This is a genomic window from Furfurilactobacillus curtus (assembly GCF_045862785.1).
Classification (GTDB): domain Bacteria; phylum Bacillota; class Bacilli; order Lactobacillales; family Lactobacillaceae; genus Furfurilactobacillus; species Furfurilactobacillus curtus.
Map to the genome: position 1 here is coordinate 1 of NZ_BQXO01000002.1, position 115,343 is coordinate 115,343.

Genomic DNA, 115,343 nt, shown 5'->3' on the forward strand with positions numbered 1-115,343 from the left:
TCCTGAGCCAGGATCAAACTCTCAAATTAATGAGTTATTTGAAATAGCTCTTGTTTTTGTTACTTGGTTATAAAGTGAATTGACTTCACAATTTGTATTGCTTTGAACCGAAGTTCAAAGACCCTACACATTTGATTCGTCGAAACGTTGTTCAGTTTTCAAAGATCTACTTTGTTGCCATGTGACAACTTAATTAGTGTATCATGCTATCAACTAGGAGTCAAGCAATTAAATGAACATTTTTTTGAAATCTGTTTATCAATAACTCGCTCTTCCGTAACAGCAAGTAATACTATATCAATCTGTTCTAGTTGGGTCAAGCATTTTATCAAGAAAATATTCAACATCGTTCAAAGATTACCAATATCGAACTCGTCGGTCGAATTCATTTTGGCAAACATATGCATTGTTCTAGAACAAAACAGCGATATTATTCATATTCATTTACTTTTATACCATTTTAGCTTTATATTATGCAAAAACCATTTTTCATAAGGAAGTAGCGTAAAAATATGAAATTAACTAAAGAATTTGACCTACTAATTCTATCCAAATATACATTCCCCCACATTAGCTACATGTACCCAATAAGAATGATCCAGAGCACGCTGACCAGCTTAACTTAATGGCTAGTGGAGAAATGCCAACGCTGGGTTCATCATTAGCAACACCCATCGCCCCCGCGCTAACAGTCTAAGGGTGTAAAATAACGTAAAACATCAATAAGGAAGTTTAATGTGAGTAACAATAATTCAGCACTAGCCAAACTGGCACCAGATCAACCTTTATCACCTCAGCAGTCGGAACTGGTTAAAAAAGCTCTGACTTTTTGCATACAACGGTTGCAAACCGGCTCTTTCAAACCGGGCATTTTTACGATTCGTGGTGAGGCGGGAACCGGCAAAAGCGTCGTTCTCAGTCATCTATTTAATACATTACAAGCGGCAGCTCGAACTGACCCACAGAGTCCGTTTTATCAAACAAATAATATTTTTCTCGTTAATCATCCGGAAATTCTCAAAGTTTATAAGGAACTTGCAGGTCCTTTACCCAATTTGCGAAAGAAGGACTTTGATCGACCGACATCGTTCATCAACCGTTCGCACAAACAACACACGCGTGCCGACATTATCATCGTTGATGAAGCACATCTTTTGTTGTCACGACCTGACCGCTACAATAATTTCGACCAACAGAATCAATTATGTGAGCTTTTAAAACTTGCCAAGGTCGTCATTATCGTCTTTGACGCTAACCAGGTTCTAAAAACAAAGAGCTTTTGGAATACACATCGCCTTCGACAATTGATCGGATCAATTCCCCACGCCGATTTCGAACTACACGAACAATTTCGTATGCATGCCGACTCATCTGTAGTTGACTGGATTAACGCCTTTACTAGTCGCCAACTATTGCCTTTGCCACTGCATCAAGGTCAATATGATTTGCAAATTTTTGACGATGCTCAAACAATGTATCAGCAGATTCGCAACAAAAACGAGCAAATGGGCCTATCTCGTATCGTCGCTACATCTGGGTATCCCTCCAAACTCGATGGTGGGCAGCACTTTGTCACCGCTGGCCATTTTAAACTACCTTGGGATCAATACAACTACCAAACCACGGCTTGGGCTGAAAAAGCCAGCACAATTAACGAGGTTGGCTCAATTTACACCGTTCAAGGCTTCGACTTAAATTATGTCGGGGTGATTATCGGGCCGCCCTTTGATTACAACCCTGTTACCGATCGATTAATCGTGGATCCAAGTCGTGTCACTGACCCCGAAGTCTTCAAACGACGCGACGATTTGTCAGATCCAAAAGAGCGCCAGCAAATTAATGAACAACTAACGTTAAACGTTCTAAACGTCTTGATGAAACGCGGCGTGAAAGGCTTATATCTGTATGCTAGTCAGCCAGCGTTACACCAACGTTTACGGGAATTAAGCGAATAAATTAAACGGCAGCCAATCACTGATTTTACAGTGATTGGCTGCCGTTTGCTTACTGGGTCAAGCCAGCTATTTCATACTAATACTAAAGTGTTATTTTTCCATAAACAGATAAATTTTACTTGTCGAAACGCCAAACGTAAATTTCACGCCATTCGAATAGATCGGATGAACCGTTGTATTTCCTTTTTTGGCCGCTTTCGTTTGCTTGCCAAATTCTTTCATCACTTTCTTTGCATCCGCACCAGTCGTACCAGCCATTAGGGCAAAACTCGTCCCAAATTCTTTTTGGCCTGCTTTGGACTTAAAAGCTTTAGTTGGCACCATCATTGATGCTGCCATAACTTGACCATCTTGTACATTCATCCGTGTTTGAACAACTTTTGTGCTGACCACGTCATGCAAGCCATTTTTCGGTGTGGCTACTGGCAATAGCTGGCCCTTGGCCGCAGTCTTAGCCTGTGCCATCGCAGCTTGAACTTGTGGTTGTAACTGTTGAACAGTAGCCGCCAATTCCGGATTAGGTTGTTGTTTTAACTGTGCGGCAGCCTTTTGTAAGGTTACGGCTTGCTTTTGCGCAGCTGGGGACATCTTCGAACCGGTCAATGCCTGATTATAAGCCTGTTGCAGGCTTTGATAATTGGTAAGTGGTTTCACCGCCGCCACTTGGACAGTCTGATGATTACCATTAGCACTCAGCTTAACTTGCTGGCGCTTGGTGGTACTCGGCACCTGAATGACGAAGGTCCCGTCGTGAACCGTTTGCTTGTGAGGCGTTTGTTGATCAATCTGATAAGTCACGGTCTTGGCGTTCGTGTGGCCTTTTACTGGTGCCACCAGTACATTGGCGCGATAAGTTTGTTTCGTTGTTGATAGTGAGGCACGGCCACAACCAGCTAATGCCAGCAAACTAACCGCGGCTGTCACAATTAATAATGAATTTCGTCGCATCTTAGTTAGCCTCCTCGTCCATCGAAATGTTGCCAGAAAATTGACTGTTGTAAAGGTCCGCATAAAAACCATTGGCAGCCATTAGCTCATTATGATTCCCCGTCTCAACGACTGATCCATGATTCATTACGATAATGTTATCTGCGTTTTGAATCGTGGATAATCGGTGAGCAACGACGAAGCTCGTCCGATTGACCAAAAGCTGCTCCATGGCATGTTGAATCTGTACTTCAGTCCGGGTATCCACCGAACTAGTCGCTTCATCCAAAATTAAAATCTCGGGATTGGCTACAAACGCTCTAGCAATCGTTAAGAGCTGCCGTTGCCCCTGTGAAATATTGGAAGCCTCTTCATTTAAGATCGTTTGGTAACCATCTGGTAATTTGCGAACAAATTCATCCACATGCGCTGCCTGAGCAGCCGCTAAAATTTCGTCATCGGTCGCGTCTTCACGCCCATACTTCAAATTGTCCCAAATCGTGCCAGTAAATAGCCACGTATCTTGAAGAACCATCGCAAAGTGCGATCGTAAATCTTCACGGGCAAGATCGCGAGTATCAGTTCCACTTAACCGAATTGACCCGCCGGAAACATCATAAAAACGTTCTAACAAATTAATAATCGTTGTTTTACCAGCGCCAGTTGGTCCGACGATTGCTACCTGTTGACCACGCTTAACGGCTAAATTATAGTCGGTCATCAGCAGTTCATCACCATAACCAAACTTCACATGATCTAACGTGATTAAGTTCGGATCATCCGTTTTCACTGGCTGTCCAGACTTCGTATCCGTCATTTCTTCTTCATCGATGACGTCAAAGACCCGTTCGGCCGAGGCGATCGTGGACTGAATGGTGTTCAATAAGTTGGCCAGCTGAGAAATTGGCTGAGAGAACTGTTGGGTATACTGCAAGAAAGCTTGTACATTCCCTAAGGTTACGTTCCCATTGGCGACTTGAATCCCACCGACGATCGCGACAAATACATAACCAATGTTGTTAATAAACATCATCAATGGCATGATCACACCGGAAATAAATTGTGCCTTCCAAGCCGCGCCATAGTAAACTTCGTTCTGCTTTTCAAAAGTTTCAATGGCCCGGTCTTCACGATTGAAACTTTTGACGACTTCATGACCAGCGTAATTCTCTTCGACTTCATTATTAATCAGTCCCAGGCTCTTCTGCTGTTGTCCAAAGAAACGCTGTGATCGAGGAGCTACAAGCCCAACAACGACCAAGCTCAGTGGGATGGTTACTAAAGCAATCAAGGTTAACTGCCAACTGATCGTAAGCATCATCCACAAAGTCCCCACAAAAGTGACTAAGCTCGTGATCGCTTGCGTTAAACTTTGCTGTAACGTACTGGCAATATTATCCATATCGTTGACAGCCCGGCTCATAATATCCCCATTGCTGTGGGTATCATAATACTTAATCGGAACCAGGCGCATTTTACCCTTAAACTCACGCCGCAATTTATACACGGTTCGTTGAGAAATACGAGTCATAATGTACTGTTGTAAAAAGTTGAAGATTGCCGAAGCTAGATACATGATCAATACAACAACAACAATGTTCAAAACTTTGCCGAAGTTAATAGGAAAACCACTCATGGGAATACCGGCTTTTTGTTCCGCGGTTCCCTTCATAATGCCCTTGAAGATTTCCGTCGTGGCTTGTCCTAAAATTTTAGGTGTCCGAATTTGGAAAATAACGGCCGTAATGGCAAAGATTAAAACCAAGACCATCCCTAGCCAGCGATCTGACATGTACCGTAACAAGCGGCCAAAAGTTCGCCAAAAATGATTCGGTTTTTCAACTAAACCGGGGCCACCATGACCACCGGGACCATGGCCACCCATCGGACGTGAAGTTGGGGTTGAACTTTTCGATTTATTTTCACTCATGATAAGGCCGCCTCCCCTTCACGTAGTTGTGATTTCATAATTTCTTGATAAACGACATTGTTAGCACGTAGTTCATCGTGAGTTCCCTTACCCACTAATTTGCCGTTATCTAACACCAAAATAAGATCGGCATCAGCCACCGTCGCAATTCGTTGAGCGACAATGACAACTACGCTTTGCTGAATTTGCTGATCGGCGCGTAATTGCGCTCGTAAGGCAGCGTCCGTTTTAAAGTCTAATGCTGAAAATGAATCATCGAAGACATACACACTAGCTTGTTTAACCAATGCCCTAGCAATCGCCAGCCGCTGTTTTTGACCACCAGAAAAATTGTCCCCACCTTGCTCAACATGGGCATCCAAACCGCCCTCTTCTTTAACAAAGTCAGATGACTGCGCGATGGCTAAAGCTTGCCACAAATCATCATCTGTCGCATCAGCATTACCAAATTTCAAATTGTCACGAATAGTGCCCGTAAATAAGGTTGCTTTTTGTGGGACCATCGCAACTTCACCGTGTAATTGATGTAAATTTTGTTGCCGTACATCCACATCATTGACTTTAACAGTCCCCTTTTCCACATCGAAGAAACGAGGAATTAAGTTAACGAGCGTTGTTTTACCAGAACCCGTGCCGCCAATGATTGCCACAGTTTGACCTGCGTGGACGTTAAAATCAATATCCGTCAACGCTGTCTGTTCAGCTTGCTGATAACGAAAATCAACGTGATCAAAGGCCAAAGCTTTTGGCGCTTCAGCTACTTGAGCTGCGGCTTCTTTTGGATCAGTAATATGACTCTCTAATGAAAGAACTTCCTGAATTCGTGTTGCTGAGGCTGCGGCCCGTGGTAGAAAGGCCATGATCATCGCCAGCATCATAAAGCTCATTAAGACCTGCATCGCGTAAGTCATAAACGCGATCATGTTCCCAACTTGCATTGTTTGCGAACTAATTAATTGGCCGCCAAACCAGACAATTGCGATGTTCGTGCCACTCATGATCAAAGTCATCACGGGAAAAGCAAAGGCGACAATCGTATTAACCTTGATCGAATTTTGCGTATAGTCTTGGTTGGCAGCTTCAAAACGATCTTGTTCAAATCGATCTTGTCGGAAAGCCCGAATCACGCGGACCCCAGTTAATCCTTCACGAAAGACTAAGTTTAAACGGTCCGTTTTCGTCTGCATCGCGCGAAAAAGTGGAATTGCCAGACCCATAATTAAGCCAATACAGAGGACTAACACGGGGATAGCGACCACAAAAATCCAAGATAGCTGGGGACTCTTGTTATAAGCTAAGAAGCTTGCCCCCACCAGCATGATTGGTGCCATAATCATCATCCGTAACGCCATCATCGTGACATTTTGAATTTGCACCACATCGTTGGTGGTCCGCGTAATTAAAGAAGATGTTTCAACTTGATCAAATTCATCGTTTGAAAAATTCATCACTTTACGATAGATGTCACTTCGTAAATTTTGCCCCAATTTTTGTGACGAGCGTGCTGCCAACAGCACATTGACGACCGCCGCTCCAACTGAGAGCAATGAAAAAGCAATCATTTCAAAACCAATCCGCCAAATGTACCCAATATTCCCTTTGGCGACCCCATTGTTGACGATATCTGACGTCAAACTGGGTAAATTTAGATTGGCGATGACCTGAATGATCATGAAAAAGACCGCCCCGAGGACTGCCCATGATGAAATTCGGCCTCTTGCAATTTTTAGCATTTAGCACGTTCCTCCTGTTTATCTAGCTATGTAACTGTGCATAACGACAGCAAGCCATTATACGCTTTTTGTACCGCTTGTAGTCGACTTAATTGTGGATTTCCAAAATTCATCAAATTAGTGGCTCAATAAATATCAGTGACGCCACAATTTTAGCAACCAGCGAGCAGTATAGCACCATTTGTTTCTAACGGAAACTGTTTTAAATAAAAAAAACACTTACCACTGTGACAAGTGTTTTCCGGTGATTCTGTTCTAATCTGTAGGAATGCCTACTCGACTGAAGATTTCATCAACGTATTGCACGTGGCGCTGCAGGTCAAACGCCGCTTCAACTGCATTCGACTCTAAATGTTCTTTAATGAACCGATCGTCAGTGACCAACTGCCTAAAGGACTGCCCGGTCGACATTGCCAGATTAGCTAACTGCTGTACGTGATCATAGGCTACTTCACGACTTAGACCAGTATCAATCAGGGCAAGCAAAACCTGCTGGCTAAAGACCAGTCCACCGCTCGCGTTAATATTGGCCAGCATTTGCTGCTCATCCACGACAAGTTCGTCCATAATCCGATTAAATCGATGCAACATATAATCTAACAGCGCCGTCGCATCCGGTAGAATAATCCGTTCGGCTGATGAATGAGAAATGTCGCGTTCATGCCACAAAGCCACATCCTCATAGGCAGTCACCATGTACCCACGGATTACACGTGCCAAGCCCGTAATGTTTTCTGACCCGATCGGGTTATGTTTGTGGGGCATCGCCGAAGACCCCTTTTGACCACTGGCAAACGGTTCAGCCACTTCATGAATCTCTGAACGTTGAAGACCACGAATCTCAGTGGCGTAGGTTTCCAATCCGGTCGCAATGAGTGCTAAGACACTCAAATAATGAGCATGCAAATCGCGTGGTAGAACTTGGCTGGTGACGGGCTGCGGGCGCAAACCTAACTGCCGACAAACATCTGCTTCGATCTGCGGTGGAATATTGGCAAACGTTCCTACCGCACCACTCAACTCACCGACAGCCAATTCATCACTAACCACTTGAAAGCGATTCAAATCTCGGTTTAGTTCATCCACCCATCGCGCAAGTTTAATGCCTAACGACATCGGTTCAGCCTGAACGCCATGAGTTCGACCCATTAACATGGTCTTTTTATAGCGTCTTGCCTGCCGAATCAACGTGTCACGTAATGTTTCTAAATCTGTTTTGATCAAAGTGTTAGCAGCCTTTAGCTGCAAAGCTTGCGCCGTATCGACCACATCGGTACTCGTCAAGCCATAATGAACCCATTTTCGTTCCGAACCAAGTGATTCTGATAGCATTCGCGTAAAAGCAACGACATCATGATGCGTCTCCGCTTCAATTTCGGCCATCCGATCCACATTAATGGTCGCGTGTGCCTTTAAATCATCCACATCAGCCTGAGGAATTTTACCGGCATTGGCCCATGCTTGGCAAGCAGCGAGTTCAACGGCCAACCACTGATGTAACTTGTTTTCCTGTGACCAAATTTGCTCCATTTCCGAACGAACGTATCGATCAATCATTCAGTCACCGCCGTTTCAACCTTAATGTTCGGCTTTTGCCAAACATCCGTCAAAATCATCGTTTGTTCGCGGTCAGGTCCGACTGACAAAGTCGCCAAATCCGTGCCAACTAGTTCAACCACCCGTTGCACGTATCGTTGTGCATTTATTGGCAATGCTGAAAATTCTCGACACTGGGTGATGTCTTCGGTCCAACCTGGCAACGTTTCGTAAACTGGTTGGCAGCGTAATAAGGCCTGTCGCCCAGCTGGATATCGATCAATCCGCTCACCATCTAGGTCGTAAGCCACACAAATTTTTAATTCTGGCAAACCAGTCAAAACATCCAAACAGTTCAACGCCAAATAGTCCAAACCTGAAACCCGTCGTGCATGACGTAAGACAACCGTGTCAAGCCAACCAATTCGCCGAGGACGCTTAGTCACCGTCCCATACTCATGGCCGACCTCGCGAATTTGATCGCCAATTTCATCATGCAATTCCGTGGGAAATGGACCATCCCCCACACGGGATGTATAGGCCTTAGCCGCACCCACCACCGCCATAACTTTGCTTGGTCCAAGACCACTACCAATCGTCACGCCACCAGCGATTGGATTCGAAGACGTTACATAAGGGTATGTGCCATGATCAATGTCCAGCATCACACCTTGCGCCCCTTCAAACAAGACGCGTTCGCCTTTAGTCAAGGCTTCATCGATAACTACTGACGTATCCGTTACATATGGGGCTAAACGCTTTGCGTAACCGACATAGTCTTGATAAATCGTGTCGAAATCCAGTGGTTGTGCACCGTAGACCTTCGCCAGCAAGTTGTTTTTAGTAGTTAAATTACGTTGCAATAATGTTTTAAACGTTTCCGGTTCAAGCAGGTCAGCCACACGGATGCCAATCCTTGATGCCTTATCCATATAGGCTGGCCCAATTCCTTTATTGGTTGTCCCAATTTTATGGCCTTGTTTACTCATCTCTTCACAGTGATCTTGCAAAATATGATAAGGAAAAATGAGATGTGCTCGATCAGAAATTCGTAAATTATCAGTTTTAATGCCTCGTCCATGTAAATAATCAATTTCGGCTAACAATGTCTTCGGGTTTAACACGACCCCATTACCAATTAGGCATAATTTATCAGATTCAAAAATGCCAGATGGCAACAATTGGAGTTGGTATCGATCGCCAGCAAAAGTGATGGTATGGCCTGCATTGTCACCACCTTGATACCGAGAAATCATGTCAGCACGTTGACTAACGAAATCTGTAATTTTTCCTTTTCCTTCATCGCCCCATTGACTACCAACAATCACAACTGCTGTCATTTTTTCACCTCAACGTTTTATTTTCGAACAACAAGCTTGATTTTAACGTAAATCGTTCAGTTTATCAACAAAAATCGAACGAACTAATCAGTTTCTTTTTATAACGTTCTTTTATATTGCTGAAACATTTGACTTACATCCTAAAAACGCTTATCTTAGTTTCCGTTGCCGAACTTTACAACGATTGATTTAGAAAGAGGTCGCCACGTGATGGAAATTTTTGATTACGAAGATGTGCAGCTCATTCCCAATAAATGTTTGATCGACAGTCGATCTCAAGCCGATCCAACAACAACATTTGGTGGACACCACTTTAAGCTCCCAGTTGTTCCTGCTAATATGGCAACCGTCATCGACGAGCCTTTAGCAATCTGGCTAGCGGAGCACGATTACTTTTACATCATGCACCGTTTTAACCCAGAACGTCGCTTAGCCTTTGTACAAGCCATGCGCGAACGTGGCTTATTCAGTTCGATCAGTGTCGGCGTGAAGCCAGAAGAATACCAACTCATCGATGAACTAGCCACCGCTGAATTGACACCTGACTTCATTACCATTGACATCGCTCATGGCCACTCAAACCGAGTTATTGAAATGATTCACGCCATTAAATCACGATTGCCAGATAGTTTTGTAATTGCTGGTAATGTTGCAACACCCGAAGCCGTTCGTGAACTAGAAGATGCGGGAGCTGATGCCACCAAAGTTGGTATCGGACCGGGCAAAGCATGTATCACTAAACTTAAAACGGGGTTCGGAACTGGCGGTTGGCAACTCGCAGCTGTCAGGTGGTGTGCTAAAGCCGCTCGTAAACCAATCATTGCCGACGGGGGCATTCGTCATAATGGTGATATCGCTAAGTCACTTCGTTTCGGTGCCAGCATGGTCATGGTCGGTTCATTATTTGCTGGCCACAAACAATCGCCAGGTACTGATCTCGTGATTGACCATCGTCATTTCAAACAATATTATGGGTCGGCCTCTGCCCAGCAAAAAGGCGCACACAAAAATGTCGAAGGTAAAGACATGCTGGTGCCTTACCGTGGCGATATCCAAGATACACTCACCGAAATGGGTGAAGATTTACAATCATCCATTTCTTACGCTGGCGGCAATGACCTAACAGCTTTAAAGACAGTTGACTATGTCTTAGTTCGTAACACGATTACCATTGGTGATTAATTAATCCACATAAAAATGGCGGTTGCCCTGCACAATCAGTGCACAGACGAACCGCCATTTTTTATTGATCATAATAACCGAGTAAGCTTAGTTATGCGAAACAGGTTGTTCAATCTCGCTAGCCGTTGGGGCTGCTGTTACAGTTTCTTCTTCCGGTTTTAATAATAGATTCAAAATTACTGCAGTCACACTAGCCATCACGATGCCATTACTCAGCATCAATTGAGCCGTTTTCGGTAAAGCTTGGAAAATAGCTGGTTGAACTGTGACACCCAAACCTAAGCCGATGGAAACCGCGGCAATCAGAATATTCTTATTGTTTCGAAAATCTACCTGGCCTAACATACGAACCCCTTGCATCGCAACCATCCCAAACATCACGACCATTGCACCACCGATAACTGGCACAGGAATCATAGTTGCCAATGCGCCTACTTTAGGTAGTAACCCTAGTAACATTAAGAAGCCAGCTGCGTAAAAGACTGGGCGCCGCGTTTTGATGCCAGATAATTGCACTAATCCAACATTTTGTGAGTACGTAGTATAAGGAAAGGTATTGAAGATCCCGCCTAACATCACCGCTAACGCTTCAGCGCGATACCCTTTTTTAAGATCTGCTGTTGATACTGGTCGATTGAGTAAATCGCCAAGAGCAAAGAAGACCCCTGTTGATTCAACCATCGATACCAAGGCAATCATGACCATTGTCAAGCTAGAGGAGAGTTCAAAATGGGGCATGCCAAAGTAAAAGGGTTGTGGAAAATGGAACCAGCTCGCTTCTAGGACTGGCCGTACTGAAACCATCCCTGCTAATCCTGCGGCTAAACTACCTGCTAATAACCCGATTAAGACAGCAATCTGACGAATAAAGCCTCGACCCCAGATATTGCAAGCCAGAATGACGACAATGGTTAAGGCGCCAACCCCTAAGTTAACTGGTGAGCCGAAGTTTTTAGCAGTGACATCGCCACCGCCTAAATTTAAAAATGCAATCGGAATCAACGTTAAACCGATAACCGTAATAACCGTTCCTGTTACTAGCGGTGGAAATAGGCGCCGAATCTTTGCAAAAACACCAGCAATCGCAAAGACGAAAATCCCGGCAACAATAATCGCACCATACATCGTCCCAATCGTAAAGTGTTGGCCAATCATCTGTAGTGGCGCTACAGCTTGGACCGCACAACCTAAAACAACTGGTAGACCAATCCCAAACATGCGATTCTTCAGTAACTGCAATAAGGTGGCTAACCCACACATAAAAATATCAATTGAAACAAGATAAGTCATTTGGCTGCTGTTAAAATGCAATGCACCACCAATCAATAAAGGAACCAAAATAGCGCCTGAATACATTGCAAGTAAGTGTTGAAGTCCTAACATGGCTGCTTTTGACTCACGAGCGGTATTAACCTTTTTCAACATTCGTCGACTCCTTATCTTCGGTTTCAGCAAAAATCACATGTCCTTGTTCAAAACCACTGATACTGGCTAATGCAAGTAACGGAATGCCTTGTTCTTCAATCAGGGCATGACCACGCTGGAAGCGTTTTTCAATCACGACCCCTACGCCGCCGACAGTTGCACCGGCTTGATGAATAATTTCTAATAACCCATTAACTGCCTGCCCATTTGCCAAAAAGTCATCAATAATAAGGACATGATCATCAGCTGAAAGGAAATCACGTGAGATCGAAATCTGATTATCTACTTGCTTTGTAAATGAATAAACTGTCGCCGTATATAAATTATCCGTGAGTGTCAGACTCTTGTGTTTACGTGCAAATACTAGGGGAACTTGTAATGATAAAGCAGTCATCATAGCTGGGGCAATGCCTGAGGACTCAACTGTCAGGACTTTAGTAATGCCAAGCCCATCAAAGCGATCAGCAAATGCCTCACCAATGTTTTGCATTAACTTTGGATCGACCTGATGATTAAGAAAACCATCTACTTTTAAAATATCATCGCCTAATACGCGACCTTCTGTCTCAATTCGTTGCTCTAATTCTTTGATAATGGTCCCCTCCTCTGATAGCTTGCTGAATCAATGCCATGTGTTCACGTTGAGAACCACTGTGGATCTGACAGATGAGCTTAATCTAAATGATCAGACACAAAAAGCTCCTTTTACGGAAATCCGCAAAAGGAGCTCACTAAAGACAGCTCATTTTGCTTATAGTCCAGAGTTTAAGGTTCTGGGTAGAGACAGCCATCCGTATTATGACCATATATAAGCGTTGTCGCTCAACGTATTAATTTATGTTGTCCACCTTAACACAGCAACTTTATTCGTGCAAAGGTTTTTAAGATCAGAGTGTGAGCCAGACCGTTATGAGACCGAGCAACAACAGACAATCGCGATTGGGCGCTTTTGGCCCGGTGGCGATTGTTGGTTGTGCACAGGGCTCAGGTCTGGCGAGCACGTTTATGCAGCGTGTAAGTCAGTTAGGCCGAGTAATAGTCAGCGGCCTCACCAAAACGAAGCTCAACTTTATCGTGGTTGCTGATAAAGAACCTCGGTCCCATATTTAAGCAGTTGATCTGCATAATTATGGTCGCGCTTCTGCTGCGAAATTTCACTTTTTAGTGTACTCAATTGATCCGTGATAATCCCATCGACGTCCAAACGCATCATTTGGTCCATGTCATCTTCATCATTAACGGTCCACGCAAAAACGCGTTTGTGATCACGATGGGCCGCTGAAACAAAGCGATCGTTTAACGTACTGTATTCCATTGTGAAAAAGTTAGCTCGCGTGCGTGGGACGCCAACGAAGTTATACGGCAAAATATATCCGACCGTTAATGCTGGACGCTCACGCTTTAATTGTTCCACAATGCCGTAATCAAGAGTATGGATAATGTCGTGATGCGTCAATAACGTGTCCGCATAGCGATCAATAAAACGATTCACCAGCGCCTTACGATCCTGATCAGAATCAATTTTAATTTCAACCAATAATTTCTGGTGCATCGCGTGTGCCGCTTTTAGATACTGATCAAACGAATCAATTTTGGTGGAATAACCGTTTTCGTGAATGGTCGTCGCAGTCAAATGAACTAATGTCTGTTGATCAACTTTTTCATTTTTACCCGCTAAATTGATCAGATTATCATCATGCATGGCAACAAAATGGTGATCCTTAGTTTCGCGAATATCCATTTCAACATATTTAGGATGATCTCGGTGCGTTTTTGTTAATGCAGGGATCGTATTTTGCACGCCATTGCCATCGTTAACACCACGATGTGACAATGTCTGGGGATTAACTTCCAATAATCCATCAAAGTAGCTATACCCGTAACCAGCAAAAACAACCGCAACCACCACAAAGGCAACAAATATACTGACCCGCCACCAGGATTTAGCAATAATATGGGGCAAATCTGGCAGTTGTTCTAATGCGCCAACATCGTAGCGTTGCATAACCTGTAAACTCAAATCCAATACCCAAACTGTCGTTAAAATCGAGACCGTGTAAGTTAATAATGATAGTAAATTGAAATTAACGATGGCCGCCGTCAAAGCAGTGATATGATTCTGTTGATCGAACCACGTTTGCGCGCCATAAAAGCCCATAAAAAGAACCAAATACAATACAGCTGCACTGACGATAATGCCGATAATTCGTAGTGTTATCCACCAAAACGATCCCTTCGTTTGTCGCCATGATTCTTTGACGGCCTGCTTAACAGAATTTCGTTTGAACATTAATAATGGAATCACAACCAATAGGCGCAGACCAAAATAATATCCGAACGCATAAACTAAAATCAGCGCTGCTAACAGTAAAGGTTTGGTCGTAATGAATTCCAAAATAAAGGCTGGAATTTGAACTTTTGCTAACAGTGGTGTGCGAATAAAACTCCCACCAAAGGGCACGATCAAGATGAAATAAAGGACAAAAAAGCCAAAGGTTCCGAGTGACAAACGTGGTAGTCGCCGCCAAAGCTCGCTCACCAATTGGCGAATCGTTGGTCGTTGATTCTTACGTCGATAGGCCACCATCAGTAACAAGTATGCAAATTGAAGATAAATGCCCACCAGAATCACTAGCAATAAGAGTAGCAGACTGGCCATCGCGCCCGGATGCGCTACTACCACAGCGCCAAAATTCGTATAAGACAAATAGGCAATATTGCTCCATCGTAAAATGGCGGCTCCCAACCACGAAAAGGTAGGAATTAGCACCGCGTAGACGACAATAGCTGTAAATGAATAATGTTTAAAAAAATACCAAAACGCTCGCGTAAACCGCCAAATGCTAGTTCGTTTAGTCCCCTTCATCCCCAGACCCCCTTGATTATTAGAATTATCATACCTGATTTCTAAAATCTGTACAGATTTTAACTTCCGATCAGCCCTAGCAAACAGGCAGCGACTGACATGCTTAATTAATTGCTGATAACTGCCAAAACATCGAAAGTAGGCTGGTGCCGCTCAACGAAAAAGCCCACCAATCACTTGGTGGTCAAAGAAATTAATTTGAAAACAATTTCAAATAAAGTTGTTCTGCAAATGGCTTAAAACTATACCGCGACCGAAAGCTGTTGCTTAACATAATAACTGCATTTTTGCCGTCTTTTGACACGCAACTCATCGATTGATATCCATATCCTAGGCCATGATTGACAGCCGCCCCATACAGATTGTATGTGCCACCACCGTAAGTGCTGCGACTACCGGACTGGTATAGTTGCGCTACAGCTTGTTTAGAGATGATTTTTCCCGCCATGATGCCACTAATCATTCCGTATAGATCTCGAGCAGAAGTGGCTACCCGCCCCGTTCCGACCTCATCATGCCATTGTGCCGCTGGCGTAACGACTGCTCGATTGTAATCAACATCCCCAGACGGCGTACCCGCATATGCAACCGCCACTTGTAGTCGGTCTGAAGGCATCATTACCGTTTGATGTAAACCAAGTCGTTTAACCACTTGTTGATTAAATAGCTGTTCATACGATTTCCCCGTCAATTTCTTCAGCACACCAGTTAAGAGATTGTAGTTGACTTGTGAATATTGCCATTGATTATAAAGCGCTGGATCAAATATCACATGATGGACGTCATAATCGACAATTTGATCGTCCGTTTGTAAATTTGTTGGGCCGACTGGACCATCCATGCGCAACCCAGAGGTCATATCTAGCATTTGGCGAATCGTGATCTCATTGCTATGTGGCACCTCAGGAAAGAAGCGCTTTAAATGATCTGTCATCGACAAGTGATGTTGTTCAATCTGTTGCATCACTAGCGCACCTGTTGCAATTTTCTGGATTGAATCAATTGCATAAGCCGTCGAAGCTTGATTTGGTAGTTTCCTCGCCACATTGGCTTGTCCAAACTGCCGTTCATAAGTGATTTTACCACCACGCACAATCAGCACAGATCCAACAAAATGCATGTCACTAATTTGCTGATTCAACGTCGTGGTCTCTTGTTGATTAATGGTCTTCGGTAACTTTAACGTGGACCATTTGTGGGCTGGCTTAGCGTTGGCCCTGCGGTGATGAACTACATGTTCGACTTTGGTCGTCTGACGCACTTGATGATATACGCTGCCCCAAGCTAATAAACTAATCAAACCGACAGTAATTAAAATCAAGCTAATTCGCATTGGTCTGGACATGATGACTCCTTATAAACAGCTGGGTTCAGTCCCATCCGCTTTAATTAATTTTCCAATGTGAACCATTATAACAAAGCTCATCTTAGATACCTATTTTCATTTCTCAAAGACTGGCTGTTTCACGTGGAACAAGCATCACATGATATTGAATTATTTTTCATTTCAAAACTATGAACAAGAAAATAAATGAGCTAAAGTTATATAAAACAATTCGCCTCTGAGGTTTTAAATTTTATGAAGAAAAAGTCAGATTATATTGCATTTGCATCATGTGTAACCATGTTTATTATCTTTACAATCCTATTATTTTACCGAATTGGTCAAGTTCCTGGCGTTTTCATGGACGAGGCTGACTACATAAATGAAGTTATCAGTAAAGCCAATTTTGGAACTGATATCAATGGTCTTCACCATTCTATGTACTTTGCTAGTACGTGGGGACAGGGACAATCCGCCGTTTATAGCTGGATCGTCGTCCCCTTCATCCGATTATTTGGTTTTTCATTGTTTGTGTTTAGAGCACCCTTTGCTGTACTCACACTATTAGCTATGCTAAGCATTGTTATTTACACATATTATGCGTTTGAAAACAAACTATTAGCCACTACCATCACGCTATGCATGGTTACTGCACCTGGACTATTCATGTCTGGTCGTTGGGTATTAGATGCTAACATTGCACCAATTTTTATCACCTTTGCACTTCTTTTACTAATCCTTTCATTCAATCAGCATAAATTCAAAAAAGCTTGTTTGTTGAAGTGAACCCATTAAGTTGGACAATTAAATTAAGCGACTGATTGAGAGGTAGACTGCCGGTATTGAACTGGTGATCTACCTTTTAATTTGATTTTGATTCTGCGTTGATTGTAATAGTCCAACCAATCAGTCATAGCTAGAACTAATGCTGCCTTGGTTGGATAAGCTTGGTCGAACAGCTCGGCTTTCATGATGTGGAAAAATGATTCCATTGTCGCATTGTCTAAACATGTTGCCTTTCGAGACATACTTTGGAAAGCACGATGCTGTTTTAATACTTTTCGCCAAGCCGTATTTTGGTATTGAAACCCTTGGTCCGTATGAACTGTCGTGCGGTACGATCGTCCCGCTACTTTATTCAGTGCTTCCTGAAGCGGTTTAATCGCGAAGGCCACTGTTGGATGATCACTGATATTAAAAGCTAAAATTTCACCTGAATATAAGTCCATCACTGGCTCTAAATAGACACGTTCATTAATTGACTACCATAACGAAATTCACTCACATCCGCGACTAATTTTTGATAGGGTCGATCTGTCTCAAAACGTCGTCGTAGTCGGTTGGGAGCGAGTTTACCCACTTGCCCTTGATAGGAATTATACTTACGTGTTTTACGATTGTAGGCTGTCGATAGGCAACCCATTTGATGCATCAAACGTAAGACATGTTTATGGTTCACACTGAAGCCTTGCTGATGTAATTCAGCCGTTACGCGACGATAACCATAGTGCTTATTAGCACGCTTAACTTCATCAATCGCTTGGATTAACTGAGTGTCAATTGGTATCAGGCTCGTGTCATTTTTGTTGGCATTATAGTAGGTACTACGTGGTTGGTGAACAATCTTTAAAACTAGTGCTAGTGAAACTCGAAAGATTTGCCTTAGTTCTGTGATGATTTGTGCGACTTCTCTCGAGTTTCTTCTTCCCGATCTAAGGCATCTAGTTTTTTTAAGTAGGCGTTCTCAATTCTTAACATCAAGTTCTCTTCACGTAACTTCTTTAATGCATCTGAATCATCATTAGGAGCTTTTGTTGGTCGCTTATGTTTTTTCATTACTGGACGTCCTCGCTTTTGTGTGCTCAGACCTTCGATCCCAAATTGCTCGAACCGCGTTTGCCAAGATAAAATTGTCGTGTCACTTGGTATGTTGAAATGTAACGCAGTTACTGCATAGGAAGTCTGATGTTGTTTCATCCAGTTTAATACTTGTTGCTTAAAGCGACTAGAATAGACACGCTGAACATGTTTGATTTCTAACCCTTCAACACCATAGGCTTGGAACTTCTTGACCCATTCAAGAATCGTACCGCATTTTGGAATCTGGTATTTATGGGCTAACGTCGTGCTGCCAGCGCCTGCTAAGTATTCTGCGACAATTTTTGCTTTAAATTCATAATTATATTTGGTCATAGTAAAACCCCCAGAGTTGGATTTTGTCCAACTCTGGGGGTTCACTTCAGATTAGTAAAAAGCAAAGTCAGAATCACTAATGAACAAAAAAGTAATGTGAGAATGCTAATAACAAATGAAATTTTATAAATTTTAGGCGGGACAAATTCAATTTGAATTGTGTTAAAAACCTTATTGTTAACGAGTCGAACCCGAGCCAAATGATATCGATCTAATGTTACTTTCGAGACGTGATGATTTACGATGACTCGGTATTCTCGAACATTATAAATCCAAAATGGCAGGCGAACTGTTGTATTTTGTACTACTGGCTTCTTCGTTTCTAATTTATACACAACAGTATTGGCACCAACATGAATATCCTCCGGCCGTATTGTTTGCTTACCAACCAAAAGCAGATGCCGATCAACTTGCAATAAGGCTTGCCGATCTAGCCCATAGTCCGGAATATAATCACGATAGATAGATGCTCCAATGTCATTTTTAAAACCTGCATTTGTTATTCTAAAATTATTACTAGTTACATTTTGCATCGTGCTCGTTGCAGACACAGTGTTGGTTTGATCTTTATGAATTTTGTTTTCCGTATTAATTAACGTGGTCGTTACGCTCACCATTAAAATAACAGGCAGGATAATAGCACCCAATGTTAACCGGTTAACTATTTTAGGAGATTTTTCCAATGAACTCAGATAGTTACCGGTAGCGACAGCAATGGCATAGCATAGAAAGAAATTAGCCATTGGCATCATTCGTCCCGAGTACTGAAGTCGACTGATAACAGTCTTGGTCATTAATGACCAAGGGAAAATATCCGTAGACATTATCGTTAATCCAAACCCGATGATCAGAGTAATCCTAACAATCCGCGATAAATAACGCCATTTAGAAATCAATACCAGACAGCCAACAACGATCAATATGCCAAATTGTAGCTGATAGACTTCAATTCGTGTATCTAGCGAATTGTTAATTATTTGACTAAGTGCCAGACCATTTTGTGTTCCAAAATTAGTTGCTGGTGGCGATAAAATCTTAGTATGTAGATATTGATCGAAAAAGGGAATCCAAAAATTTAACGTCGCAACCATATACAGAATTGAAGCGGCAAACAAACGTAATATCGCTGACCAAGATATCCGTCGAGCAATAATGAAATATATCAAGGATAAGCCAAATCCAATAAACGTTATAAAGGCGGTCATGAAGTGGGTCTGCGTAATTAATGCCAGACTAAAGCCTAAAAATACCCAAGTAAATTTTCCAAAATAATTATGTTCTGACTGATAAATGAGATGATAAAAACTTAAAATAGCTAAGGGAAAAAAGAGCATCGCCACAGATTCGCCCAAGTCAAACCGCCCTACGTTATCTTCAATCAAGTAAATTGAAAAAACATAGCCAGTAGCAAAAATAACACCAGTACGCCACGCATATCCAGATAAGCGAATTGTTATGAAATTCATCCATAGGCCCAAAAAAGCAATGATCGCTTCTCCAAGCGCCAATGCAATGATGTGTGGTCCCGCAATTTTTAAGCCAATTAAAAAGGGGGTTAGCCCAAGCCATGGATAGAAAAAATTAATTCCTTGGCCAGCGTTACCAAACGCCTGTGTCGAAATATATGTTAAGTGCCCTTGTTTTAAATTTCCATAAATTTCCAACAACCGTTGTAAATGAAATGCCCGATCGCTTCCCACCAACAACCCTGATGGAGGGAAAATTAATAATCCAAAAGCAATTGCACTAATACCAAAGAAGATAAACAATAAACCATTTTGCTTAAACGTTTTCATGAAGTATCCCCATCTTTTTTCTGCCTAGTTTAAATTATAATCAAAAACAGACAATCAATAGAATTAATTTATATAAAATTTCATAAATTCTAATGATTGCAATATACTAATAAAACAATCTAACAAGTGATATTGGAGGGATATTGTGAAACCTAAACATACGATCTTTTTTTATATAGCCAGTTTTTTAATACCAATCTTAATTTTCTCAGTTCTGTTAGCAGCTGCTCACATCACACCATTCGGCAATATTTCTCCACTGCGTAGTGACATGAATAACCAGTATGTAAGTTACTTTGCAGCGTTAAAACACATTGTCTCCCAGCATTCATGGTATTCATATTCATTTACACTAGGTGGGAATCTATTTGGTTTAGTTACCTACTATCTGATGTCACCTTTGAATTTGATTTTTATACTGGTACCTTTGACAGCCATCAATCAAGCTATTGTGGTGATTACGACGATAAAAATTGGCTTGCTCGGACTAACAATGGGGTTATTTTTAAAACAGGAACCTGCACCGAATCTTAATACCCGTTTGTTGCCATGGCTTCGTTTATCCCTGACAACAAGTTACGCTCTATCAACTTTCTTTATCGGCTTCGAAATGAACATTATGTGGTTTGATGGCTTCATTTTGCTCCCATTGGTTTTATTAGCTATTGATTACCTAATTAAAACGGGGCAATCGCGTTGGTTCATTGTGACACTAAGCGCATCTGTAATTTTAAACTATTATATCGCGTTTATGATTGGCGTATTTAGCTTCCTTTGGTTAATATACCGGCAGTTAACCCGGTTCAACACAGACTTATTTTGGCAGCGTATGCGTCAATACATACTTGCAGGTTTTGCTTCACTTAGCTTAACAACAATTATCTGGTTACCAACGTTAATTTCACTTCGCGGGGCTAAAAAACAATCCTTTTCGGCCTTTGTTCATCCCCTCACCCAATTCAATGCAATAAAAGGCTTCGGCCGATCCTTTCTAGCCGGAACATATGGCGCAAATATGAGCAGCGATTTCAACAATGCGCCACTCATTTACTCATCCACATTTATAATAGTTTTATTGATTGCATATTACTGCGCGAATAGTATCCCCATACAGCATCGATTGATAAGCCTCGGCTTTTTATGTTTTATGGGTCTCAGCACTTGGTTTACGCCCCTTGCTGTTTTCTGGCACGGGGGAACACCCCCCATTGGTTTTGACGGCCGTTTTGCTTTCACAATTGTCTTTTTAACAACAATTTTGGCCTATCAAGGAGCAAATGCACTTAAAGCTGGAATTAATCAACCCGCTTTTTTAATGATCAATGCATTGATCATTATCGTCGTTTATCATCGACAATTCCCGCAGTTATTAACTCTGAAATTTAGCATCGTTAATATAAGCTTGTTATTACTTAATTTTATGTTAGTTCTGTGGTTAACAAACGCCCATCAAAACGCTAAAAAATTAATTGCTGTGACAACCAGTCTTCTTCTACTAAATCTAATTAACGTTACTATCAATGATCATCACGTACTAGCTAATAATTACAACCCACCCACTACGAACACCTTTAATCAATTTGTAAATTATACTGCACCGGTTTTAAATTCATTGCCGCGTTTAACAAGAGCCAATAACAGAATAGAAATGGATTTCTCAAGAAGTAATAATGATCCTTTATTGCTTAATTTCCCAGGTGTTAGTCATTACAGCAGTTCGGAACCCAATAACATTAAGCAATTTATGGGTAACCTTGGCTATTTACGCGATATGAATTGGACCAACTATAGTGCTGGCAGTAGTAATTTTATTGACGATTATTTTGGCATCAGTAACATTGTCAGTGATCCTCATCAAAGTTTATCAAGTGCGATTGATAATGACGACTACATGGGCCATTCTCAACCTGTATCATATGCTGATACAAAAATTAAGCAAAATAATAGAAAAGGACTTGCTGTCACTCATCACACAGAGGCGCTACCACTGTTATTTCCGCTGCAGAAAAACAACACTAGTGATAAACTAAACGCCTCGGTAGAAAACGTTTTTCAAAATCAAAATATCTTAGCAACTGGCTTGTTTGCTAGGAAGATTATGTCTCCTGCAAAGGTGCAGGCAGTTTCTAACCTCAAATATAGCGTCACACCAACTCAAGATGGGGAAGTCTATCTTGCCCTACCTGCAACCAACTTTCCTAATTTCCTTGAATGGGCGCCAATCAACATTCAACGAAACGATTTCAAAAAATCATTAGTCACGTATAATTTCGGTGAGAACAGCGTCTTAGACCTAGGTTCAGGAACTAAGAATATTCCCTTTATGATTACCATTAAACCAACAATACCAAATGTACAAATTAATCAACCAATAATTGCCAGTTCTCCTAAAGAATCAACTCTGAAAAATGCATTACTTGATATTAAAAACAAGGTAAAAACCCAACGAGTTAGCGGAAATCACATTAGAACTACTGTTTATGGAAATCAAAATCAGTCAATTCTATTAACCTTGCCCATTGATGCTGGCTGGCATCTGACCATTAACGGCAAGCCTTATCCGATATCAAAGGCTTATGGCGCCTTAATTACCTTTAAACTTCCACGCACTGGTAAAAACTTAATTAAGCTCTCTTTCGTGCCACGCGGTCTTAAGGCAGGCCTGATTATTAGTATCGCTTCTTTAATCATTTTGGCTATACTCTTCACTCTTCAAAAGCGTCGACAAAAATCATAAAAATCTGTAATAAAAAACTCCGAATTTGATCACATGATCAAATTCGGAGTTTTATTTCGTTCCGAACCATTTGATGATGATTAATTCGGCTACTATCACAAATTCATAAAGCGCCGCAGTTTTAATTTAATTACTCCCCAAATAAGACAACCCGCCGATTGCTAGAAAAATCACGACTAACCAGATCGCTAAATGGGCAAAGAACATAAACGCACCCACGACTAATAGCACGCCCAAAATCCAAAAAACTAGTTTACCAATAAAACGTCCGAATAAAAGTAACAAGGCTAAGCCGATTAATAAACCCATTTGCGGGCCTCCGTTTTTCTTGTTCGATTTACTAATGTCACCAAAGTTTAGTCTTTTTTACCTAGCTTTCAAGGTGGGGAATCGTAAGGATTGGTAAAAAATCACCACCGTTTGACCTAGATGCGATTTGCAGATGGATACCATTAGCAATCCAGTCGACCAGCACCATCTATTTACACAATTATTTTGCAGTCCAAGTGTGGTATATTGAGCCACATGGAGGCATATCATGTGTACAGCAATCACAACGTCTAGTTTAGACCAACACCATTTTTTTGCGCGCACGATGGATTTACCGACAACGACGCCATGGCGGCCAGTTTATTTACCCGCGGATAGCTGGTGGCAACCATCCACTGACGATGCTGGACAATCGCTGCCGTTTGCCTTATTAGGTGGCGGTCGCTGGACGCCCGGCAATCATTACCTAATGGGGGATGCGATGAATACGGCCGGTTTAGCCTGCGCGGAGCTCTTTTTCCCCATTGAAGCACACTATGCATCGACGCCATCGGCACACCATTTAAACATCACACCCCAAGATTTTATTTACTGGGCGCTCTTACACGACTCGATTGCTAGTGTTGCGGCCGATTTGCCAACCCTACGCATCGTTGCAGAAGCTTGGCATCAAGAAGACAACTGGCGACCGTTTCACTGGGTATTAACCGATCGGACAGGACAAACTGCCATTCTTGAACCACGTGATGAGACGCTTACCTTAACACCGGCCCCATTACACGTCCTGACGAACACGCCGAATTATCCGGCACATGTCAAACGGCTGCGGCAACGATTAGGTCACCCGGAAGCGACCTCTTGGCCAAACTTACTTTCACAGATAGAAGCTTTTAATGGGGCTCTGCCACATACAAATTTACCCACAGATCGGTTCCAACGAACTGCGGTTCACCTGTGGCAACAAGCACAACCGCAGGACGCCAAGACCGCGGTTAACCAATTAATCGCTTTGTTAGATGATGTGGTCATTCCGCGCACCCTAGATCGCTTAACCCATCATAATCTAGATTACACTCATTATGAGGACGTTTTGGATTTAACTAGTCTGAAAATGACCTTTAAATCCACTAGGACCCAACAAATTCATCAAGTTTCACTAAATAATTTACAAGACCGCTTTCCCCAACAGACCATTGCCCTACCATTTACTTAATCTAACGAAAAAAGATCAGCAACTTTGCTGATCTTTTTTCGTTACTCATTCTAATGCGTAATGTGTAAAGCCCGCTTCCATTTTGCGTATACAACAGATTCAATGCGCGTTGTCATACTCTGGTAGGCGTGTTGGCTCATCTGTTGCCATAGTTTGTCATCTTTAAGAAGCCGGATCATCGCGCCTGCTAACCCATCCACATCTCCACGACTGACTAAATAACCGTTACGGCCATCCATAATCAGATCAGCTGGCCCATAGAAAACGTTATACGTAACCGCTGGTAGGCCATGTGACAACGCTTCTGTTAATGCTAGTGGCTCATTGTCGCCCTCTGTGGCATTCACGTAGACTTGTGCTTGATCATATACATCGTCCAGATTGGCATGATAGCCATGTAACTTCACACTGTCCGTCAATGCTTGTTTTTTAATTTGCTCATTTAATGGCTTTTCTTGATCTCCATAACCATAAATCGCTAATGTCGCATCAGGAATCTGTTGCTTGACCTTAGCAAAGGCGGTCACGACATCTTCAGTATGCCGTTCTTTGGTTAACCGACCGACGACGACTAACTCGTGCCGGTGACGTTGGGCCAACGCAATGTGCTTAGCATGCTCTTGTTTTGGATCGACAACGCCGGCTGGAACAGCAAAAATCGGTGTTTTCACGCGGTCTTCGCCGCCCATCCACCGCGTTAAATCAGCTTTTTGAGCTTCAGTCGCTACAATCACGCCGTCGAGCTGATCGATATGATTAACCAACGCGTTGGCATACAATCCTGACAGGTTGGCATAAACTTGGTCTTTAGCGTCCACCGTATGTGTTGTCGGTAGCGTTATGTAACGCCGCGCCTTAGTCGTCATACTCAAAACTGCATCGTAGGAAGCCCCAGGTCGATCTGCCACAAAAGTCGATTTCTCACCGTCACGCCGATTAAGCTCATCCAAGAAGAACGTAAATAATTCGTCATAACTATTAAAAAACAAATCTTGATTCTGATAGTCCAACAGCTGTAACAACGTCAACACAGTGCGGCCATCTGCATCATGCCCAAAGTACTCTTCAATCACTCGTTGACCACTTGGGGCATAGGTCACCTGACTAATCAGGTCACCCTCGTTACTAAAGAATTGATCCCGCGTCTTGAAACCACGGAAATCCCACAAACTCATTTGAACTTTTTTTCCGGTCTTATCATACACATCGACGCTGTACAACTGGCCGATTGTCCCGGGTGCAAAATGGACATCCATAATGAGTTGATCACCATCATAGACGTGACTCACATCTGCCCCTGGATCAACATTATATTCGGGCGCTAAGTGAAGTGCTTCAATTTTTGGCTCATTTTTCCCAACCGGAACCCGTGTTTCAATCCCTTGAAAAAAGTCATACATATTAACAATTTGATCATCTTCGAGGCCAAACCGTTGCTTGTTCGCGTACAACATTTGATCAAAATTTCGGGTCACTAACTTCGCTGGTTTACCTTGATGTTTAAATAATTGGAGTCGTTTAATTTCGGCGTGTTCAATCCCAGAGTTCAATGCCATCAAGTATTCATTTACAAAATAAATCACGCTTGAACCTCCTGTTCATGGCCTTGATTAAATACTGCCACTGCCTCAAAAACCGCCTGCCATTTTTCCCAAACAGCCGCTTCAGAAAAGCGTTTTGCGTCTTCATAAGCATGCTCACTAAAAGTCTGCATTAGCGCATCATCGCTCAATAACTTGCTAATTGCGCTAGCTAAGGCGTCCACATCATCAAGTTTGACTAAATAGCCGTCTCGATCATTTTGGATAATCCCTTGTGGACCATATTTAGCATCGTAAGAAACGGTTGGTACCCCGTGTGACTGCGCTTCTAACAGCGCTAATGAGAAACCTTCAGCTCGAGAAGCTAAGACATTGATCTGCGCACCGTCATAAACTTTGCCAATATCTAACGTGTAATCGTGGAAGGTAACGAGTTCACCCAGTTGCTTGTCAGCGACGATCTTATGCAACCGTTCACCTTCCTTACCGTTTGCGTAACCCCAAAATTCTAAGCGCGCGGTTGGAACCTGTTTGTAAACCTGCTCAAACGCCTCAATCACCTTATCCTGTTGCTTTTCAGGCGAGAGACGCGCCACCATTATAATTTTCCCGGGCGTCCGTTTACGCCAATCCACGTGCGGGGCATTTAGAACCTGGTCATCCACAATTCCCACCGGCAATTCGAAAACCGCTGGTACATCACCCCACCGATGCATAAAATCGAGGCGTTGTTGCGGCGTCGGCGCAATCACGCCTTGCCACTGATGTAAGTTCTTAATCGCATATTCATAGTTATAATTAAGCGTCGCCGTCATCACTTGTTCCGGATCATTTAAGTGATTGGAATGTAAATGCATCATTTTGAAGGCGCGCGTCTTCATATTTAATACGGACCAGGCTAATTCAAACGTCCGATCAACGACCATGACGTTATTCTCACCATCACGCCGGTTTAATTCATCAAGGAAAAAGCGCATCATCGCTTGCTCACCGTTAAACGAGTAATCGCTGCCGTGCCAGTTCAAAATCCGATAAAGCGAATTGTCCACTTTCCCTTGTTGATTTTTCATATGAAATGTTTGATAGACCACGTCGCCTTGCGGGTTAAAGACTTGTTCAGCCGTGACTGCCCCATTAGCATCATGCCACTGTTCCAGGGCCTTGAATCCTCGAGTATCCCAGTACTCACTCTTCACTAATTTGGCGTAACGATCAAATGTCAGGACATTTTCGACTTCCTGATACTCAGGAGCACGCATTTTAATTCGCTGAATAATTCGTTCTGAATTGCGCACCATAAAACCATGCTCGTCTTGATCATTTACTAAGACTTGCAAATTCGGTTTGACGTGCAAATCAGCTAGCTTAAAGGACTGCTTAGGAAATGTCTCGGTCCCTTCAAAAAAATCAAATAAATTGACCATATCGTCATCAGCTAAACCAGCGTTGGCTAGCGTATCATGTAAGCTCAGTGAAAACGAGCGCGTCACAATTTTAGCTGGCACATGGTGATCTTTAAATAAATTGAGTCGCTTCATTTCAGCGTGCTCAATCCCTGATTTTTTTTCATTGAAACTCGCATTAATAAAATAATACATTTTTTGACCTCACTGAGTGCCTTTCAAAAAAATAGGATCTAGCACATTGCTAAATCCTATTCTACCGTACCTCGTTACGACTGAACGAACTTTTAACCCCTCTTAATTATCTTTTTTTCGGCGTGTGGTACCAAGACCCGTCAAGCCGAGTAAGGTTAGGCCAATCAATCCCCATCGTGATGGGCTTACCGACGTATTCGTTGCTGGTAGTTGCACTTTTGTCGAATGCTTAGTTGTTGAAATATTGCTTGCTTTCGGCGCTGATGCAATTGTTTTAGCACTAACTTTAATCGCCTCGACTTGCGCTTTGCCAAAATGTTGATCTGCGAAAGCTCCGGGCTTTGTTGAAACCATTGGCTGATTCGAAGACATTGATTTTAATGGTTCAACTGATTTCGCGCCACCATTCGTTTGCGCTGCCTCTAGCAATAACTTTGCAATTTGATCTGCCAATGACGAGATGGTCGCCGCCATAGATTGCACTTGTTGCTGTGTGTTTGCCAAATTGGTTAGTATCTGTCGATCTTGCTCATTAGTCATGTGGGGTTGAAGCTGCTTCGTTGCTTTTCCCACCAATCGATTAACATCGACTTGCATACTTGCAGCTTGGCCGGCCAATCGTTGAGCCTGACTCGCCAGTGATTGAGACACTTGGTTCTTCGCAGATTGCGCTGCAACGTCTGTTTCCTCCACCAACTTAGCTGCTGATAACGCCGTCGTGGCATTAGCTAACTTAGCGGTTGCTTCAGCAATTTGACTTGCCAGTTGCGCGGCGGCCATTGAATCAACCTTAATTAATTGTTGAGCCTGCGATTGAGCTTGCGCTGCGACTTGTCGCCGCTGTTTAACTGCACTTGTCAGGCTAGATAAGTAGGTAGCATCTCGTTGCGCTTGCGTCGCCCACCACTTAGCTAGTGAAGCATCATTGCTTGTGGCAGCGCTACTTGCTAACGAAGCCGCTGCACTAGCAAGCAAAGCAACTGATTCAACAGCACCATTCAATGAATCGGCTGCTTTATCGGCAACATTAGCTGCATTGACTAAACTTTGCACCACTTCGTTACTGGAATCAGTGGCCGCCAAAGCTGCTACATCAGCCGTTGCTAAGTCTATCTGGCGCTTGTTCTCAGCCGCGGTACTTGCTAGCGAATCAGCAACTGAAGCTTGCTGTTGAGCAACTTTCGCCGCACTTTGCGCGGTTGACTGATCAGTTCCAATTAATTGCTCAACTGCAGATAAGGCGTCATTGGCTGAGCGAAATGCTTGAGCCGCAGATCGGTTCACAGAAGTAGCGACGCTTTGTGCACTGGCTGCTTCACTAGCAAATTGACTGGCCGCGCTAGCATCATTGATATCAGCAGCGCTTGCAGCTAATGAGGCGGCAATACTAGCAACCGACGCAGCTGACTGGGCCGCACTAGTTAACAATTCAGCTACCTGATTAGCTGAATCAGCCTGGGTAACCAGACTTTGCACGGCGGCATTTTGTAAATCGTGCTCGGCAAGTGACGCGGCTTGGGCAGCTAGTTCGCTGGTTGGTCGAGTCAACTTAGCAGTACTATTTGTAATTGAGCTAGCAGAAACTGCATCTTGACTGGCCTTTTGGGCGTCCGTCAAAGCGGACGTCGAATCAACAGTCACCAATGAGCCAACCATGGATTGGGTTTGACTGACGCGAATTTGTTCAGCGCTGGCGACCTGATTCGCAGAAGCAGCAACGCTCTGTGCACTGGCTGCTTCACTGGCAAATTGACTCGCTGCGCTAGTATCATTGGCATCAGCGGCATGTTTAGCTAGTAAACTTGCTGCGCTGGCGACGGAGGCCGCAGATCGGGCTTCACTAGTCAGAGAATCGACAGTACTTGCTGCAGCAACAGTAGCACTGGCCAGACTTTGAACGGCGGAATTCTGTAAATCCGTTTTTGCGAGTGAACCGGCTGTTGAAGCCAATGCACTCGTTTGCTGATCAACTTGATCAGCACTAATTGCTGTCGCCTCTGCAGCATCTGCGGCTTGGCTGGCCTTCGCTGCCTCATTCAAGGCCGCACTGGCATCATCAAGGACCGCTATACTTAATTCATTGACCATCTGACTGGCCAAGGTTTCGACACTCGTTGCTTGACTAGCGGCTGACTGCGCCACAAGTTGGGCACTCATTGCCTCACTAGCAAATTGACTGGCGGCACTGGCATCGTTGGCACTAGCAGCACGTTTTGCTGACTCAAGCGCTGCACTAGCCACGGCCGTCGCTGATTGGGTAACAACCACTAATGAATCAGCACCACTGGCCGTCGCGCTCACAACGCCCGCTAAACTTTGCACAGCGGAATTCTGCAAATCCGTCTTAGCTAGAGAAGCGGCATTTGCAGCAAGTGAATCTGTTTGTTGCCTACTTTGATCGGTACTGTCAGTGGCCCCACTCATTGAAAGGGTTGCTTCACTAACTGCCTTTTCTGCGGTTGATGCCGCATTTGAGTCACCTGTCACCAGCGAATTAGTCTTCGATTGAGCTTGACTGGCAGTCATCTGTTCAGCGCTGGCCGCTCGATTTGCCGAAGTAGCTAGGCTTAGGGCACTCGCTGCTTCACTAGCAAATTGACTGGCAGCACTGGCATCGTTAACGCTAGCAGCACTGGCTGCTAACGACGCAGCGATATTAACAACGTCCGTGGCAGATTGGGCTTGGCTGACTAACGAATCAACAGCGCTGGCCGCCACCTCTGCTACACTCGCCAAACTCTGAACCGTTGAATTCTGTAAGTCAGTCTTGGCTAAAGAAGCTGCATCAGTGGCCAATGAATGCGTTTGTTGGTTGCGTTGGTCCGCACTTGTCACGACATCGCTGGTAGCACTGGCCGCTTCAATGGCGTTGATGGCATCTTTTGACGCAGCTAGTGAATCAGCAAATACCAATGAATTAGCTGCCGATAGCGTTTCCGTAGCGGCCTGTTGTTCATCAGTCACTGCTTGATTAGCGGAAATGGCGACACTTTGCGCGCTAGCCGCTTCACTAGCGAATTGACTAGCGGCACTGATATCGTTAACACTAGCAGCATTTGAGGCAGCTATGGCCGCCACACTGGCCGCTGAAGCCGCTGACTGAGCCACACTAGCTAATGAATCGGCGGTATTAGTGATCGAACTGACTTCATTAGTTAAACTTTGAACCGTTGAGTTCTGATCATCAGTCTCGCTTAAAGAAGTTGCACTGGCTGCTAACGAACTTAGCTCTTTACTTGCCTGATTAGCGCTATCAGCCAAGTCACTCGTATGATTGGCCGCAGTACTAGCTTTCGTTGCATCACTTGCAGCCGTGGCAGAATCAAACGTTACCAATGAATCGACGGCTGACTGCGCTTGACTAACAAGTTTGGCAACATTACTTTCTGCTGTCACGGCTGAAGTAGTGGCACTTTGCGCACTTGCCGCTTCACTAGCAAATTGACTAGCCAAGTTAACATCATTGTTCTCTGCTGCACTAGCTGCTAAAGAACTTGCTTGCTTAGCAACGGTGGCCGCAGATTGCACTAATTTTGCCAATGAATCAACAGTATTGGCCGCTGAAGCCGCGGTACTAGCAGCATTTTGAACGGCCGAATCTTGTAAATCGCGCTTAGCTTGGGAGGTTGCACTGGCCGCCCAATCACTCGTCTGCTGGTTAAGTTGATCGGCACCAGTGACCGTTTTGTCAGCACTGCTTGCCGCCAAGCCTGCCATTGTTGCTTCATCTGAAGCTGCTGTAGAATCCGTTGCCACGGCTGTACTTAAATCAGTCATCGTCTGACTGGCAAATTGTTCAGCACTGGCCGCTTTACTAGCGGCAGAACTAGCCACACGATCTGCACTAATCGCTTCACTAGCAAACTGACTAGCGGCAGTCACATCATTTAATTGAGCTGCATTTGCAGCTTTTTGAGCATCCAAACTAGCGACCTCATTGGCACTAGCGGCGACAGATGCCAACGACTGAACCAGGATATCGGTAGCTGATAAGGCGTTTGCAGCACTTTGAACAGCAGAATCTTGTAAGTCAGCCGTTGCCAGATGTTGGCCGACGGTTGTCAAACTGCTCGTCTTAGTGTAATCAGTTTGGGCGCTCGCTGTTGCCACACTGGCTGAGTCAGCTTGGTCACTGGCATTATCCGCATACCCAGATGCAGCTTGTGAATCAACCGTTACCGTGTCACTAACGGTTGATTGCGCTTGATGCGCAGTTACTGCGGCGGTACTAGCGGCGGCTACTGCTGAAGTAGCCGTGCTTTGTGCGACTATTGCGACACTAGCAAATTGGCTAGCAGCACTGACATCATTAGCACTAGCAGCACTGGTGGCTTTAGCCGCCGCGACGCTGGCCACGTCAGCGGCTGATTGCGCCACACTTACGAGCGAATCGGCGGTGCTATCCGCTGAAACCGCCGTACTGGCCGCATTTTGAACAGCCGAATTTTGTAAATCAGTTTTGGCCAAGGTCGCGGCACTATCAGCCAATGCACTTATTTGCTGGTTAAACTGATCAACACTTGTGGCTGCCTGATTGGCACTATTTGCTGCAACACAGGCTGTTGTTGCGTCATCCGCTGCCGCCGTCGAGTCTGCCGTGACTGAACTTTGAACTTTTGTCACGGTGTCTTTGGCAACCGTCGCTAATGAATCTAATTGTGCAGCAGCGGTTGACAAGGCTTTGGTCGCCACTTGTGCAGCTGATAAAGCAAGACTTGTGGCATTAGAATCATTGCTTAAGGCTGCGGTGGAGGCCGCCTGTTGCGCACTGTTAATCAAGGAAATGGCAAGTACGGCTTGCGAATTAGCTAAGCTAGCCGCTGCCTGCGTGCTACTAGCATCACTAGCCAAACTGGTAACTGCAGCATTCTGTAAATCAGTCTTGGCTGTTAACTGACTGGTCTTGTCGGCACTGGTCAGGTTAGCAAACGTATCCGCCAGCGACGTTGCTTCATTATTTGCACTCGTATTCAACGTATCGGCTGCCACATGATCTTGCGCAGCGGCATTTTGGTCAGCTGAATTGATCGCTGCCGCACTAGCCACTAATACCGCTAATGATTGTTGGATCGTAGCGGCTGTCGCTGCCGCACTTGTTGCGACACTAGCCGCACTAGCGGCCGTTGACGCCGCCTGACTGGTCAATAATGGATTATTAAATTCAGCTAAACTACTTGCCGCACTGACAGCACTCGCGGCAATTGTCGCCATTGAATTAGCCAGACTAGCGGCCGAATCGTAACCACTACTCAAAGATTGACCCGTCGTAAGTGCGCTTGCCAATCGCGAATCATTTGGTGTCTGCGTAACATCGGCTCGCAAACTGGCAACATCACTAAGAACCGCTGCTGACAGCGTATTCGCTGAGGTGACGTTACTTGCAGCAGGGACCACTGCCACTGCGGCTGTCGACGCTAAATCAGATGAAACAGTGTGATCGACCGTTGTTGCCACACTGGCCATCTGACTAGCTAAGTTTTCCGCACTCGTTTCCAAACTATTTGCTAAGGTCTGCACAGTTTTCGCCTGATCAGCCAACTGACTAGCTGTATTCAGATCGTGACTAGCAGCAGCGACACTAGCAGCACTGACTAAGGATTGCGCCTGTTGTTCCGCGCTAATAGCCGCACTGGTTAATTCCTCATACCCACTCACTAGCTGTTTAGCCGCTTCAATGTTTCCTGATAGCGTCGAATTAGCTGCATCACTTTGCGTTGTTTTAACGATTGAATCCACCGCTGGTGAAGCGGCAGAAGCGTTAGAGGCCACTAGCGACGCGGCGATACTTGTCACATTTTCTGAACTTGTAACTTGATCAGCAGCGTCATTGGCGCCAATTGTATCGTTAATTAAGTTGTTGGTCGCATCCGCTAGTGCATTTTTAGCAGATTTAGCCGCAGCGACTGCTTGATTAGCCGCGCTAGCCGCCTGAACTTCAAGACTTGCCACCTGGCTGGCTAATGTTTGCGCTGCGATGGCGTTATTATCTGCAGCAGCTAAGCTGGCTTGACGTGATAATTCATTTGCTGAGTCAGTAAAAGCAGCTGCGGTACTAGCCGCATTAACAGCTTGGTCAGCCAAACTTTTGACTAATGAGGCATCAGCCTTAACTGCCAAATTTTTCTGATCAGCTTCAGCAATAGAATTTACTTGATCAACCATGCTATTCAAATCAATCACTTGCTGACTAGCAAGTGCTGCATCGCTACTAGTTGAAGAAGCAGCAGCACTGGCACCACTAGCGGCACTGGCAGCCACACTGGCGTCGGCGCTAACAGCTTGACTAACTTGGTTAGCCAAATCGTCAACGCTAGTCGCTAACGCTGTTGCACTGGCCAAAGTAGCCGCGGCTACACTGGCTTGAGCAGAGGCGACTGATGCCGCCGCACTGGCCGTTTGATTGTCATTTAAGCCAGTAGCTGATTGCGCGTCACTTGCCGCAGAATCAGCCATACTCTGCGCGACTGAAGCACTGCTGGTTAGCGCACTGACCTGCTGATTCAATTGATTGGCTGAAATTAACAATCCCGTTAAATCGCCATTAGCCGAATCAGTTGTCACCAACTGGGCAATCTGACTGGCAGCCGTACTCATCGTTGCTGAAGCCTGTATTGTTGCCACATTAGCGCTAGTCGCTTGGCTCGCATAACGATTAGCTTCACTTAAAGCTTGGTTAGCAGCCGACGCATCCCCGGCAACTCGGGTTGTCATTTGACTGTAAACCTCGTTGGCCGTGGTAGCCAAATGATCCACTTGATATTCCAAGGAACTCACAGTTGAACCCGCTGTAGATGCAGCTAACGCATAATTTGTCGCACCTGAAACATCATTATTAGCCGCCGCTGACACAGCTAATGAAGCATACCGATCAGCATCACTAACTGCTGCAGAAGCCGAAACGTTATCAGCGTTTACCTGAGCTGTTAAGCTATTGGCTTCAGAAAGCAAATTGATTACCGCGGCATCTTTAGGTGCTGTCGCCGCAATCGCTTGAGCAGAACTCAAAATATGATTGACGTTCGTACCTTCTGTTGAGCCAGCACTGGCTGCCTTGGTCGCCGCGCTCGCTATCGTTGATGCAGCGGAAGCTTGTATTTGAGCGGCTGTCTGGTCATCGATTACTTTTTGCCCAGCGGCACTCGCTAATGAATTAGCCGCACTAATTAACAAAGTTAGCGAACTCTGTAAACTCGGGACTAACGCCGCATAACTAGCCGCGGTTGAAGCGAAGAAGGTCGCTGAAGCAACATCATTCGCCTGCGCCGCACTTTGCGCGGATGTATTGGCCGCTGCCGCAGAGTTTTCATCTTCCTGAGCGATTGTCGCAAGTTTATTTGCAAGATCAGCCATCGAAGCCGCGGAAAGTGCTGCGGACTGTAACTTGACATCCGTGGCTGCAGCACTGGCCGCGCTCATCACTTCACTGGTCGCTTGTGAAATTGTATTTGTTTGTTCACTAACCGTTTTAACTTGACCTGACGCCGTTGAAGCCGCTGCCGCCGCGTCTGAGGCCTTTTCACTGGCGGTCACGCTATCTACGTGCACCGCCTGGCTTAGAATTGGCGACTGTTGGCTAATCACCGTCGCAGCCGAATTCATTGATGCAATTAAGTCGTTATCCTCGACGACCAAGTAATTGACTTGTGAAGCCATCGTAGCCGCTTGGCTGGCGTCATAACTCAAGGCCACACTAGCAGCACTGGCGGTTAACTGGTTAATCATCGCCTGATTATCTTGCAGCTGTTGAACAGTACTAGTAATTTGTGAAGCAGCCGTACTAACCGTGGCGGCCGAACCTTGCACCGAAACGTTTTGCGAATCAGTCGCGGCAATTGATAACGCTTTGTTTGCCAAAGACATCGCCACACTGCCGTTAGTAGCAGCATTGGTTGTTATCAGAGTCGCGGCAGAATCTGCGGAAGCCGCCACCGAGGCATTCGTAGACGCCACCGTTGAATCATCATTGACTTGTTGTTCCATACTGTCGTCAACAGCTAAAAAGTCCAAATAGAGCCGCTGTGCACGAGCAGCAGCAGAATCAGCAATGCTTTGAGCATTTGCTGCACTTTAATATATTCCTTGAGCCGATTCTGCTTGATTTAAACCCGCAGCTGAGGCAGCTGCAACATACAGCTGATTAGCACTCAATGTTTGGGCGCTAGCAACAGCTTGCAAGGAGGCATTTTCAGAAATAACGACTGTTGCTGACGCTGCCTGCGTTTGAATTTTCACATTATTTGGATCTAATTTAGCTAAAGACGCGGCTTTATTACTTAAAGATGTATTGTGATCACCATAACTTTGAATCGTGATGACATCCTGACTAGCTTGTTTAGCGGCCAGGCTGGTAGCCGTCGCTGCTGAACTGGCTGCCGCACTATCAGATGCCACCGCACTTTGAACGTAATTATTAGCACTTTGCGCCACACCGAATAAACTTGTCGCTACCATCGCTGCCGAAAAAGCAGCCGTTTGGGCACTGGCAGCCGATAATGCGAATTCGCTAGCCAAACTAGCATTGTTTGACGCCGCTGCTAGCGAAGCTCGACTAGCAAAGTCGCTGGCTGTACTTGCATAGTTACTCGATGCACTAGCAAAGGAGGTCGCTTGCTTGGCTTCATAACTGGCCAATGAAGAGGCAGATATCGCACCACTGGCAGCCGACTGGGCTAAACTGGCCGCACTAACAACACCACTGTTCGCCAAATCAGTCCGCCCAGTAGCTGAGGCCTCATTGGCGTTGGTTACTGCTGAGTCAGCCGCGCCACTAGCGGTAGCCGCATTAGTTACCGCTGTTGAAGCCACGCTTTGCGCTTGACTGGCTAGTTGTGAAGAAACCTGACTGTCAACTGTAACCTGACTGGCCACTTGTTTTGTTGAAGAAGTAACGATTGACGCCGCACTGTGCGTCACCGCTGCTTCAGAAGTTGCCTGTGCCGCCAAACTGGAAGCTTGCATGGCATAAGAGTATGCGCCACTAACATCATTGGCTGAAGCGGCACTCGCAGCTAAGGACGCATACTGCAAAGCTTGATTCGCATCATTGGTCGCGGATTGGGCGGCCACATTTCCGGCATTAGCGGTTGTCGAGGTCGCAGTTGCACCTGTCTGCACATCGTTATTGGCTTGGTCAGCACTAGCCAATGACATTGCCTGACTGGCAGTTAAATTAGCTTCAATTGCGGTCATAGCAGCTGAAAGTGCCATTGATTGAACAGAATCAACCACCTTTTTCGCCGTCGACGCTACATTTGAGGCCGCAATCGAAGTGGCTTTGTCCGCAACAACGATCGCTTGTGAGGCCGTTGAAGTCGTCTGAAAAGCAGTTTGGCTGGTAGCTAAAGTAAGCTCTTGAGCAGCAGCGGCGGCGCTGTTAGCCACACTAGCCGCATTATTAATTGCAGTTTGTGCTGCTAATAAAGCACTATTGTAAACCTGCGTTGCTGAGGTGGCGGCAGTTGTTGCACTTGCTGCTTTTGCCGTATCACTGGCGGCCATTTGTGAGTAATAATTGACATTTGAATCTAATTTAAAGGTACTGCTTTCAAAAGCATAGAGTGAATTAGCCGAGTTGGCGGCTGCTGTGGCGGCTGCGGCATCTGCCAATTCCTCCAGATAGGTTTGTTCTAAACTGGTCGCTAAGTTATTAGCCGAATTCGCTGTAGTAATCACATTTGCAACTTGCGCATTAACTGAATCCAATATAACTTGTGCACTAACCGCTGCCGATCCTTGGTTCGTCACGGCCATGTAATACGATTGGGTAGCCGAATATTGAGCTGCGACTGCCGAATCATCGGGCGAGACTGATGCCGCATAACTAGCTGCCGATAGAGCCGATTCTGCATTGGATAACGCCGTGCTAGTTAACCCTTGGTACGAATTAACTTCCGATTCCGCTGCCGTCACAGTTGGCGTTGGATCAGATGTAAAGGTGTAGGTCAGTGTTTGATTATTCGAAAATTTCTCATTCAATGCTGGCGAGGTTGTTAATAAATATTGGCCGCCATTTATGGTACTCGTCACCTCAGCACTGGGCTCAACTGCTGATAGATCAATGGCTGCTCCTGCTACCCCAGAAATCGTTCGACTCGGTAAAATAACTTGTCCATCAGCATCGACATATTGAATGAGTGTCGATACAACTGATGCAGTCTCAATTACGTTCGTTGTCTGAGTCAGATTGTTCTTAACTACATAATTAAATGGCGCCTTCAAACCATACCCAACACTGTTATCCCACACCACCACTGTGGCGGGATCCATCCCCATATCAATCGCTGCTTGAGCTGATTTTTGATCGGGGTAAATATGAATCGTATCCCCGATGTTAGCTGTCACAGTCAATGGTGCTGACGTTCCATTTGGCGTTTGAATGTTAAGGGTTACTTGTGAAGTTCCTTTAGTGTATTCAAACGACGTCACACGTGCACCTTGTTGATTTGAGGAACCTCCAGTTGAAGCCGCGAAGGACATCGTATAGTCGGCTAATGCTGGATCGATTTTAATTGTTTTACTTAATTGTGTATTTTCACCATTGTCAGGAATGGACATAGCAAAGGTTCCCATTCCAGTTGAAGCATCATAGGAATAAGTTAAAGTGAAGTTATGAAAACCAGTATCCAGAATTTTCGCATCCATTGGTTCCCAAGTGTTTGAACTAGCTGAAACCATCGGTGTATTTGGGGTAAACCAGCTACCTGGAATTGCTGAGTAGTTATTAATTAACCCAGTACTGTCAGTTGTCCGCCACCCGACATATGGCGTTGTTGGATCACCATACAGCCCATTGGTCAACGTTGGTACACCTGAATTCCCCCACGGATCAAAGGTAAAACCTAGCGCGTTCGGCAAACCAGCGATCCCTAACCCTCCCCCAGCTTGCGCATCATGGGTATCACTAGGATTTTCTGGTGCTTGAACAAGAACTAACGAAATTCCGTCAGCACCACCACTTTTACCAACTTCAATGGCCCCAGTTAAGGTGAAATTTTTGGTCAAATCCACCACATTATTTAAATTAGCATGCCCAACTTGGTTACCTGTATCCGCCGTTAGTTGAACTGTCCCGCTGCCATCGAACTGCACACTGGTCCCATTGCCAGTAAACTGGGTTGACGCGTTTGCGGCCGTCACGTTACCGACTGTCGTGCCGATTTCCATCCCGTTGCTTAAAGTTGCGATCGTCGAAGCTGCTGCTGTTTGCGTAATTGCAACCGGTTGATTTAAAGCAGCTAATTCAGCCTTAACCGTTTGCACAGCTGAACTAGGTGTATCAGTTGGTAAATTGACCGTTAACACACCATCAACAGCGGTACTGGAAGTCGCTCCAGTTGGCAAAACCAGTGTGGGACTAATAGGTGTCGTCTGCGAATCAACAGCTAACGTTGCCCGTGATGTTAGCGTGGCCGGATTAATAATCGCTGCTTGAAAATCAACTGGTTGTGGTGCAGGTGTATCAGTCGGTACGTCTGCTAAATCAGTCAGACTAGCCCGTGATGTTAGCTGAGGTGATTGCAAGGCTGAGGTGTCATCAACCTGTGCTTCACTGGCTGCAACCAGCGAATCAGCTTGCTTATTATCTGTTGCCGGTTCACTAGCAGCACTCGTGCTCGACAGCACGACACTGCCTTGACTGGCAACTGAACTGGTTGCCGCCATTGAATCGTCAGTCAGTGTTATCTGATCTGTACCAGTATCAGCGGCTGCAGTCTGTGTAGTGAAGCCCTCAGCGACACCAAAGAATAGCAAAGTTAAGCCCGCAAACAGCCATTGTTTGCCGGCTTTATACATTTTATAGTGGGTTTTTTGTGCGGTGTTTACACGCCCCAATTGACTTTCTTTCATAACTCCCTCGGCTCCCAAAAAGCAACGCTTGTGTCAACATTTTTCCAAATTAAACATTTAGTATAATAGTATAACTCATATAATTGTTTGTAAACCTACTGATAATGCTAAGCTAGTCAACTTTTCAAGAAAAAAACGAACCAATTTTTCATAAAAATTTGGTTCGCACATAATATCGCCCAATAAGGCGTTAAATAAATTATTCATTATTGGGACAGTACTTGATAGATCAATAAATCACGCCATTAACATTGCGGTTAAAATGACCCTATTCATTTATACATGCCTGATACTCAATAGTTAGTTCATCTTCAAATTCTCTATCGAATATCGACAAACAATTTGAACAAAAAAACCAGTCTGGGTTAATCCCAAACTGGCTATTTGTTGATTCAAAAACACTAATTAATCTTCACTACCCATCAAACGACCAACAAAGGCGGCAATCACAGCTCCAACAACCGGGGCGGTTAAGTAGACCCAGTAATGAGCCAAAGCAGAACCACCAGCAAAAATAGCTGGTCCAAAACTCCGCGCTGGGTTTAATGAGCCACCCGTTAAGTTCAACACGACGATGATTAAGAATCCGAGAGTTAACCCAATCGCTAATGGTGCCATTTGGCCATTACCATATTCGTCACTCGTCACCATCAAAATAACAAAGACGAATAAGAATGTAATGATAGCTTCCGTCAAAAATGCTGCCCCAGCTGAAATATTGGGGAAATCTGTTTGCCCAAAGCCAACCGCTTTAGATAATTTTAGTGCGTGTTCCATAAAAGCAATCACACTGGAAGCCACAGTTGCTCCTAAAAATTGTGAAACAATGTAAAACAAGGTATCTGTGCCGGATAACCGCCCGTTAATGAACATGGCGATTGAAACCGCAGGATTAAAGTGACCACCAGAAACGCCACCGACTGCGTAAGCCATCATTGTAATAGCTAAGCCAAAAGCCAGTCCAATGGTTAATGTACCACCCTTTGCGATTGTCACCGCACCAGTCCCAATAAAGACGAGCATAAAAGTTCCGATAAATTCGGCGAAATACTTTCTCATCCGTGTGTCCTCCAAAAAATTGCTCAATAAAATTTTAATCGTCCTTTATCATACACTACTTTACCCGCTCTCAACAATTTTCAATTTTAATTGAAGCAATTCATCATGGCGACGATTAAGCCAACAAAAACAAGCCTCCAGATTTCCGGAGACCCTTAGTTTTAAATTTATGATTGATGGTTGTTGGCAATCAAAGTCACTCGGCGACCAGCGAGCCATAAGAAAATGCTGGAAAGCCATGAGGCAAGTACAAAACTGATAATTGCCTGACTATAAAACATCCGCGCATTAATTAGCCAATGATCGCTCAACCGGCCCACTTGAGTGTATTGCCAGACCCCCACCACAGCTGGTATTAAAAATAACATATAAAGCCAAAACGGTGCGCCATTATTTAACATTGTCCAAGCTAAAACCACGCCGACAAAGATATTAATGAGACTGGCCCATAGGAGAAGGCCTCTAACCGCTGTGGTTGCTTCATCACGCCATTGCTGATTCATGGAATCCCGTCCTTTTTAATTAATGTCATCCATTATGACACAATTCCACGGATCACACGACCTCATTCAAAAACTAGGCTTGATGCTCAGCTAGCGCTTGTTTACCTTTATCGGTCAATCCCGTTACAGCATTATCGGATGCGTCAATGTAACCATCCGCAATCAATGGCCGCGGATTACCCCCAATCGCGTTATCACAGTAATCGACGAAATGAGTAACCGGTGTCCCTGGTTCAACACGCCCATCGGCAATGGCGGATAAAATATCGTAATCTGTTGCTGATAAATTCATTGTTATTTCCTCCTGTCATTCATTGTTAACGATTGTTATTATAACTGACTAATGTAAAAAAGGGTGTTCTCAGTGCTCCCAGATTGTTTTAAAAAATTTTTTATTGTTTTTAACGGCCCTTTTCTGCGCTAAATCCAAGTCATATCAATGAACTAGCTCCTCATGATTCACCAACGCAAATTTTTTGTAACTTCTTTTTAAGCTTCACTTTAGGTTACATCGGTATATTATAAGCATCGAAGGAGTTGATACCCCTCGCTCCTTCGCATAATGTATCTCCCCCCAGATATGTTAAGACTCTCTCTAGAATGATGACTGACCTAGGATTCCCCGATCCTAGGTCAGTTTTTTTGTGGTTACATTTCGCTTTTTGGTCTCGTTCTTTGGCTCACAGTCGCCAAGGAATTTTTATTCAGACTAAGACGGTTGCTAAAAAGTACCTAATCAATGATCGTAATGAAGCTAATGTAGTAACGGCCAGTGGATCAATTTCAGCAACCGTTCCTGACGCAAAGCTTCTACTGCTTCCATTTGATCTCAGCTCAACCGCTGGTCAAAAAGGACTAACCACTACTTTTCCTTCGATAGACATTCTCATCAACAACATAGTTATTTTTGAAGTGATGTCTTATGAACAAATCGATGATATAACTTGGCTGCCTCGTGTGAAATTTAACCGAAAATAACAAGACCCTTATTTCCAAACAAGTCATCATATCTTGGAAATAAGGGTCTTTAATTTAAATGTCGTTTTACTGGGCTATCACTCATGGTTGGGGATGCTAATTTCAACCTGACGTATTGTTTCATGTGAAACATTAATACCTAACCGTTTTGGCATAAAACGTCCGCCGAACAATAATTACTAGGCCTAAAATCACTACCACTGCAACTGCCGCAAATCCAAACATGAATTTATAAGACGTCGCATCGATTAAAATACCACCTAATAATGGACCTAACGCTCGCCCTGCGGATGCAGCTGCATTGACTGATCCTTGATACTTCCCTTTTACTGCCAAAGGCGTTAACTGATTTACTAAAGCTGGAATAGCTGGGAATGCCGTTGCTTCACCCAAAGTTAATACCGCCATTGCCAAGATAAAACCACCATACTGTTTAACAAAAAGCAAAATAATAAATGAAACAACTACTGCCGCAATCCCTGGAATGATTTGATAGTATGGATTGCGAATTCGGTCCCCAAGGATATTTACCCCCATCTGGAAAACTAAAATGAGCGCAGCGTTGATCGTCCATAGAAAACTATACTTCGTCAAAGGGATCCCTTGATCGGTCATGTAAACGGCCATATTAGATACCCATTGTTCATACATGATCCAAATCACGATTAACGAGATAAACAATGTCCAGATCACAATTAGATTCGGTCTAGGCAGCTTAACTGACGACTGTGGCTGATCACGGTGTTGCGCATGATGACTGATTGTCGGTACATTGAATTGAAGTAGCACAATGAAGAAATATAAAAAATACATTGCTGCCGTGATCATGAAAAGGTACTGTACACCATGCTGGTAAACAAAGCCCACCATCATCGTACCAAAAACCGTTCCTAGATTCTGCATGAAGTAAATCATGTTAAAGACATAGCGGCCATCACGACTTTTAATCGTGGTGCCTAAAGAATTAATCAGGGTAATTAAGAGACCGCTACCAAATCCCATAAAGACTAACCCGATTGGAAAGGCCGGCCACCCGTGCCAAAAAATTAAAAAGAGAGTAGCTAAAAATTCATATACGGTGACAACCAAGGTTAATCGATAGGCATTTACTCGATCAAAAAGCCAACCACCTAAATAGGCGCCGATGATACTAGCCGTTGAATTCAGTAATAAGACAATTCCGACCATTGTCAATGACTCATGGAGTGCATCGTGAATATAAATCGTCGTTAAGGGCCAGATGAAACTCTGCCCCATATTATTCAATAAACCGGCAACTAGTAACCACGGTAGTTTAATTTCTTTACCGTTTGTCTTTGTTTGCATAGGTCCCCTCCTCCCCGATTATTTCCCTGGAAATATGCAACTTACAGCTCACTGGCTAAAATCACTTTGTGGCGATATTAACCAGGTGCATTATAGGCAATATTAGAAAATTTATTATATGACTTCACAAACAATAGCTTAACCGTTCCCCGCGCGCCAGAACGGTTCTTTTCAATGATAACTTCAACCTCACCAACATTCTGGTCTTCATCATCCCGAGGATCGCTATTACTATCTTCGTCATCATTGTCACGCTGATAATAGTCATCCCGGTATAAAAAGGCGACAATATCGGCATCTTGTTCGATTGAGCCTGACTCACGAATATCAGATAAAACGGGGCGTTTATCTTGACGTTGTTCCAAGCCACGTGATAATTGTGATAATGCGATGACAGGGACACTAAGTTCTTTAGCTAATTTTTTCAACTGTCGGGAAATTTCAGAAACTTCTTGTTGCCGGTTTTCTTTATTTCCCCCTTCAATTAGTTGTAAATAATCAATGACAATTAGCCCAAGATCATGCTCCTTTGCTAATCGTCGACATTTAGCACTAATTTCGGCCATCCGGTTCCCTGGCGTATCATCAATAAACACACTCGTCTTGGATAATGCCCCCATGGCAACCACCAAATTTTGCCACTCATCATCAGTCAATTGACCAGTTCGCAAATGATTAGCGTCAATACTGCCTTCCGAACACAACATTCGGTTCACTAGGGACTCGGCACCCATTTCTAGGCTAAACAACGCGACGGTTTTATTAGTTTTTGTCGCGACGTTTTCAGCAATATTCAACACAAAGGCCGTCTTACCAACCCCCGGCCTAGCCGCCAAAATAATTAATTCATCGTCATGGAATCCCGTTGTCATTTTATCTAACTCATGAAAACCGGTAGCTAAACCGGTAATTTCATCACCGTGTTTCGCTAATTCATTGACAGTGTTCATAGCTTGATTCAAAACTTCGGCAATCGGTTTAAAGCCACCACTCGTGCGATCATCTGACACTTTCATGATCTCAGATTCAGCATTTTCTAATAATGTGGCAACATCGTCGTCTTCGTTATAGGAATGCGTCACGATATCCGTGGCGGTTTTGATTAGACGTCGTAATACTGCCTTTTCGCGAACAATTTGCGCATAATATCCCACATTAGCCGCGGTAGGTACTGCCTGGGCCAATTCCGCAATATACGCAACGCCCCCGACATCATCCAACTGTCCATTAGCAGTCAAGGCCTCGTTGACAGTAACGGCATCCACGACAGTGTTGCTATTATTTAAATCCACCATGGTTTGGAAAATAATCTGATGGGCGCGTCGATAAAAATCTTCCGGTTGTAAATACTCGGCTGCTTCTGAATAGGCATCATTGCTTAAAAATACCGCTCCTAAAACAGCCTGTTCAGCTTCAATATTTTGTGGCGGGGTTTGTTCCCGCAAATCTACATTATCCATGCTTTCTCCGGTTTAATAACACGATTTTAAGACAATGACCGTACTATTTCCTAGGAAATAGTACGGTCAAGATTGCGCCATTATTGAGATACGACGTGAACTCGAATCTTAGCCGTTACTTGGCTGTGCAACTTAACTGGGACATTTGTGTACCCAAGGACTCGAATTGGTTCTGGTAGTTCAATCTTATGTTTATCCAATTTTATCTGAAATTGTTGGTTCAACTCTTGCGCAATCTGTTTAGATGGAATGGAACCAAACAGCCGACTGTCAGCACCAGCCTTAGCCTTGATTTCCACAACCGTTTCATCTGCTTCCAACTGCGATTTCAGTGCCTGTGCGTTAGCCAGTTCAGTCGCCTCTTCCCGCGCTTCTGCTCGTTGTTGTCCTTTTAGCTGACTTAAAGCAGCCGCTGTTGCAGCTTTGGCTTTACCAGATTTAATCAAAAAGTTCTGAGCATAGCCATCCGGAACATCTTTCACTTCGCCACGCTTGCCTCGTCCACGTACATCTTCAGTAAAAATAACTTTCATTGTCTTACTCCTTTGCTTCAGTAGGATTGTCGTCCGTTTGATTAATTAACAAGTCAACCAGTGTCTGCCGAACGTCACTAACACTTTGCTTTTCAATTTGAGTCGCAGCATTTTGCAAATGTCCGCCACCACCCATTTGTTCCATAATGACTTGCACGTTCACTTCGCCCGTTGATCGAGCGGACACACCAACCCGACCATCACTTCGTTGTGTAATGACAAAAGACGCATCAATTCCCGACATACTCAATAACGAATCCGCTGCCTGCGCGGCGGTCACCGAGTCGTACGGGCGGCTATCTTCACCAGCAATCAGCGCCATGTTATCGTTGATCAACTCAACCCGACTGATTAAGTGATTCCGTTCCATGTAACTGTCGGGATTTTCTTTATTGAATTGAGCAATCAATTCCGCATCAGCGCCTGCAGACCGTAAATAGCTAGCTGCGTCAAATGTCCGTGTCCCTGTATGGTCTGTGAAGTGCTTGGTGTCGATTTCGATCCCAGAAAGCATTGCCGTTGCTTCAATCCGATTGATAGAATTAGCTTCTTGTGGCTGATACTCTAACATTTCAGTAATCAGTTCACAAGTAGAACTTGCATAGGGTTCAATATAAACTAGCAATGGATTCTCCGGAAATTCTTCGCCCCGTCGATGATGGTCAATAATCACGGTCCGATTCTGGAGGGGCTCATAAATGCTACTTCCCATTGAAAGGGATGGCTTTGAGTGATCGACCATAATCAGCAAACTTTGGTCCGTTGCGCGGTTGGCAGCGTCGACCGGTGTAATAATGGCATCTTGAATTTCTGAATCCTTTTCAATAACGGTTAACAGTCGCTGAATATCAGAATGCGTTTGTTGCGCTTCATCAAGAATAATCCAACATTTTTTCCCATTCATTTGCGCAATTCTTCGAATACCTAAACAAGCGCCTAATGAGTCCATATCGGGTGACTGGTGACCAGCGACAAAGATCTGATCAGACTGACTGAAAAGTTCTTGTAAGGCCTGTGAGATCATTCGAGCACGTACCCGGGTCCGTTTTTCCATTGGGTTGGTTTTACCGCCATAAAAGCGCGCCTCGGCATCTTCCGCTTTAACGACTACTTGATCACCACCACGACCAAGCGCCAAATCCAGGTTGCTTTGCGATAGGGTGGCCAAACGATTCAAGTCCTTTTGACCATAAGCAATTCCCAATGATAATGTTAGCGGGTAATTTTGTTTAGAGGTCGTTTCACGAATCGTATCAAGTATTTTAAATTTATCCGTCTCTAATTGCTCTAAATCACTTAAGTGCCCCAAAATTAAATAACGATCTGAACTCAATCGACGTAAATACATATTGAACGCTAACGTCCAATCCGTTAGCGTGCTGGTCACATAGTTTCTAAGCGTGGACACATCTGAGTCATTCATACTTTGAGTAACTTCATCGTAATTGTCTAGCGAAATCATACCTAAAACTAATTGTTCATCATGGTAATCTCGTTCAATCTGGGCATAATGGCTAACATCCATTAGATAAACGACATTTAGTTCTGGTTGAACGAGCAGATAAAATTGTTTATCAGCCCACGTGATGGTTGTGTATTCACCATCTTTTTCATGTGCCTCAATGGCCTCTGCTAACTGACCACTCACTTCCGCAATTGTCTTGCCTAATACGTCAATTTCACCAAAATAAGTTTGTAAATAAGGATTAATCCAAGAAATTCGCTGATGCTCATTAAAAATCAAGATTCCCATTGGCATCTCGATTAACGCTTCTTGCTCACCACGTTTGATGCGATAAGACAAATCTGCGATGAATTCTTGAGTATCAATACTGATTTCCTGAAGCGTATTAAAAACTAGGACTAGCAAGACGAGCACGATTAGCAGCATGACCAAGCCAAAAATCCAATTAAGCATGAACGCGATAATCACACTTAACAGGCCTAATGCGAAACCATATCCAGCTACCCAGCGTAACCGTGTATTTTGCATAAAGACAGGTAGATGAAGTTTTGCAAATAATTGCCGCATAACGTCTGGTCCTTTCTGTATAGCCTACTGATAGTAGTTTATCACACCTAGCCTGTGATAACTTGAAACACAAAAACTAGCGCGTCAGCAAAGCTGAGATTATTGCTGACGCGCGTTTTTCCTTTGATTGAAACTAGCTAGCGGTGTCACCATAGTACAAAAATCAGTTAAACAGAACACACCAAAAAAGCAGCCCATCATGGACTGCTTTTTCAATACGTTCAATTAGTCTTCTGCCACGAATGGAAGCAAGCCCATGATCCGTGAACGCTTAATTGCCACCGTCAAACGACGTTGGTTCTTAGCGGACGTTCCGGTTACTCGACGAGGTAAAATCTTGCCTCGTTCTGAGATGAAGCGTTGCAATAATTCAGTGTCTTTGTAATCGATGTATTCGATGTGGTTTGCAGCGATAAAGTCTACCTTACGGCGACGACGATTACCACCACGACGACGTTGATCTGCCATTATCTAATCCTCCTAACGATTAAAATTAGAATGGAAGGTCATCGTCCGAGATATCGATACTTTCACCATTACTAGCAAAAGGATCGACAGGTTGGGCAGGTTGATTGCTGGTTGGCGCATTGCTAACGCTGCTCCCATTATCCCCACCATTATTCCCGAACGGATTGGCACTTCCCGCTTGAGGAGCGTTGTTGGCAAAGTTGTCATTGTTATTCGTGTTGCTTGTTCGCTGCTCAGTTTGTGAACGCGATTCAAGTAACGCAAAGTTTTCAACGACCACTTCTGTGACGTACACGCGCTGGCCTTGTTGGTTTTCGTAATTCCGGGTTTGAATCCGACCTTCGATCCCCACCAAAGATCCTTTATGCGTAAAATTAGCAAAATTTTCTGCAGATTTTCGCCAAATAACACAGTTAATGAAATCTGCTTCACGTTGCCCCTGTTGGTTAGTGAACTGACGGTCCACAGCCAATGTAAAGGTAGCGACAGCAGCACCTGATTGTGTGTAACGAACTTCAGGATCCCTAGTCAAACGACCAGTGAGAACTGCGCGATTGATCATAGTGAAGTGCTCCTCTCTGTAAAAGTTGAGTTTTACTGATTATTCAGCGTCACGTTTAACAATCATGTGACGTAAAATGCCATCGTTGATCTTAGCCAAACGATCAAATTCGTTTAAAGCTTCGGCTTGGTCAGTGGTCAGGTTAACAACGTGGTAAGTTCCTTCGTTGAAGCCTCCGATTTCGTACGCAAAGCGCCGAGTTGACCAGTCCTTTGAATCAGCAATTTGGGCACCGTTATCCGTCAAGATTTTGTCAAAACGGTCCACTAAGGCTTGCTTAGCTTCGCTGTCTAAATCCGGACGAATGATGTAAGTAATTTCATACTTAGTTGCTAACATCGACTGTCTACCTCCTTATGGTCTATTGACCCGCTGGTATTCCAGTGGGTAAGGCGTCGTTCATCAATTAAGACGAACGCTCACAAGCTAAAAGTATAGCATGATGAAGCTTTAATAACAAGGTCCTTTGCCAGGCACCTGAAGTTCGTTCACACAACTATACATACGTGACTTCTCTATTTTTAAATGCCAAGTCACAAAAAAACGCCTTGCAACCAAGGCGCAATTTTCAACACTATTTAAATTTGACTGCCGTTCCATAAGCGGCGACGGTTTCCATATCTTGACTGATGGAATCCGAATCAAAGCGCATCATTACGACTGCATCGGCTCCCATCGCTTTAGCATTATCTCGCAATCGACCAATTGCAGTGTCCCGTGCTTCGGTCAACAGTTCTGTGTACGCTTTGATTTCACCACCAACGATGTTTTTTAATCCAGCACCAATATTCTTAACCACGTTTTTAGATTGACTGGTTAAGCCAAAGACTTCTCCAATCACTTCGTACTCTTGTCCAGGAATGTGTTCTGTGGTCACAACCAATAGGTCCTTCGCTTCACTCATCTGTTAACCTCCATCTGAACTAAATTTCAATGTAAGCCCATTGTCGCCCAAACAACTTATAAAAGGCAATTAATACTATTTTTAATCTCAACTATAAAAAAACGGCCTCAGTTTAAAACTGAAACCATTTTTTTGATAAACATGAGTAATAGACGCTATTCAGCATCTGGATCATCGGAATCATCATTTTCTGCCCGTTGCAAAAGTTCCTTCACCTGCGCATCAGCATCGCCGGCAGGTTGATCGCCAGCTAACGGTTCCTTCTCCGTATCTTCCGTAGCACCTTTATCAGTTTCATCTTCAGCCAACTCTGGTTCTACCTTTGCCATCGTGGCAACGGAGGCATCCTCGTCAATCCGAATAAGATGAACACCTAAGGTTGCCCGGCCAGTTTCAGACACGCTATTAATGTTAAACCGAATCATGACACCCTTGTCGGTAACAAGCATGATGTCTTCAGTGCCATCAACGGTCGTTAGCCCAGCTAATGGACCATTCTTTTCCGTCACATTAACGGTCTTAATCCCTTTACCACCGCGACCCTTAATCGGGTACTCACTGGCCTTGGTTTGTTTCCCATAACCTTTTTCACTGATAACCAATACGTGACTATCAGGGCTTAATACATCAGCACCAACAACATAGTCATCATCACGTAGACGAATCCCACGCACCCCGGCAGCCGAACGTCCCATATCACGAACTGTTGTTTCCGCAAATGAAACCGCATAACCTGCGTGGGTTCCAATAATTATGTTCTGACTACCATCAGTAATCGCCACATTCATAACTTCATCATCATCATGTAACGTAATTGCCTTCAATCCGTTACTGCGAATATTGCTGAATTCTGTTACGGCTGTCCGTTTGACCACCCCGTGAACCGTCGTAAAGAACAAATAATTCTTGCTTTCACTCGGGTCCCCAGTGACATTGATCACTGCCTGAATGCGTTCACCACCGTCAATCCCTAACAGATTGATCACGGGAATTCCTTTGGCAGTCCGACCATATTCAGGAATTTCGTAGCCCTTCATCGTATAAACTTTACCCGTGTTGGTAAACAACAATAAACGGTCATGGGTTGAAGTAGAAATTAAATGCTCAATAAAGTCATCATCATGCACATTCATGCCTTGAATGCCACGTCCACCACGATGCTGCGATTTAAATTCAGTCGTTGGTAATCGCTTAATGTAGCCTTTGTGCGTCAAAGTGACAATGACGTCTTCTTGTTCAATAAGATCTTCATCTTCGATGCTCGAAATGTCACCAACTTGTAGTTCAGTCCGTCGTGCATCACCAAATTTATTTTGAACCTCTAATAACTCCTGATAAATAATTTCATTAATCCGCGATTCATGAGCCAAAATATCCTGATAATCAGCAATGTCTTTCATCAAGGCATTGTATTCATCTTCAATTTTACCCCGTTCCAAACCGGTTAACCGAACCAACCGCATATCCAAAATGGCTTGTGCCTGTTTATCGGAAAGTGAGTAGTTCTCCATCAATTGCGTTTTAGCAATATCGGCAGTTTGAGAATTACGAATGATCGAAATGATCGCATCAATGTGATCTAACGCAATCCGCAAGCCTTCCAAAATATGAGCCCGCGCTTGCGCACGTTTTAAATCAAATTCAGTCCGCCGACGGATCACACTTTCTTGATGACGCAAATAATCAACCAAAATTTGCTTTAAACTCAACACTTTTGGCGTTCCGTCCTCAATCGCCAACATATTAAAGCTAAAGGACGTTTGCAACATCGTCATCTTATACAAGTTATTTAAAACCACCGATGCCGACATATCCCGGCGAACATCGATCACTACTCGTAATCCTTCACGGTCGGATTCGTCATTGATATCGGTGATTCCTTCAATTCGTTTGTCACGGGCTAATTCAGCAATATGTTCAATAAGACGAGCCTTGTTAACCATATACGGCAATTCCGTCACAATGATGCGTTCTTTACCGTTCTTAGCTGTTTCAATATCGACTTTAGAACGGACAGTGATGGAACCTTTTCCTGTTTCATAGGCCTTGCGAATGCCTGCTTTCCCCATGACAATTGCGCCAGTTGGAAAATCTGGTCCCGGAATGGCTTCCATCAAGTCAGCTGTCGTCGCTTCCGGATGATTCATCAGGATGTGAATCCCCTTGATGACTTCAGATAAGTTATGCGGCGGAATACTGGTTGCCATCCCCACGGCAATCCCGGAGGTTCCATTCACTAGCAAATTGGGAAAACGAGCCGGCAAAACAGTTGGTTCCCGTTCTGTGCCATCATAGTTATCTTGAAAATCAATGGTGTCTTTATTAATGTCCCGCAACATTTCTAGCGCAATTTTGCTCATTCGAACTTCGGTATAACGCATGGCCGCCGCGCTATCCCCATCAACTGACCCGAAGTTTCCGTGGCCATCAACTAACATGTAGCGATAGCTGAAATCTTGTGCCATGCGGACCATTGACTCATACACAGCACTATCCCCATGAGGGTGATACTTACCTAATACGTCTCCCACAATTCTGGCAGATTTTTTGTATGGTTTATCTGGCGTGTTGCCCAGTTCATGCATATCGTACAAAATTCGACGATGAACTGGCTTCATCCCATCACGCACATCTGGCAACGCCCGTGCCACAATGACGGACATGGCGTAATCTAGAAACGATGTCCGCATCGTTTGCGACAGATTGACGTCGGTAATGCGACTCGGTAAATCTTCGCTCATTTTGCAACTCCTTTAATCTCAGTGTGACACAATACGTTTTGAAGCCGAGCACTAACAAAATCAACGGGATTGACGTTCTTGGTCAATGGCGATGATTAGGTTAGGCGCAGGCTTCAGCATTGTGGAACACGACAACAATCTCAGTGTGACACAATGCGCCTTGAAGCTGAGCTCTAACAGAATCTAAGCATCCAAATTTTCAACAAACTTCGCGTTGGCTTCGATAAATTCGCGCCGTGGTGCGACCTTGTCACCCATCAACATCGTGAAAATTTGGTCGGCTTCAATGGCGTCTTGTGGATCAACTCGCAGTAAGCGACGCTTTTCTGGATCCATTGTCGTTTCCCATAATTGTTCAGCGTCCATTTCACCTAGCCCTTTGTACCGTTGGATGGTTGGCTTTGGCGAAGGTGGTAATTGGCCTAAAATCGTGTTCAATTCTTCGTCTGAATCGATGTAGCGCATCATTTTACCCTGTGCCACTCGATAAAGCGGTGGCTGAGCAATATACACGTAGCCGGCATCAATCATTGGTCGCATGAATCGATAGAACAAAGTTAATAACAAAATACGAATATGAGCGCCATCCACATCGGCATCGGTCATAATAATTAATTTATGATAGTTCGCTTTAGAAATATCAAAATCTTCACCAAATCCGGTACCTAATGCAGTGAACAGCGACCGAATTTCCTCGTTAGCCAACACCCGATCCAAACTGGCTTTTTCAACGTTAAGGATTTTCCCACGAATTGGCAAAATTGCCTGGGTTAACCGTGAACGCCCCTGTTTAGCTGAACCACCGGCGGAATCCCCTTCGACAATAAACAATTCTGAGATTGCCGGATCCTTCGATGTGTTATCAGCTAATTTACCAGGTAAATTCGAGATCTCTAATCCCGATTTTTTCCGTGTTACTTCACGGGCACGTTTGGCCGCAACCCGAGCCTTAGAAGCCAGAATTCCCTTGTCGACAATCTTCCTAGCCGTATCAGGATTTTCCATCATAAATCGGCTAAACGTATCACTAAACAAATGATCCGTCGCAGTTCGTGCATCTGAATTACCAAGCTTGGTCTTGGTTTGCCCTTCAAATTGTGGATCTGGATGTTTAATTGAGACAACAGCGGTTAATCCTTCACGCACATCATCACCAGATAAGGGGTCGTCATTGTCTTTTAGCTGCCCGCTCTTATGCCCGTAGTCGTTAATTACTCTAGTCAACGCCGACTTAAATCCGGTCTCGTGAGTACCACCTTCGTACGTATGAATGTTGTTGGTAAATGTGAGTAAGTTGCTGTGGAAATCATCGGTATATTGCAAGCTGACTTCGACGACAATGCCCTTCTGCGTACCTTCAACATAGACTGGGTCAGTAAATAAGACGTCTTTACCTTTGTCCAGATACTCGACATACTGTTTAATGCCACCTTCATAGTGAAAGGCTACAAACGTAGCTTCTTCAGGCCGCTTGTCTTCAATCGTGATCTTCAACCCTTTATTCAAAAAGGCCAGTTCGCGAATACGAGTCGTTAAAATTTTAATATCATAAGTAGTCGTTTCTCGAAAAATATCGTTATCTGGTTTAAAGTGCACAATCGTCCCATGTGCATGGGGATCTGCCTCACCGATCACCTTCATTGGCGTCTTGACGCGGCCGGTCGCAAAGTCCATGTAATACACTTTTCCGTTCCGCATTACCCGGACATCAAGTTCTGATGACAGTGCATTAACCACTGAGGCACCAACTCCGTGCAAACCACCAGAAACTTTATAACCGCCACCGCCGAACTTACCGCCGGCGTGCAAGATCGTGAAAACAGTCTCTAAGGCTGGCTTTCCAGTCTTCTTTTGAATATCAACTGGAATTCCCCGACCATTGTCTGTGACAGTGATGGAATTATCTTTTTCCACGACCACGTTGATTTCATTTGCGAAACCAGCTAATGCCTCATCGATACCATTATCCACAATTTCCCATACCAAATGATGGAGTCCTTGCGACGTGGTTGTCCCAATATACATCCCAGGACGTTTACGGACGGCTTCGAGCCCTTCTAAAACTTGAATCTGATCTGCATTATACTGACCAGCTTCTGCTTCTCGAGTCGCAGCATCCCCTGACGCAACTTTTGAGGCCTGATCGGCTTCCGCCTGCTCAGCTTGCTCGCGTTGCGCCTGTGTTAATTGCTGTTCGTTATCTTCAGCCACGTTCATTCCTCCTGTCATTCTTCCAACTACTCAATCAAGCTTCTGTTGAATCTTGTTGTAATCGCCCATCACTGACATTAAAGACCGTCGGTGGATTAATTAGTTTTCGCGTAATCCCACTAAGTGACGTAGTGGTTAAAAACGTCTGCACACGGTCTTGAATAGACCGCAATAGATGCGTTTGCCGGGCATCGTCAAGTTCGCTCAGTACATCGTCTAATAACAAAACTGGATACTCACCAGTGATCGCTTTCATCAAGTCAATTTCAGCTAGCTTTACAGAAAGCGCAGTTGTTCGTTGCTGTCCTTGGGAGCCAAATGTTTGAACATTTTTACCATTCACTAAAAAGTGTAAGTCATCGCGATGGGGGCCGATCAGCGTTGTGCCCTGTTCAATTTCCTTTTGTTGCTGGCGTTCAAAGGCCGTTTGGTAAGCCTGATACAAACTTTCAACGGAGGCACCAGGTGCCGCCTTAATTTGGTTAATGTAGTCAAACGTCAGTTGTTCACGTGCTTGAGAAATCACCTCGTGGACGCCTTGCGCCCACTTTTCCAACTGTTTGAGAAACGTCAAGCGCGCAACGACTAGTTCGGCACCAAAAGCTGCCAACTGATCACTTAAAACGCCGAGAAACACCAAATCTTTTGCCTGTTTACGCTGTAATTGCCGCAAATAATTGTTTCGCTGACGCAGGATGGTTCGATATTGCCCCGCGTTGTAAAGATATTTGGGGCTCATCTGACCAAACTCTTGATCAATAAAATGCCGACGAACCGAAGGCGATCCCTTAACTAACTCTAGATCCTCTGGCGCAAATAAGATCACATTAAGCTGACCAACGTATCTCGATAATCGTGCTTGTTCAAGATGGTTAACCTTGGCTTTCTTCCCTTTTTTACTAAAGGTGAGTTCTAAGGGCGTGATCGTATTGGTTTTTCGGACACGTCCAGCTACCAATGCCTCGTCAGCTTGCCAACTAATTAAATCTCGATCGTTAGCGGTTCGATGAGACCGCGTCAATGCCAAGACATAGATTGCCTCTAATAAGTTCGTCTTTCCTTGTGCGTTTTCACCCAGCAAGATGTTAACTCCTTGATCAAAGTCCACATCGAGGGTCGAATAATTACGAAAATCCTTCAGATGCAAACTTTCTAAGTACATTACGCATCCTTTTCTGAAGTTACGTTCGCTTGATTTTGTCGTATAAAAAATAGCCCTACGTCTGGGACATCAACTGAATCGCCAGGATATAACTTTCGTCCTCGTCGATCATCTGGTTCGCCGTTAATAGCAACCGCATGATCTTTGAGATACCACTTCGCCTGACCGCCAGAATCAATAACCGATTCCTCTTTCAATAATTGTCCCAAAGTAATGAAGGCTGTCTTGATTAACACTTCTTTTTTCACAATCAACACCATCCTTACATATACTCATTATTATACCGGTTTCAATAGTGAAAAACAATTGATAAACCATTTTTAACGGCCTAGTGTTCGTTTTAAGGGTTTTTAAATACTCGATACTACTCATCCCCTAAAATCCCTCAGAAGCGATTTCTGGCGTTAATAACTCGATGATCCTTTATCACCACCATTAGAGCGGTGACAAAAAAAGCCTGCAAATCTCACAAAGATTTGCAGGCTTAGCAATCAGCTTATTCGATTGACGTTAGAACGTACGAACAGGTGTGATGAGCTGGATGAAGTTATCGCCGTCTTCACTTGGAACCAATGTAAAGGGTCGTAAAGCCGACGTAAAGCTCAGCTTAATTTGTGATTGGCCAAATGAACGTAACGCATCTTTTAAATAGTCGGGGTTAAATGAGATTTCCAAATCATTACCGGCTAACGTGACCACTGACAGGTTTTCTTCAACCGCCCCGACGTCAGGCGAATTACCAAAAATTGTGGCCAAATGTTCATTCGCTTTCAACGTCAACTTAACGACATTGTTACGACTTTCATGTGACAGCAGTGAGGCACGCTCAATCGCTGATAGTAGCGAAGGGGCGGGAATCTCCATTGTCGTCTCGGATTCACTGGGAATCAACCGTGAGGTATCAGGGTAGTTGCCCTCTAGCAAACGAGAATAAAATGCCGTGTCACCTAACATAAAGAGCACTTGGTTCTCTGATAAACGCATTTTAACATCTTGGCTATCCTCGTTAATCATTCTTGATAATTCAACTAGCGATTTACCAGGAATAATCACGTCATGTGTCTCAGCGGCAGCTTCTGGTAAGGTAACTTTTCGTTGACTTAACCGATGGGAATCAGTGGCAACTGCCATAAACTGATCACCGTTAAGCGTGAAGTGAACCCCGGTTAAGATCGGACGACTTTCTTGATTAGAGACGGCAATAACCGTGGTATTAATGATATCTCGAAAGACATCTCCGGCAAGGTTAACTTCATCTGTACCATCAATTTCTGGTAAGTGCGGATATCCATTGGCGTCTAAACCATTGATCGTAAATGCCGCTGCGCCAGATGTGATATTAGCCTGAAACCCTTCTTTAACAGTGATGGTCATCGTTGCTTCGGGCAGCCGTTTAACAATTTCACTAAAGAAGCGAGCTGATAATACAATTTGGCCAGGTTCTTCAACGGTCAATTCAGTGGCATCGTCATCACCACGTAACGTGGTTTCAATGGAAATGTCAGTATCTGACCCGGTAAAAATAATTTCACGATCTGTAACGACCAATTTTAACCCGGTAAGAATTGGAATTGTCGTCTTTGTTGAAATGGCTCGTGAAACGTCATTAAGTTTTTTAATGAACTGTTGTCGATTGACTGTAAATTTCATTTCAATGCCCCCAAATGGTTATGTAAATGTGGGGCAAAGCCCCATTACTTAATTTAATTATAAAGACAGTAGTAGTAGTAGAGCATGTGGAAGCTGTGGATAACTGAAAAGTAATTGATGAGCCTAAGTTTTCCCCATGTGGATAACTCGAGGAAAACAACCCACCTTTTTGCTGACTTTTCCACAGCCAAAGCAAAGCTCAACTTTAATCATACGCTAGTTATTAACGCCGTTGTATCTCAATTTTAAGCTGTTGGATATTTTCAGATAACTTTGGATCAGATGTTAACGCGTCCGCAATCTTATCACACGAGTGTAATACTGTCGTATGATCCTTGCCACCAAAGGCCTTACCGATTTTTGGCAAGGATGAATTGGTCAGCTCGCGAGCTAAATACATCGCAATTTGACGCGGGACTACAATCTCTTTCATCCGCTTTTTGCCTTTTAAGTCGACGACATTAACATCGAAATAGGCAGCAACTTTTTGTTGAATTAATTCAATCGTCAAAGTTGGTTTGTTTTCTAGGTTCAAACTCTTCAACGCCTTATGGACCAAGTCTTCATCAATCTCATGATGTTGTAATTTAGAATAAGCTTGGACGCGTGCTAATGCGCCTTCTAATTCACGCACATTACTATTTACCTGACTGGCAATGATACTTAGAGCGTCATCAGGAATTTGGATCTGTTCACGATCAGCTTTATTACGCAAAATGGCAATCCGAGTTTCTAAATCCGGAGCAGTGATATCAACAGACAGTCCCCATTTAAAGCGACTGACTAAGCGATCTTGCAACTTAGGAATATCATTTGGCAAACGATCAGAGGTAAGTACGATTTGTTTGCTGTTGTTATACAACTGTTCAAATGTATGGAAGAATTCTTCTTGGGTTCCTTCTTTATCGGCAAAAAATTGAATATCGTCTACCAGTAAAAGGTCAACATACCTGTATTTCTGGCGGAATTGTTCCTGGGTCTTGTCACGAATGGACATCACCATATCATTGGTAAATTCTTCACTAGTGACATACATGACGTTGGTATTAGGGTTGGCAGCGATCATGGCATGACCAATTGCTTGCATCAAATGAGTTTTGCCTAAGCCAACGCCACCATATAAAAACAATGGATTGTAGAGGGTTCCAGGTTCTTCAGAGACTGCTTGGGCAGCCGCATTAGCCATTTCGTTTCCTTTACCAATAATGAAGGCGTCAAAAGTGTACTTATCATTAAGTGAATTTTGCCGTCTTACCGTGCTGGTAGGGACTGATTTAGGCGTCATTGTGGTTTCAGGATCGGGCGTAGCCGGTACTTGGCCGGCAATGACGTATTCAGGTTCCAATTCTGCCTGAAAGTCAGAATACGCAAATTCAACGAGCTTTGGCGTTAATGTGCGCTCCCAGTAGTCTTTATGTAATTGTGAAGGAACTTGTAGGCGGAAATGTGGTGCCTGAAATGAGATCGGCTCAGCCGATGCAACCCATGTGTTGTAGGTTACGGAAGAAAGATCAGCTTGAAAGCTTTTTTTCAAACCGGCCCATAGTGTATCTTTGTCAACCACAGCGATGCCTCCTAAAGATAATGTCAGACGGAATAAAATTGAATTAAGAAAACCATCTGACTAATTCGCCTAAATCAAAATCTGCAGAATCAACTTTAGCATGAAGAAAACAAGTTTTCCACAGGTGGAGGCAGGTAAATCGAAAATGTTCCACAGGCTAGGGGATTAGTTTTCCACAGGAGCGGGAATTCAGCGAATTTTGTCGCTGTGAAACAAGTTTTCCACCGGCCGTTGTGATTAAAAAGGACTGAGAATAAAGGCCTTACAAAAGTTATCCACAAATAAAATCGACCATGTGGATAACTTTAATAACAGCCTGTTATTTCGTGGATTCGCTTGTCGATATCCGGTGTTTTGGTTAAAATGCAGCCGTAGTTTTCCCTGAACTTGTGGATGGGGTGTGGATAACTTTAACGGGTTAATCGACTGATTTTAAAAATCAAGATCGTTAAAACAAAAATTCATTGTTTTCAAGCGAGGTCGACTATGATATTATGTTTAAGAATTGCACGAGTTATTTCGTGCGCTAATTTTTGAATTAGGTCAGTCAGCAAGAACGCTGGATATCCGAGTGGGTCGTCCCGCAGGTATCTGTGGCATGACGATCCCATAAAGGAGGTGCAAATCACATGAAAAGAACTTACCAACCGAAGAAACGTCACCGCGAGCGTGTTCACGGTTTCCGGAAACGGATGAGCACAAGTAACGGCCGTAAGGTGTTAGCACGTCGGCGCCAAAAGGGCAGAAAAGTATTATCTGCATAAAAACAGGCCACTGAGTTATTCAGTGACCTTTTTTATTTCTAACTGACTGGATTTAAGGCATGGAGGAGATGAGGACCCGTGAGAAAGTCTTACCGGATCAAAAAGGAAAGTGAATTTCAAACGGTCTTTGAAACCAGAAATTCCGTGGCTAACCGGCAATTTGTTATCTATACTTTAGCTAAGCCACAACAACCGCATTTTCGAGTGGGAATTTCGGTTGGGAAGAAAATTGGTAACGCGGTTCATCGTAACTGGGTTAAGCGGCGCATTCGTCAATCATTATTAGAGTTAAAACCAATGCTGCGCCAAGACGTTGATTTCTTAGTGATTGCTAGACCATCTGCCGATGGGTTATCAATGGTAGATACCAAGCGAAATTTAGTTCATGCATTACGGTTGGCCAAATTACTAGCTGCTGAGTAAAAAACCATTTAGACTTTAAAATTAAAAGATGAGGAAAACATCGTGAAACAACGCGAACATCGAGCCAGTAAAAAGAGCCGTCGCGGACTAGCATTAACGTTAATTGCCACGGCCAGTTTGTTTCTAGCTGCGTGTGGAAAACAAGCGATTACAAGTCATAGTACTGGTTTTTGGGATCATACGATCCTATACAATATGAGTCAATTTATTATCTGGCTAAGTAAGTTCGGTGGCTATGGGATGGGGATCATTTGGATCACCTTAATCATCCGAATTATTATCTTACCGTTAATGATTTATCAAACGCGTTCCATGCGGAAAATGCAAGAGATTCAACCGCAAATATCTGCATTACAGAAGAAGTATTCTTCTCGAGATGCGGCAACACAACAGAAATTGCAAGAAGAAACGCGAAAATTATATGCAGAAGTTGGCTATAATCCTGTTTCAGGCTGTTTGCCGATGTTAGTGCAATTGCCAGTTATCTGGGCGTTGTATCAAGCAATTTATCGGACTGAAGTGTTAAAGACCGGGAACTTCTTGTGGATGCACTTAGGTGATCGAGACCCATACTTCATTTTGCCGATTTTAGCTGCATTATTCACCTGGGTGAGTTCTTGGTTAAGCGTTAAGAGTCAGCCAGAGACTAACTCAATGAACGCTGTCATGGTCTGGGGGATGCCGGTGATTATCTTCTTCACCGCGTTGTCGGTTCCAACCGCGTTGTCGTTATATTGGGTGATTTCAAATGCTTTCCAAGCGGGTCAGACGTTATTAATTCAGAATCCTTGGCAAATTAATCGTGAACGAGCTGCGAAACAAGCTGCTAAAAAAGCGCAGGAGCAGGCGCGTCAACGTGCAATTAAAAAAGCCCGTCGTTCTCGGCGGCGGTAACAGAGGTTTATAAGTCTTGAACAAGTAGCCCCAACCTCCTTTTTTAGGAGGTTGGGGCTACTTGTTTAAGTCATTACTGGAATTGTTAAAAAATTGTTTATTAGATATCTTTGAGGTATCCGTTAATAGTGTTGAGCAAGAAGTCGATGTTTGATTCTAGGTTATCAACATTTTCTCGCGGAAAGACGGTTAGAATTTGTTTGGCTAATTCTTGCAGCCGAGCATACCAAGCGTCGAAGATTTCAGTTCCCTTAGGCAGAAGCGTTAAATTATGCACTCGCCGATCAGTTAAATCTTCAGATTGTTGTACCAATTCAAGCCGCATCAGTGCAGTAATACGAGTCGATAACAGAGGACTAGAGATCCTAAACATACGACTTAATTTTGAGGAAGTAACATTGGGTTCGAGACCAATTTCAGTAATTAGTAAAATATCGCGAAGACTGAGTTTAGTTAAATTCGCGGCACCTACATTCACTTTTTGCAAGGCGTAAATGTCGGTTAAATGGCCATGGATAAGTAATGTGGTCAGCCGATCGATGTCAGCTTGTGAAGGTTGAACTGTTTTTGCCAATAGAATTGCACTCCTAACTTTTTACGAAAATTCTCTAGATATTATAAAAAATAAAAGTATTTTTAGTATCACGTTGGTTAAAGAATAGCCGCTGATTATTAATAGTTCAAGACGACTTGCCTTACAAACGTGTGACAAGAACAAATATTATCACATTTGACCGTTCAATGGGAATAATTTTCTATTTTGAACCTAAAACGGAACAACTTATTATTAACATTGACGTTTTCGTTGACGATTTGTCTATGGGGCAATTTAATTTTGGGTGATTGATTATAAACCTGAACGATCTTCAGTAGTTTTGTTTATGAACGATACATACACTTATGAGGAAATTAACGTTGAACGGGGCAGCTTGCTACAAAGGAAGTCCGTTTCAGCACTTTTTTTGACGTCATTCTTAGAAATGAATGCGCTAGTTAAAACAAAGACCATAACGACATTAGTTCAGACAGGCCTTATGGGGGGTGTGTGGTTAACTTTGGGTTAATTTCGGTGGCTTGGTATAATCAGCATAACGTAATCAATTTATCTCAACGGGTTAACAACTGAATTTATTTTGCCATTAGCTGGATTAATTAATACTGTTTTACTTGTATTCGGTAATTTAGCGCGATTCTGATATGCAAGGTAATTCATTAGGCTTATACGGAGGAAACAAGATGTTAAAGGATAAACAGATTGCTGTCTATATTACTGGCGGAATTGCTGTCTATAAAGCGGCGGAGGTTGTTCGGGGCTTAATTAAACAAGGCGCTAAGGTGAGAGTCGTAATGACCAAAAGTGCGACTGAATTTGTCACGCCTCAGACATTTGCCGTTTTGACCAAACAGCGTGTATTGGTTGACTTATTTGACCAGGCCACCAACCAATTGGTGCCGCATATCGAATTAGCTGATTGGTCAGATTTAGCTGTTGTCGTTCCGGCCACGGCCAACGTCTTGGCTAAATTAGCTAATGGCCTCGCTGATGATGCAGTGACGGCTGCTTTGTTAGCGACCACCGCTCCGAAATTAGTTATTCCAGCAATGAATGAACATATGTGGCAGGCACCTGCAACACAGCGCAACTTAGCGCAGTTGCGGCAAGATGGCGTGATCATTTTGGAACCCACTGTAGGGATGTTGGCAGAAGGATATGTCGGCCGCGGACGTTTACCTGAAGTAGCAACGATTGTTGACTTTATCCGCCATCAAGTTGCTTTAATGAATGGTCAGTTGCAGGGGCGGACAGTGTTGGTGACTGCTGGCGGAACTAAAGAGCGATTGGATCCAGTTCGTTTTATCAGCAATGATTCATCTGGCAAAATGGGCTATGCGTTAGCGAGCGCTGCTGCCGATCAAGGAGCAAAAGTCATTCTAGTCAGTACGATTCATGATCGAGCAATTCCGGCAGGCGTGACATTAGTGCAGGTAGAAAGTGCGCAAGAAATGTTAACGGCCATTCAGCAACGATTTGCGACACTGGATGTGATTATTATGGCGGCGGCAGTTGCTGATTTTCGTCCAGCAACCGTTGCCGAACAAAAGATCAAAAAAACGACGGACAATGATCGAATGAGCTTGTCATTAATTAAAAATCCGGACATTTTGAAAACATTAGCCAGACAGCGTGAGCAACAAGTGATGGTTGGGTTTGCAGCTGAAACACAGCAATTAATTGAAAATGCCACGCACAAGTTAACTGAGAAGCAGTTAGCGATGTTGGTGGCAAATGATGTTTCTAAAAAAGATCGTGGATTTAATGCTGACACAAATGAAGTAACAATTTTACGTCCTCATCAAGCACCGGAAGCGTTACCGATGATGAGTAAAACCGCTTTGGCGGAAGCCTTGATTGAACGAATTTTACCTTTATTACCTTAAAAAAATGATTTTTTTAAGTTTCATTCGTTGTCCATGCTACAATAAACTCAAGTTTTTGGTTGAGACTTGGAGGGATTACCGTGACGCAGTATCAAGGAGCAACAGTCGAAGCAGCCATTCAAAATGGATTGAAAAAGATTCAAATTAGTCGGGATCAAGTTACGGTGACGGTAATTAGTGAACCTGTTCACGGTTGGTTTGGACGGCTTAAACAACCGGCAATTGTGGATTTGACGATTAAACCCATTCAAGTGACTAATTTAAGTCAAAGTGCCGACATTCAAGAAGCAAGTGATATATCAAGCCAGTCAGCAGGAGTCAGTGCCGTTCGACCGACGACTAAACATTCAGTTAGTGATGCTCTTCGACCGCCCCGCCCCGCAGTAACTAAACGGGCTGAAGAGTTAGAACGGGACGTTGACGCTCAAGCGGATGTTCGCCGGCGTGAAGGTGATCATCCACATCCAACGCAAACACCATTGTCGCCAGCAGCATTACGGGAACGCCAACAGACAAATCAAGCGAAAGTGGATCAGAGTATGGAAGCGTTAGCCAATTATTTGCTAACATTACTAGATCAAATGGGCATTGAGGCTGAGGTAGATGCTGAAGCAGATCATCGAAGCGCTATTTTGACGTTTACAACGCAACAAGAAGGTCTCTTGATTGGGCGTCATGGGCGAACGATAAACGCCCTGCAAGTTTTAGGAACCACGTTCATGCTTCGTTTGGGCCTTCAACATTTTGATTTGTTGCTTGATGTAGCTGGTTATCGAGACCGACGCGCTAATACTTTAAGACGTTTGGCAGATAACACAGCGCGTGAGGTTATCGCGAGTGGCGAACCGGCTTTGCTTGATCCAATGCCAGCCTTTGAGCGTAAGGTGATTCATACTGAGTTAGCACACCATGATTATGTGGTCACAAGTTCGCAAGGCCGTGAGCCACGACGGGCCGTGGTTATTTCACCACGGTAGCCGGATTTAAGGTAAATGATATGAATTTCTGCTTACTGATGTAAACGCGCTCGCCAGACCCGAGTCCTGTGCACAACCAGCAATCACTACCGGGTGAAATGCGCCCAATTACGATTGTTCATTGTTGCTCGAGATCACCCGTGATGACTCATATTCTGGCGTAAACGCGCTCGCCAGGCCTGAGTCCTGTGCACAACCAACAATCACTAACGGGTAAAACCCACCCGTCCGTGATTGCCAGTTGTTGCTCGGACTCAAAACTGCCTGGCTCACGCTCTGTTCTAAAACAGAAGTAGTTGACAAATGGCAACGACGCTTTTAAGATGAACACATTCAAAACAAACGATTAGAGTTAAAGTAGTCAAAGTGCTTTGCTCACGTGTAACGACGCGTGAGGTGGCACTTTTTTTATGCCGTGAAATAGGTCACATAAGGAAGTCGAGGAAATATGTCACAAACAATTACTGAGTTTGATACGATCGCAGCGATTTCCACGCCGCCTGGTGAAGGGGCAATTTCAATTGTACGTTTAAGTGGTGAAGCGGCTTTATCAACTGCGCAGCGGGTTTTTAAAGGACGTGATTTGGCGCAGGTTGCGAGTCATACTATTAATTATGGACATATTATTGACCCGGACACTGACGAAGAAGTCGACGAAGTGATGGTGTCAGTCATGCGGGCACCCAAGACGTTTACTAGAGAAGATGTCATTGAAATCAACTGTCATGGTGGGATTGTGGCGACAAATCGTATTTTGCAACTGTTGCTAAGTCATGGTGCTCGGTTAGCCGAACCAGGTGAATTCACGAAACGAGCTTTTTTAAACGGACGAATTGATTTGTCCCAAGCCGAAGCCGTGATGGATTTAATCCGGGCCAAGACCGACCGTTCAATGAAAGTGGCATTAAACCAATTGGATGGTAATTTGTCAACTTTGATTCGGCAGTTACGCCAAGATATCTTGGATGTTTTAGCACAGGTAGAAGTTAATATTGACTATCCCGAATATGACGACGTTGAAACGATGACCACTAAGTTATTGTTGGAAAAAGCACAAGATGTGAAAGTCCGCATTGGTGAGCTGTTAGAAACGGCCCAGCAAGGTAAGGTACTTCGTGAAGGGTTGGCAACGGCGATTGTCGGCCGACCCAATGTTGGTAAATCGAGTCTTCTAAATCATCTACTTCATGAAGACAAAGCAATCGTGACTGACGTGGCCGGAACGACGCGAGATGTCATTGAAGAATATGTCAACGTGAAGGGCGTGCCCTTGAAGCTGGTAGATACCGCGGGAATTCATGAGACAGATGACAAAGTCGAAAAAATTGGTGTTGAACGATCTAAACAAGCGCTTGCCACTGCAGATTTAACGTTACTAGTCATCAATGGTAGTGAATCGTTAACGAGTGAAGATCGCGAGCTGATTGAGGAAACGACTGGTCAAAAACGAATCGTCATTTTAAATAAAACGGACCTTCCTCAACAGGTCGATTTAGCTAATTTACAAATGCTCGTCGGCGATGATAGTGTAATCGGAACCTCTGTTTTGACGAATGACGGCTTGTCACAACTTGAAGATCAAATTGCCACGCTATTTTTTGGTGGTATTGAAAATAGTCAAACGACGGTGATGGTAACTAACGCGCGGCACATTGGGTTGTTGAAGCAGGCATCAGCTGCATTAGACGATGTGATGAGTGGCATTGCGGCAGGGATGCCAGTTGATTTAGTCCAAATTGACATGACACGGGCCTGGGATTTGCTCGGCGAGATTACAGGAGATTCAGTTCAGGATGAATTGTTAACGCAATTGTTTTCCCAATTTTGTTTAGGAAAATAGTCTGTTTCACATGAAACAATTCGATTAAATATTGGCGTGGAAGCGAAAGGGTAAACTAGATGATTTCAAAAGGAAAGCCATATCAGGCGGGCGCCTACGATGTGATTGTTGTCGGCGCTGGTCATGCTGGTTCTGAAGCAGCACTAGCTGCTGCCCGAATGGGTAATAAAACATTATTAATGACAATTTCATTGGAAATGGTTGCTTTTATGCCATGTAATCCATCAGTAGGTGGCCCGGCTAAGGGAATCGTCGTTCGTGAAATTGATGCGCTAGGCGGCGAAATGGCACATAACATTGACAAAACGTATGTCCAGATGCGGATGTTAAACACGGGTAAAGGCCCGGCAGTACGTGCTTTACGTGCGCAAGCTGATAAACATGCTTATCATGAAGAAATGAAGCTAACAATGGAAAAGGAACCTAATTTAACCTTGCGGCAAGGTGTCGTTACTTCACTGTTAGTCGAAGATGGTATCTGTCAAGGTGTCCAAACGGCAACGGGTGCTCAATATCGTGCCAAATCCGTTGTTTTGACTGCTGGGACTGCCTCACGCGGTAAGATCATTATTGGCGAGTTGATGTACTCATCAGGCCCGAATAATTCTCAACCATCTATTGAATTATCGGAGAATCTCGAAGCGTTAGGGTTTGATTTGGAACGATTTAAGACGGGAACGCCACCGCGGGTAGATGGTGGGACGATCCACTATGATGAAACCGAAGAGCAACCTGGTGATGAACAGCCAAATCATTTTAGTTTTGAGACACCAGATGCAAATTATTTAACCGTTGCGAACCAGTTAAGCTGTTGGTTGACTTATACCAACGAACATACGCATGACATTATTCGTGAGAATTTATCGCGGGCTCCGATGTTCTCTGGTGTCATCGAAGGGGTTGGACCACGTTATTGCCCATCGATTGAAGACAAAATTGTTCGTTTTGCGGACAAAAGTCGTCATCAATTATTTTTGGAACCCGAAGGCCGTCGTACAGATGAATGGTATGTTCAAGGGTTGTCAACCTCGATGCCAGAGGAAATCCAGCAACAGATTGTTCACTCGATTAAGGGGCTTGAAGATGCAGAAATGATGCGTCCAGGTTATGCGATCGAATACGACGTGGTCGCGCCGTATCAACTGCGGAATACGTTAGAAACAAAGCTCATTAAGAATTTATACACCGCGGGTCAGATGAATGGCACCTCAGGCTATGAAGAGGCTGCCGGACAAGGATTGATTGCCGGCATTAATGCGGGTCGCCGTGCCTTAGGTCAAGCTGACTTTACGTTAAAGCGGTCTGATGCTTATATTGGTGTCATGATTGACGACTTGGTGACTAAGGGTACGAAAGAACCTTATCGACTATTAACGAGTCGGGCCGAATATCGATTGATTTTGCGGCATGATAATGCAGACTTACGTTTAACGGCGATGGGGCACGAATTGGGTTTAATTAGTGAAGATCGTTTTGCTCAATTTGAAGCGAAACAGGCGGCGATTGATGCGGAACTGACACGCCTGCAACAGGTCCGTGTAAAGCCTACGCCTCAGGTGAATGCTTGGTTGGCTGAACATGATGACGCACCATTAAAAGATGGCGTGTTGGCGGCCGACTTTTTACGGCGACCAGAAGTCACTTATCAAGACTTGTTACAATTTATTCCTGAACCAGATCAGCCATTGGATCATCGGGTGATCGAGCAAGTTGAGATCGAATTAAAGTATGCTGGTTACATCAAAAAGGCCGAGGAAAAAATCGCCAAGTTAAAGCGCATGGAAGCTAAAGCCATTCCTGCTAATATCGATTATGAAGCAATTGAGGGATTAGCCACTGAAGGTCGGCAGAAGTTACTGAAAATTCAGCCAGAAACACTGGCTCAAGCGAGTCGGATTTCAGGGGTCAACCCCGCAGACATTGCGATTCTCTCTGTTTATATTGAACAGGGACGGATTGCTAAAGTTGCGAAGTAGCAAGATTCATAGATTAATAACATTGTTATAGTGGTGTCTCGTTTCCGTTTGGAAATTGAGATGCCTTTTTGTGTTTGCTTCCTTGGCCTAGCTAGCCATAATCACTATCAGTTTATTATGATCGTTAAAATAAAAATGATATACTTTTTGTTGTACATTAATCAAAGCATTACTTGATGCTTAAGTTTATAGCATGGATAATTTAGTTAAAATTAAGTGCAACCAGCATTTTGGTTTCACGTGAAACAACGGGGATTACATATGTCGATCAAAAAAAGCTTAGCCATCGGACTGATAGGTATAGGGATGTTGTCAAGTGGCAAGGCTGGAGTGGTTGTCGTGCATGCTGATCGTCCAACCCAAACACAACAAGCACAAGCAACGGCACCACAACCAACAAATCCACAATTAACGGTGCCGCAGCAAGTAGCTAAGTTTAAACAATTATTGCAGCAAAATAACTGGGTAGGAACTGCTTTAATGGTTCGTCATGGCCAGGTGGTCTACTATCAAGCTTCAGGGTATGCCAATGTGGCTAAAAAAATTAAAAATACCACTAGAACACAATATTTGATTAATTCGACACAAAAATCGATGACGGCAGCGATTGTAATGAAGGTGATCGCTAATGGTCAGCTAAATATGACAGATCGGCTAAGCCAATGGTATCCCAAAGTGCCAAACGCTAAAAATATCACAATTCGACAAATGCTGGATATGACGACTGGACTAGAAGGGCCTACTGCTACAACTAAAAAGGCTTTGCCTGCCGCTAAAGAGGCGACTTATCTATCGCAACACTTAATATTTAATGCGGCTAAATCTGGCAAGTGGGACTACCAGTCAATTAATTACAATTTACTTTGTGGTATTATTCAAAAAAAAACGGGACATGATTATCAATGGTGGTATGAACATGAATTTGTTAAACCACTAGCTTTAAGGCAAACTTCATTTAGTTACCAGCAGAGCCTCACTAAGTCACCGAGACTAGCAGTTGGGTATGCAGGGAATCCTAAAACCAATGCCATTGAATATCGACGGACGAAAGCGACAGACTTTACGGCAGGAAAACAGACACGTGAATTAGGTTCTGGAAATTTGTACATGTCTCCTTTAGATTTATTTCGCGCAGAAGCGGCTATTTGCACAGGACGAATTGTATCAACGGCAGATGTTAACCAATTAAGAACGCCTGGTAGCACTAGTAGTTATGGCGGTGGTGTTTACAATAGGCCAACAGGTTATACCATTGCTAATGGCATTGGTTACGGATTTTCCGACATGTTTGTCATCTCAAATGATGGTCAAAATGGACTTGTGCTGCTTAGCAATCTTTGGCGTCCTAAAGGGCAGGACCAAATGTTTTTCTATCATTTGAGTCAGATGGAGGCTTTTCACCAGTGGTAAGAAACGCTTGATTGCGACTGAAGAAAAAACATTAATTTAAAATGAGCTTGACATGATAAAACAATTAGCGTAGAAATAATGTCAACAAGTTTATCAGCAGGCGAAATGATTAGGGCGGGAACGTGCAAGTCTTCCGTGCAGCGAGCATCACACTTGGTGAAAGTGATGCCAGAAGCGCGCTAGTACCAATGGCTTTATGATCGTTTGTAGTTGCATGAGTAACTACATGGGGCGGCAACCATTATCAATGCACACCATTACTTAATTGTTGATGGTTGGCGAGCGTTTCTGTGAAAATAGGAGCGAATTGTAGAATGGTACCGTGTGAAAGCACTTCTCTGATTGGAGAAGTGCTTTTTTTGTTCTGCGCTGTTCTGTTTTTATGTCGAGCTTGATAAGGTGCAAACGTGTTTCGCCCTGATTTTTTGCTTGGTGATGACTGTTAATTAGAGGGAGGTCAGATTCATGCAACAATCACATGATTTGCGAACAACGGCCGGTGGGGTGACTTATATGTGTCAGGCGAGGTAATTGGCACATGAGTTAATCAAAACGGGGGAATTTTTAAGATGAAACAAACAAAATTATTGGCTTTAATTTCCGCTTCGGCTGTCTTATTAACGGTGACAGCAGCTTGTGGAAATAAACAGCCAGCAGCGCAAGCTACTAAGCATCAAATATTGAAAGTAGTCGTGGCGGCTGAAGTTCCGACCATTGACTCGGCCAAGAGTTACGATGTGGTTAGTGATGATCAAATTTATAATTTCCAACAAGGACTTTATCAACTTGGTAACAAGAATAAGATTATCCCAGCGATTGCGACTAAGTTACCTACAATCAGCCATGACGGGCTCACCTACACGATTCACCTGCGCCATAATGCTAAATGGAGTAATGGAACGCCAGTAACTGCGGCCGATTTTGTCTACGCATGGCAGCGGGTGGTTAATCCTAAGACGGCTTCGCAGAGTGCCTCCAAATTTTTTGATATTGCGAATGCCAAAGACATTTCGCTGGGAAAGAAACCAGTTCGTGAGTTAGGGGTGGCGGCGCATGGCAAGTATGAGTTAACGGTTAAATTGGCGACAGCGAACCCATACTTCCTCAATAGTTTGACGGAAACAAATTTCTTCCCACAGAATAAGGCCTTCGTTGAAAAGGCAGGTAAGAAATACGGCAGTTCGGCTAAGTATATGCTTGCTAATGGACCGTTTGAATTGAAAGATTGGACGAGTACGAGTCTAAAATGGCATTATGTAAAAAATCCAGATTACTATGGTGCAAAAAAGGTCCACTTGGCGCGGATTAATGAGTCCGTGGTTAAGAGCACCTCAAGCGCGACCGATTTATACAACAGCAAAGCGGCCGATGTGATCCCATTATCTGGTGATTTTGTTAAACAGTATCAAAATAAACCTGGTTATAAAAAGGTTTCGACGTATGGGGTGTCGAATATCGAAATTGATTTAACTAATGAGCAACATCCTGAATTGGCTAATCGTAATTTCCGAAAAGCACTCTTCTATGCGGTTAATCGTCAACAGTTTACTCAAGACATTTTACAAGATGGTTCAACACCTAATACAGGCTACCTAGCCCGAGGAAACACGGTTAATCCGAAAACAGGGAAGGATATTAATGATGAGTTAGGTAAGGAAACCTATTACAATCGGACCAAGGCCCGTCACTATTTGAAATTAGCGCAAGATCAGTTGCACCAAAAGACATTTACGTTAAAGCTGCAGAGTGCAGATACTGATACTGGCAAACGGGTGACTGAGTATTTGCAATCAACATTGTCGAAAAATCTTCCTGGCGTCAAAATCGAGACGCAAAACATTCCAGCTAAGAATTTGTTTGCTTCGTTGATGTCTTATAACTTCCAACTTACGACAGGCGGTTGGGAAGCAGAGGCCGATCCAGCAGTCGTGTTGGAACAATTTACAACTGGCTACGCGCACGATCATGGTGGCTACAGCAATCCAACATATGATCGGCTCATCAAAGATGCTGAAGGCAAGGACGCGGCGAACGCGTCCAAACGTTATCAAGACCTTAAGCAGGCGCAACAAATTTTGCTCAATGATGCTGTTGTAATTCCGCTGTATCATTCTGCCAATAGTTATCTCATAAATCCACAGGTGAAAGGCATTCAGACCCATTCATTCGGACAAATACTAGATTTTACGAACGCTTACTTTAAAAAATAGCGAGCAAAATTGTATCGAAGTATAATTAAAGATGACGCCATTTCCAAAGAAATTCAGGAAATGACGTCATTTTTGGTGAGCTGCGTCAGCCTGATCCTTGCTAGTGCTCGGAATCGAAGCGGCTGACTGCACTCTGAGTTAATTTGGCTTAGTTTTTTGGTGTTGGATCGTCTTGCTCTTGCTCAATGATGTCATGACCGACCCGGTCCATAATCCGGCGTAATTCATTGGCATCGTGTTCACCGATAATGTCTAACCAGTTGGAGAAACGTTGTAAAATAACGGCGTTAATTTTCACGGTGAGTGCTTCACCAGTCGATGTGAGATGTAAATAAAAAATGCGACGATCCACTTCGCTTCTGGCTTGAAGAACATAATTTTGATTCATTAATATTTTGAGTTGTCTGGAAATGGCCCCCTTGGTTACCCCACGTTTTTTGGCCAATTCTGAAACAGCCAATTGTTGACCGTTGGCAAGATCACGCATCATTAAAAATTGCTCAAAAGAGATGCCATATTCTTTCATCGGTTCGGAAACGAGATCACCAATATATTTAAAAGTCGTCATGTAGAGCGAGATATATTGCTCTAACATTGCCTGTTTATCCATGTCGTTAACAAGCCTCGTTATTTTTTAATTTATTGTCGTTTATGATATTGCCATTCTAACATCAGCAAACGGTACTTGACATAGCTATTGGAAAAGTAGATAGTGATACTCATTCAAATAGTATATGCCATATACCGTATACACCATACATTAACAAGGGGCGTTTGAGATGTCAAAAATGAAATCAATGTCACATTGGGTCAAATTAGGCCTTCTAACAATTGGCTTGCCATTAGGCCTGCTAGCTGTATCACTTAGCTTAGTAAAGTATGAACAAGTCCATGAGTTACAACATATCGACGTGGCCTTAGTTGACCACGATAAGGCGGCCGACTTTAAAGGAAAACAAGTTGCGATTGGGAGTGCCGTCCAAAAACAATTGGTAAAAAATCATACGGTGCATTGGCATTTTGTTACTGAAGCCAAGGCGAATCGGGAATTGCGTCAAGGACACTATTTAATGAAATTGACGTTACCTAAAAATTTTTCCAAAAATGTGACGTCGGTTTTAAACCGTCATCCACGCCAAAGTGAAATTCAAGTGGCGTTGTCAGATCATAATAACTTCGCTTCACACATGATTACCAAACAAGTCGCCGATACCATTCGCGGCAATGTGATTCAAAATGTGCAAGTTTCTTATGATCAAGCATTGCTAGGGGTTGTTAAACAAATGGGATCGGGCATTAAACAAGCTCACCATGGCACACAACAGCTCAGTGATGGCGCCAATCAGTTAGACGCCGGCGGCCAAAAGCTTAGTCAAGGATTACGTTTGCTGGCGGATAACATGGTGACATTTAAAGCAGGGAGTGAACAATTAGCTAGCGGTATCGGTACTTATACGGCTGGTGTGAGTCAATTAGCAGTAGGTAATAATCAATTAGCGGCTGGTCTAGGTGCGCTTAATCAGGCGACAGGACCCTTAGGTGTTGGCGTAAGTCAATTAGCAGCAGGTAGCGGACAACTGGCCAATGGTATTAACGCGTACACCAATGGAGTAAGTGCGATCAACAATGGAAACGGTCAGTTGCTAGCCGGATCGGCTAAACTTCGCGACGCATTGGCAGGTGCTGCCGGTGAAATTAATCAAGAATTGGCCGCTGGACAACCGAATCTTAACCGGATAAACGATGGTATTATTCAAGTCAAACAGGGAATTACTGAGCTTAATCAAGGTGTCAATGGGTCGACAGTTAATCTTGATGAAGGCGCGTTGAAACAAGACTTACTTAGTGTCCGTGACGCGGCAACTGGTGCTGGTATGCAATTACAAACTGCTGGTACCAATTTAGGCGTTCTTAACGATAAGGTGTTTTCGACCGGAAATTCGGCCTCTGTTGCCAGTCAATTGACGGTAGCTGGCCGTAATTTAACGGATATTAAAGCGATGATACCAGCCCTCATGAAGAATCCGGCTTTACTCGCTGCAATGAAGCAAGACCCGCAGCTGATGGGCCAGTTGTTGAGTCTATCCAGTAAATTGACGGCTGTGGGGACCTCTGTGGCTAATAGTGGTCAAAGTTTAAGTGAGGGAGGTAACGCGGCACTCCAAATGAAAGCGAGTTTAGGTGCAGCGGGTAACTCGCTGTCAGGCATTTCGGAACCAATGAAAGACGTTCAAAATCAATTGGAGGGTCTCAGTGGACTCGCGCCACAAATTGCCCGACTTAAACAAGGGATTAACCAACTTGCTGATGAGCAACAAGGTGCCCCTGCAGTGTTAAATGGCGCACAGACCGCGATTACAACCTTGCAAAATGGATTAGTGACGGTTGAAACCGCGCTTACACGCCAAGGTAATTCATTAGATACGATGGGTGCTGTCCAAGCGATGAGTCAACTACGTGATGGGCTCAAGCAGGTAGCGGATGGGTCTAATCAATTAGCTACCCAGAATGGCAAGCTCACGAATGGTGCACAAGCAGTTAGTGGTGGTTTGGCCCAATTGAATGACCAGGTGCCAACTTTGACTGCTGGGGTAAATCAACTAGCCGTGGGTGCTCAGCAAGCAGCTGCTGGTGGTCAGCAGTTAACGGCCAATAGTGACAAGCTAAATGATGGGGCAGCAAAACTGACCTCAGGCGCTGGTCAGTTAGGACAAGGTACAAATCAATTGAATGATGGTGCTGGTCAGCTTGGCAATGGCTTGGGTCAACTAAATGGTGGCTTAGGACAATTAAATCTTAAATTGGCAGATGGTAGTCGCCAACTACAAACGATTAATGGTGGTTCTGGTAATGTCAAACAAATGGTGACGCCAATCAGTAATCAAATGCAGCACGATGCATTGAATGGTCCGTTAGTTTCCGTGTTCGCACCAATGCTGGCGTTGTTTATTTCATTTATCGGGGCGTTGATTATCGTCGTTGCTGATCGTCGACGATCAGCAACGTCCGATCAAGCTTTGGGCATGCGCTGGTTGAAAATTACTGGTTTAATTGTTTTACAAGCGGTAGGTACGGTCTTGGTTTTAAAATTGATGGGGGCTACTTTAGCTAATATCATGGTAACCATTGTCCTACTAATCCTTAGTGGCTTAGCTTTTACCGTAATTAATGAGTTATTATTCCGCTGGTTACATGTTTGGGGATTGTTACTAACTGGGTTACTGTTATTCCTGCAACTGATTATTTCTGGTGGTTTACTGCCTAACGCAATGTTGTCGACGATGTATCAGCTCTTGGCTAAAGGTTTACCGGGGACATACTTGTTGCAAGGCCTAGCATACAGCATCAATGGTTTGGCAGTTAATATTTCATCCAGTATTTTGATGTTAGTTGGCTTTATCATCATCTTTGGTTTAGGTCTCCTATTAACGTTTAATCACGATCGAGTGACTGAACCTGAAGCAGTGCAAGACTAGTGACGGATAAATATAATATGAGTTTTTATCAGTGAAATTTGCTGAAAACTGGCTGTTTCCCACTTCGGGAAGCAGCCAGTTTTTTTTCTGATTCAAGGTGTTATTTGATTAGTTTTAAGTAATGAATGAAAAAACAAATCTGGAACAGAAGTTATGATCTGGTTACGCGGTTTAATAAACGTTAAATAAATTGCCACAAGTGCTGAATTTGTTTGCTTTCTTATACATAATAATTACGTTATTTTAATTATTAGATAAATCTTTATAAGGAGTGATGAGATGAAGCCGAAGTATATGATTCACTCGGTCAGTAATGAACAGGTAGGTAACTATGGATGGGGAATTGTCTTGTGTTTGTTACTGCTTTTTGTGGTAAGTATGGCGACGCTTTATGTTGCTTGTCTGCACGACCTTAGACCAATTAGCGTCAGCAAAACATTGCTTATGCAAGGAGTGTGGTACGTCTTAGGAGCCAGCGTTGCAGCGATTGTCATGCGGTTGAGTGAGACACAATTAACTCGGTGGGCGCCGCTTGGTTATTTTTGTGGTTTGGCCTTACTAGTATTGGTTTTATTTTTTTATAGTCGCGCCTATTTTGTGCAAACCGGCGCTAAAAGTTGGTTTGCCTTTGGTCCGGTGACCTTTCAACCAGCAGAAGTCATGAAACCAGTCTTCATTTTGATGATGGCACGCCTATTAGTTAAGGATCATCATAACGGGCCTCATCTTAGTTCAGCAGATGACTGGCACCTCCTAGGTGTCATGGTTTTATATACATTACCGGTTATTGTAATGCTAAAGCTGATTAACGACTTTGGCACTACGATGGTCTTTATGGCGATGTTCGTTGGTTTTCTCATCATATCTCAATGTCGACCTAAATTTTTATGGCGACTGGGACTAATTGGCGGCACTATCGGAGCATTGTTGCTATGGGCGGCCACGTCTAATCGTGGGCAACAACTGTTAAGTTATGTGGGTTTTCAGCCATATCAATTTGCCCGAATAAATGCTTGGCTAAACCCCAGTGGTGATCAGGCTAATCAGAGCTATCAGTTATGGCAAAGTATTAAAGCGATCGGTTCTGGTGGTGTATGGGGTAGCGGTGTTCACCATCTCGTCTATGTGCCTGTTAGAGAATCTGACATGATTTTTTCGGTTGTTGGTGAAGTAACAGGCTTTATTGGCGGGCTCGGTTTGTTAATGATTTTTATGTATTTGTTTTATCTGATTATTCGCTCCGCACTAGTTAGTAAGCGCCTCTTTTATGTCTATGTTGCTACTGGAGTGGTGTCAATGCTGTTATTTCATACTTTTGAAAACATCGGCATGACCATTGGTTTGTTGCCCTTAACTGGGATTCCGCTCCCCTTTATCAGTCAAGGAGGATCAGCATTGATTGGGAACTTCATTGGGATTGGCCTTGTTTTATCTACTCAATACCCAGATGTTCGCTCCATTTTCGCCACGCCAGGGAAGTTTCGTTAAACGGTTGAGGAGGTTGGAAAATGGGTAAAAAGGCACAGCTTGATTTATGGATTGCGATCCCTTACGTGGTATTGAGCCTGATTGGTATTGTGATGGTTTATTCGGCCAGCGTCAATATTGGTGGCTTAAATCTAGCAACGGCGGCCCTACATAAACAAGTCTTTTATGTGTTGTTAGGATTTGGCGTGGCAAGTGGTGGTTACGCGATTAAATTACAAGTACTTCGATCTTGGCACGTACTGTTAGGTTTTGCGGCGGTGGTGACGGGGACGCTTATTTTAGTGTTGCTTGTCGGTGGGACTGTCAACGGGGCTAAAAGTTGGCTGATGATTGGTCCCATCAATGTACAACCTGAGGAGTTTTTAAAACTCTTTATTATTATTTTTTTTGCGAATTATTTGAGTAGCCATCTTGCTTCAAATCAACAACATTATTGGCATCATGTAAAACCAGCCTTGATACTACTTTTTATTCAAGGATTGCTTGTATTGGCTCAACCGGAAACAGGCGGTTTTGCCATTAACATGAGTTGTATTTTAATTATGGTTCTGGCGAGTGGACAATGGCGACATGCACCAACCGTGATTATCAGTGGTTTATTCGCGATGTATATCGTCATGATCGTGGTTTTAGATCATGTGAACGTACACAGTGCTTTTTGGTTACATCATTACCAATTACAACGGTTTGCCGCCTTTGTTGATCCATTTGGTACGCGACGCACGATCGGTAATCAGTTAGTTAATTCCTACTTGGCAGTTAGTAATGGCGGCTTGTTTGGCTGCGGATTAGGTGCAGGTATTCAAAAGCAAGGCTATTTACCTGAGCCTAATACAGATTTTATTCTTGCTGTGATTAGCGAGGAGTTGGGCGCCGTTACAGTCTTGATCATATTAATTATTTTGGGGGTACTTGTCGGTCATCTGATTCGGTTGGGGAATCGATCATCGACGATATTTGAACGATGCTTTTGTTTTGGTTTTGGCACTTGGATCACAGTCCAAACGTTATTTAATGCCGGCGGGGTTATCGGTGCCCTGCCAATAACCGGTGTTACATTGCCATTCATTAGTTACGGCGGCTCTTCAACACTTGCGTTAGCTGGTGGCATTGGCATTGCCCTCAATATATCCCGGCATTATCGGCTTAAATCGGGCAATACTAAATGGTGAGCAGCTAAATTTTCATAATTATTTAATTATAGTAATTATAAAGAAAAAGTAAATAATTGGTAAATTTGGGCACGATTTTGGCGTTTGCCGTTGACGGTCAATTTTTACGGCATTAGGATGGGGCTGTTGATTCCGGAATCAATAATTATTAGGTTGCAATTAGGTGAGGTTACTTTAAGAACATAGGTTATCGCCCAGAAATGTCGAGAGACAGTAATGAGTAAAGCAGAAATTGCCGAATTAAGGCTTTTTCAAGATAACTAGACATGTCTTACGTCTTAAAGTGCTAAAACTCAATGAATGCGCTGGTTTAGATATCGCGGTCCATTTTTGTTTTACGACTCATCAGCTAGTTGTTGCTGATGGGTCGTTTTTGTTTGGCTAGACGGGTCGGTTGCTTGTGCCTAGCTGAGACTTGGCCAGTGTCACAGTCCATGAATGGCTGAGTCTCTACTAGTACTTGAACAACACCTGGCCTGTTTTTCCGTGAGTTTTTGTCTCACCCAAGCGGAGCTTAGCGAAAGAAGGGAATTATCATGATGAGATTACAAGAAACCAAAAAAAGGCACTCCGCTGCGGGTACATTTGTTTTGCTTGGGATTAGTATGGGGCTGCTAGTCATGGTGGGCTGGTGTGTGGCTCGAATGGACGTTCCATTAGGTCAGTTACCTACACAACATTATTTAGATACGGTGCGGCAGGGCAGCTACTTTACCTTAGCCAATTTAGCAGAAGCCTCGTTGAGAACGACGACACGATTGTTTATCGGCCTAATTTGGTCACTATTATTCTCAATTATCTTTGGTGTTCTGGCAGCGCGATGCAAGCCGGCTCGGCACGTCATTTTGCCATTAGTTAATTTATTGGAATCCGTTCCGCTGTTAGGTTTTTTAACATTCACCACAGCGTGGTTCATGGGATTGTTTCCCAATAATGTCCTCGGTGTGGAAGCTGTCGCGACCTTTGGTGTTTTTACCGCTCAGGCATGGAACATCATGCTATCGCTTTATCAATCGCTACGGGTGACTCCACATGAGCTTCTGGAGGTAACTGATCAATTTGGTTGTAATCAGTGGCAACGTTTTTGGCGATTGGAGTTACCTTATGCGACACCGGGAATTTTATGGAATGTCGTCATTTCTCAATCGGCCGCTTGGTTTGCTCTTGTTGCCTGCGAACAAGCATCGGTTGCGGTGCCGCGAACAGAAACATTCATTTTACCGGGGATTGGTTCTTATTTACAGATTGCTTTAGATCGATCTAATTTTGGCGCGGTTCTAAGTGCAGTTGCAGCGATGGTCATTTGTGTTTTGGTCGTAAATGTGCTCATTTTTCAGCCTTTGATTAAAGCGACAGCCAACTACAAATACGGCACTAGTAGTGCGGAATCATTTTCCCCGCAATCAGCTATTTATGATTTATTGAAGGGGGCCAAGTTACCAAGCGACAGCCAACGTTTGGGCCGATCAATCAGAACCTGGTGGCTATTCACGCTACCGCAAACTTGGATCATGAGGCAGATTACAAGAACAATTCGTCGTTTGAAAAGGTTAGCGACACTGTGGACGATCTTATGGTATGGCGTTTTAACCGGGTTAATAACTTGGTTGGCTGTTTTTTTGGCTGGCTATTTAGACTGGCCTAAATGGCAAACCTTGCTTGATTGGACACTGCTGACAACAGGACGCGTCGTGTTAGCTGTGATTATGTCCGCGGTGATTTTCATTCCGTTGGCGATTTGGGTAGCCAGTACGCCTACCCGGTTGAGCCGTATGCAACCAATCGGACAAGTGGTTGGTTCAATTCCATCTGATGTCTATGTACCGATCGTGGTTGTCATCATTGCGGTAACTGGTTCTAGCCATCAATGGTGGGTGTTGCCACTGATCATGACTGGGACGCAGTGGTATTTCTTCTTTAATGTCATTGCTGGCTATCTTGCGATTCCAAATGACATTCATGAGGTCACCCATGTTTTTCACTTAACCGGTTGGCGATGGTGGATCCAATTTCTCATTCCATCCATCTTTCCTTATCTCATTACAGCGATTATTAACGCTGCTGGAGCTGCTTGGAATGCGGATATTGCCGCTGAGTTAATTACATGGGGCACTAAAACATATGCCATTTCCGGTCTGGGTGCTTACGTTGCCAAAAATGTTGATAATAAACCAGCTGAGGCAACCGGTGTCTTGATTATCTGTGGCATGGTTGGCCTTTGCGTCATCTTTGTTTGGCAGCCGCTGTATCGGTTTGCCGAACGACGATTCCATTATTGAGTAAGGAGGGTGTTTGCAATGAAAAACGATGTTTTATTAACAGTGGAACGCGTGTCAAAAACGTTTGTTCAACGGGAACAGGCAGCGGAAAAAACGGTCTTAAATAATATCTGTCTACAGGTGTCAGGACATCAATTTGTCAGTATTTTAGGTCATTCAGGTGTCGGTAAGTCAACGCTATTGCGCATGATTGCTGGGCTGATGCAGCCCACATCTGGTGTTGTGACCTTTGAGCATCAACTTGTAACTGAACCCAGTCGCCGAATGAGTATGGTGTTTCAAAATTTTGCACTCTTTCCTTGGTTAACCGTACGCAAAAACATTTCCTTTGGTTTGGAGGGACAACCAGGGTTAAGTAGGCAAGCGATTAATGACCGCGTAACACAGCTAATCGAATTGATTGGTTTAGTTGGATTGGACGATGTTTACCCTCATGAGTTATCAGGCGGCATGAAGCAACGCGTGGGGTTTGCCCGAGCATTAGCTGTAAATCCAGACTTACTTTTACTTGATGAGCCGTTTTCCGCATTAGATGTATTAATCGGTCAGCAGCTCAGCCAAGACTTCATTCGATTGTGGGAGCAAAATTTACTTCAAACCCAATCCATTATTATGGTGACCCACAATATCGAAGAAGCGGTGCGATTATCGGACGTGGTCTATGTTTTAGGTGGCACACCGGGTGAGGTTGTGCGAGTTTATTATCTCAATCAACCTAGAAACGAACGGACAATGCAACAAATTATGCAGAAAACGATTGAAATCACGAATCAATTTAAACACGATATGCAGTCCGAATAAGAACGGGGGAATTGGAAAGATGAATCGCCTTCAAATGCACAATCAACGGCGTAAGCGATTAATTACGCTTGTCATAACGCTTTGCTGTTTAATTCTCATTGCTTTTACGGTTGAAGGAATTCAATTTTTCCGGATGCTACATTCTTTTCATGAAAAGAATGTGATTGAACGGCGCCAGCCTTTAGCCAAACAGTCAGTGACAACATTTTTATTGCTCGGTTTAGACAATAGTGGCAAACGGCGGCTTTCAACGACGCGTACCGATGGCATGATGGTGGCGGTTGTTAATCGACATACGAAAACGATCACGTTATGTAGCCTATTGCGGGATACCTTTACAAAGATTTATTCGCAACAATATCATGGATACCAGCGAATTGAGGCAGCATATACCTATGGTGGCGATGCCGCTGCAGTAGCGACAGTGGAACACTTTTTGAAATTACCAATCGATTATTACACTACAGTTAACTGGGATGGTTTTATTAAAGCGATTGATGACGTTGGTCCGCTCAAAGTGAAAGTTGATCGACCTTTCGTTGGACAAAGTTATTGGGGCCGACCGGTTAAATTTAAGGCTGGAATGCAACCAATGAGTGGTGCGAGAGCATTAGCATACGCTAGAGAACGGCATGTGGATAATGATCAATATCGTGGTTTTCGACAGCAAGCCGTCTTATGTGCATTGATTAAGCGATTAAATCAAGGACAGCTCGTGACCCATGGTAATCAAGTCATGCACGATTTAAAGGGGCAGTTACGAACGAACCTGACTGAAAGCGAATTGGTTAGCTTGATGAAGCAGCATGCAGCATTCCAACATTATCAGATAAAGCGGCTGACCTTCCAGTGGCGAACATTTGATACGAGTGGGCGTAGTATGGTCGAAGTTTATCCAGATAGTCAGGACCATGTGGCTCAAGAATTACAAGCCGCCGCTGGGCTGCGACGGCCACTACCTGATCGACCGTTCTTAACTAACGGACATTATCGTTACGCGACTGATGAAACAGTTCAGACGATCGCCAGCGAAAGGAAGGAAGATACTGCTTACGGGCAACTCCATACTTATGTTGGTCATGCTGGTAACACCAAAACAGGCCGATTACCGATTGAAGTGCAGCTTGAAAATGGTTTCAGAGCATCGGATCAGACAAGCACGAACTACCGTGTTCGATGAATATCATCGCCAATGATTCCCACCAGGAAGAGGGGGAGTAGTAAATGAAATAAAGGGGGGATGTAAATGCAAACGGAATTCCACACAAAAAGAGAATTTGGGCTTTTCTTGACGTTTATTGGTGGTGCGATGGACGCATTTACATTTATTAAATACAATGCTTTTCCGGTTGCGCAAAGTGGCAACTTGATTATCGGTATTTACGATCTATATAACCGTAATGTTGCACAGGCAATTTATAAATTTGCGGCAGTAATCGCTTTTTTCGCCGGAGTTGTCTTTACTAATTTGTGCCGACTCTTTGTGGAACAACGATTGAAAGATGATCGATTTTATCTGAGCGTGCTCGTTATTGAAGCAATTACATTTGGGATTGTTGGGCTCCCAATGGTGATTTTGCACCTGCACCTTGTACTACCCGTGATTGCTTTTGTTGTGTCGATGCAGTGGACACTGTTTAACACGATGGAAGGTCAGAGTTATGTCAATTTGTATGTGTCAGGAAATATTAAAGGATTAGCTTCTGAAGTCGTTTTGTTCCTATTCGGCAAGGCAAACTTGCAAAATTTAGGACGCTATTTATTACTAACGATCTTTTTTGTTCTTGGCGCTATCAGTGCGTCATTAATGTTATGGATTGGTGGTGGCTCACTAGCGGCTTTCTGGATTGGCGGCTTATTTTTAGGCTTGACTGCGGTAGCTTGGTCAACGATTTGAGGGGTGTCTAAATTTTTCAGGTACTAGACCAAGATGATCAGATTATCAAAATTATCCGTGGTTAAGTACGGCCGCATAGCTCAAAACATCTAGACCAATTTGCGTATGATCGCTACTTTATTGTCAATTGTTCATCATAAATTATTGCGCAATTTGTTTATTATTGGGCGCGCTTCAAATTGATTTGTGATCGACATTTTACTGATTAATTTCCATAAAGTGGCGTTTTTTGTCTCAAAATGAGGAACCTGCTGCGCATGGTGAGGTTGGTAAATCTATGCTAGCCTAACTTCATTGAAAGGAGGGTGTTTATGATTTCGAAAAAGTTAGCTACGACGTTGTTGTTACTTTCTAGTTTTGGAATGATGGGGGTTACAGGAACTAATGTAGCTCGGGCTGACAATTACTTGCCAGCGCAGGCCAACACAGAACCGAATGGAGATACAGGAACGGCAACGGGGAAGTCTGATGCGGTAGTCAATGTTTTGACGGGGTATCTGGTCCTCGAAGCAGTGCCAGATATGAACTTCGGTGGAACGGTTCAAACAGCCAGTCCGGTTAAAGGCTTGCCATTGATTAGTAACCAAGGAATTATTGATGATGACGGGAATAACGCTGGGTTGTTAAAAGTCACTGATTCACGGACGCCTGGTGCTAAAGGTGAGGGGCATACGTGGAAGTTAACTGCTGCAGTTGATAAATTTACGTCACAAGATCCTAAATTTGCTGGCGGAAATGACTGGCAGATTAATTTGAAACAGAAAAATGGGCGGAATACCGGTAATGGTATGCCATCATTGCTTACACCGTCGCTGATTTCTAACAATATGGCTCAAACGGTTATCCAAGCAAACGAGGGTAGAGGGAGTAACTCCACGTTGGTTTACTACGACAAACCACAAACAGCCAGCTTAGATATGCCTGGAAACATTCCAACTGGTCAATATAGTGCACCAATTACTTGGACGTTAAACGCAGCCGTCACTGCGGAAAGTAATTAAGGTAATTACCTGTCTTAGGGGGATTGTTGTTAACAGCAATTCCCTTTTTGTTAAATTTAATGACCTAATATGGAGACGAGTTATGGAAATTGGGGGGCATTATCAAGCAATTAATTTACACAAAGTATATGGCCTATTGATCCTTGCCTTAGCAATGTTATGTCAGGTGATCGTTGCGCGAGCGGATACCCAGACTGACCCAGGAATTAATCTTGCGTTGGCCCCTGTTTATCCCCAAAACCAACTGATGAAAAATAACATTTTCGATGTGCACGTGGTTCCGCGGCAAAGGCAGAAATTAACGCTAAAAGTAATCAATTTAGCTAATCGTGAGCAAACAATTAAAGTTATCCCGCGAACAGCTTATACAAATGATGCTGGCATTATTTCTCTGGATCGCCAGCGAATTCCGGCAGATAAAACATTGAAGCAGCCGTTTAGTCATTTAGTGGTAGAGAAAAGCCAGCGACGTAAACTGACTCCTAGAAAAGTCCAATACCTAACCTTTACGGTTAAAGTGCCTAAACGTCGCTTTGAAGGCGTCGTTGTTGGTGGTTTTTACGTTCAAGTGCTTGCTAAAAAAGGCCATGATCGGCATAAAGGCATCACGATTAACAATCGTTTTGCTTACGCCATGCCAGTTGTTTTAAAAGAGCAGCAGCAAACTGCTCGACCAAAATTACGGTTAGGTTCAATTAAAAAGCCGTCTAAATTACGTCAAAAAATCGTCGTAAAAAGTGTTTTACACAATCTGCGACCAGCCATTATTAGCGGCATGAAAATCGATTCAACTATCAATCGGAAAAAAGATGGTAAAAAGGTTGGCCAGACACATGTCAAGAATTACGAAATGGCGCCTAATTCCAACTTTTCATTCACCAATCATTGGCAGAATAAAAGCATTTTACCTGGTACTTATCGTTTACGAATCGATGCTAAAGCGGTCAATGGTCGATGGCACTTAGAACGGGATTTTCACATTACGTGGCGTGATTCATTAGGTTACTACAATCAGGCACACCCATCAGTAAAGTACATTCTTTTGGGATTATTACTCCTGCTGTTGCTATTAATTATTGTGCTGGTTTATCGACGTCGGCAGCGTGAACAGTCAGGTAATCGCCAGGGGTAGCGCACGAATGAACTTTGTAATGATGAAGTCAGGTGAAATCAATATGAAATTCACAAAGTCAATGTTTGATAAGACAGTAATTGTTATCTTGAATTTATTAACGGCTGGGTTAGTCGGACTGTCAATCACGACAACGATTTTTGCGAAAGAGCAGGCCACCGAAACTTCCATGAGTCAAACAAGTGGTACAGGCACGTCGGATGATTTAATTAGCGGTGATTCAAAGTCTAGCCTCGTTAAGGATCCATTAGCGGACCTTAGTTCTAATCTTGAAACACAGCCGCGACAATCGCAAAACGAAGCTAAGTCGCGGGTCAAACGTGATGTGGGTGCACAAACTCAGCTAAAAAATGTTGGCGAACATGCGTGGTCCGATTTTCAACCAGTATTCGTGGATGGAGTCAGTCAGGTACCAAGTATTCAATCAAATAACGTGGCAGTTCCTGGTAAGAATGCATTTACGCCGTTATTGACTAAGGACACCCGTTATTATGATGAAAAGACGGGTATGCAGCTACCAAATGGGATTTCGCCGGCATATCCGGGTCCTTACGCGATGCGGGTGACGCACATTGGATATTACAAGGGTCAAGAGCTAGATATGATTTACACGATTTTGGCTTCTCGAAGCGATAAAACGATTCGTAATGCAACGATGTATACATTCACCGCTGGTTGGCATGTGCCAGATAAGTTCCTATTTCAAAGCACATTTGGTGGGGGGCTTAAGAGCGGCGCGAGCTATGTAAATACGGTTCAATTCGTGAAGGCGGGGACGAATACACCGGTTCAGGTTTCAGGAACTTGGACGTATGGGGCGCTTTCTTGGAATAAATTTAGTGTTATGAATATGAATCAGTATGACGGTGGTCGAGGTCCAGCAGACAGTAAGATTTTATTTTATGATGCCAAGGCTTACAACGAGACGGGAGCTCTGTATATTACTGCTAATCGCGGTACTGGTGATAGTACACAAGCAACATCACGATTTTCAGAACAATTTACAACCGATAAAGACGGGATTTACTACATGATTATTCAAAAGCCAAGTAGTTACGTCTCACTGGATGTTGCCTATACGAGTCTATTTCCAGCAGCGATATCGCCTGTTGATTTACCAGACCCTGAAATAACCGGCGTAGATAATAAAAACAAAGATCAGCAATTTAAAATCAGCTGGGATGCCATTCAAACATTGCCCAACCAACCCAGTTCTGCTGCGCTTAATGCATTTAAGTTAACGGGTGATTTACCCCCCTTGGCTAATATAAAAGAAAATGGCATCACAATTAATGATGTCACGACTGGTACCGATCTTACAGGACAGTTTAATATCACAGTCGCCGATGGGAAGTATCAATTAGTTGCTCGAGTACCTAGTGCTTTGATGAACCGGGTGATCAAAATTAGCTTTTCAGGCAAACTAGATGTCAATGATCCAGAGCTATTGAAACACTTAACAACCGATCCAGATGGAGATCCTGCCATTAAATTGGATGCTTCAATTAGCAATGATTACATTTTGTTTGCTCAACATTACATCTCGCCGGTTCATAAGAGTAGTGCCTATGTTGGGTGGTCATTCTCCGGTATTCAAATCGAGCCCGCCAAAATGCTTAATTTTGGCAATGTTTTTTCCGCCGGTCGCTATAGCCTCCATGAGGTACCTAATCCAGTCGTAAAAGTGGTTGATAATCGGCTTAAAAAAACGGCAGCCCAGTTAGAGTTATCTCAAGTAACGCCAATTATCAATAACAACGCGCAAGAAGCCTTGAATGCCCGCTTGTTAGCGCCCGCAGTTACTGGCGAATTAACACCTTTGACCGCAGACCCATTAATTGTCGAAAAAAGCCGCGGGGCACTGCCTAACCTCGTTTGGAATGGTCATCAGGGGAAAGCACTTCAATTGATTTTGAATCAAATGCCGAATACGACAGGTCAATTCCAAACCACGCTTGACTGGACCGTTCGCTCCGGTGATTAGTTGCTTAAAGGTGAGTAAAATGCGCATTAGGTTCATTGTGACTTGCTTGACGTTAATAACGGTAATGCTATTTGTGGGAAATTATGTTGTTACTGCGGCTGGAAAAGACTCGTTTAGTGTGATGCCGCTTCAATATGGCCTACCACAAAAGCGAAGCGTTACGGATTATTATTCACTCTTCGTGAAAGGTGGGCATGAGTATCAGGTTACTGCGCTCATTCATAATAACGGGAAACATCAGTTAGTTGTTAATGCGCGTTTGCTTGGATCAGCAACTAGCGCAAAGGGGACGATTACGTACCATAACCGATCTACAGGAAAATTAGGCAAGCAAAACAGCTTTCGTCGTTTTATCATCGGTCCGACTAGTAAGCAAATTAAAGTTAAGGCCCATGGAAATCAAATCGTGACGTTTCATTTGAAAGCGCCAAAATATCGACATGGAACTTATTTAGGAGCACTGGCTGTTTCTGGCACGGTTCATTCAAATGAATTAGTGCGAAATCGCGTTACGTATCTTAAAAGTATTGAGCTATCTTACAGTCACATTTTATGGAAGAATCGGCGGCTTAATCTGCGAATGAGAACGCCGGTTAAACATGGTGTACGGCAATTGATCGTTGTTAATGCTAAAGCGCGAATTATCAGCCATGTAACCTTGACAATTCGGACCCGTACTCATGGACGGATATTGTATCGGCAACGTGATTTTAGTATGGCTCCGCTAACTAAATGGCAGGTTCCTCTAGGGAAGAAGGGGGCAGCGGGTCATGAATCGATGGTTGTAACCTTAACGAAAGGCCACCGCACATTGGCTAAGATTCACGAATGGGGATGTAAGTAAAACTCGATTGAAAATAAAGCCATCACGGCTAAAAAAATTGTTGGAGGTGCCGGATGCAGTTTACAGAGTTATTAAGTAAACAGGACCAAAAAATGATGACCCTGTTAAAAGCAATTGTTTTAAAAGGCATCACTGATAAACGGGTTCTCAGCGAAACAATGCGATGTAGTAGTCAAACGATTAACCGGCTGATTGTTCAGATCAATCATACGTTTGGCGATCAGGGTTGGTCACTGGAGCAAAGCGTGCATCATGTTTTTTTAAAAAACAAAGCTGATATTGTTAACCTTAATAAGTCGTTGGCATTTCTCATGCGACGTTCAACAAAATTTATCGTTTTAAACGCGATGTTCCATTGTGAACAAACAAAAACGAATGTTTATACCCGATTATTTTTGAGTAAGACTGAGTATTATCGTCAGGTCCAACAATTAAACAAGACCTTATCTAGTTTAGGCTTAGTCATTCATCAAAAAAATTTAATTGGGCCATTAAGTCAGCAAGTTTTTCTATTTTACGAGTTATATGACTTGTTGTTAACGGCCAGTGATAACGTAACAGAAATAGCTGTTACGAATGATGAACGGCAATGGGCAGTAGCGTGTTTGGCGTTGGTTAATGAACCGGCGACAAAGATTAAAACGGGTCGGCTAGGCCTTTTCCTTAAAGTTTTAAAGCGATTTGATCGAGATCATTATGAAAAGCATCGACCGATTCCGTGGTTATCGCCGATGAATCAATTGATGAGTCAGCTTCAAATCGCCGGGAATTTACACACAGCGGATCAACCGATTGAGGCCACGGAAATTCTGACAGTTTTCATCATTTCGCGGCTAGTTAGTGTTGATAACCCTGTTTTAGATCAATGGCAAGCATTTTGCGAACGGCATATTAAAAAAATTACGCAAAATGTCAATCAAACGATGCGAACGTTATTTTATCGGAAGTCAGGACCGGCTGAAGTGTCTAAAGCGGTTTTGCAGATCATTACCTTTTATTACTATGTTCCTGGTGGAATTGAGGCTTACGTTACTGATGTCTATCAGCGGTATCCACGTAAATTATTAGAAGAAACGTTTCAGGCAATTGAGCAGGCGCTAACGACTTACGTCTTGCCAAAATCGAGTTTATCGCGACCATCGACGAAGATCATCATTAGTTTATATACGGATTTGTTCTTATATAAATTAGCTAATCTAAATGTGGAAATTACGATTGGAATATTCGTTAAAAAATATTCAGCTACGTTGGTATTAAGCTATGTGTTGGATTTGATTCATTTATTCACACAATTAGGTGCACAAGTTAAATTACTTCAGGATTGGTCAGATGGGGCTGCCTGTGACTTAGTGGTGACGGATAAACAGATTGTTGACCAAGAAAATTTGTCCACGGAACTGGTTGAATTTAAGGGACATGTGACTGACTTAGACGAAGTCCCAGAAATTGTTAACGACATATTTATCGACAAATACTTAACCAAACTTTTTAAGATGTAATCAACAATATTGGGTGACGTTGCAATGAAGCAGATAAATATGCTCAATGTTGGGGTGATCTGATTGATACATGAACCAGTTTCAAAAAATGGAGGACATGAATCACGCCCAGTCTAAAGTGTTTGCGGAGTATAATGCGGGCTAATGTATTCTCGTATGTCTTGGCTAAGAGTTGGATGCTAATTTTTGTTGGAGATTCCAAGACATCAAAAAGACTAACCAAAATTAGCGAGTACCTTTCCCAGCAACATTTAAGTTCAGCGGATAGAGTGAATTTTTAAGTGAATTGATTTGCCTTTTCCAATGACGTTATATCAGGAAAGGCAAACAATTGAGCGAAGGTGTGCCCAGTTTGGTTACACCTTTGTTTTTGTGCGCAATTGTCTATTTTTTAACCTAGCGATACTTAGTTTTATTTTGATGAATTTCAATAAAACTCAACGATGATTTATTTAATGTACAAAAAAAACCAGTAATCACGGCGTTTTATCGCATCGTGAAAACTGGTTAATCGTCTTTGATGGATCGCCAGGGGATCGAACCCTGGACCCACGGATTAAGAGTCCGTTGCTCTGCCAGCTGAGCTAGCGATCCATATCAATTCAACTTGTATATAGTATCATACGCTCCCCAAGGCTGACAATAACTTTTTCAAAAAAATTTCACGTCATCTAATTGATTGACTAAATAAGTTGTTTGAGGGACGCATGCAGTGGTACTCACAAGATTTTACATAGGTTGATAGTTGAGACGATGAATCAGCCACTGGTTATTGTAACGATCACAAACTAAACGATCAGAAACCAGTGTCATCGTAAATGTATAGGGTTCAGTTAAATGATTTTCCGTTTCAATCATCACGTGACCGTGAACTAAAGCAACGAGGTCTAATGAAGGAATATCGATGCTCAGATCCGTTAGTGATTGGATTCGGTTAAGCTGGTTAGATTGTAGTAACTCTAAAATTGCAGCACGCCCAGCGCGTTCTTGATGCTCAAAACGAATATAAGATTCTTCGCAGAAGAAATCAGTGACGAAGTTTGCGTGAACAGGTTGATTCAATGAATCGAAGTAGTGCTTAACGGTTTTGTGAACCATGACGTGGTTAAGTTTGTTTTGCGCGTGAATCTTTTTAGTGTCAAACATCATTTTTGACCCCCTTAAACGATCAGCAAGCAATTAATGGCATGGTTTATTTAATGATTACAGTTTAAGTGGTTCACTAGTTGCAAACGAGGAAAAAACCGACTAATTGGTAAAAAGGCGACATTTTGGGGAGAAAACTTGATGAAAGATCGACGGGCAATAATTGAAGGTGAACTGGGTCGCTTAATGACCATCCAGCTAGTTGAAATTGATGGGCATGGTCAAATCAAGGGGCAGTTAGCGGGGATCGAGTTGGATGAGGTTGCTTGGGGTTTTTTAAAGGAGGCACCAAAAAAGGTTGTAGGTCGACAAGTGGTGTTGCTGGAGAGTTCGACGACACATCGACATGGATTTTGTTTTCGTTTAAGCGAGCAACGGATCTTATGTGGGATCGCAATTTCAAATATGAAGTTGGCACAATTGCGTTTGAGTGCACTTTGTCTGTATGTGGCGCTCCTAGGGTCGATTCCAATTCTAATGCGATCGATAGTGGTCGCTGAACGTCAAAAAAATACCCAACCACTTTATCACCTGTTAATGGCGATTAGTCAGCGAGATTGGGGAATGGTTAAGCAAGTAATGGCTCGCCAGTGGGATAAAGTGACGAAGGGGCGACAACAAACGATTGGATTGTCTTTTCTTGTCGGATTGGTCTTTGGCCGGCAATTGGAGAATGGTGCGCCCATCCAGCGCTATACCAATAAAGTAGCACACTGGTGGCAACGTATACAACGGGACCAGCTAGTAATCAAACAGGTACAAGAGGCGCTGTTTGATGAGTTAAACATGATGGCAGAAGGAGATTTAAGTCAGCATGGTGATCAACTGATTAATCGGATCAGTGAAGATGTCGACCATCATTTGATGACACGCCTAACCGTTGCTGACATTGCGACTCGACTAGGACGCTCAAAGGATTATCTCTCACGCCATTTTCATCAGCAGACGGGATGGACATTGAAGCAATATATTTTGCAACGCAAGGTGCTTTTGGCCAAACAGTTATTGGGAAAACAGTCGATCATGGATGTCGCCTATGACTTACATTTCAGTGATCAGAGCCATTTTGCGAAAGTTTTTCGGCAAATAACGGGTGAATCACCGAAACAATATCAACAGGAACATTGCTAGTGGACTCAGCCGATACCGGCCCTCAACGTGAAGCTGCATGTCTGTGATATAATGTAGAAAGTTGCCGTAAGTTACATTACGGCGTTGGCCGTGAATTAAAATCAATTACAGACCCTGTTGGAGGGGAATTTGCATGAGTAAAATTTTAGTAGTCGATGATGAGAAACCCATTTCCGATATCATTAAATTTAATTTGGAAAAAGAAGGATACGACGTTGTAACCGCTGCTGATGGCGAAGAAGCCATTGAAAAGGTTGATGAAGAGCAACCCGATTTGATCCTGCTTGATTTGATGTTACCTAAAATCGATGGCTTAGAAGTTGCGCGCCGGGTTCGGACTAAATATACGACGCCGATCATTATGGTGACCGCCAAAGATTCAGAAATCGATAAAGTGTTGGGACTCGAATTAGGCGCAGATGACTATGTGACAAAACCATTTTCGAATCGCGAGTTAGTTGCGCGAGTGAAAGCAAATCTACGTCGTCAAGATACTGTAGTTAAGAATTCTGCAGCTGCTGAATCGGAGTCAAACACGATTGAGGTCGGTGATTTAAAAATCGATCCAGATGCTTATATGGTGTCTAAACGTGGTGATGATATTGAACTGACTCACCGTGAGTTTGAATTGCTTTATTATTTAGCGCAGCACATTGGACAAGTGATGACACGTGAACATTTACTACAGACAGTCTGGGGATATGATTACTTCGGTGACGTGCGGACCGTTGATGTGACGATGCGGCGGTTACGGGAAAAGGTCGAAGATACACCTAGTCATCCATCGTGGTTAGTTACGCGTCGTGGGGTAGGTTACTACCTGAGAAACCCGGAAACTGACTAATCAGAAATTGAGGAGCTCTTCTGATTGTGAATAAGAAGATTCGTTTTTTTCAATCAATTAATTTTAAAATTGCGCTTGTATTTGCCCTGATGTTATTGATTACGCTTGAAATCGTCGGGGCTTTTTTCGTACGTCAATTAGAGCAGCAGAATTTGAGTAATTTCAAACAACAAATTCAGCTACCTGCTTATATTGATAATTCGCTATCGGATCAATTAATTCGCAGTAATACAACGTCGGCAAATTCGCGAATTAGAAGCATTTTATCAGATGTGAACAATGCGAACATTACCGAAATTCGCGTGATTGACAATAAAGGAACGGTCCGTGGTACGAGTAATATCAATGATCAAACGATTGTTGGCCAAAAAACGACGGATAGCAACGTAAAGAACGCTATCTATAATAACCGATCTTATCAACGCGATATTTATGATACGCGAGATAATAATCGTTATTATATTTCAATCGTACCGTTATTGAATTCGTCTGGTAGTAACGGAAATAATTTAGTGGGTGTTTTGTATATTCGTGCTTCGTTGGAAGGCGTTTATGAAAACATCAATAATATCACGTTGATCTACTTATCGGCGGCACTAATCGCCATCGTCTTAGGGTTATTTATGTCCATTGTTATTTCCCGGGCAATAACAAGACCAATCGACGAAATGAAACGTCAAACCGTTCAAATCGCTCAGGGGGACTATTCTGGTCAGGTTCGCGTCTACGGGACAGACGAATTAGGCCAGTTAGCCAGCGCCGTTAACAATTTGTCGGTCCGGGTCGAAGAGGCACAAGAATCAACGGAGGCCGAGCGTCGTCGGTTGGACTCCGTGCTCGCTCATATGAGTGATGGCGTGATCGCCACTGACCGACGCGGAACTGTCAACATCATCAATTCAGCTGCCCGTGAGTTCTTGAATGTTGAAGAAGATGAGGCAGAAAACGCATCCATTTTGGATTTGTTGCATATTCGTGACCAATATACGTTGCGCGAGCTTTTAGAGAGCCAAGATGAGGTTTCTTTGGATTTGTCTGAAGAAGGTCGTGATTTGATTTTACATGCCACTTTCTCGCTCATTCAACGTGAATCAGGTTTTATCTCTGGTTTGGTCTGTGTGCTCCATGATGTCACTGAACAGCAAAAGGAAGATCAAGACCGCAAGCAGTTTGTTTCTAACGTGTCACACGAATTGCGGACGCCGTTAACTTCCGTCAATTCGTATATTGACGCATTGGTTGATGGGGCATGGCAAGATCCTAAAGTGGCACCGAATTTTTTGAAAGTGGCACAAGACGAAACTGAGCGAATGATTCGGATGGTCAATGATCTATTGGCATTGAGTCGCATGGACTCAGGCACCACCAAGCTGGAATTGGAAACTGTTAACCTAAATGAGCTATTTAATTACATCTTGAATCGATTTGAGATGATGCTCAAGAATGAAGATAGCCCGCATCATCAAAAGCACTACCAAATTGAACGAGACTTCACTGATAAGGATCTTTGGGTTGAGATTGATACCGATCGGTTTACTCAAGTGGTCGATAATTTGATGAATAACGCGATTAAGTATTCTCCTGATGGTGGTATCATTACTTGCCGTTTGCTAGAAACGCATAATCAAGTCATCATGAGTATTTCTGATCAAGGATTAGGGATTCCACGGAAAGATCTGACCCACATCTTCGATCGTTTTTACCGTGTCGATAAGGCGCGATCTCGGGCTCAGGGGGGCACAGGTTTAGGGTTAGCCATCTCTAAAGAGGTGATTCAGATGTTAGGTGGACGTATCTGGGTCGACAGTACTGAAGGCAAGGGATCGACGTTCTATATTTCATTGCCATTCGAGCAGTTTGAGGAGGATGACTGGGATGTGGAATAAAATTCGTTCAGGCAGTTTACCGGTTGCCTTATTTTTGTTAGTGATTATTAGTATTATATTATCCTTTTTGATTTGGACCAATCCGGCGCGCTACGATCGCACACGCTTGAATGGCGCTGCTAGTACGGGGTCGACACACTCAACAGTGACGACAAGAGCCATTGATGATATTTTTTTGCCAACCCAAGTGGTTGTGACCAACCAGCAAGGTCAATCAGAAACGGTCTACAATCCGAAGATTAATTTAGTGACGTCACTAAAAAGTGTCGTTGAAAAGTGGCAAATGAGTGACTTTCGAAAGATTAGCCAAGGTGATGTGAGTGCTTATCAAAGGCTGTTAAATCGTCATGGAATGGTGCAACTTGTGTATGCGGATAATATTGGGCGAGGGATTTTTAACCGCTCTTATGGACAAAAGTTATTGATGTCGCCAACCGCCAAATTTTCGCGAATTATTTTTTCAACGCACGCTGCTGGAAGCCTGTATTTATTGAACGACGATAATCAATCGATCTATCAAATTCATGTTCGAAAGCAGGCATTAAGCCAGATTCGTCAGTTATTGAGCAAGGCCAATCAACGGTATCGCGTGACCGAACACGCTGCTAATGATCATACGTTAACCTACTATGAGAACTCGGTGCGCATACCGCGCTACAGTTACTTGGTTGGCAAACAGAGTGCTAGTTTTTTTGTCACATCGTTACTTAATACTGGCGAGTCCACGTCTGTGACCGTTCATCGCACGACAGGCCATACGATTTACTTAGCGGGCACGTATAAGCGGATGACTGTCACCAATAAAACGGGTGCTGTTCAATTTGAAGACTATAATGCCAATCAAAAGATGACCCGAGATTTAGGGAATAACTTAATCAAGAGCTTTAATGGTTTGTCTAAAACGGGCCTACCGTTAGATACGATTCGCTATTTTGATAATGAACATAACGGTCATCAAGTGACCTATCGCTCTTTTGTTGAAGGGTTCCCCATCTTTAACCAGACAGATTTTGGAGCTGTCCAGGTTAAACACGATCATGCTGGCACGCAAGAAATTAACTTTACATTGACGAACTTACAAGTGCCGTTACCGACAGACTCCACGAGTCGCGTGACATTACCGAGCACGCTCACGGTCATGAGCCAACTTGCGGCGGCTGGAACGCCGGCAAGCAAAGTTAAAGACATTGTCTTGGGCTATCAATGGGAGAGTAATTCTGATTCAAATCAAGTCGTGGATTTACAGCCAACCTACTATGTCTATGTGGCCGGCAAGTGGCAAGTTTATACAGATTTACTAGGTGAGTAATTTTGCTAGCTGAAGATCAGTGAGACTGTTAAGGGAAGGAATTCAACATGAACTTTCGCCGCATTCAATGGATATTTTTAATTGCGTTTATTGCGATTGATATCTTTTTATTAATTTCATGGCAGCAAAGCGATGCGACGGTGAAGGAAACCTCACCGCGAAATGCGAATTCTGCGACGACGATTTTACGGGAAATGCGTGGTGATGGCATTACCTTTAGTACGTTGTCAAATAAAGAGGCCCAAGGCTACTATGTCTCCGGTAAGACAGGCTTGGCGCGGTTAAGAACTGGTGCGCAAAATTTGACCTACCAAGAGTATCGGTTTACATCAACTGAAATGACCAGTACCTTACATCAAACATTGGTCATTAATCCTAAATCACCGCAAACTCAACTCAATCGTTTCATTAAAAGTGGCTCTAACGTCACAGCGGGCAATGATTATGTTTATAGCCCGGAACTGTCTCGCGTGGCAGCAAATGAGGTCGTCTACGTTCAAGTTGTCCCCTCTGGCACAATTATGGCACCCTCAGGTCAACTACGTTTTCGGGTAGGGGATAAGAACCAAGTCATCGGCTATACACAATCCTACGTTAGTAACGTAGAACCATTACGCGAAAAAACCACCACTATTAGTCAGCAAAAAGCGCTAATCTGGCTGTACCAGTACAATGAATTACCGAATAATAGTCGAGTTGTTTGGTCGCGATTGGCTTATTCCCGATTATTACGCGTTTCCGATAATAATGTGTATGTGCCAACGTGGTTTATCGCGTTACGTTCTAAGAGTACAAACAATGTTGTTATTAAGCGGGTCAATGCCTTCACTGGTGCGGTGATGAAGTCGACGGATTCAACAACGGCGGTGACGAATGGAAATGGAGCGGTTAATAGTCGTGTAAGCTCGGATAATTCTCAGTCACCGACTGTTGACCAAAGTAATGTTGACGTTAGTTCTGTAGGAGATTAAAAAAAGCTTGTGACTTCCGCGTAAGCGGCCAATTCGTGTTACGATGAGATGTGATTTTTAAATGACATAAATTTAATTGTGATGGAGATGGCTTTGTGATTAATTTGAATACACCACAATTGGGATTGGGTCCGGTTGCTGAATCATCAACGGATGCGATGAAAATTAGTGTTTTAGCTAGTGGAAGTTCCGGTAATGTGACTTATATCGAAACGCCGACGCATAAAGTGTTGGTTGATGCGGGTTTGTCTGGTAAAAAAATTAATGAATTAATGCAAAGCATTGGTCGTGATTTACAGGACGTTGATAGTTTATTTGTGACGCATGAACATACGGATCATGCAAAGAGTGTTGGTGTGCTAGCGCGTAAATATGGGATCAATGTATATGCAAACGAAAAAACTTGGTCAGCTATCGCTGGTAAAGTTGGCAAAATTCCCTTAGAACAAAAGTTTGACCTTGAAGCGGGAGAAATCCAAGAATTGGATGGCCTAGATGTTCAAAGTTTTCCTGTTTCCCACGATGCAATTGATCCGCAATTTTATGAAATGCATTATGGTGGCAAGTCCTTTGTGATTCTGACGGATACCGGATACGTCTCTGAGCGGATGGCTGGTGTGATTAAAAATGCTGATGGCTACTTGTTCGAGTGTAATCATGACATGGATATGTTACGAATGGGGGCTTACCCGTGGCCATTAAAACAACGAATTTTAGGTGATACGGGTCACTTGTCTAATGAAGACGGCGCCAATGCCTTAATGGAAGTGTTAGGAAATCGGACGAAACGGATTTACTTGGGGCATCTTAGTCGTGAAAATAACATGAAGGCCCTTGCTCATCTGACAGTTGCTTCAATGATGACTGAAAAGGATTACGGCGTTGAACATGATTTTCATTTGTTAGATACCGACCCTGATGCAGCAACAGATTTGACAATTCTTTAGCTATGTTTCACGTGAAACACTTGGACAGAGATGTTCAAGTGTTTATTTTTTGTCGCTAAAGTGGTTGAGGGATGTTTTCTTTAAATTTTTAGCAAGTCCAGGGACAGGTTTAAGTGGTTTTTAAGCTGGAACGGTATAATGGAACTAATAAGAAATGAGGAGGTAGGCGGGTTACCGCAAATTGCCTATGGATTATAATGACATGAATAATCAAACAAACGGCGGCCCCCAACCGCACGGGCCTAAACAATCCAATCGTGGATTAGTCAAAGTTGGGATTGTCGCTCTCGTTGCGGGTTTATTGGGCGGAGGGATCGCTTATGGTGGCGCAAGTGCGATCAATAATGCCAACGGTGGCGATACATCTTATAAAAATGGGACGACTAAGGTGGCGAATGTCACAGTTAAGACGAACTCTGACGCGACTAAGGCCTTTAGCAAAGTCAAAAATGCGGTTGTTTCTGTAGTTAATCTACAGAAACAATCTTCCAATAGTGAAAGCGGACTGTATGGTATTTTTGGCGGTGGCTCCTCGTCTAACAACTCTGGCAGCAGTAGCAGTAGTAGTTCTGACAACTCTTTAGAGGCAGCCAGCGAAGGCTCAGGCGTTGTTTATAAGAAGTCTGGGAACGATGCTTATATCGTGACGAATAATCATGTAGTGTCCGGATCTAGTGCCCTAGAGATCATTTTGAGTAACGGAAAGAAAATATCAGGTAAGTTAGTCGGAACAGATTCAACGACTGATTTAGCCGTGATTCGCGTTAAAGCAGATGAAGTTTCAACAGTCGCTCAATTCGGTGATTCGACGGCTATTCAAGCTGGACAATCGGTGCTCGCAATCGGTTCGCCATTGGGATCGCAATATGCGACATCAGTGACCGAAGGGATTATTTCAGCGACAAAACGGACGGTGCCTGTCGAAAATGAATCTGGGAACCAAACCGGTGATGCAACGGTTATTCAGACCGATGCGGCGATTAACCCTGGGAATTCCGGGGGCGCACTGGTGAACTTAGCTGGACAGGTGATTGGCATTAACTCAATGAAGTTAGCCTCGTCTTCTAGTGGCACGTCAGTTGAAGGGATCGGCTTTGCGATTCCATCTAATGAAGTGGTTTCTATAATCAACCAACTCATTACGAATGGTAAAGTTGTGCGACCAGCATTAGGTGTCGGTTTGGTAGATCTCTCTAATGTGGACAGCAACAGCCAATCTAGCACCCTAAAACTGCCAAACAGTGTAACTGGCGGTGTGGTCATCATGAAGGTTTACAGCGGGTCAGCTGCGGAGAAATCAGGCTTGAAGAAGTATGATGTAATTACCAAGATGGATGGTAAGAAGATCACCTCACAAGCCGATTTACGAGATGTGCTCTATGCCCATAAAATTGGCGACAAAGTTTCAGTGGAATACTACCGTGATGGCAGTCTTAAAACTGGCACGGTGACATTAAGTGAGAGTACGAGTGATTTAACCAATCAAACAAAGTAAAACAAAAAAGGTCATCAGTGGATGGCCTTTTTTTATGCGATAAGGCGTGAAATAGAGTCTGGTTACTTTGTGAATTCGATGATTGTCTGGCGTAATAGTTTAAACACTATAAATTTTTGGGTAGCTAAAACCCTTGATAAGGTGCATTAAGTCAGGGATAGACAGTGTTTTTGAGCGTGGACACGCCTAACTTCCTTGAAGAATACAAATAATGATATAACCACGTTTTGTTGTGCAAGATAACGGAATGTGGCGAAAATTGACGCACTTTATGCAGCTTTTTTTGGTAATATGCAATTAGGCAAAAAGTAAACGAGCTGATGAAGTAAACATGTTATTCGGTCTGTGTTTAATTTTTGTATAGTAAGATTACAAATCCGAATGTTATTTTTTTATGTGAGTGCTTTTTTCACTTATTGACTAATGAAATCAATGAATAAACCGAACAAAGACGAAATAGAAAAATAAAGTGGTTCGGACGCTAAATTGCAATGATAAAATTGTTTTGCACAGAAGTGGAAAAGTATGTGGAAAACTGTGGATAAGTTTGTGAATGCGAAATAAACGCCGAAAAATCGGGATCCAGTTTCCGTGGAAAAAGTTATCCACACCCTCGAAAAACGAGGTGGATAACTTTCTGTTTTCAGGTTTTTTCGTTTTTAAAATCCTTTTGTATCAGCGTTTTACACGAACGTGTTCGCTCTGATTCTCCCTGTGGATAACTGTGGATAACTTTTATTCATTGTGACTAAGTACGTCCGTTAGAATTGCACGAAATGTTTAAACTTTTGGTTACAAAGATTAAGGAAATCTAAAGCACTCTGCTGGCTTGCCAAATTGTTAGTTGCTTTTTAGTGGGAGGATTCTTGTGAAAATTAAGATTATTGGCGTGGGGAAATTAAAAGAAAAGTATTTTAAACAAGGGATTGAGGAGTATGCTAAACGGCTAAGCAAGTTCTGTACGTTTGAAATTGTTGAAGTGCCCGACGAAAAAGCCCCTGAAACCTTGAGTCAAGCAGAAATGGAGCAAGTGATGGCCAAGGAAGGGACGCGGATTTTAGAACATATCAAAGATCGCGAGTATGTTTATGCTCTCGCGATTAAGGGCCAAGAACGAACTTCCGAAGCCTTTGCGAAAGAAATTGATGAGCTAAGCACGTATGGCCACTCAGATATTACATTTGTTATTGGCGGTTCGCTAGGACTAACCCCAGCTGTTTTGAAGCGCGCCGATACACAAATTTCATTCGGGCGGTTTACATTACCGCATCAGTTAATGCGGCTCGTGTTGACGGAGCAAATCTACCGCGCGTTTATGATTAATGCGGGCAGTCCGTATCATAAGTGATGCGGTTTTTTAAAATAGATACGAATCGCCTTCCTTGGATGGAGGGCGATTTTTTTATTATTTGAAGTGTACGTAACTTGATTATCGTTTCAAATATATATTATTCAAATGATGTCTGATCATAATCATCATAAAAAATGAAAGGGGCAGATAAAATGGATGAACTTAGTATTGCCACTAAGCAAATTAGCGATTATCTCGGCATGGTGGTTGTGGCAAAGGAATTAACGCAAGAATCAGTTGTACTAACATCGGATGAAGTGGACGCTGAAATACTAGGAGCTATGCCAATTAGTTTGTTATCGGGATGGGTCATTGTTGATATGTATGAGTCAGACATTGGTGATCAAAGCGTCATGATTTATTTCATTAGAGAAGCTTCTGGCGTCGGAGATCCCATTGTCGAAGGGTGTGTTGTAAATAACGAAAAGATTATTTGGACTCAGATCCTTGGTAAAGGAGAGAACGAGTGATGAGGTCCGATTGGTATTCCATTTATCAGGAGATTGCAAGTTTCACTTCAGAAAGTACAACAATTCGGCTTAGTGAGCATTTCGGAGGGGAATCAGTCTTTTTTCCGCAGCGCATGATTAGCCCAGAAGGAATGGTCAAAAATGCTCAAATTTTACAGGAAAAAGGCTTGAATCATCAGCAAATTGCTCATGAGTTAGGGATATCCGTTCGAACCGTCGGACGCTATCTAGGGTGACATAAAGGGTGCACAGTTACGTGCAACTCTACATTCATCTAAGGGTGACCGATGTTTTTCCAATGACTTAATCAAATTGCTATGATGTCATTAGTTCTTTGGAGGATCGCTGATGGGTGATATTGATGAGGATGCGTTGCAAGATACGTATCAACGGATTGCTAAGGAAATTGGCGTTGAGAATATGTTGAAAATATATCGGTTGTGCCGTGGTGAGCAAATTTCATTTCCACTTCACATGTACTCACGAGAACGGGTTATATCAGCCGTTAAAAAGCAATATGACGGTACCAATTTACGTGAGTTGGCCGATAGATACGGTTATTCTCGCCGCTGGCTCCGATCAGTTCTAAAGAACAGTTCGCAGCTGGAAACAAATAATAAATTCATTTAGGGGTGTTTCGTATGAAAAATAATGTGAAGGCCATGTTAGGGACAGTAACTGCACTAACAACAAGCTTGTTGATTGGGGCCACGACAACTAGTGCCAATGCTAGTGCTAAATGGCAAGCACGCAGTGTTACACAAATTAAGCAATCAATTGATCAAGTTGGTTTTAACAACTATGTCATTCAATGGGGCGACACGCTATCAGGCATTAGTGAAGCAACTGGAGTATCAGTCCCTCAATTGGTTCAGATCAACCACGCGACCAATGCAGATTTGATCATCGCTGGAACTCATTTGGTGTTTAATGGAAACCAAATGTCGGTGGTTCAAGCAAGCGGTACAGTCACTGGGACATATACGGTGACCCAAACGCCAAGAAACACGGCTCAGATCCAAGCTAGTGGTTCATATACTTTGCCTAGTGCAAATGCATCAGCCACAAACACCCAATCGTCAAATACTTCTGTAACGACAACTACGCCATCGCAGGGATCCACAACTACGTCGAATGGGACAGCAACTTCAGTAGCAACTGGATCAAATGAGGCGGGGACTACTACAAATTCTAATCCAGATCAAAATCAAGTTTCTTACGCTGTTAACTACTACTTGGTAACTTCGGATGGTCGAGACATTGTTGGAACAGGCGCACTCGGAAATGAGACGAGAACTGCACAAAGTGGCCAATACGTCACTATTAATCCACGAGTTGACGCTGATGGGAATTATCCAACTGAAGGGGCTATATTAGCTGGCTCAGACGGACCTAATGGACGAGTTGGTGTTTACGGGCAAATTGGGGCAATACCGGACACGAACCTGAACACGCCAGATCGTACACCAGAATCTACAGACACATTTAATCCAAGCAATTATGCTCAGAGCTTTAACGCGGCAAACGGACAACAAGTTAACTTCTACTACGTACTGAATAAAACCGTTGCAGGTTGGGGATCCGGGAGGTAAAGCATGATTGTTATCTTATTAATTCTGGCGATCGCTGGTGGTGCGTGGTTCGTTCACGCTAAGATGGGGTACTCATGGTCAAAAATACTGACTGGTGCAGGGGTAGCATTGGTAGGCATTGTTGGCTGGGCTTTAAGAACAGAAAGTAACACTAACAAACATTTGCATGAATCAGCAGATCAGGTTTATAACGCTAGCAATGAACAGCTAGCGAACTGGGCTATGCAAAATGATGATCCAACTCTACGTGATATGGCGGACAGGGAATTACGCAAGCGTCACGGTGATAACTGGCGACGATATTTATAAGTGTGTTGAGAAAGGCGAATCTTCAATTGAAGACTCGCTATTTTTTTGTTTATATGGGTCAACGTTTGGAGGATAATCTATGATATTAAAAGATTGGGCAAGAATTGTTTTAAAAGTCACTTCAGTTGTCTGTTTGGAGCTTGTTAAACAACTAGGAAAATGACTATTTAGCCAAGATAGTTTGGCATGAATGGAGACAACACGATGCAGGAGAAACCAATAAGAACAAGGATGATTGACAGTCTTATAGGGACAAAGATGATTGATATTCTTAAACTGGTTCCTTATCCCTTGAAAGTGCCAAAGCATGATGAAAAATTCGACGAGGCAGGCTTCGAGTTAATTTCACTTGCTGAAGCTGATCATCGTGTCCGACAGCGAGCAGTGAGAGACAGCTTACTATTGCTGAACAAAACATGTTCAAAAAGAAATGGATATGATGTTTACAGACAAATGTTCTCAGATGAAAAATTAAAAAAATTTACTGAGAATATTATGATTGATGGAGATACTTTAGCGGCCTTCATGATTATTTTAACAACATATACCTTTTGGTCACGAGAGAGCAGTATGCAGGTGCTCGCGGCTAGAAAAGGGTTAACGTTGCAACAGAAGCGAACCATTTATAATAAGCAAGCGAAAGCTTACTATAATCCTAAACTCACACCAGAACAGTATGAACAAGTTATGAATGGCGAGGTTGACGTGAAGACATTATACACGGATCCTGTTTATCAGCGTTTTTTGAGCGTGTATGACTATGTAAAGTCTGAAGTAGAGTCCAATGAAAATGTAGACAAGAGTATTACAAATCCTTTTTTTGAGTATTTCAGAAGTGCTGACAATTTCAAATTGTTAACAGGTTATGAGGCTACTGATAACCTGTTGGCCGAGGTATTACCCCGAGCTGAAACTATTTCTCGATCGGAAAATTCAATACTGGATGCCATCTTTCAGGCTGTCACGCGACCTGGCTACGCAATTCATAGTAGCGTGGCCGACAATATCACAGTAATTCAAATGTTTTTATCTCAGGCGTCGCGTCCACAGTTATTTAGATCAATGACACAGTCCTTAATACAGGAAAATGATAAGTTGTTTAAGGAACTGTTGACTCAGTCTGAAGCAGTCGGTAAGCGACTCGGTCAGGATCAAATTGAAGTAACGGATAATCCATGGCTTCGTGTGTATGAAATTGATTTGCACGAAAAATTAGTCAACTTAAAAAAATTTATTGAGAATAAATAAAGTCCGTGGAACTTGATTTCACGGACTTTTTTTGTATTGTAGGACGATTCATGTAGGGGGTTTTTTCATAGTTGTCACTAATCCTTTGTAAAGAATCTTGCGATCATGTAGTTGTTGGTCACATGGAATTTATCCATGTGACACAGCAAACGCTTAGTTAATGGCCATTAAGTTAAGCAATCACATTGACGGAGGATTTTTATTTATGATACCAGAGCAAGAGCTTTTGGCTAGCGATTGTTACGTTGAGGGCGTTCTCGTAGATTGTAGGGTAATTGATGAATATGTGATCTTTGTTGAGATAGATCCATATAAATGCACCATTTCCGGACCTGGCTTTGAAAGGATAATCGACAGTTTTGCGTATTATGCGCTGGGCGAGCCAAAAAGATTTCGAGCTTCAATTTCAACGGCTTTCAACTGTCCAGCCGAAGAGCTGCTAGAACTTAAAGGAAAAAGGGTTGCGTTCGATTTGACTGTGTTGACATCAGCATCCATTATCGGGTATTTCTCTATGACTTCTGCTGGAGAGGTAACTGAATGAATAAGCTTAGAAAGCACAGGAATCCAACAGTCAATGTTCTTTTGAGGACTAACGAACTTAAAACAATTGGTTTTAGTAATACCAGTGTTTCAGGTGGTGATGACTGTGACTAACTTGTTGTTGAGATTGGACTTTTTAACGATTAGCTTCCAGCAAGTTAATGCTTTCCAGTTGTTGGGATATTTATTTCCGACGATTGGCACGGGATGTTGGGCCGGAAGAAATAGTGGTATTAAGGGTTTTAACCGTCAGCTTACTAACGGAAAGATTCATCTTCATTTTGCGGCGAGTTCTTTCACAAGTTTACTTGTGATGTCCGGCGAGACGTGTCGGTCTCTTGAGTGTGGTAATTGGTCTTGGCGGTCTTTCTTAGAACGAGTTATTTCTTGTGGGAGTCGTGGCTTGGCTACATCATTTCGTTTCAAGCGACTTGATGTCGCGGTTGATGAACGAGGATCGTCAATTAGGTTGAAACCTAAGACAGTCCAGAATTATTTAAGCAAGGGTTTGTTAACCAGTCGATTGCAATCTGTTCGGTTTATCAATGAAAGGAAGATTTCTTCAGGTATCGATACTGGTGTTAGTTGTTATTTGGGAAAACGAGCCAATGATGCACATGTCTTTATTTACGATAAAGGGCTCGAGCAACAACAGGTGGTAGGGCAATGGTATCGGGTTGAGCTTCGCTTTAAAAACAATTATTGTAATCAACTTGTTGCTGTTTTACTCAGTGATGACACGTCTTTGGGGAAGTACGTTGCTGACTGGCTAGGGGCGCGTGTACAATTTCGCAGTCCTATTGGGGTTTCAGAGATTAGACGCAGAGGTTTAGTTGCTTGGTACGCTCGTTACTTGAAAGAGTTGAGCAAACAAGGCTTGGATTTTTATTAGGTAGGAGTGGTGGTATGGAATCAAATGGTAATCATAGTTTCGATCAAATCGTTCGAGCGTTAGCTGATGCAATTGAACAATTGATCGTGGAGGAACAGGAACGTCATGACTAACCAAGCGGTAGCGTACTACCGTGTGAGCTCAAGACGTCAGAGTCATAATTGGTCAATTATGGCACAACAAGAAGCCGTCCATGAAGAAGCTGGGCGGCTTTTCTTGACGATTGAAGCCGAGTTTCACGACATCAAGTCTGGCTCTAACTTGAATCGTCCAGGCATGAACGAGCTGTCCAATGCCATTCGTTCTGGTCGTTATGGTCATGTATTAGTATGGCGTTTAAATCGGCTTACACGGTCTTTAAAAGATTTTTTATTGTTGCTCAATTTGTGTGAGGAGAACAGCGTGGTGCTTCACTCGGTTATGGAACCTGTTGACGTCAACATCATGGGACGTTTTCAGCAACAGCTCTACGTTATGTTTGGTGAGTGGCAACTAGGTATCTTGAAAGTGAATCAAAATAACGCCTACCGTCAAAAGTTTCGTGAAGGTCAGTTGTTATCTTCTAGCGTTCCACTTGGCTACTACTACACCAAAGGTCTTGCAAAGATTGACTCAGAAACTAGCAAAATCGTTAAGTTTATTTATGAAAATTACTTGGAGGGGGACGTTGGGTATCGTAAATTATCGCGAGCCGTTATGAATAAATTTGATTATCAACTGACTGCTAATGGTGTGGCTAAGGTTTTGCAGAATCAGGCGTATGTTGGAAAGCTTGTCAATCGGTACGGTGTGTCCACCAAAGTTTTTCCACGGCTCGTGACTGATACACAGTTTAACAATGCACAGGCGCTTCGTAAGTCACGGCGTGTTAAACAGAAGTTCATTACCAATCCCTTATTCAAGAAGAAATTACGTTGTCCTTATTGCCAGGGGATCCTAACAGCAAGCCATGTTATAACAGCCAGTAAAAGCCGCATTGATTACTGGTACTGTAGTCGCGACTACTGCAAAGGAATTAGAGTAGATGAACAACGTGTCCTTAATCAATTAACAGCGGTCATTAGTGGTTTGGTGACTAGTGATTTTAAAAAGTCATTGATGGTGAAATTGAATGATGATTGGCCACTTCAGACACGTCAAGATGTTGTGCCAGCAGATGAGATGTTTAGGAAATTTGAGACTGGTGGAATAACGGTTGACGAACTTGAGACTGCTTTGACAAAAAGTTCTATGCCAAATTTAGAGATCGAGAGAAGGCGGCATTGTCGTAAACTGGCTCAGCAAATCGTTTATAAGCTTACCGATCCACGTGATGAAGACAACATCGCCAGCGTTGTTAAGAACTTGAATTTTGATCGAATTGAAATAACTATGAATAAGGATATTGGAGGAGTGTTTTTGGCAGAGTTGCCTGCCATTAACTTACTCTCTTTGAGAGGGGGAAAGTGAGCATGACTGAAAGACAACCAAGTTTGTCCTTGAAGCACGCTGTCGGATATGTCCGTGTATCTACGGCAGAACAAGCAGAGGAAGGCTTTAGTATCGCTGCACAAGAAGCGCGTATTCGACAGGAGTGCGAGCGTTACGATGGTCAAATGAAGCTTGTGCATGTTTATGCCGATGAAGGAATTTCCGGGAAATCAATTGAAAAACGACCAGGCATGATTAGACTACTTGACGACGTAAAGGCTGGTGGCATTGACGCTGTAATTTGTTGGAATATTTCACGAATTGCCCGAAACGTCGCAAACTTATTAGAGATTATCGATATTTTGGAGAAAAATAGTGTCAGTTTCATTTCAATTACGGAGAAAATGGATACGCAAACACCAGCCGGTCGTTTAATGCTGCAAATTATGGCCAGTATGGGAGAGTACGAGCGCAATAACATTGCAGAGAATGTTTATCTGGGTAGTCGTCGACGAGCTCAAGAAGGTTGGACTAACGGGGGTCGTGTGCTAGGCTACGATAACGTTGTAGATGCAGACGGGAATCGTACGTTAACAGTCAATAAATCCGAGGCTATTATTGTTCGCCGGATATTTAGAGACGCGTCCTTAGGGAAGGGCTATCGTAGCATTGCTAACGCTTTAAACAAAGAGGGCTATAAAACTAAGCGAGGTAATGATTTCTCTTCAACCGCGGTTAAAGGAATCGTTAGCAATCCATTGTATGTTGGAAAAGTTCGCTACGGAGAGTATCGTCATTGGGAAAAACTGCGTCGTAAGGGTAAGCAAGAGGATGTTTTATTGGTTAATGGAAAGCATCCAGCGATTATCGATAAGAATATGTGGAATGATGTTGCTAGACTCGTTCGTCATCGAAAGAAGGTACCTACGTGGAATGCCAGTGGTGAAAATGTGCTAACTGGGCTTTTGAGATGTCCAGAGTGTGGGGGGCCAATGGCAGCATCGAATACAACTAATCGTTTGGTAGACGGAACCAAAAGGCGAATCCGGTATTACTCGTGCGCAAACTTTAGAAATAAGGGATCAGCAGTGTGTCATGCTAATTCTATTCGCGCAGACGAGGCAGAGGAACTTGTCAAAATGAAGTTGATTCAAACGCTTTCACTAAAGGACATTGGTGAATCTGTTCTCAGACAAATGCGGGAAAACAGTCAAGAACGACTGAGCCGAATCGAGCGACAACAGACAGCGAATTTGAACAATCAGGATGATTTGCGTCACAGTCTTGATAAGTACCATCAACTAATACGAGCCAATAAAGAGCTTGAAACAGCCATTCTTCCAAGAATTGAGGAAATTCAAGACCAATTAAACGACAAGCAAGAGGAGGAGCTCAATTTAGAAAAAACTAAGAAGTCCTTTGTGAATTTGCCAAATCCCCGAGATATTCAAGAACTTTTAGTGGTAGTTGCTCGGTTAATAAGACGAGCTGATAAGTGCTCGTTAAAAGCGTTGTATCAAACATTCATCGCTCAAATAACATTTAGCAGAGAAAAGAAGCTGGTTTGGGTACAGTTAGAATTTGATAATGAAATCGTTTCACAGCTAAAAGCACAGAGTAAAGAGGCTGAATCCAAAGCGGATTCAGTCTTTTCTTTTACAAAGCGTATTGAATTTGTTGTGTGAATGATGTGCGACGTTGGTTGTTTCACGTGAAACGCTAGAGCAGAGCAGGGGGAGTGGGTTAAAATTATAAGTGGGAGATGGATCTTGTGACAATAGAGTTGATCGTCGACGATGCGAAACCTGCAGAGATATTAAAGGAGAAGTACGATTGTGAAAGATGAATTGAATGATTTAACTGCTAAAGGATTTTTTGGTGAAGAATCACGACAGTTATTGGAAAAGCAAAGTACAGAGTCTTTACCACAAAGTCTTTACTCAAGTGTGGTTTCTATTTATAGTTCTTCATCAAATGTAAAAGAGTTAAATAATTACACTGAAGTATTTTCTAAGCTTTTTAAAGAAGCAGCAATGAAAACTGATCCTAATACTGTTTATGAGCTAATTGGAGCTTTAGTCAATGGAACGAAAAAGTATCCGGAATTGGAAAACAAGGTTGCGTACACACGTTTCATGGAAGAAAACCAAATACTAAAAAATGGCATTCGTAAAGGTGATAAAACGGATACTGGAAGGTTAAGTCTAGGGAGTCGAGTTCTAACAACGTATGTCTCTGGTTTTGAACTAAGTATGAAAATTTTCACATTTATTTATGCAATGATGTTGGAAATGAACCAACAAGAATATGATTTATTAGAAATATCTTCATTAAGTACATCGCAAAAGTTAAATGGCTGCCGTCAGTTAGATCAGAAGTCTGATTATATTTTGTTGACTGAGGGGTGGAATGACATTTTACGTAATGCAGAAAATCATGGTGATATGCGATTTGATCTAGGAAAAGGGTTATTTACTGGTCAAAATAGACATAGCTATAGGGTACATGGGAAAAAGATAGTTAAAGTAGATCCTATCACTATTAGCCCTGAGGAAATGATGGGCGTGATACTACCAAAGGTGGCATGCTTCATTCAGGGGTACATCAGTGCTGGGAATTTGCTGTCTTTGTCGATGAGTGATGAGCTTCTTTTTGAACAAGCCAAAAGGTTCATAATTAGGAAAACAAATTGAAGAATTCAGTCCAAGAATTTGATTATAGAGAACCGCAGGGCATAAGGATACGGAAGTCCGTATCATAAGTGATGCGGTTATTATGACTAATAGAAACCGCTAATTTCTAGTCTTAAAAACTTCATGGGCCACTGATACAGCATTGAGTACTTTTGGAAAACCAATATAAGGAATGCATTGAATAAAAGTTTCAATCACTTCAGTTTCCGACAAGCTGACGTTAAGAGCACCGTTAATATGAACGTTTAGTTGTGGGGCAGTGTCTCCTTGGACCAGTAGAGCCGTGATAGTAATCATCTCACGTTGTTTGAGATTTAAACTGTTGCGGGTATAGATGTCACCGAATGCGAATTCAACTATATATTTGGCGATATCTTTTGAGTCACCAGTTAAGGAATCCATGACATTCTGTCCGGCAGTACCATCGATATTTTGTAGGGCATTAAGGCCGTTTTTAAAACGAGTATTTTCTTTTTCCATGAGTGTGCACTTCTCCTTTATTTACTCAGTAGTTTTACCAATAACAGCACTGTAAATGCTGGAGTGCACTCCATGTCAAATTTTTTTTAATTAGCAAAGAAACTATAGTGTCTAGTATTTTCAAGTCAGGAGCAGCTAAAGATGAATTATTCAATTGGTACTGCCTCAGCAATGTGTGGATTATCCATAGATACGCTACGTTTTTATGAAAAGAATGGATTACTTCACGTTAATCGAGATGCAAATAATCGTCGATATTATACAGATAGGGATTTGGAGTGGATTGCTTTTCTGACTAGGTTGAAGGAGATTGGAATGTCTCTTAAAAATATGAAGGAATATGCCGACTTACGGTATCAAGGGGACGAAACAGTTTCTGAGCGGTTAAGGATGTTGTTTGATCAAATGGATTTGTTGAAACAGGAACGAAATAAGCTTGATAAACAATTGGACTTTTTGGAGAGAAAAATTAAAAAGTATCTGAAAATAGAGTAGTAGGTTAACGACATTTTAGTGAAAATTTTAATTGTTATGGGTGCAAGGAGAAAAGCTATGAAAAAGGAAAAATTGGAAGATGAAGAGGGGTTACAATTGGTGCAGAAGGTTTGGAAAAAGTTTGATGAAACTAATAGAAGCAAGAAAATTAAACAATGCTTGTATCCTAATCATGATGAATGTACCGATAACATACTAAAAGCTCACGCTATTCAAAATAATGGGGTTCTAACACAAATAGCCGAAAACGGGAAAGTCTTATGCTAAAGCCTAGAGGGAATAACCCATTTGAAACATTTGTTGAATACGGACGAAAGCAGGCAACCACCTTTTCTGGGTTTTGTGGCTATCATGATGCAACTTTATTTAAAGATATCGAAACTGGCATTTTTAAATCCTCAGATTGGGAAATCTTTTTATATACATATCGAACTTTGGCTGCACAGTTACATGCAAAAGAGGAAGCGGTAAAGCAACAACAGCAACTAGCGGATATTTTTAAAAAGAGAAATAATGAAATCCTTGACGCTTTTAAGAGTGGAGCTAGTGATCTTGAATTTGATAAACGCAAAATGGATGAATTTATTTTAGGGCAGAGACCAAAATCGCCAGTTACATCAATAATTTGGCGGTTTAATCAAAAAATTGATTTTGCAGGTAGTGCCTTTTATTCACCAATTCGAAATTTTTAAAATGAAACTATTCAGAATTTGAGAACGAATGAAAAGATTGCACATGTCTACATGAACGTATTTCCGCAAAATGATAAAGCATATTGCGTAATTTCGTGGTTGGAAGACTTTGATGAAACTTTTTCAAAATACGTTTCGACTTTAAGACATCTGACAGAATTGCAAAAGAAACGATTCATTGATTATCAGTTAGTTGTAAACACTGAGGATCTTGTTATGAGTCCCAGGTTAGTTCATAGTTACTCCGAGAGTGAAAAAGAAAATTTTGGAATGACCTCAATGATGGAAATGATGCTTTTTCCTTTATTTGACGATAATGAGTTGGATGAAAACCACGCTTTTGAAAATCATGGATACAGTCTATTCAATTGACTATAGAATGTAAGTGCAGTGAAGACTTTTGGGTACAGAAATTTCCGATATATATGCTTTTTGAGTAACTAGTTTAATGGTTTTGATTTGTTTATGAAATGGCTCAATGAACGGTGGTAACGCTGTTTGTAGTGATACGGTACTCTGTATCATAAGTGATTTAAACAGAGAATAAATGACGGAGTAGGCGAATGGAACTAGACAGAGTCACGTTTTACGGTGAGAATAGTTTTGCTTTTAACACGGATTGTGAAGCACTTAAAAAGCGATTCAAGTTCTTAAAGGATTTATCATATGAGAAATTAACTTTGGAGGATGTGCTTGAGTTAGATCAAATTAGCCGGTATCTACCTATCATTCTTCAAGATAAAATAAGATTAAAGGCCGATCTTTCGGCTATTAAAAGCAGGATAGGTAAGTGGTTTTCATCAGTGCCGACTAGCACTGTCAGTTCGGGAATAAAAGATTCTAAATTTTCACGACAATATCAGAAGTCTCTGTGGCACTTATTAGCATCACAAAAAGCACCTAATCTAGAAATAAGGGATATTTTGAAATTGTATTCCGGGACAAAAGTAGTTTATCCTTTGCAAGAACAAGTCATTAGAGCACGATATGGAAGAGATTTAACCACAATTGTTATGCAAGATTTAAGAAACATTGGGCTAGTTTTAAATCCAAAGCTGTATGATGCTGAATTACCTGAGGAATTTAATCAGCATCAAATAGAAACGTTTTTATTAAACTATATTGGTTCTGAGGCCCCAAATCCAAATATGTTGGAACGGGTGGCTACTTCAAGGTCCGTGAATGATAGTATTCGTCTGAAAGCGCAGAAAAAATATCAAGAAATAATTGTTAATGTTTTGAAAGAAGAAAAGGCAAATAGTCTTGGTATAGGGACAAAAGTTTCGATTAACTTTACGTTAGATACTTTACATTTATACAAGTTACATGCAGAAATTGAGGATAATGTTAACTTTGCAAATGTTGAATACAATGGTTTAGTTCTAAATGAACTAATAGATTGGCCGACCATTTTGAATAACTTTATATACATTTTTGGCTTTATAGATAACTTTGGGATTTTAACAATTTCTTCTCAGGTCGAGGACGATGGATCATTAGAGAGAGCGTTTCGATATGAAAGCGGAAGCATACTTAATACAGGTACTTCATTTCAACTTAAAAATCAGCAAGCGCTACTGTCATTTGTGTCGTACTATCGTTTTTTAGCTAATCGAGGGATTCAACTAGAGCGAGTTGTAGAATGGTTTTTTTCTGATTATTTGGCTTCTAATTTTAACGTTAACGGTCTTTCTGTTAATCTGCCTAAAGGAGAGGAAGCGCCAGAGATTAAGGCTTTACTAGCAATGACGCAATTGCATAGAATTGTTAGAATGTTTGATCTACTAGCTTTAGATAAAGATTTTGATAGGGGTCTTGTTGATAACTATTCACATACAAAAAATGATTTTAGAGATATTGGAAGCTCCTTTAAAAGAAAGTATGGGAAAATCATAGACCCAGATTTGTTAAGGTGCGAGGGAACTTTATTTTCAGACCAATCCCCTATGCCAAGCAAGAAAGAAAGATACTTTGCTGATTTAGTACTCAAGGAGAATATTAAAAGAAGTGAGTTAGATGAGTACCAGTCTAAGTTGTTAGATTTCTTACTTGAACAAAAAGTATTAATTTGTGCTGACGAAATTATTCGCTTTAGAAGTTTTGAAGTATATCAGATTTTAAAATATGATTTTAAAAATGATTGTATTCCAGTCATGGAAATGCATCTCCAATTTAAAAAGCACCCAATCTTAGATGACTTATTCCAGAAAGGTAAGGTAAGAGGTATCACGCGGTTATTAACAGACCGAGAAGCGTCGGTATTTAATTACTATTTTTCTGATTTTTATGCAAATGGACTTGGACTGCGGAACAAGTACGCACATGGCGCATTTAATTCTTTTAGTGAAGAAAAACACCAGAATAACTACATGCTGACGCTAATGTTCATGGTAATGTTAATTATAAAGATCAATGCCGAATTAGATGGCATGGATAGAATAGGGACGAACGGATAGGATTAATGGTTGACTAGTGAGATGCAGGAATTTGAACCAAAAACAAATTTCGTAGTAGAGGTATGGCGTTAGGAGGTTGTTGTAAAAGAGGGCGACTAAATTAGTAAAGTAATTGCTATTAGTGGTGTAACCACCGGCTGAAAAACCAATGTTATTAGTGTATTAAACGAACAGCTAGACCACATTGTTGTTACTTTCTTTAATGATTTTGATATTGATTCGTTGCTTTCAGCCCCACCAATTAATTTGCCATTATCTCAGGTTGTTAATCAATATGATGTTCAGGTAATGATCGATAGGTGGTAAGAAGTTCAGGGCAAATCCGATTATATTTTGCTGGGTTCTCCGCTTCGTCGTCGACATTAGGTTTTAACTGTTATAAAAATCGCAACCCTTGTGGAGTTAAGTACCGCTGCATATAGCGATATGGAAGTCCGTATCATAAATAGGGCACCTACGTACATGTATGGAATGTGGCGATGCCGATGGTGAGCATTCAGCGACTGAAGCGTCGAGAGTATCAATAATCATGGTTTGGTGAGTAGCTGGAAATGGCCAGTATAATGAATTTAATCAATTTTTTTTGAAAGAGAAGGTCCGTTTTTAGGAAAGCATTGGGATGACATTTCTCAATCACGATGTCTGTTTGCTGGCGGTCTAATCCAGTGATTAATTGCCAAGCGATGGTGCCATATTTAATTTCTTGATCGTTGTGTTGAATAAATAGAATTGGTTTTTCAGCCTTTCGATATTCAACGATGCGTTGGTTAATTCTAGTCAAAAAGGCTGGTAGATCAGGATGATTACCAATAATGCCATTCTGTAAATCGATAACAATTAAAGTGTCAGTTAACATAGTTAAGTCCTCTCAGTATGATTTTGACTAAATACCGATTCCTTGAATCTCACAGTAGGCTAGTAAATGCATCGGCACAATGGCGGATGCTTTTTTTGTTTCAAATTAACTTGTTTCACGTGAAACGTCTGGAGAAATCAGATGAAGTGTAGTTAAATGGTCTAAGTTATCTCGATAATGAAGTGTAAAGAGGCCGTAAATGAAAGTGATCAAGTATGAACCACGTTATTTTGATGAAATCGTTCAACTATACGTCCAAGTGTTTTCACAAGCGCCATGGTTAGAAAATTTTGATGTAGCACGGGTGGCCGCGATGCTTAGAAAGCATGTCGCCAATAACTATTTTATGAGCTACTTAGGGATTGAGAACCAGCACGTCATTGCAGTGAGTTATGGCTTTATCAAACCATGGTATGAAGGATTTGAATATACTATATTGAAATTGAAGAATTTTTTATTGCGCCAAATTATCAACAACAGGGACTCGGGCAACAGCTGATCAACGAGATTCAAAGCGCGCTAGTTAAACAAGACATCCATTCGATGATGTTGATGACTCGTCCGCATAGTGGTGCGCAAAAATTTTATGGGAAAACTGGTTTTCAGCAACTAACCGATTTGGCGGTTTTCACGGCCGCCTTTTAACATGACATCGGGCAGTATCAAACGCTAGGACATGGTTAACAATGACTGATGCTCATATTGATAAAGCGACTTGAAGGATAATCATGATGGAAATTAATTTATTAGTCACACTGAATGCACAGTATCTGCTACCACTCAAGACCGCCTTACTTTCTTTAGCTGATAATAATTCGGATATCACTTGCCACGTGTGGTTATTACATCAATCGATTACCAAAAATGAATTAACGCAACTATCGCGGTTCGTTAATCATTTAGGTTGGACATTTTCAGCCATTAAAGTTGATCAGGTGTTCGGCACACAAGCGATTGACACGATTCATAACTATCCACAGGAGATGTACTTTCGTTTATTGGCAGGCGACTTGTTGCCACAATCAGTCACACGGGTCATTTATCTTGATCCAGAC

Annotated in this window: 91 protein-coding genes, 1 tRNA gene, 2 pseudogenes and 2 riboswitches (1 of these 96 running past the window's edge); of the genes and pseudogenes, 53 read left to right on the forward strand and 41 right to left on the reverse strand. The window is 42.9% G+C overall.

Annotated features, from left to right (window positions below; translation table 11 throughout):
• Positions 1-737 precede the first annotated feature (737 nt).
• Positions 738-1,955 (forward strand): DUF2075 domain-containing protein, encoded by a 1,218-nt coding sequence (locus ACKTR2_RS03195; RefSeq protein WP_407882583.1) that lies wholly within the window; start codon positions 738-740, stop codon positions 1,953-1,955.
• 90 nt (positions 1,956-2,045) lie between these two features.
• Here the strand turns inward: ACKTR2_RS03195 and ACKTR2_RS03200 are convergent, their stop codons facing one another.
• From ACKTR2_RS03200 to ACKTR2_RS03220, 5 genes are all read right to left on the reverse strand, one after another.
• Entirely contained in the window at positions 2,046-2,903 is an 858-nt protein-coding gene (locus ACKTR2_RS03200; protein WP_407882584.1) for a hypothetical protein, read from the reverse strand.
• 1 nt (position 2,904) lies between these two features.
• Positions 2,905-4,812 carry an ABC transporter ATP-binding protein gene (locus ACKTR2_RS03205; protein ID WP_407882585.1) on the reverse strand — a complete coding sequence of 636 codons (1,908 nt, stop codon included), beginning with the start codon at positions 4,810-4,812 and terminating at the stop codon, positions 2,905-2,907.
• Positions 4,809-6,545 (reverse strand): ABC transporter ATP-binding protein, encoded by a 1,737-nt coding sequence (locus tag ACKTR2_RS03210; protein WP_407882586.1) that lies wholly within the window; start codon positions 6,543-6,545, stop codon positions 4,809-4,811. Before ACKTR2_RS03210 ends, ACKTR2_RS03205 begins: the two co-directional genes overlap by 4 nt.
• 255 nt (positions 6,546-6,800) lie before the next feature.
• Positions 6,801-8,102, reverse strand: coding sequence for an adenylosuccinate lyase (purB, locus tag ACKTR2_RS03215; RefSeq protein ID WP_407882587.1), 1,302 nt, complete (start codon positions 8,100-8,102; stop codon positions 6,801-6,803).
• The gene (locus tag ACKTR2_RS03220) at positions 8,099-9,421 is read right to left on the reverse strand and encodes an adenylosuccinate synthase (protein ID WP_407882588.1); all 1,323 of its coding nucleotides are present in this window, start codon (positions 9,419-9,421) and stop codon (positions 8,099-8,101) included. Before ACKTR2_RS03220 ends, purB begins: the two co-directional genes overlap by 4 nt.
• A gap of 210 nt (positions 9,422-9,631) precedes the next feature.
• Between ACKTR2_RS03220 and ACKTR2_RS03225 the strand changes: the two genes are divergently transcribed.
• On the forward strand, positions 9,632-10,603 hold the full coding sequence (locus ACKTR2_RS03225; RefSeq protein WP_407883424.1) for a GMP reductase: 972 nt from the start codon (positions 9,632-9,634) through the stop codon (positions 10,601-10,603).
• A gap of 87 nt (positions 10,604-10,690) precedes the next feature.
• Here ACKTR2_RS03225 and ACKTR2_RS03230 read toward each other — a convergent pair whose 3' ends face one another.
• From ACKTR2_RS03230 to ACKTR2_RS03245, 4 genes are all read right to left on the reverse strand, one after another.
• The gene (locus tag ACKTR2_RS03230; RefSeq protein ID WP_407882589.1) at positions 10,691-12,028 is read right to left on the reverse strand and encodes a nucleobase:cation symporter-2 family protein; all 1,338 of its coding nucleotides are present in this window, start codon (positions 12,026-12,028) and stop codon (positions 10,691-10,693) included.
• Positions 12,012-12,620 (reverse strand): xanthine phosphoribosyltransferase, encoded by a 609-nt coding sequence (locus ACKTR2_RS03235; protein WP_407883426.1) that lies wholly within the window; start codon positions 12,618-12,620, stop codon positions 12,012-12,014. The genes ACKTR2_RS03230 and ACKTR2_RS03235 overlap by 17 nt, the downstream gene beginning before the upstream one ends.
• Positions 12,621-12,762: 142 nt before the next feature.
• Positions 12,763-12,860: riboswitch (purine riboswitch) on the reverse strand.
• Positions 12,861-13,097: 237 nt separating this feature from the next.
• Positions 13,098-14,894: a glycerophosphoryl diester phosphodiesterase membrane domain-containing protein gene (locus ACKTR2_RS03240; protein ID WP_407882590.1), complete on the reverse strand. Its 1,797-nt coding sequence runs from the start codon at positions 14,892-14,894 to the stop codon at positions 13,098-13,100.
• 193 nt (positions 14,895-15,087) lie between these two features.
• Positions 15,088-16,239 carry a serine hydrolase domain-containing protein gene (locus tag ACKTR2_RS03245; RefSeq protein WP_407882591.1) on the reverse strand — a complete coding sequence of 384 codons (1,152 nt, stop codon included), beginning with the start codon at positions 16,237-16,239 and terminating at the stop codon, positions 15,088-15,090.
• A gap of 234 nt (positions 16,240-16,473) precedes the next feature.
• On the opposite strand from ACKTR2_RS03245, the gene ACKTR2_RS03250 reads away from it, so the two are divergent.
• The gene (locus ACKTR2_RS03250; protein ID WP_407882592.1) at positions 16,474-17,004 is read left to right on the forward strand and encodes a hypothetical protein; all 531 of its coding nucleotides are present in this window, start codon (positions 16,474-16,476) and stop codon (positions 17,002-17,004) included.
• A gap of 23 nt (positions 17,005-17,027) precedes the next feature.
• Here the strand turns inward: ACKTR2_RS03250 and ACKTR2_RS03255 are convergent, their stop codons facing one another.
• The 4 genes and pseudogenes from ACKTR2_RS03255 to ACKTR2_RS03270 form a co-directional block, all read right to left on the reverse strand.
• Complete coding sequence (locus ACKTR2_RS03255; protein ID WP_456237528.1) at positions 17,028-17,426, reverse strand: transposase; 399 nt, start codon at positions 17,424-17,426, stop codon at positions 17,028-17,030.
• Between the two features lie 245 nt (positions 17,427-17,671).
• Positions 17,672-17,896, reverse strand: a pseudogene (locus ACKTR2_RS10650) (IS3 family transposase); the annotation flags it as partial.
• Positions 17,881-18,411, reverse strand: coding sequence for a helix-turn-helix domain-containing protein (locus tag ACKTR2_RS03265; RefSeq protein ID WP_407882594.1), 531 nt, complete (start codon positions 18,409-18,411; stop codon positions 17,881-17,883). The pseudogene ACKTR2_RS10650 and the gene ACKTR2_RS03265, both read right to left, overlap by 16 nt.
• Before the next feature lie 41 nt (positions 18,412-18,452).
• Entirely contained in the window at positions 18,453-20,207 is a 1,755-nt protein-coding gene (locus tag ACKTR2_RS03270; protein ID WP_407882595.1) for a hypothetical protein, read from the reverse strand.
• A 145-nt stretch (positions 20,208-20,352) separates the two neighbouring features.
• On the opposite strand from ACKTR2_RS03270, the gene ACKTR2_RS03275 reads away from it, so the two are divergent.
• Complete coding sequence (locus ACKTR2_RS03275; RefSeq protein WP_407882596.1) at positions 20,353-22,944, forward strand: YfhO family protein; 2,592 nt, start codon at positions 20,353-20,355, stop codon at positions 22,942-22,944.
• A 126-nt stretch (positions 22,945-23,070) separates the two neighbouring features.
• Here the strand turns inward: ACKTR2_RS03275 and ACKTR2_RS03280 are convergent, their stop codons facing one another.
• Positions 23,071-23,253 carry a hypothetical protein gene (locus ACKTR2_RS03280; protein WP_407882597.1) on the reverse strand — a complete coding sequence of 61 codons (183 nt, stop codon included), beginning with the start codon at positions 23,251-23,253 and terminating at the stop codon, positions 23,071-23,073.
• Positions 23,254-23,482: 229 nt separating this feature from the next.
• Between ACKTR2_RS03280 and ACKTR2_RS03285 the strand changes: the two genes are divergently transcribed.
• A complete protein-coding gene (locus tag ACKTR2_RS03285) occupies positions 23,483-24,427 on the forward strand; it encodes a linear amide C-N hydrolase (RefSeq protein ID WP_407882598.1) in 945 nt (314 codons plus the stop codon).
• A 50-nt stretch (positions 24,428-24,477) separates the two neighbouring features.
• On the opposite strand, the gene ACKTR2_RS03290 is transcribed toward ACKTR2_RS03285, so the two are convergent.
• From ACKTR2_RS03290 to dnaA, 21 genes are all read right to left on the reverse strand, one after another.
• A complete protein-coding gene (locus ACKTR2_RS03290) occupies positions 24,478-26,010 on the reverse strand; it encodes a glycosyltransferase (protein WP_407882599.1) in 1,533 nt (510 codons plus the stop codon).
• Complete coding sequence (locus ACKTR2_RS03295; protein ID WP_407882600.1) at positions 26,007-27,566, reverse strand: glycosyltransferase; 1,560 nt, start codon at positions 27,564-27,566, stop codon at positions 26,007-26,009. The genes ACKTR2_RS03290 and ACKTR2_RS03295 overlap by 4 nt, the downstream gene beginning before the upstream one ends.
• Before the next feature lie 102 nt (positions 27,567-27,668).
• Entirely contained in the window at positions 27,669-35,546 is a 7,878-nt protein-coding gene (locus tag ACKTR2_RS03300) for a hypothetical protein (protein WP_407882601.1), read from the reverse strand.
• A gap of 87 nt (positions 35,547-35,633) precedes the next feature.
• Positions 35,634-39,413: a lectin-like domain-containing protein gene (locus ACKTR2_RS03305; protein ID WP_407882602.1), complete on the reverse strand. Its 3,780-nt coding sequence runs from the start codon at positions 39,411-39,413 to the stop codon at positions 35,634-35,636.
• Between the two features lie 405 nt (positions 39,414-39,818).
• Positions 39,819-40,472 carry an MIP/aquaporin family protein gene (locus tag ACKTR2_RS03310; protein WP_407882603.1) on the reverse strand — a complete coding sequence of 218 codons (654 nt, stop codon included), beginning with the start codon at positions 40,470-40,472 and terminating at the stop codon, positions 39,819-39,821.
• A 167-nt stretch (positions 40,473-40,639) separates the two neighbouring features.
• A complete protein-coding gene (locus ACKTR2_RS03315; RefSeq protein WP_407882604.1) occupies positions 40,640-40,975 on the reverse strand; it encodes a hypothetical protein in 336 nt (111 codons plus the stop codon).
• A 73-nt stretch (positions 40,976-41,048) separates the two neighbouring features.
• The gene (locus tag ACKTR2_RS03320; protein ID WP_407882605.1) at positions 41,049-41,267 is read right to left on the reverse strand and encodes a hypothetical protein; all 219 of its coding nucleotides are present in this window, start codon (positions 41,265-41,267) and stop codon (positions 41,049-41,051) included.
• Between the two features lie 818 nt (positions 41,268-42,085).
• Positions 42,086-43,279, reverse strand: a complete 1,194-nt coding sequence (locus ACKTR2_RS03325) for an MDR family MFS transporter (RefSeq protein WP_407882606.1) — start codon at positions 43,277-43,279, stop codon at positions 42,086-42,088.
• 77 nt (positions 43,280-43,356) lie between these two features.
• Positions 43,357-44,739, reverse strand: a complete 1,383-nt coding sequence (gene dnaB / locus ACKTR2_RS03330) for a replicative DNA helicase (RefSeq protein ID WP_407882607.1) — start codon at positions 44,737-44,739, stop codon at positions 43,357-43,359.
• Between the two features lie 80 nt (positions 44,740-44,819).
• The gene (gene rplI / locus ACKTR2_RS03335) at positions 44,820-45,272 is read right to left on the reverse strand and encodes a 50S ribosomal protein L9 (protein WP_407882608.1); all 453 of its coding nucleotides are present in this window, start codon (positions 45,270-45,272) and stop codon (positions 44,820-44,822) included.
• Positions 45,273-45,276: 4 nt separating this feature from the next.
• A complete protein-coding gene (locus ACKTR2_RS03340; protein WP_407882609.1) occupies positions 45,277-47,304 on the reverse strand; it encodes a DHH family phosphoesterase in 2,028 nt (675 codons plus the stop codon).
• Between the two features lie 225 nt (positions 47,305-47,529).
• Entirely contained in the window at positions 47,530-47,772 is a 243-nt protein-coding gene (gene rpsR, locus ACKTR2_RS03345; protein WP_017262420.1) for a 30S ribosomal protein S18, read from the reverse strand.
• Positions 47,773-47,797: 25 nt separating this feature from the next.
• Complete coding sequence (gene ssb, locus ACKTR2_RS03350; RefSeq protein ID WP_407882610.1) at positions 47,798-48,334, reverse strand: single-stranded DNA-binding protein; 537 nt, start codon at positions 48,332-48,334, stop codon at positions 47,798-47,800.
• 39 nt (positions 48,335-48,373) lie between these two features.
• Positions 48,374-48,673: a 30S ribosomal protein S6 gene (rpsF, locus tag ACKTR2_RS03355; protein WP_407882611.1), complete on the reverse strand. Its 300-nt coding sequence runs from the start codon at positions 48,671-48,673 to the stop codon at positions 48,374-48,376.
• 235 nt (positions 48,674-48,908) lie between these two features.
• Entirely contained in the window at positions 48,909-49,238 is a 330-nt protein-coding gene (locus ACKTR2_RS03360; protein ID WP_407882612.1) for a heavy metal-binding domain-containing protein, read from the reverse strand.
• Between the two features lie 155 nt (positions 49,239-49,393).
• Entirely contained in the window at positions 49,394-51,979 is a 2,586-nt protein-coding gene (gene gyrA, locus ACKTR2_RS03365) for a DNA gyrase subunit A (protein WP_407882613.1), read from the reverse strand.
• Positions 51,980-52,162: 183 nt separating this feature from the next.
• Positions 52,163-54,190, reverse strand: a complete 2,028-nt coding sequence (gyrB, locus tag ACKTR2_RS03370) for a DNA topoisomerase (ATP-hydrolyzing) subunit B (RefSeq protein WP_407882614.1) — start codon at positions 54,188-54,190, stop codon at positions 52,163-52,165.
• Positions 54,191-54,224: 34 nt separating this feature from the next.
• The gene (recF, locus tag ACKTR2_RS03375) at positions 54,225-55,352 is read right to left on the reverse strand and encodes a DNA replication/repair protein RecF (protein ID WP_407882615.1); all 1,128 of its coding nucleotides are present in this window, start codon (positions 55,350-55,352) and stop codon (positions 54,225-54,227) included.
• On the reverse strand, positions 55,352-55,600 hold the full coding sequence (gene yaaA, locus ACKTR2_RS03380) for a S4 domain-containing protein YaaA (RefSeq protein WP_407882616.1): 249 nt from the start codon (positions 55,598-55,600) through the stop codon (positions 55,352-55,354). Before yaaA ends, recF begins: the two co-directional genes overlap by 1 nt.
• Before the next feature lie 262 nt (positions 55,601-55,862).
• The gene (gene dnaN / locus ACKTR2_RS03385) at positions 55,863-57,002 is read right to left on the reverse strand and encodes a DNA polymerase III subunit beta (RefSeq protein WP_407882617.1); all 1,140 of its coding nucleotides are present in this window, start codon (positions 57,000-57,002) and stop codon (positions 55,863-55,865) included.
• Positions 57,003-57,225: 223 nt separating this feature from the next.
• Positions 57,226-58,566 carry a chromosomal replication initiator protein DnaA gene (dnaA, locus tag ACKTR2_RS03390; RefSeq protein ID WP_407882618.1) on the reverse strand — a complete coding sequence of 447 codons (1,341 nt, stop codon included), beginning with the start codon at positions 58,564-58,566 and terminating at the stop codon, positions 57,226-57,228.
• 629 nt (positions 58,567-59,195) lie between these two features.
• Between dnaA and rpmH the strand changes: the two genes are divergently transcribed.
• The 3 genes from rpmH (at position 59,196) to ACKTR2_RS03405 (ending at position 60,647) form a co-directional block, all read left to right on the forward strand.
• Entirely contained in the window at positions 59,196-59,330 is a 135-nt protein-coding gene (gene rpmH / locus ACKTR2_RS03395) for a 50S ribosomal protein L34 (protein ID WP_002828338.1), read from the forward strand.
• A 78-nt stretch (positions 59,331-59,408) separates the two neighbouring features.
• Complete coding sequence (gene rnpA / locus ACKTR2_RS03400; RefSeq protein ID WP_407882619.1) at positions 59,409-59,753, forward strand: ribonuclease P protein component; 345 nt, start codon at positions 59,409-59,411, stop codon at positions 59,751-59,753.
• 42 nt (positions 59,754-59,795) lie between these two features.
• Positions 59,796-60,647, forward strand: a complete 852-nt coding sequence (locus ACKTR2_RS03405; RefSeq protein ID WP_407882620.1) for a YidC/Oxa1 family membrane protein insertase — start codon at positions 59,796-59,798, stop codon at positions 60,645-60,647.
• 100 nt (positions 60,648-60,747) lie between these two features.
• Here the strand turns inward: ACKTR2_RS03405 and ACKTR2_RS03410 are convergent, their stop codons facing one another.
• Complete coding sequence (locus ACKTR2_RS03410; RefSeq protein WP_407882621.1) at positions 60,748-61,221, reverse strand: MarR family winged helix-turn-helix transcriptional regulator; 474 nt, start codon at positions 61,219-61,221, stop codon at positions 60,748-60,750.
• A gap of 662 nt (positions 61,222-61,883) precedes the next feature.
• Here ACKTR2_RS03410 and coaBC point away from each other — a divergent pair.
• The 6 genes from coaBC to ACKTR2_RS03440 all read left to right on the forward strand — a co-directional run bounded on the left by coaBC (position 61,884) and on the right by ACKTR2_RS03440 (position 71,499).
• Positions 61,884-63,086, forward strand: a complete 1,203-nt coding sequence (gene coaBC, locus ACKTR2_RS03415; protein ID WP_407882622.1) for a bifunctional phosphopantothenoylcysteine decarboxylase/phosphopantothenate--cysteine ligase CoaBC — start codon at positions 61,884-61,886, stop codon at positions 63,084-63,086.
• Positions 63,087-63,166: 80 nt separating this feature from the next.
• Entirely contained in the window at positions 63,167-64,063 is an 897-nt protein-coding gene (gene jag, locus ACKTR2_RS03420; RefSeq protein WP_407882623.1) for an RNA-binding cell elongation regulator Jag/EloR, read from the forward strand.
• Between the two features lie 448 nt (positions 64,064-64,511).
• A complete protein-coding gene (gene mnmE / locus ACKTR2_RS03425; RefSeq protein WP_407882624.1) occupies positions 64,512-65,903 on the forward strand; it encodes a tRNA uridine-5-carboxymethylaminomethyl(34) synthesis GTPase MnmE in 1,392 nt (463 codons plus the stop codon).
• A 59-nt stretch (positions 65,904-65,962) separates the two neighbouring features.
• Positions 65,963-67,879 (forward strand): tRNA uridine-5-carboxymethylaminomethyl(34) synthesis enzyme MnmG, encoded by a 1,917-nt coding sequence (mnmG, locus tag ACKTR2_RS03430; RefSeq protein WP_407882625.1) that lies wholly within the window; start codon positions 65,963-65,965, stop codon positions 67,877-67,879.
• 261 nt (positions 67,880-68,140) lie between these two features.
• Positions 68,141-69,289, forward strand: coding sequence for a serine hydrolase domain-containing protein (locus ACKTR2_RS03435; RefSeq protein WP_407882626.1), 1,149 nt, complete (start codon positions 68,141-68,143; stop codon positions 69,287-69,289).
• Between the two features lie 569 nt (positions 69,290-69,858).
• Complete coding sequence (locus ACKTR2_RS03440) at positions 69,859-71,499, forward strand: peptide ABC transporter substrate-binding protein (protein ID WP_407882627.1); 1,641 nt, start codon at positions 69,859-69,861, stop codon at positions 71,497-71,499.
• A 148-nt stretch (positions 71,500-71,647) separates the two neighbouring features.
• Here ACKTR2_RS03440 and ACKTR2_RS03445 read toward each other — a convergent pair whose 3' ends face one another.
• Entirely contained in the window at positions 71,648-72,109 is a 462-nt protein-coding gene (locus ACKTR2_RS03445) for a MarR family winged helix-turn-helix transcriptional regulator (RefSeq protein WP_407882628.1), read from the reverse strand.
• 169 nt (positions 72,110-72,278) lie between these two features.
• Between ACKTR2_RS03445 and ACKTR2_RS03450 the strand changes: the two genes are divergently transcribed.
• From ACKTR2_RS03450 to ACKTR2_RS03505, 12 genes are all read left to right on the forward strand, one after another.
• Entirely contained in the window at positions 72,279-74,975 is a 2,697-nt protein-coding gene (locus tag ACKTR2_RS03450) for a YhgE/Pip family protein (protein ID WP_407882629.1), read from the forward strand.
• A 279-nt stretch (positions 74,976-75,254) separates the two neighbouring features.
• Positions 75,255-76,463 carry an FtsW/RodA/SpoVE family cell cycle protein gene (locus ACKTR2_RS03455; protein WP_407882630.1) on the forward strand — a complete coding sequence of 403 codons (1,209 nt, stop codon included), beginning with the start codon at positions 75,255-75,257 and terminating at the stop codon, positions 76,461-76,463.
• A gap of 20 nt (positions 76,464-76,483) precedes the next feature.
• Entirely contained in the window at positions 76,484-77,635 is a 1,152-nt protein-coding gene (locus ACKTR2_RS03460) for an FtsW/RodA/SpoVE family cell cycle protein (protein ID WP_407882631.1), read from the forward strand.
• Between the two features lie 148 nt (positions 77,636-77,783).
• Positions 77,784-77,946: riboswitch (M-box (ykoK) riboswitch) on the forward strand.
• 225 nt (positions 77,947-78,171) lie between these two features.
• Positions 78,172-79,914 carry an ABC transporter permease subunit gene (locus tag ACKTR2_RS03465; protein ID WP_407882632.1) on the forward strand — a complete coding sequence of 581 codons (1,743 nt, stop codon included), beginning with the start codon at positions 78,172-78,174 and terminating at the stop codon, positions 79,912-79,914.
• Positions 79,915-79,932: 18 nt separating this feature from the next.
• Positions 79,933-80,715 carry an ABC transporter ATP-binding protein gene (locus ACKTR2_RS03470; RefSeq protein WP_407882633.1) on the forward strand — a complete coding sequence of 261 codons (783 nt, stop codon included), beginning with the start codon at positions 79,933-79,935 and terminating at the stop codon, positions 80,713-80,715.
• A 19-nt stretch (positions 80,716-80,734) separates the two neighbouring features.
• Entirely contained in the window at positions 80,735-81,895 is a 1,161-nt protein-coding gene (locus ACKTR2_RS03475; RefSeq protein ID WP_407882634.1) for an LCP family protein, read from the forward strand.
• A gap of 66 nt (positions 81,896-81,961) precedes the next feature.
• On the forward strand, positions 81,962-82,612 hold the full coding sequence (locus ACKTR2_RS03480) for a YoaK family protein (RefSeq protein WP_407882635.1): 651 nt from the start codon (positions 81,962-81,964) through the stop codon (positions 82,610-82,612).
• Positions 82,613-82,923: 311 nt separating this feature from the next.
• Positions 82,924-83,613 (forward strand): WxL domain-containing protein, encoded by a 690-nt coding sequence (locus ACKTR2_RS03485; protein WP_407882636.1) that lies wholly within the window; start codon positions 82,924-82,926, stop codon positions 83,611-83,613.
• An 82-nt stretch (positions 83,614-83,695) separates the two neighbouring features.
• Positions 83,696-84,745 carry a DUF916 and DUF3324 domain-containing protein gene (locus ACKTR2_RS03490; RefSeq protein ID WP_407882637.1) on the forward strand — a complete coding sequence of 350 codons (1,050 nt, stop codon included), beginning with the start codon at positions 83,696-83,698 and terminating at the stop codon, positions 84,743-84,745.
• A gap of 7 nt (positions 84,746-84,752) precedes the next feature.
• Positions 84,753-86,729, forward strand: a complete 1,977-nt coding sequence (locus ACKTR2_RS03495) for a hypothetical protein (protein ID WP_407882638.1) — start codon at positions 84,753-84,755, stop codon at positions 86,727-86,729.
• A 19-nt stretch (positions 86,730-86,748) separates the two neighbouring features.
• Complete coding sequence (locus ACKTR2_RS03500; RefSeq protein ID WP_407882639.1) at positions 86,749-87,573, forward strand: WxL protein peptidoglycan domain-containing protein; 825 nt, start codon at positions 86,749-86,751, stop codon at positions 87,571-87,573.
• Positions 87,574-87,626: 53 nt separating this feature from the next.
• Positions 87,627-89,072, forward strand: coding sequence for a helix-turn-helix domain-containing protein (locus ACKTR2_RS03505; RefSeq protein ID WP_407882640.1), 1,446 nt, complete (start codon positions 87,627-87,629; stop codon positions 89,070-89,072).
• A gap of 521 nt (positions 89,073-89,593) precedes the next feature.
• Here ACKTR2_RS03505 and ACKTR2_RS03510 read toward each other — a convergent pair.
• Positions 89,594-89,666: transfer RNA gene (locus ACKTR2_RS03510), tRNA-Lys, on the reverse strand.
• Positions 89,667-89,801: 135 nt separating this feature from the next.
• Positions 89,802-90,221 carry a hypothetical protein gene (locus ACKTR2_RS03515; RefSeq protein WP_407882641.1) on the reverse strand — a complete coding sequence of 140 codons (420 nt, stop codon included), beginning with the start codon at positions 90,219-90,221 and terminating at the stop codon, positions 89,802-89,804.
• Between the two features lie 138 nt (positions 90,222-90,359).
• On the opposite strand from ACKTR2_RS03515, the gene ACKTR2_RS03520 reads away from it, so the two are divergent.
• The 20 genes and pseudogenes from ACKTR2_RS03520 (at position 90,360) to ACKTR2_RS03615 (ending at position 109,309) form a co-directional block, all read left to right on the forward strand.
• Complete coding sequence (locus ACKTR2_RS03520; RefSeq protein WP_407882642.1) at positions 90,360-91,349, forward strand: helix-turn-helix domain-containing protein; 990 nt, start codon at positions 90,360-90,362, stop codon at positions 91,347-91,349.
• 133 nt (positions 91,350-91,482) lie between these two features.
• Complete coding sequence (gene yycF, locus ACKTR2_RS03525) at positions 91,483-92,193, forward strand: response regulator YycF (RefSeq protein ID WP_407882643.1); 711 nt, start codon at positions 91,483-91,485, stop codon at positions 92,191-92,193.
• A 26-nt stretch (positions 92,194-92,219) separates the two neighbouring features.
• Positions 92,220-94,079, forward strand: a complete 1,860-nt coding sequence (gene walK / locus ACKTR2_RS03530; protein ID WP_407882644.1) for a cell wall metabolism sensor histidine kinase WalK — start codon at positions 92,220-92,222, stop codon at positions 94,077-94,079.
• On the forward strand, positions 94,069-95,388 hold the full coding sequence (locus tag ACKTR2_RS03535) for a YycH family regulatory protein (RefSeq protein WP_407882645.1): 1,320 nt from the start codon (positions 94,069-94,071) through the stop codon (positions 95,386-95,388). The genes walK and ACKTR2_RS03535 overlap by 11 nt, the downstream gene beginning before the upstream one ends.
• A gap of 47 nt (positions 95,389-95,435) precedes the next feature.
• Entirely contained in the window at positions 95,436-96,359 is a 924-nt protein-coding gene (locus ACKTR2_RS03540; protein WP_407882646.1) for a two-component system regulatory protein YycI, read from the forward strand.
• 158 nt (positions 96,360-96,517) lie between these two features.
• The gene (locus ACKTR2_RS03545) at positions 96,518-97,306 is read left to right on the forward strand and encodes an MBL fold metallo-hydrolase (RefSeq protein WP_407883430.1); all 789 of its coding nucleotides are present in this window, start codon (positions 96,518-96,520) and stop codon (positions 97,304-97,306) included.
• Between the two features lie 202 nt (positions 97,307-97,508).
• Positions 97,509-98,801 carry a S1C family serine protease gene (locus ACKTR2_RS03550; protein WP_407882647.1) on the forward strand — a complete coding sequence of 431 codons (1,293 nt, stop codon included), beginning with the start codon at positions 97,509-97,511 and terminating at the stop codon, positions 98,799-98,801.
• Between the two features lie 868 nt (positions 98,802-99,669).
• A complete protein-coding gene (gene rlmH / locus ACKTR2_RS03555) occupies positions 99,670-100,149 on the forward strand; it encodes a 23S rRNA (pseudouridine(1915)-N(3))-methyltransferase RlmH (protein WP_407882648.1) in 480 nt (159 codons plus the stop codon).
• A gap of 155 nt (positions 100,150-100,304) precedes the next feature.
• Positions 100,305-100,622, forward strand: coding sequence for a hypothetical protein (locus ACKTR2_RS03560; RefSeq protein WP_407882649.1), 318 nt, complete (start codon positions 100,305-100,307; stop codon positions 100,620-100,622).
• Positions 100,622-100,858 (forward strand): Mor transcription activator family protein, encoded by a 237-nt coding sequence (locus ACKTR2_RS03565; RefSeq protein WP_407883432.1) that lies wholly within the window; start codon positions 100,622-100,624, stop codon positions 100,856-100,858. The genes ACKTR2_RS03560 and ACKTR2_RS03565 overlap by 1 nt, the downstream gene beginning before the upstream one ends.
• A 112-nt stretch (positions 100,859-100,970) precedes the next feature.
• Entirely contained in the window at positions 100,971-101,252 is a 282-nt protein-coding gene (locus ACKTR2_RS03570) for a Mor transcription activator family protein (protein WP_407882650.1), read from the forward strand.
• An 11-nt stretch (positions 101,253-101,263) separates the two neighbouring features.
• A complete protein-coding gene (locus ACKTR2_RS03575) occupies positions 101,264-102,214 on the forward strand; it encodes a LysM peptidoglycan-binding domain-containing protein (protein WP_407882651.1) in 951 nt (316 codons plus the stop codon).
• A 3-nt stretch (positions 102,215-102,217) separates the two neighbouring features.
• Entirely contained in the window at positions 102,218-102,523 is a 306-nt protein-coding gene (locus tag ACKTR2_RS03580) for a hypothetical protein (RefSeq protein WP_407882652.1), read from the forward strand.
• A 204-nt stretch (positions 102,524-102,727) separates the two neighbouring features.
• On the forward strand, positions 102,728-103,771 hold the full coding sequence (locus ACKTR2_RS03585; RefSeq protein ID WP_407882653.1) for a hypothetical protein: 1,044 nt from the start codon (positions 102,728-102,730) through the stop codon (positions 103,769-103,771).
• Positions 103,772-103,976: 205 nt separating this feature from the next.
• The gene (locus ACKTR2_RS03590) at positions 103,977-104,315 is read left to right on the forward strand and encodes a hypothetical protein (protein ID WP_407882654.1); all 339 of its coding nucleotides are present in this window, start codon (positions 103,977-103,979) and stop codon (positions 104,313-104,315) included.
• Positions 104,316-104,414: 99 nt separating this feature from the next.
• Positions 104,415-104,678 (forward strand): annotated as a pseudogene (locus ACKTR2_RS03595) (hypothetical protein); the annotation flags it as partial.
• A gap of 39 nt (positions 104,679-104,717) precedes the next feature.
• Positions 104,718-105,206, forward strand: coding sequence for a replication initiation factor domain-containing protein (locus ACKTR2_RS03600; RefSeq protein ID WP_407883434.1), 489 nt, complete (start codon positions 104,718-104,720; stop codon positions 105,204-105,206).
• A gap of 105 nt (positions 105,207-105,311) precedes the next feature.
• On the forward strand, positions 105,312-106,655 hold the full coding sequence (locus tag ACKTR2_RS03605) for a recombinase family protein (protein WP_407882655.1): 1,344 nt from the start codon (positions 105,312-105,314) through the stop codon (positions 106,653-106,655).
• A gap of 2 nt (positions 106,656-106,657) precedes the next feature.
• Positions 106,658-108,301 (forward strand): recombinase family protein, encoded by a 1,644-nt coding sequence (locus ACKTR2_RS03610; RefSeq protein ID WP_407882656.1) that lies wholly within the window; start codon positions 106,658-106,660, stop codon positions 108,299-108,301.
• Positions 108,302-108,451: 150 nt separating this feature from the next.
• Positions 108,452-109,309 carry a hypothetical protein gene (locus ACKTR2_RS03615; RefSeq protein ID WP_407882657.1) on the forward strand — a complete coding sequence of 286 codons (858 nt, stop codon included), beginning with the start codon at positions 108,452-108,454 and terminating at the stop codon, positions 109,307-109,309.
• Positions 109,310-109,408: 99 nt separating this feature from the next.
• On the opposite strand, the gene ACKTR2_RS03620 is transcribed toward ACKTR2_RS03615, so the two are convergent.
• Positions 109,409-109,789 carry a carboxymuconolactone decarboxylase family protein gene (locus ACKTR2_RS03620; RefSeq protein ID WP_407882658.1) on the reverse strand — a complete coding sequence of 127 codons (381 nt, stop codon included), beginning with the start codon at positions 109,787-109,789 and terminating at the stop codon, positions 109,409-109,411.
• Positions 109,790-109,930: 141 nt separating this feature from the next.
• On the opposite strand from ACKTR2_RS03620, the gene ACKTR2_RS03625 reads away from it, so the two are divergent.
• From ACKTR2_RS03625 to ACKTR2_RS03640, 4 genes are all read left to right on the forward strand, one after another.
• Positions 109,931-110,284 carry a MerR family transcriptional regulator gene (locus ACKTR2_RS03625; protein WP_407882659.1) on the forward strand — a complete coding sequence of 118 codons (354 nt, stop codon included), beginning with the start codon at positions 109,931-109,933 and terminating at the stop codon, positions 110,282-110,284.
• 57 nt (positions 110,285-110,341) lie between these two features.
• Complete coding sequence (locus tag ACKTR2_RS03630) at positions 110,342-110,551, forward strand: hypothetical protein (protein ID WP_407882660.1); 210 nt, start codon at positions 110,342-110,344, stop codon at positions 110,549-110,551.
• Positions 110,545-110,976, forward strand: a complete 432-nt coding sequence (locus ACKTR2_RS03635; protein ID WP_407882661.1) for a hypothetical protein — start codon at positions 110,545-110,547, stop codon at positions 110,974-110,976. Before ACKTR2_RS03630 ends, ACKTR2_RS03635 begins: the two co-directional genes overlap by 7 nt.
• 563 nt (positions 110,977-111,539) lie before the next feature.
• Positions 111,540-113,432 carry a hypothetical protein gene (locus ACKTR2_RS03640; protein ID WP_407882662.1) on the forward strand — a complete coding sequence of 631 codons (1,893 nt, stop codon included), beginning with the start codon at positions 111,540-111,542 and terminating at the stop codon, positions 113,430-113,432.
• Between the two features lie 520 nt (positions 113,433-113,952).
• On the opposite strand, the gene ACKTR2_RS03645 is transcribed toward ACKTR2_RS03640, so the two are convergent.
• Positions 113,953-114,288, reverse strand: coding sequence for an isochorismatase family protein (locus ACKTR2_RS03645; RefSeq protein ID WP_407882663.1), 336 nt, complete (start codon positions 114,286-114,288; stop codon positions 113,953-113,955).
• 199 nt (positions 114,289-114,487) lie between these two features.
• Between ACKTR2_RS03645 and ACKTR2_RS03650 the strand changes: the two genes are divergently transcribed.
• From ACKTR2_RS03650 to ACKTR2_RS03660, 3 genes are all read left to right on the forward strand, one after another.
• The gene (locus ACKTR2_RS03650) at positions 114,488-114,787 is read left to right on the forward strand and encodes a hypothetical protein (RefSeq protein ID WP_407882664.1); all 300 of its coding nucleotides are present in this window, start codon (positions 114,488-114,490) and stop codon (positions 114,785-114,787) included.
• Entirely contained in the window at positions 114,745-114,933 is a 189-nt protein-coding gene (locus ACKTR2_RS03655; protein ID WP_407883436.1) for a GNAT family N-acetyltransferase, read from the forward strand. The genes ACKTR2_RS03650 and ACKTR2_RS03655 overlap by 43 nt, the downstream gene beginning before the upstream one ends.
• An 83-nt stretch (positions 114,934-115,016) precedes the next feature.
• Positions 115,017-115,343, forward strand: the 5' end (the start) of a protein-coding gene (locus ACKTR2_RS03660) for a glycosyltransferase family 8 protein (protein ID WP_407882665.1). Its footprint extends 480 nt past the window's final position; 327 of the gene's 807 nt are visible here — the first part of the coding sequence; it begins with the start codon at positions 115,017-115,019; its stop codon lies beyond the right edge, outside the window.

Coding starts and splice junctions, on each gene's coding strand:
- ACKTR2_RS03200 (WP_407882584.1), bottom strand. CDS start 2,903: ATGCGACGAAATTCATTATTAATTGTGACAGCCGCGGTTAGTTTGCTG.
- ACKTR2_RS03205 (WP_407882585.1), bottom strand. CDS start 4,812: ATGAGTGAAAATAAATCGAAAAGTTCAACCCCAACTTCACGTCCGATG.
- ACKTR2_RS03210 (WP_407882586.1), bottom strand. CDS start 6,545: ATGCTAAAAATTGCAAGAGGCCGAATTTCATCATGGGCAGTCCTCGGG.
- purB (WP_407882587.1), bottom strand. CDS start 8,102: ATGATTGATCGATACGTTCGTTCGGAAATGGAGCAAATTTGGTCACAG.
- ACKTR2_RS03220 (WP_407882588.1), bottom strand. CDS start 9,421: ATGACAGCAGTTGTGATTGTTGGTAGTCAATGGGGCGATGAAGGAAAA.
- ACKTR2_RS03225 (WP_407883424.1), top strand. CDS start 9,632: ATGGAAATTTTTGATTACGAAGATGTGCAGCTCATTCCCAATAAATGT.
- ACKTR2_RS03230 (WP_407882589.1), bottom strand. CDS start 12,028: ATGTTGAAAAAGGTTAATACCGCTCGTGAGTCAAAAGCAGCCATGTTA.
- ACKTR2_RS03240 (WP_407882590.1), bottom strand. CDS start 14,894: ATGAAGGGGACTAAACGAACTAGCATTTGGCGGTTTACGCGAGCGTTT.
- ACKTR2_RS03245 (WP_407882591.1), bottom strand. CDS start 16,239: ATGTCCAGACCAATGCGAATTAGCTTGATTTTAATTACTGTCGGTTTG.
- ACKTR2_RS03250 (WP_407882592.1), top strand. CDS start 16,474: ATGAAGAAAAAGTCAGATTATATTGCATTTGCATCATGTGTAACCATG.
- ACKTR2_RS03265 (WP_407882594.1), bottom strand. CDS start 18,411: ATGACCAAATATAATTATGAATTTAAAGCAAAAATTGTCGCAGAATAC.
- ACKTR2_RS03270 (WP_407882595.1), bottom strand. CDS start 20,207: ATGAAAACGTTTAAGCAAAATGGTTTATTGTTTATCTTCTTTGGTATT.
- ACKTR2_RS03280 (WP_407882597.1), bottom strand. CDS start 23,253: ATGGGTTTATTAATCGGCTTAGCCTTGTTACTTTTATTCGGACGTTTT.
- ACKTR2_RS03285 (WP_407882598.1), top strand. CDS start 23,483: ATGTGTACAGCAATCACAACGTCTAGTTTAGACCAACACCATTTTTTT.
- ACKTR2_RS03295 (WP_407882600.1), bottom strand. CDS start 27,566: ATGTATTATTTTATTAATGCGAGTTTCAATGAAAAAAAATCAGGGATT.
- ACKTR2_RS03300 (WP_407882601.1), bottom strand. CDS start 35,546: ATGGAACAACAAGTCAATGATGATTCAACGGTGGCGTCTACGAATGCC.
- ACKTR2_RS03305 (WP_407882602.1), bottom strand. CDS start 39,413: ATGAAAGAAAGTCAATTGGGGCGTGTAAACACCGCACAAAAAACCCAC.
- ACKTR2_RS03310 (WP_407882603.1), bottom strand. CDS start 40,472: ATGAGAAAGTATTTCGCCGAATTTATCGGAACTTTTATGCTCGTCTTT.
- ACKTR2_RS03315 (WP_407882604.1), bottom strand. CDS start 40,975: ATGAATCAGCAATGGCGTGATGAAGCAACCACAGCGGTTAGAGGCCTT.
- ACKTR2_RS03320 (WP_407882605.1), bottom strand. CDS start 41,267: ATGAATTTATCAGCAACAGATTACGATATTTTATCCGCCATTGCCGAT.
- ACKTR2_RS03325 (WP_407882606.1), bottom strand. CDS start 43,279: ATGCAAACAAAGACAAACGGTAAAGAAATTAAACTACCGTGGTTACTA.
- dnaB (WP_407882607.1), bottom strand. CDS start 44,739: ATGGATAATGTAGATTTGCGGGAACAAACCCCGCCACAAAATATTGAA.
- rplI (WP_407882608.1), bottom strand. CDS start 45,272: ATGAAAGTTATTTTTACTGAAGATGTACGTGGACGAGGCAAGCGTGGC.
- ACKTR2_RS03340 (WP_407882609.1), bottom strand. CDS start 47,304: ATGCGGCAATTATTTGCAAAACTTCATCTACCTGTCTTTATGCAAAAT.
- rpsR (WP_017262420.1), bottom strand. CDS start 47,772: ATGGCAGATCAACGTCGTCGTGGTGGTAATCGTCGTCGCCGTAAGGTA.
- ssb (WP_407882610.1), bottom strand. CDS start 48,334: ATGATCAATCGCGCAGTTCTCACTGGTCGTTTGACTAGGGATCCTGAA.
- rpsF (WP_407882611.1), bottom strand. CDS start 48,673: ATGTTAGCAACTAAGTATGAAATTACTTACATCATTCGTCCGGATTTA.
- ACKTR2_RS03360 (WP_407882612.1), bottom strand. CDS start 49,238: ATGAGTGAAGCGAAGGACCTATTGGTTGTGACCACAGAACACATTCCT.
- gyrA (WP_407882613.1), bottom strand. CDS start 51,979: ATGAGCGAAGATTTACCGAGTCGCATTACCGACGTCAATCTGTCGCAA.
- recF (WP_407882615.1), bottom strand. CDS start 55,352: ATGTACTTAGAAAGTTTGCATCTGAAGGATTTTCGTAATTATTCGACC.
- dnaN (WP_407882617.1), bottom strand. CDS start 57,002: ATGAAATTTACAGTCAATCGACAACAGTTCATTAAAAAACTTAATGAC.
- rpmH (WP_002828338.1), top strand. CDS start 59,196: ATGAAAAGAACTTACCAACCGAAGAAACGTCACCGCGAGCGTGTTCAC.
- coaBC (WP_407882622.1), top strand. CDS start 61,884: ATGTTAAAGGATAAACAGATTGCTGTCTATATTACTGGCGGAATTGCT.
- mnmE (WP_407882624.1), top strand. CDS start 64,512: ATGTCACAAACAATTACTGAGTTTGATACGATCGCAGCGATTTCCACG.
- mnmG (WP_407882625.1), top strand. CDS start 65,963: ATGATTTCAAAAGGAAAGCCATATCAGGCGGGCGCCTACGATGTGATT.
- ACKTR2_RS03435 (WP_407882626.1), top strand. CDS start 68,141: ATGTCGATCAAAAAAAGCTTAGCCATCGGACTGATAGGTATAGGGATG.
- ACKTR2_RS03440 (WP_407882627.1), top strand. CDS start 69,859: ATGAAACAAACAAAATTATTGGCTTTAATTTCCGCTTCGGCTGTCTTA.
- ACKTR2_RS03445 (WP_407882628.1), bottom strand. CDS start 72,109: ATGGATAAACAGGCAATGTTAGAGCAATATATCTCGCTCTACATGACG.
- ACKTR2_RS03450 (WP_407882629.1), top strand. CDS start 72,279: ATGTCAAAAATGAAATCAATGTCACATTGGGTCAAATTAGGCCTTCTA.
- ACKTR2_RS03455 (WP_407882630.1), top strand. CDS start 75,255: ATGAAGCCGAAGTATATGATTCACTCGGTCAGTAATGAACAGGTAGGT.
- ACKTR2_RS03460 (WP_407882631.1), top strand. CDS start 76,484: ATGGGTAAAAAGGCACAGCTTGATTTATGGATTGCGATCCCTTACGTG.
- ACKTR2_RS03465 (WP_407882632.1), top strand. CDS start 78,172: ATGATGAGATTACAAGAAACCAAAAAAAGGCACTCCGCTGCGGGTACA.
- ACKTR2_RS03470 (WP_407882633.1), top strand. CDS start 79,933: ATGAAAAACGATGTTTTATTAACAGTGGAACGCGTGTCAAAAACGTTT.
- ACKTR2_RS03475 (WP_407882634.1), top strand. CDS start 80,735: ATGAATCGCCTTCAAATGCACAATCAACGGCGTAAGCGATTAATTACG.
- ACKTR2_RS03480 (WP_407882635.1), top strand. CDS start 81,962: ATGCAAACGGAATTCCACACAAAAAGAGAATTTGGGCTTTTCTTGACG.
- ACKTR2_RS03485 (WP_407882636.1), top strand. CDS start 82,924: ATGATTTCGAAAAAGTTAGCTACGACGTTGTTGTTACTTTCTAGTTTT.
- ACKTR2_RS03490 (WP_407882637.1), top strand. CDS start 83,696: ATGGAAATTGGGGGGCATTATCAAGCAATTAATTTACACAAAGTATAT.
- ACKTR2_RS03495 (WP_407882638.1), top strand. CDS start 84,753: ATGAACTTTGTAATGATGAAGTCAGGTGAAATCAATATGAAATTCACA.
- ACKTR2_RS03500 (WP_407882639.1), top strand. CDS start 86,749: ATGCGCATTAGGTTCATTGTGACTTGCTTGACGTTAATAACGGTAATG.
- ACKTR2_RS03505 (WP_407882640.1), top strand. CDS start 87,627: ATGCAGTTTACAGAGTTATTAAGTAAACAGGACCAAAAAATGATGACC.
- ACKTR2_RS03515 (WP_407882641.1), bottom strand. CDS start 90,221: ATGATGTTTGACACTAAAAAGATTCACGCGCAAAACAAACTTAACCAC.
- ACKTR2_RS03520 (WP_407882642.1), top strand. CDS start 90,360: ATGAAAGATCGACGGGCAATAATTGAAGGTGAACTGGGTCGCTTAATG.
- yycF (WP_407882643.1), top strand. CDS start 91,483: ATGAGTAAAATTTTAGTAGTCGATGATGAGAAACCCATTTCCGATATC.
- ACKTR2_RS03535 (WP_407882645.1), top strand. CDS start 94,069: ATGTGGAATAAAATTCGTTCAGGCAGTTTACCGGTTGCCTTATTTTTG.
- ACKTR2_RS03540 (WP_407882646.1), top strand. CDS start 95,436: ATGAACTTTCGCCGCATTCAATGGATATTTTTAATTGCGTTTATTGCG.
- ACKTR2_RS03545 (WP_407883430.1), top strand. CDS start 96,518: ATGAAAATTAGTGTTTTAGCTAGTGGAAGTTCCGGTAATGTGACTTAT.
- ACKTR2_RS03550 (WP_407882647.1), top strand. CDS start 97,509: ATGAATAATCAAACAAACGGCGGCCCCCAACCGCACGGGCCTAAACAA.
- ACKTR2_RS03560 (WP_407882649.1), top strand. CDS start 100,305: ATGGATGAACTTAGTATTGCCACTAAGCAAATTAGCGATTATCTCGGC.
- ACKTR2_RS03565 (WP_407883432.1), top strand. CDS start 100,622: ATGAGGTCCGATTGGTATTCCATTTATCAGGAGATTGCAAGTTTCACT.
- ACKTR2_RS03570 (WP_407882650.1), top strand. CDS start 100,971: ATGGGTGATATTGATGAGGATGCGTTGCAAGATACGTATCAACGGATT.
- ACKTR2_RS03575 (WP_407882651.1), top strand. CDS start 101,264: ATGAAAAATAATGTGAAGGCCATGTTAGGGACAGTAACTGCACTAACA.
- ACKTR2_RS03580 (WP_407882652.1), top strand. CDS start 102,218: ATGATTGTTATCTTATTAATTCTGGCGATCGCTGGTGGTGCGTGGTTC.
- ACKTR2_RS03585 (WP_407882653.1), top strand. CDS start 102,728: ATGCAGGAGAAACCAATAAGAACAAGGATGATTGACAGTCTTATAGGG.
- ACKTR2_RS03590 (WP_407882654.1), top strand. CDS start 103,977: ATGATACCAGAGCAAGAGCTTTTGGCTAGCGATTGTTACGTTGAGGGC.
- ACKTR2_RS03605 (WP_407882655.1), top strand. CDS start 105,312: ATGACTAACCAAGCGGTAGCGTACTACCGTGTGAGCTCAAGACGTCAG.
- ACKTR2_RS03610 (WP_407882656.1), top strand. CDS start 106,658: ATGACTGAAAGACAACCAAGTTTGTCCTTGAAGCACGCTGTCGGATAT.
- ACKTR2_RS03620 (WP_407882658.1), bottom strand. CDS start 109,789: ATGGAAAAAGAAAATACTCGTTTTAAAAACGGCCTTAATGCCCTACAA.
- ACKTR2_RS03625 (WP_407882659.1), top strand. CDS start 109,931: ATGAATTATTCAATTGGTACTGCCTCAGCAATGTGTGGATTATCCATA.
- ACKTR2_RS03630 (WP_407882660.1), top strand. CDS start 110,342: ATGAAAAAGGAAAAATTGGAAGATGAAGAGGGGTTACAATTGGTGCAG.
- ACKTR2_RS03635 (WP_407882661.1), top strand. CDS start 110,545: ATGCTAAAGCCTAGAGGGAATAACCCATTTGAAACATTTGTTGAATAC.
- ACKTR2_RS03640 (WP_407882662.1), top strand. CDS start 111,540: ATGGAACTAGACAGAGTCACGTTTTACGGTGAGAATAGTTTTGCTTTT.
- ACKTR2_RS03645 (WP_407882663.1), bottom strand. CDS start 114,288: ATGTTAACTGACACTTTAATTGTTATCGATTTACAGAATGGCATTATT.
- ACKTR2_RS03650 (WP_407882664.1), top strand. CDS start 114,488: ATGAAAGTGATCAAGTATGAACCACGTTATTTTGATGAAATCGTTCAA.